This is a genomic window from Cytobacillus firmus, assembly GCF_023657595.1.
GTDB lineage: Bacteria > Bacillota > Bacilli > Bacillales > Cytobacillaceae > Cytobacillus > Cytobacillus firmus_B.
Genome location: NZ_CP098323.1, coordinates 1,837,645 through 1,952,987, shown reverse-complemented (window position 1 = coordinate 1,952,987; position 115,343 = coordinate 1,837,645). Strand labels below are relative to the sequence as shown.

The 115,343-nt window shown below is 41.0% G+C and carries 103 protein-coding genes, 1 tRNA gene, 4 pseudogenes and 1 riboswitch (2 of these 109 only partly in view); of the genes and pseudogenes, 17 read left to right on the top strand and 91 right to left on the bottom strand.

The window, feature by feature from the left end; all coding sequences use genetic code 11:
- The 6 genes from NAF01_RS10030 to NAF01_RS10005 form a co-directional block, all read right to left on the bottom strand.
- Positions 1-1,172 carry the beginning of a coiled-coil domain-containing protein gene (locus NAF01_RS10030; RefSeq protein ID WP_250802201.1) on the bottom strand. The gene continues 3,289 nt to the left of window position 1, outside the view, so only the first 1,172 of its 4,461 coding nucleotides appear in the window; its start codon is at positions 1,170-1,172; its stop codon lies off the left edge, out of view.
- A complete protein-coding gene (locus NAF01_RS10025) occupies positions 1,150-1,902 on the bottom strand; it encodes a DUF6063 family protein (RefSeq protein ID WP_250802200.1) in 753 nt (250 codons plus the stop codon). Before NAF01_RS10025 ends, NAF01_RS10030 begins: the two co-directional genes overlap by 23 nt.
- Positions 1,899-3,410: a hypothetical protein gene (locus NAF01_RS10020; RefSeq protein WP_250802199.1), complete on the bottom strand. Its 1,512-nt coding sequence runs from the start codon at positions 3,408-3,410 to the stop codon at positions 1,899-1,901. The genes NAF01_RS10025 and NAF01_RS10020 overlap by 4 nt, the downstream gene beginning before the upstream one ends.
- The gene (locus tag NAF01_RS10015; RefSeq protein WP_250802198.1) at positions 3,401-4,474 is read right to left on the bottom strand and encodes a Wadjet anti-phage system protein JetD domain-containing protein; all 1,074 of its coding nucleotides are present in this window, start codon (positions 4,472-4,474) and stop codon (positions 3,401-3,403) included. The genes NAF01_RS10020 and NAF01_RS10015 overlap by 10 nt, the downstream gene beginning before the upstream one ends.
- A 270-nt stretch (positions 4,475-4,744) precedes the next feature.
- Positions 4,745-5,227 carry an AraC family transcriptional regulator gene (locus tag NAF01_RS10010; RefSeq protein WP_197246314.1) on the bottom strand — a complete coding sequence of 161 codons (483 nt, stop codon included), beginning with the start codon at positions 5,225-5,227 and terminating at the stop codon, positions 4,745-4,747.
- 125 nt (positions 5,228-5,352) lie between these two features.
- Positions 5,353-5,883, bottom strand: coding sequence for a cell wall hydrolase (locus tag NAF01_RS10005; RefSeq protein WP_163141597.1), 531 nt, complete (start codon positions 5,881-5,883; stop codon positions 5,353-5,355).
- Positions 5,884-6,100: 217 nt separating this feature from the next.
- On the opposite strand from NAF01_RS10005, the gene NAF01_RS10000 reads away from it, so the two are divergent.
- Entirely contained in the window at positions 6,101-6,601 is a 501-nt protein-coding gene (locus NAF01_RS10000; RefSeq protein WP_197246316.1) for a GNAT family N-acetyltransferase, read from the top strand.
- 209 nt (positions 6,602-6,810) lie between these two features.
- Here NAF01_RS10000 and argH read toward each other — a convergent pair whose 3' ends face one another.
- The 14 genes and pseudogenes from argH to NAF01_RS09930 all read right to left on the bottom strand — a co-directional run bounded on the left by argH (position 6,811) and on the right by NAF01_RS09930 (position 23,790).
- Entirely contained in the window at positions 6,811-8,139 is a 1,329-nt protein-coding gene (gene argH / locus NAF01_RS09995) for an argininosuccinate lyase (RefSeq protein ID WP_197246318.1), read from the bottom strand.
- Positions 8,140-9,663, bottom strand: coding sequence for a Na+/H+ antiporter NhaC family protein (locus NAF01_RS09990; RefSeq protein WP_250802197.1), 1,524 nt, complete (start codon positions 9,661-9,663; stop codon positions 8,140-8,142).
- Between the two features lie 198 nt (positions 9,664-9,861).
- Complete coding sequence (locus NAF01_RS09985) at positions 9,862-11,175, bottom strand: hypothetical protein (protein ID WP_197246322.1); 1,314 nt, start codon at positions 11,173-11,175, stop codon at positions 9,862-9,864.
- 527 nt (positions 11,176-11,702) lie between these two features.
- Positions 11,703-12,704, bottom strand: coding sequence for an adenosine deaminase (gene add, locus NAF01_RS09980; protein ID WP_250802196.1), 1,002 nt, complete (start codon positions 12,702-12,704; stop codon positions 11,703-11,705).
- 54 nt (positions 12,705-12,758) lie between these two features.
- Positions 12,759-12,858, bottom strand: a riboswitch (purine riboswitch).
- A 156-nt stretch (positions 12,859-13,014) separates the two neighbouring features.
- Positions 13,015-14,143, bottom strand: a pseudogene (nspC, locus tag NAF01_RS09975) (carboxynorspermidine decarboxylase).
- Positions 14,133-15,384: pseudogene (locus NAF01_RS09970) on the bottom strand (saccharopine dehydrogenase family protein). Before NAF01_RS09970 ends, nspC begins: the two co-directional pseudogenes overlap by 11 nt.
- A 123-nt stretch (positions 15,385-15,507) precedes the next feature.
- A complete protein-coding gene (locus tag NAF01_RS09965; RefSeq protein WP_250802195.1) occupies positions 15,508-16,776 on the bottom strand; it encodes a saccharopine dehydrogenase NADP-binding domain-containing protein in 1,269 nt (422 codons plus the stop codon).
- A 552-nt stretch (positions 16,777-17,328) separates the two neighbouring features.
- Positions 17,329-18,003, bottom strand: coding sequence for a DUF2642 domain-containing protein (locus NAF01_RS09960; RefSeq protein ID WP_250802194.1), 675 nt, complete (start codon positions 18,001-18,003; stop codon positions 17,329-17,331).
- Between the two features lie 15 nt (positions 18,004-18,018).
- A complete protein-coding gene (locus NAF01_RS09955) occupies positions 18,019-19,374 on the bottom strand; it encodes an arsenic transporter (RefSeq protein ID WP_197246328.1) in 1,356 nt (451 codons plus the stop codon).
- Positions 19,367-19,534, bottom strand: a complete 168-nt coding sequence (locus NAF01_RS09950; RefSeq protein WP_197246329.1) for a hypothetical protein — start codon at positions 19,532-19,534, stop codon at positions 19,367-19,369. The genes NAF01_RS09955 and NAF01_RS09950 overlap by 8 nt, the downstream gene beginning before the upstream one ends.
- A gap of 57 nt (positions 19,535-19,591) precedes the next feature.
- On the bottom strand, positions 19,592-20,449 hold the full coding sequence (locus NAF01_RS09945) for a hypothetical protein (RefSeq protein WP_197246330.1): 858 nt from the start codon (positions 20,447-20,449) through the stop codon (positions 19,592-19,594).
- Between the two features lie 46 nt (positions 20,450-20,495).
- Entirely contained in the window at positions 20,496-20,978 is a 483-nt protein-coding gene (locus NAF01_RS09940) for a DUF2642 domain-containing protein (RefSeq protein WP_241746555.1), read from the bottom strand.
- Positions 20,979-21,419: 441 nt separating this feature from the next.
- Positions 21,420-22,394: a bile acid:sodium symporter family protein gene (locus NAF01_RS09935; RefSeq protein ID WP_163141614.1), complete on the bottom strand. Its 975-nt coding sequence runs from the start codon at positions 22,392-22,394 to the stop codon at positions 21,420-21,422.
- Positions 22,395-22,398: 4 nt separating this feature from the next.
- Complete coding sequence (locus NAF01_RS09930) at positions 22,399-23,790, bottom strand: FAD-binding oxidoreductase (RefSeq protein WP_250802193.1); 1,392 nt, start codon at positions 23,788-23,790, stop codon at positions 22,399-22,401.
- 199 nt (positions 23,791-23,989) lie between these two features.
- Between NAF01_RS09930 and NAF01_RS09925 the strand changes: the two genes are divergently transcribed.
- Positions 23,990-24,688: a FadR/GntR family transcriptional regulator gene (locus NAF01_RS09925; protein ID WP_250802192.1), complete on the top strand. Its 699-nt coding sequence runs from the start codon at positions 23,990-23,992 to the stop codon at positions 24,686-24,688.
- Positions 24,689-24,705: 17 nt separating this feature from the next.
- Here NAF01_RS09925 and NAF01_RS09920 read toward each other — a convergent pair whose 3' ends face one another.
- A complete protein-coding gene (locus NAF01_RS09920; RefSeq protein ID WP_250802191.1) occupies positions 24,706-26,757 on the bottom strand; it encodes a DUF4179 domain-containing protein in 2,052 nt (683 codons plus the stop codon).
- A 316-nt stretch (positions 26,758-27,073) separates the two neighbouring features.
- Here NAF01_RS09920 and NAF01_RS09915 point away from each other — a divergent pair, with 316 nt between their 5' ends.
- Positions 27,074-27,607 (top strand): DUF6143 family protein, encoded by a 534-nt coding sequence (locus NAF01_RS09915; protein ID WP_250802190.1) that lies wholly within the window; start codon positions 27,074-27,076, stop codon positions 27,605-27,607.
- A 132-nt stretch (positions 27,608-27,739) separates the two neighbouring features.
- On the opposite strand, the gene NAF01_RS09910 is transcribed toward NAF01_RS09915, so the two are convergent.
- Complete coding sequence (locus tag NAF01_RS09910; protein WP_250802189.1) at positions 27,740-28,930, bottom strand: ABC transporter substrate-binding protein; 1,191 nt, start codon at positions 28,928-28,930, stop codon at positions 27,740-27,742.
- A gap of 232 nt (positions 28,931-29,162) precedes the next feature.
- Positions 29,163-30,074: an SDR family oxidoreductase gene (locus NAF01_RS09905; RefSeq protein WP_250802188.1), complete on the bottom strand. Its 912-nt coding sequence runs from the start codon at positions 30,072-30,074 to the stop codon at positions 29,163-29,165.
- Positions 30,075-30,169: 95 nt separating this feature from the next.
- Between NAF01_RS09905 and NAF01_RS09900 the strand changes: the two genes are divergently transcribed.
- The 3 genes from NAF01_RS09900 to NAF01_RS09890 all read left to right on the top strand — a co-directional run bounded on the left by NAF01_RS09900 (position 30,170) and on the right by NAF01_RS09890 (position 34,374).
- Positions 30,170-31,138: a helix-turn-helix transcriptional regulator gene (locus NAF01_RS09900; protein ID WP_250802187.1), complete on the top strand. Its 969-nt coding sequence runs from the start codon at positions 30,170-30,172 to the stop codon at positions 31,136-31,138.
- 410 nt (positions 31,139-31,548) lie between these two features.
- A complete protein-coding gene (locus tag NAF01_RS09895; RefSeq protein WP_250802186.1) occupies positions 31,549-32,118 on the top strand; it encodes a glycerol-3-phosphate responsive antiterminator in 570 nt (189 codons plus the stop codon).
- 399 nt (positions 32,119-32,517) lie between these two features.
- Positions 32,518-34,374, top strand: a complete 1,857-nt coding sequence (locus tag NAF01_RS09890) for a lamin tail domain-containing protein (RefSeq protein WP_250802185.1) — start codon at positions 32,518-32,520, stop codon at positions 34,372-34,374.
- A gap of 48 nt (positions 34,375-34,422) precedes the next feature.
- On the opposite strand, the gene NAF01_RS09885 is transcribed toward NAF01_RS09890, so the two are convergent.
- The 15 genes and pseudogenes from NAF01_RS09885 to NAF01_RS09815 form a co-directional block, all read right to left on the bottom strand.
- Entirely contained in the window at positions 34,423-35,199 is a 777-nt protein-coding gene (locus tag NAF01_RS09885; protein ID WP_250802184.1) for an HAD-IIA family hydrolase, read from the bottom strand.
- A 147-nt stretch (positions 35,200-35,346) separates the two neighbouring features.
- Complete coding sequence (locus tag NAF01_RS09880) at positions 35,347-36,087, bottom strand: MBL fold metallo-hydrolase (RefSeq protein WP_250802183.1); 741 nt, start codon at positions 36,085-36,087, stop codon at positions 35,347-35,349.
- An 11-nt stretch (positions 36,088-36,098) separates the two neighbouring features.
- Entirely contained in the window at positions 36,099-36,908 is an 810-nt protein-coding gene (locus NAF01_RS09875; RefSeq protein ID WP_250802182.1) for a carbohydrate ABC transporter permease, read from the bottom strand.
- Positions 36,909-36,923: 15 nt separating this feature from the next.
- Positions 36,924-37,814 (bottom strand): carbohydrate ABC transporter permease, encoded by an 891-nt coding sequence (locus NAF01_RS09870; RefSeq protein WP_250802181.1) that lies wholly within the window; start codon positions 37,812-37,814, stop codon positions 36,924-36,926.
- 94 nt (positions 37,815-37,908) lie between these two features.
- A complete protein-coding gene (locus NAF01_RS09865) occupies positions 37,909-39,180 on the bottom strand; it encodes an ABC transporter substrate-binding protein (protein WP_250802180.1) in 1,272 nt (423 codons plus the stop codon).
- A 408-nt stretch (positions 39,181-39,588) separates the two neighbouring features.
- The gene (locus NAF01_RS09860; protein WP_250802179.1) at positions 39,589-40,083 is read right to left on the bottom strand and encodes a YehS family protein; all 495 of its coding nucleotides are present in this window, start codon (positions 40,081-40,083) and stop codon (positions 39,589-39,591) included.
- 614 nt (positions 40,084-40,697) lie between these two features.
- The gene (locus NAF01_RS09855; RefSeq protein WP_250802178.1) at positions 40,698-41,435 is read right to left on the bottom strand and encodes a hypothetical protein; all 738 of its coding nucleotides are present in this window, start codon (positions 41,433-41,435) and stop codon (positions 40,698-40,700) included.
- A 328-nt stretch (positions 41,436-41,763) separates the two neighbouring features.
- A complete protein-coding gene (locus NAF01_RS09850) occupies positions 41,764-42,405 on the bottom strand; it encodes a DUF3885 domain-containing protein (protein ID WP_250802177.1) in 642 nt (213 codons plus the stop codon).
- Between the two features lie 470 nt (positions 42,406-42,875).
- Positions 42,876-44,170: pseudogene (locus NAF01_RS09845) on the bottom strand (IS110 family transposase).
- 324 nt (positions 44,171-44,494) lie between these two features.
- Positions 44,495-47,446, bottom strand: coding sequence for an SIR2 family protein (locus NAF01_RS09840; RefSeq protein ID WP_250802176.1), 2,952 nt, complete (start codon positions 47,444-47,446; stop codon positions 44,495-44,497).
- Between the two features lie 421 nt (positions 47,447-47,867).
- Positions 47,868-48,290 (bottom strand): hypothetical protein, encoded by a 423-nt coding sequence (locus tag NAF01_RS09835; protein WP_250802175.1) that lies wholly within the window; start codon positions 48,288-48,290, stop codon positions 47,868-47,870.
- Positions 48,259-48,636 carry a hypothetical protein gene (locus NAF01_RS09830; RefSeq protein WP_250802174.1) on the bottom strand — a complete coding sequence of 126 codons (378 nt, stop codon included), beginning with the start codon at positions 48,634-48,636 and terminating at the stop codon, positions 48,259-48,261. Before NAF01_RS09830 ends, NAF01_RS09835 begins: the two co-directional genes overlap by 32 nt.
- Before the next feature lie 122 nt (positions 48,637-48,758).
- The gene (locus tag NAF01_RS09825) at positions 48,759-48,998 is read right to left on the bottom strand and encodes a hypothetical protein (protein ID WP_250802173.1); all 240 of its coding nucleotides are present in this window, start codon (positions 48,996-48,998) and stop codon (positions 48,759-48,761) included.
- Positions 48,956-49,168 (bottom strand): hypothetical protein, encoded by a 213-nt coding sequence (locus NAF01_RS09820; RefSeq protein WP_250802172.1) that lies wholly within the window; start codon positions 49,166-49,168, stop codon positions 48,956-48,958. Before NAF01_RS09820 ends, NAF01_RS09825 begins: the two co-directional genes overlap by 43 nt.
- Before the next feature lie 181 nt (positions 49,169-49,349).
- Positions 49,350-49,446, bottom strand: a tRNA-Sec gene (locus tag NAF01_RS09815).
- A gap of 124 nt (positions 49,447-49,570) precedes the next feature.
- On the opposite strand from NAF01_RS09815, the gene NAF01_RS09810 reads away from it, so the two are divergent.
- Positions 49,571-49,996 carry a DUF2621 domain-containing protein gene (locus NAF01_RS09810; RefSeq protein WP_250802171.1) on the top strand — a complete coding sequence of 142 codons (426 nt, stop codon included), beginning with the start codon at positions 49,571-49,573 and terminating at the stop codon, positions 49,994-49,996.
- 112 nt (positions 49,997-50,108) lie between these two features.
- On the top strand, positions 50,109-50,603 hold the full coding sequence (locus NAF01_RS09805) for a DinB family protein (protein ID WP_250802170.1): 495 nt from the start codon (positions 50,109-50,111) through the stop codon (positions 50,601-50,603).
- A gap of 49 nt (positions 50,604-50,652) precedes the next feature.
- On the opposite strand, the gene NAF01_RS09800 is transcribed toward NAF01_RS09805, so the two are convergent.
- The 3 genes from NAF01_RS09800 to NAF01_RS09790 all read right to left on the bottom strand — a co-directional run bounded on the left by NAF01_RS09800 (position 50,653) and on the right by NAF01_RS09790 (position 52,642).
- Positions 50,653-51,141 (bottom strand): CcdC family protein, encoded by a 489-nt coding sequence (locus NAF01_RS09800; RefSeq protein WP_197207288.1) that lies wholly within the window; start codon positions 51,139-51,141, stop codon positions 50,653-50,655.
- 152 nt (positions 51,142-51,293) lie between these two features.
- The gene (locus NAF01_RS09795) at positions 51,294-51,653 is read right to left on the bottom strand and encodes a response regulator (RefSeq protein ID WP_284709502.1); all 360 of its coding nucleotides are present in this window, start codon (positions 51,651-51,653) and stop codon (positions 51,294-51,296) included.
- A gap of 281 nt (positions 51,654-51,934) precedes the next feature.
- Complete coding sequence (locus NAF01_RS09790; protein ID WP_061792602.1) at positions 51,935-52,642, bottom strand: cytochrome c biogenesis CcdA family protein; 708 nt, start codon at positions 52,640-52,642, stop codon at positions 51,935-51,937.
- Positions 52,643-52,958: 316 nt separating this feature from the next.
- Between NAF01_RS09790 and NAF01_RS09785 the strand changes: the two genes are divergently transcribed.
- Positions 52,959-53,129 carry an aspartyl-phosphate phosphatase Spo0E family protein gene (locus NAF01_RS09785; RefSeq protein WP_048009069.1) on the top strand — a complete coding sequence of 57 codons (171 nt, stop codon included), beginning with the start codon at positions 52,959-52,961 and terminating at the stop codon, positions 53,127-53,129.
- A 56-nt stretch (positions 53,130-53,185) separates the two neighbouring features.
- On the opposite strand, the gene NAF01_RS09780 is transcribed toward NAF01_RS09785, so the two are convergent.
- Positions 53,186-53,593, bottom strand: a complete 408-nt coding sequence (locus tag NAF01_RS09780) for an Lrp/AsnC family transcriptional regulator (protein ID WP_250802169.1) — start codon at positions 53,591-53,593, stop codon at positions 53,186-53,188.
- A 118-nt stretch (positions 53,594-53,711) separates the two neighbouring features.
- On the opposite strand from NAF01_RS09780, the gene NAF01_RS09775 reads away from it, so the two are divergent.
- Positions 53,712-54,473, top strand: coding sequence for an MBL fold metallo-hydrolase (locus tag NAF01_RS09775; protein WP_250802168.1), 762 nt, complete (start codon positions 53,712-53,714; stop codon positions 54,471-54,473).
- 39 nt (positions 54,474-54,512) lie between these two features.
- On the opposite strand, the gene NAF01_RS09770 is transcribed toward NAF01_RS09775, so the two are convergent.
- The 9 genes from NAF01_RS09770 to yneA form a co-directional block, all read right to left on the bottom strand.
- Positions 54,513-56,306: an ABC transporter ATP-binding protein gene (locus tag NAF01_RS09770; RefSeq protein ID WP_250802167.1), complete on the bottom strand. Its 1,794-nt coding sequence runs from the start codon at positions 56,304-56,306 to the stop codon at positions 54,513-54,515.
- A 4-nt stretch (positions 56,307-56,310) separates the two neighbouring features.
- Positions 56,311-58,059, bottom strand: a complete 1,749-nt coding sequence (locus NAF01_RS09765; protein ID WP_250802166.1) for an ABC transporter transmembrane domain-containing protein — start codon at positions 58,057-58,059, stop codon at positions 56,311-56,313.
- 101 nt (positions 58,060-58,160) lie between these two features.
- Entirely contained in the window at positions 58,161-58,601 is a 441-nt protein-coding gene (locus NAF01_RS09760; RefSeq protein ID WP_248346980.1) for a DUF6376 family protein, read from the bottom strand.
- Between the two features lie 135 nt (positions 58,602-58,736).
- Positions 58,737-58,952 (bottom strand): YneF family protein, encoded by a 216-nt coding sequence (locus tag NAF01_RS09755; RefSeq protein ID WP_009330559.1) that lies wholly within the window; start codon positions 58,950-58,952, stop codon positions 58,737-58,739.
- Between the two features lie 86 nt (positions 58,953-59,038).
- On the bottom strand, positions 59,039-59,476 hold the full coding sequence (gene sirA, locus NAF01_RS09750; RefSeq protein WP_048008923.1) for a sporulation inhibitor of replication protein SirA: 438 nt from the start codon (positions 59,474-59,476) through the stop codon (positions 59,039-59,041).
- A 298-nt stretch (positions 59,477-59,774) separates the two neighbouring features.
- On the bottom strand, positions 59,775-61,781 hold the full coding sequence (gene tkt, locus NAF01_RS09745) for a transketolase (protein ID WP_250802165.1): 2,007 nt from the start codon (positions 61,779-61,781) through the stop codon (positions 59,775-59,777).
- A gap of 223 nt (positions 61,782-62,004) precedes the next feature.
- The gene (locus tag NAF01_RS09740; protein ID WP_250802164.1) at positions 62,005-62,238 is read right to left on the bottom strand and encodes a DUF896 domain-containing protein; all 234 of its coding nucleotides are present in this window, start codon (positions 62,236-62,238) and stop codon (positions 62,005-62,007) included.
- A 144-nt stretch (positions 62,239-62,382) separates the two neighbouring features.
- Positions 62,383-63,030, bottom strand: a complete 648-nt coding sequence (locus NAF01_RS09735; protein ID WP_048008926.1) for a YneB family resolvase-like protein — start codon at positions 63,028-63,030, stop codon at positions 62,383-62,385.
- 9 nt (positions 63,031-63,039) lie between these two features.
- On the bottom strand, positions 63,040-63,372 hold the full coding sequence (gene yneA, locus NAF01_RS09730; protein ID WP_197248115.1) for a cell division suppressor protein YneA: 333 nt from the start codon (positions 63,370-63,372) through the stop codon (positions 63,040-63,042).
- Positions 63,373-63,527: 155 nt separating this feature from the next.
- Between yneA and lexA the strand changes: the two genes are divergently transcribed.
- Together lexA and NAF01_RS09720 are read left to right on the top strand one after the other, a co-directional pair.
- Complete coding sequence (gene lexA, locus NAF01_RS09725) at positions 63,528-64,151, top strand: transcriptional repressor LexA (RefSeq protein WP_250802163.1); 624 nt, start codon at positions 63,528-63,530, stop codon at positions 64,149-64,151.
- Between the two features lie 283 nt (positions 64,152-64,434).
- Positions 64,435-64,719 (top strand): DUF4257 domain-containing protein, encoded by a 285-nt coding sequence (locus NAF01_RS09720; protein WP_009330566.1) that lies wholly within the window; start codon positions 64,435-64,437, stop codon positions 64,717-64,719.
- Positions 64,720-65,209: 490 nt separating this feature from the next.
- On the opposite strand, the gene NAF01_RS09715 is transcribed toward NAF01_RS09720, so the two are convergent.
- From NAF01_RS09715 to hflX, 5 genes are all read right to left on the bottom strand, one after another.
- Positions 65,210-66,991 (bottom strand): phage tail family protein, encoded by a 1,782-nt coding sequence (locus NAF01_RS09715; RefSeq protein WP_250802162.1) that lies wholly within the window; start codon positions 66,989-66,991, stop codon positions 65,210-65,212.
- 711 nt (positions 66,992-67,702) lie between these two features.
- Positions 67,703-69,037 (bottom strand): type I glutamate--ammonia ligase, encoded by a 1,335-nt coding sequence (gene glnA / locus NAF01_RS09710; RefSeq protein ID WP_048008929.1) that lies wholly within the window; start codon positions 69,035-69,037, stop codon positions 67,703-67,705.
- Positions 69,038-69,139: 102 nt separating this feature from the next.
- Positions 69,140-69,547: a MerR family transcriptional regulator gene (locus tag NAF01_RS09705; protein ID WP_048008930.1), complete on the bottom strand. Its 408-nt coding sequence runs from the start codon at positions 69,545-69,547 to the stop codon at positions 69,140-69,142.
- Between the two features lie 182 nt (positions 69,548-69,729).
- Positions 69,730-71,001: a methionine gamma-lyase family protein gene (locus tag NAF01_RS09700; protein ID WP_250802161.1), complete on the bottom strand. Its 1,272-nt coding sequence runs from the start codon at positions 70,999-71,001 to the stop codon at positions 69,730-69,732.
- A gap of 13 nt (positions 71,002-71,014) precedes the next feature.
- Positions 71,015-72,289: a GTPase HflX gene (hflX, locus tag NAF01_RS09695; RefSeq protein WP_431189177.1), complete on the bottom strand. Its 1,275-nt coding sequence runs from the start codon at positions 72,287-72,289 to the stop codon at positions 71,015-71,017.
- Between the two features lie 213 nt (positions 72,290-72,502).
- Here hflX and NAF01_RS09690 point away from each other — a divergent pair, with 213 nt between their 5' ends.
- Complete coding sequence (locus NAF01_RS09690; protein ID WP_250802160.1) at positions 72,503-73,117, top strand: trimeric intracellular cation channel family protein; 615 nt, start codon at positions 72,503-72,505, stop codon at positions 73,115-73,117.
- 238 nt (positions 73,118-73,355) lie between these two features.
- Here the strand turns inward: NAF01_RS09690 and NAF01_RS09685 are convergent, their stop codons facing one another.
- The 4 genes from NAF01_RS09685 to miaA all read right to left on the bottom strand — a co-directional run bounded on the left by NAF01_RS09685 (position 73,356) and on the right by miaA (position 76,255).
- Positions 73,356-73,589, bottom strand: a complete 234-nt coding sequence (locus NAF01_RS09685) for a glutaredoxin family protein (RefSeq protein ID WP_197248106.1) — start codon at positions 73,587-73,589, stop codon at positions 73,356-73,358.
- A gap of 72 nt (positions 73,590-73,661) precedes the next feature.
- Positions 73,662-74,612 (bottom strand): stage V sporulation protein K, encoded by a 951-nt coding sequence (gene spoVK, locus NAF01_RS09680; RefSeq protein WP_197214904.1) that lies wholly within the window; start codon positions 74,610-74,612, stop codon positions 73,662-73,664.
- A 419-nt stretch (positions 74,613-75,031) separates the two neighbouring features.
- Positions 75,032-75,265 carry an RNA chaperone Hfq gene (gene hfq, locus NAF01_RS09675; RefSeq protein WP_035330690.1) on the bottom strand — a complete coding sequence of 78 codons (234 nt, stop codon included), beginning with the start codon at positions 75,263-75,265 and terminating at the stop codon, positions 75,032-75,034.
- A 27-nt stretch (positions 75,266-75,292) separates the two neighbouring features.
- Positions 75,293-76,255 (bottom strand): tRNA (adenosine(37)-N6)-dimethylallyltransferase MiaA, encoded by a 963-nt coding sequence (miaA, locus tag NAF01_RS09670; RefSeq protein WP_250802159.1) that lies wholly within the window; start codon positions 76,253-76,255, stop codon positions 75,293-75,295.
- A 275-nt stretch (positions 76,256-76,530) separates the two neighbouring features.
- On the opposite strand from miaA, the gene mreBH reads away from it, so the two are divergent.
- Complete coding sequence (gene mreBH / locus NAF01_RS09665) at positions 76,531-77,538, top strand: rod-share determining protein MreBH (RefSeq protein ID WP_197207308.1); 1,008 nt, start codon at positions 76,531-76,533, stop codon at positions 77,536-77,538.
- A gap of 195 nt (positions 77,539-77,733) precedes the next feature.
- On the opposite strand, the gene mutL is transcribed toward mreBH, so the two are convergent.
- The 6 genes and pseudogenes from mutL to NAF01_RS09640 all read right to left on the bottom strand — a co-directional run bounded on the left by mutL (position 77,734) and on the right by NAF01_RS09640 (position 85,031).
- On the bottom strand, positions 77,734-79,656 hold the full coding sequence (gene mutL, locus NAF01_RS09660; protein ID WP_250802158.1) for a DNA mismatch repair endonuclease MutL: 1,923 nt from the start codon (positions 79,654-79,656) through the stop codon (positions 77,734-77,736).
- Between the two features lie 18 nt (positions 79,657-79,674).
- Entirely contained in the window at positions 79,675-82,275 is a 2,601-nt protein-coding gene (gene mutS, locus NAF01_RS09655) for a DNA mismatch repair protein MutS (protein ID WP_197248102.1), read from the bottom strand.
- Between the two features lie 272 nt (positions 82,276-82,547).
- Entirely contained in the window at positions 82,548-83,165 is a 618-nt protein-coding gene (locus tag NAF01_RS09650) for a PH domain-containing protein (RefSeq protein ID WP_197248100.1), read from the bottom strand.
- Positions 83,166-83,280: 115 nt separating this feature from the next.
- On the bottom strand, positions 83,281-83,670 hold the full coding sequence (locus NAF01_RS09645; protein ID WP_197217057.1) for a VOC family protein: 390 nt from the start codon (positions 83,668-83,670) through the stop codon (positions 83,281-83,283).
- Positions 83,671-84,018: 348 nt separating this feature from the next.
- Positions 84,019-84,330 (bottom strand): annotated as a pseudogene (locus NAF01_RS25045) (VOC family protein); the annotation flags it as partial.
- A 155-nt stretch (positions 84,331-84,485) separates the two neighbouring features.
- Positions 84,486-85,031, bottom strand: coding sequence for an outer spore coat protein CotE (locus NAF01_RS09640; protein ID WP_048008951.1), 546 nt, complete (start codon positions 85,029-85,031; stop codon positions 84,486-84,488).
- Between the two features lie 308 nt (positions 85,032-85,339).
- Between NAF01_RS09640 and NAF01_RS09635 the strand changes: the two genes are divergently transcribed.
- From NAF01_RS09635 to NAF01_RS09625, 3 genes are all read left to right on the top strand, one after another.
- The gene (locus NAF01_RS09635) at positions 85,340-85,714 is read left to right on the top strand and encodes a hypothetical protein (protein ID WP_048008952.1); all 375 of its coding nucleotides are present in this window, start codon (positions 85,340-85,342) and stop codon (positions 85,712-85,714) included.
- A gap of 43 nt (positions 85,715-85,757) precedes the next feature.
- Positions 85,758-86,054, top strand: coding sequence for a hypothetical protein (locus NAF01_RS09630; protein ID WP_048008953.1), 297 nt, complete (start codon positions 85,758-85,760; stop codon positions 86,052-86,054).
- Between the two features lie 65 nt (positions 86,055-86,119).
- Positions 86,120-86,470: a hypothetical protein gene (locus NAF01_RS09625; RefSeq protein WP_250802157.1), complete on the top strand. Its 351-nt coding sequence runs from the start codon at positions 86,120-86,122 to the stop codon at positions 86,468-86,470.
- Between the two features lie 102 nt (positions 86,471-86,572).
- On the opposite strand, the gene NAF01_RS09620 is transcribed toward NAF01_RS09625, so the two are convergent.
- The 25 genes from NAF01_RS09620 to NAF01_RS09500 all read right to left on the bottom strand — a co-directional run.
- Positions 86,573-86,998: a YlbF/YmcA family competence regulator gene (locus tag NAF01_RS09620; RefSeq protein ID WP_048008955.1), complete on the bottom strand. Its 426-nt coding sequence runs from the start codon at positions 86,996-86,998 to the stop codon at positions 86,573-86,575.
- Complete coding sequence (miaB, locus tag NAF01_RS09615; RefSeq protein WP_250802156.1) at positions 86,998-88,548, bottom strand: tRNA (N6-isopentenyl adenosine(37)-C2)-methylthiotransferase MiaB; 1,551 nt, start codon at positions 88,546-88,548, stop codon at positions 86,998-87,000. Before miaB ends, NAF01_RS09620 begins: the two co-directional genes overlap by 1 nt.
- 294 nt (positions 88,549-88,842) lie before the next feature.
- Positions 88,843-89,709 carry a 2-oxoacid:ferredoxin oxidoreductase subunit beta gene (locus NAF01_RS09610; protein WP_048008957.1) on the bottom strand — a complete coding sequence of 289 codons (867 nt, stop codon included), beginning with the start codon at positions 89,707-89,709 and terminating at the stop codon, positions 88,843-88,845.
- The gene (locus NAF01_RS09605; RefSeq protein WP_048008958.1) at positions 89,710-91,446 is read right to left on the bottom strand and encodes a 2-oxoacid:acceptor oxidoreductase subunit alpha; all 1,737 of its coding nucleotides are present in this window, start codon (positions 91,444-91,446) and stop codon (positions 89,710-89,712) included.
- Positions 91,447-91,745: 299 nt separating this feature from the next.
- Positions 91,746-92,669 (bottom strand): dipeptidase, encoded by a 924-nt coding sequence (locus NAF01_RS09600; RefSeq protein ID WP_197248088.1) that lies wholly within the window; start codon positions 92,667-92,669, stop codon positions 91,746-91,748.
- Between the two features lie 156 nt (positions 92,670-92,825).
- Positions 92,826-93,086: a stage V sporulation protein SpoVS gene (spoVS, locus tag NAF01_RS09595; RefSeq protein ID WP_009330666.1), complete on the bottom strand. Its 261-nt coding sequence runs from the start codon at positions 93,084-93,086 to the stop codon at positions 92,826-92,828.
- A 332-nt stretch (positions 93,087-93,418) separates the two neighbouring features.
- Positions 93,419-94,216 (bottom strand): TIGR00282 family metallophosphoesterase, encoded by a 798-nt coding sequence (locus NAF01_RS09590; RefSeq protein WP_163141658.1) that lies wholly within the window; start codon positions 94,214-94,216, stop codon positions 93,419-93,421.
- 129 nt (positions 94,217-94,345) lie between these two features.
- Positions 94,346-95,908 carry a ribonuclease Y gene (gene rny / locus NAF01_RS09585; protein WP_048008961.1) on the bottom strand — a complete coding sequence of 521 codons (1,563 nt, stop codon included), beginning with the start codon at positions 95,906-95,908 and terminating at the stop codon, positions 94,346-94,348.
- A gap of 369 nt (positions 95,909-96,277) precedes the next feature.
- On the bottom strand, positions 96,278-97,318 hold the full coding sequence (recA, locus tag NAF01_RS09580; protein ID WP_048008962.1) for a recombinase RecA: 1,041 nt from the start codon (positions 97,316-97,318) through the stop codon (positions 96,278-96,280).
- A 273-nt stretch (positions 97,319-97,591) separates the two neighbouring features.
- Positions 97,592-98,842, bottom strand: a complete 1,251-nt coding sequence (locus tag NAF01_RS09575) for a competence/damage-inducible protein A (protein WP_048008963.1) — start codon at positions 98,840-98,842, stop codon at positions 97,592-97,594.
- Positions 98,843-98,868: 26 nt separating this feature from the next.
- The gene (pgsA, locus tag NAF01_RS09570) at positions 98,869-99,447 is read right to left on the bottom strand and encodes a CDP-diacylglycerol--glycerol-3-phosphate 3-phosphatidyltransferase (protein ID WP_035330725.1); all 579 of its coding nucleotides are present in this window, start codon (positions 99,445-99,447) and stop codon (positions 98,869-98,871) included.
- A 511-nt stretch (positions 99,448-99,958) separates the two neighbouring features.
- Positions 99,959-100,864, bottom strand: coding sequence for a helix-turn-helix domain-containing protein (locus NAF01_RS09565; protein ID WP_197214894.1), 906 nt, complete (start codon positions 100,862-100,864; stop codon positions 99,959-99,961).
- Between the two features lie 21 nt (positions 100,865-100,885).
- Positions 100,886-101,677 carry a YmfK family protein gene (locus NAF01_RS09560; protein ID WP_035330727.1) on the bottom strand — a complete coding sequence of 264 codons (792 nt, stop codon included), beginning with the start codon at positions 101,675-101,677 and terminating at the stop codon, positions 100,886-100,888.
- Between the two features lie 233 nt (positions 101,678-101,910).
- On the bottom strand, positions 101,911-102,168 hold the full coding sequence (locus tag NAF01_RS09555) for a DUF3243 domain-containing protein (protein ID WP_061791010.1): 258 nt from the start codon (positions 102,166-102,168) through the stop codon (positions 101,911-101,913).
- 115 nt (positions 102,169-102,283) lie between these two features.
- Positions 102,284-103,006: an elongation factor P 5-aminopentanone reductase gene (gene ymfI, locus NAF01_RS09550; protein WP_197214893.1), complete on the bottom strand. Its 723-nt coding sequence runs from the start codon at positions 103,004-103,006 to the stop codon at positions 102,284-102,286.
- A gap of 59 nt (positions 103,007-103,065) precedes the next feature.
- Complete coding sequence (yfmH, locus tag NAF01_RS09545) at positions 103,066-104,355, bottom strand: EF-P 5-aminopentanol modification-associated protein YfmH (protein ID WP_250802155.1); 1,290 nt, start codon at positions 104,353-104,355, stop codon at positions 103,066-103,068.
- Complete coding sequence (gene yfmF / locus NAF01_RS09540; protein ID WP_197248084.1) at positions 104,355-105,635, bottom strand: EF-P 5-aminopentanol modification-associated protein YfmF; 1,281 nt, start codon at positions 105,633-105,635, stop codon at positions 104,355-104,357. The genes yfmH and yfmF overlap by 1 nt, the downstream gene beginning before the upstream one ends.
- Positions 105,636-105,934: 299 nt before the next feature.
- The gene (locus tag NAF01_RS09535) at positions 105,935-106,894 is read right to left on the bottom strand and encodes an ABC transporter permease (protein ID WP_009330679.1); all 960 of its coding nucleotides are present in this window, start codon (positions 106,892-106,894) and stop codon (positions 105,935-105,937) included.
- Positions 106,895-107,941 (bottom strand): ABC transporter permease, encoded by a 1,047-nt coding sequence (locus NAF01_RS09530; RefSeq protein ID WP_048008969.1) that lies wholly within the window; start codon positions 107,939-107,941, stop codon positions 106,895-106,897.
- The gene (locus NAF01_RS09525) at positions 107,934-109,469 is read right to left on the bottom strand and encodes an ABC transporter ATP-binding protein (protein WP_197214890.1); all 1,536 of its coding nucleotides are present in this window, start codon (positions 109,467-109,469) and stop codon (positions 107,934-107,936) included. The genes NAF01_RS09530 and NAF01_RS09525 overlap by 8 nt, the downstream gene beginning before the upstream one ends.
- Before the next feature lie 227 nt (positions 109,470-109,696).
- Positions 109,697-110,803, bottom strand: coding sequence for a BMP family lipoprotein (locus tag NAF01_RS09520; protein WP_048008971.1), 1,107 nt, complete (start codon positions 110,801-110,803; stop codon positions 109,697-109,699).
- A 71-nt stretch (positions 110,804-110,874) separates the two neighbouring features.
- Positions 110,875-111,600, bottom strand: coding sequence for a GntR family transcriptional regulator (locus NAF01_RS09515; RefSeq protein ID WP_197248082.1), 726 nt, complete (start codon positions 111,598-111,600; stop codon positions 110,875-110,877).
- A gap of 426 nt (positions 111,601-112,026) precedes the next feature.
- Positions 112,027-114,366, bottom strand: coding sequence for a DNA translocase FtsK (locus tag NAF01_RS09510; protein ID WP_197248080.1), 2,340 nt, complete (start codon positions 114,364-114,366; stop codon positions 112,027-112,029).
- Positions 114,367-114,530: 164 nt separating this feature from the next.
- Complete coding sequence (locus NAF01_RS09505) at positions 114,531-114,752, bottom strand: YlzJ-like family protein (RefSeq protein ID WP_009330685.1); 222 nt, start codon at positions 114,750-114,752, stop codon at positions 114,531-114,533.
- Positions 114,749-115,343, bottom strand: the 3' portion of a protein-coding gene (locus NAF01_RS09500) for a ClpP family protease (protein ID WP_197248078.1). It continues 158 nt past the right edge of the window; 595 of the gene's 753 nt are visible here — the last part of the coding sequence; its start codon lies off the right edge, out of view; it ends in the stop codon at positions 114,749-114,751. The genes NAF01_RS09505 and NAF01_RS09500 overlap by 4 nt, the downstream gene beginning before the upstream one ends.

Below are 115,343 nucleotides of genomic sequence, written 5' to 3'. Positions count from 1 at the left end.
TGAAAAGCCAGCTCTTCTTTTCGCTCCTGCTTTTCCTTCACTGATTCCTGCAGAACAATATGCTTCTTCTGCTCTTCCGCTAATTTCTTCTCCCAATCCAGCACTTCCCGGTGAGCTTTTGCATACTCAAGATTATCTTTCTGAAAACGCAGATCCACTTGCCTGCCTGTTAATTTTTCGATTTCCTTTTCCAGTTCAATGAGTGTTTCTTCTTCTGTTTTCTTCAAATGCTCCAAAGCGCCAAGCAGCTGTCTTCCGGCCTTAATACTGTCCTCTACAATTTCCTTATGCCCGATACCCTTTGCCAGGCTCTCTTCAAAAGGAAGAATATCTTCCAGGAACTCTTTATGTGCCTGCTCTCTTTTCAGCAAAACAGGGAGGTCCTTCGCGATGCTTGCCTGACTCTTAAAAATCTCAACCAGATCGTTCTTCTGATGCTCCGTCCGGTGCAGAACCTGACTGACTGTAGGAATGATCCGCTTTTGGAACAGGGAATGATCATCTTCAGCGCCTTCAAAGAATTTTCCGACGCCGCCTTCATCCTTATTAATGTCCTTCATAATATCCCAATCTTTTCGGTTAATCCCATATGTATCCAAAATTCGGTAGTGTTTCTTTGTATCCCGGTAAACATCGTACCCATTCCATTTTAAATAATCCTTAAGGCCTTCTGTTTCAGCCAGTTCTCCATCTTCATAGAGCGGAATATGTTCAAGAGATGCTTCTTCTTTTCGTTCAAACTCTCTTGTATAAAAGGTAATATTCGGGACAATTTTCGCTTCCTGTTCAAGAGGTTTGCTATCTCCGCTCTCTTCATTCATTGAAATACGCTGTTCTGCTGAAAACATTCCGCCCGTCACCAAATGCCTGCGGTCAGCCCCGTCGAGCTCCCACTGTATGAGAACATGAAAGGTATAAGGAATAAACTGCTCTTTATTATTAAAAAAGAATTGCTGATAAAAGCGGTTATTCTGCTTTCCCCATGCGGTACCCGGCTTAAGGATCTGAAATATGGTCTGCAGGAAAACACCTTTTCCTCCCCCATTCATCATTGAAATGAGGCCATTTGTGGAGGTTTCCTCATTATGAAAGTTAAATGTGGTGTCCCTATACTGCTTTTGCATGCCATCATATTTCAGGCTGGCAATTCTAATTCGATGTATTTTTGGCATGCTGATCCTCCTCCTCTGTTTTCATTAATTCCTTGAACATCTCATAACGGTCATAGTCATGATACAGATATTCAATCCGTTCAAATAACTCCTGCTTTGGAATCGCCTTCGGTATATCCTCCCGATCCAGAATGACGATGAGTCCTTCTGTTTCCAAAAGACGCATGGCACTTGCAATCAAACCAATCCGCGTTCTGCGATTGGCTTTCCTGGCTCCATAATCATCTGTGTCGACCTCCATGTATTTCCATGTCGTCACAACGTCTCTCATATCAATTTTTTCTTCTTCTCCGAAATCCGGCTTTGCTTTAAGCAGGCTATCCCAATTCATAATGACATCATTCACTTGCCGTTCTAATGTATAAAAGCTGATACCTTCGCGCTTCGTGCGGATCTTAGCCGCCTGATTGCGGTCGATGCCCGCCAGAAATGCCATAATGACAACGCTCATCAGGTGAAAATGTTTTTTGGTTTCAACCTGTTTATGCCTGTCCTTCATATGTGTAAAATTCGTCGCAAAAACAGAACCGGTCGGCTGAACAACGAGCTGAATCCGTTTCGGCGATTCAATTATAAAGGTCCCGGATTCGTCTGCCATTAAAAGCACCGTCTGTCTTACATCAGGATCGAAATACGCCTGAAAGTGCTCGCTGTTTTCATCGATGACCTTGTCTTTTAATAGCGTGAAATAAACTGCTGATGCAGTCTTAATACTTTCTGCACTCATCATTTCTCCTCCTGAACACAAATTTTAAACGGAGTAATTTTCATTTGATACCAGAGGAAAGGTTCCGCCCGATGATCAAACTCGGTATAAAGTTTCAATCCTTCAAACACCTGGAATTGCGGATACTCCTGCATAAGCTTATAAAGAAGAATTTCCCTCTCATCGCTCAAGCTCTCTTCCTTCCGGTGCAGCACCTGAACATTCAGAGGCTTTTTATCAAACATCATCCATAAATCAATCGTTTCCGATTCTTCAAACCATAAATCCTGTACCTCAAGCGGCAATGTCGTTAAATCAGCCAGGGAAAACTCTCCGTATGTCTGCAAATATTGAAACACATAGCTCCAGGCCTTGATAACAGAACCCCAGTTCGTTACGCGCTGATGGGTAATGCTTTCGTCTTCCGTTTCTTCCTCCATTGTCTCTGTCAGCTGCTTTTCATCAAATTCCTGTTCGCCCCAGATCCAATCCAAGGGCAAGATAAATTCATTCTTTGGCGAAAATAAAGGACCCAGTACCTTCTCAACATGATCGAAGGAAGATGCCCCCTCCTTCATGAACCAGTTTTCATAAATATGCTCCCGAAACGAAACCAGGCTCGTTTCCCAAAACAGCGAAGGATTTTCCGCTTTTAATTTCATTTCATAGGAGATATTCTGAATCACAAGCTTGGCAAAACGGTCATGCAATTGCCTTGTATGGCCGATTTTTTCCTGCAGGAGGATCAATTCTCTTTGAATGTGATCATCTTCCTCGTTTCTTCGTTTTGTCTTCTCAATCAGACTGCTGATGGTACGGAAGTGATTTTTTTCTTCTTCAAATTGCTTCTCAATTTCCGCACGATTATCAGCCCTTTGCATTTCTTCTTCCATCAATAAGATTTTGGGATTATTGATCATTTCTTTTTGAAAGGAGAATTCTCTTGACATTAAGCGGTTGACCCGTGAAATGAGGTGATCGAGGTTTCGGGTAGCTTTGCGGAAATTACCGTTTTTAATCAGCTGCATACTGTAGAGCTGTTCAATGGTGATCGAGAACTCCTCCGCCATTTCCCTGCTCATGAAAATCATTTCCTGTGAGACATCTGTGAGCTTATAGACGATAGATCCGCCCATCTCCAGGTTTGTATATAATTCATCCATTGTCACATAGCGGAATACCTGCGTCTCCCATGACTGTCTGATTTCATCGTAATAAAGGGCTTCAAACGGTCTGCTGTATTCTTCTTTTCCCTGATATAGAAGCCCGCTTGTAATTCGTTCAATCTGCTTCTCATCAGCCAAAAGCTTCATTTGTTTAATCGAATCTTCCACCATATATTTGATATCCGATTTTCTCCGATGATCATCATCATTCAATTCCCGATAAAAAATGGTGAGGAGCACCTGCATCAGAATCGTCTGGATATGAGGCTTCAGCTCTCCGACTTCCATACCTCTTCCAAGCTCAAACAGCGGGTTTAAACGCTGCATCCGCTGGGCGAATCCTTCCCATGACTCGTTCACATCCATCTCCTCCATGTTTCAATTGTTAAGACTTCCTGAGGAATGCGTTTATTTTCCTGCCATAATTGCATTAAGAGTTCCTGCTCTTCTTCCGTAAACCACCGAAAGAACGCATCACGGTATTTAAGATTTTGATGCTGTCCTGATTTCTGATCATTTCTTTGATCCAGACATTCAAGCATTTTACGGTAAATCTTCAATGCAGGCTGAATGCAGCATTCCGGGTATTTCTCAATCAGCCTAGTCATGATCCCGTAGCCCGCAGCATCCAGATCCCCCGCATAATAGAATAGATACGATTTAGCCGGGAAGATTTTAAAGAAAAACGAAAAGCTCCGTTCAATTTTCGTGTCTTCCCCATAAATGATCAGTTCCGGTTCGTAATCGAGCAGATCGCTTTCCAATAATTGAATGCTAGTATGAAAGAATGATAGATTCCCGACTATCAGCACTCGCTGAATATCTTTAATTTCTTTTCCCTGTTTCATCCAAAACACAAAAGGCTCTCCGTATTTCACCACTTTCAGCTGATCTTCAGATACACCAATTCGTGCTAAAAAACCTATTCCATCAGGAAAACTGATCACATCCTGCAGGAATTTTTCATGGCCGAACAGCTCCAGGCTTCTTTCCTCAAGTGAAACGATTTCCCGTTCGCCGCTGGATTGGAGAAAAGCATATAAATTCTTGACGCGGCTCCATTCCTCTTTCGTCTGCCATTCAGGGTGCCGTTCATAAAACGAAAAATCGAACCGGTCACTTAACTTCATCATCTCGAGACGATCCCATTTGCCGGTGTGAGTTTTCACGTTTACCCAGAAATATAAAGGCAGAGACGGGGTTTTCCCGTTGTATTGATGATTATGTATAGCTGTCAGCTGCCCTTCATCCTGCAATGATTGAATGGCTTCATAAAATAGCGAATAACCGTCCATTTCAAAATAATCATCCAGCAATTTGCGCAGCTGAAATTCCAAATCATTTATGTTTAACTTCTTCTTTTGCTTAGGGTGCTGAATATCTTCAATGAAGCTTCTCACCCTTGTTTCGATGATGTTGATTTTGTTCACCTTCTTAATACTTTATCGGGTAGGTTGAGACGACAATTTTCTCATGCGGACATCATTTTTATTATAAACTAGTTGATGAATTGATGTAATGGATTTAATAACAGAGAGAAGAAAATGGGGCGGGGAGTAAAGCAATAATAGCTACTCCCGCATTTTTAAGCACTGGGGGATCCATGCGCTGCAGTTCAGGAATACATAAAAAATTCAATCGGTATTCTTTCTCCTAACTTTTAAGTTATTAAGTTATCATGGGGCAATTCAGTAACTTCATCAGCTAATATTTGTTCTCACTGGTACATATAAGTCAACTCTGCATCTCCCTCCTGCATCTTCAGCAGGATTATTGAGATTGAATTCAAGGTTATGTCTATCGTAATCCGGGTCATATCCGCTATTTGGCAGCCATTCTCCAAACATGTACTGATAGGCAATATGCAGTTTATCAGGGGTATCATAGAATGGATAGAGAGCATAATCCCCGGCATCAATTTTTTTAAACATTATTTCCTGATGCTCCTCTTTATTAAAGCCTTCAGGAATAGTAACACAGGCATCGTGGCGGCAATCCTTGCTCTCCACCAGATCAGGATTATCCAATGATATGCCAATGAAAAATTCCTGCGGAGGATATAATCCATGATTGTTTGCCCATCCAATCAATCTTCCCCAATGATCCTGCGGCTCAAAATAACTTCCGGTACGCCTGATATACGCTACTTCTGTTTCAGGCAATTTCTTTACATTGATCTCCATTTTAAAGATCCCCCTTATTGGAATTATTTCCCTTGAATTATTTTCTCTTTCTTTCTTAATATTCCTTCTCCAATTTCATTTTTTCTCCAACAAAAAAGCGCGCAGCTTTTATGCTGTACGCGCCTTTATATAGCAAATGCATGGTTGCCGATTTTTTTCACAACTTCACGTGAGAAAATCCACTGGCTTGTGGCTGTTTCAGGGTTATAAAAATATAGGAACTCTTCGTTTTGCTCCTTATCAATAAGAGCTGTCTCAACGGCCTGAACTGCTTCATTACTTGCCGGTTCATTGATTGAACCATTTTGAACAGGTTCAAAAGCATTCTTCTGATAAATAACATCTTTGACTGTATCCGGGAATTGTTCGTGCTCGACACGATTCAGAACCACGTCAGCAACCGCTACTTTTCCTTCAAACGGCTCCCCTTTTGCTTCAGCCTGTACAAGACGTGCAAGCAGCTTTTTTTCTTCCTCTTTGATGAAGCGATTATCTGTTGATGATGACTCTTTCACGTCAACCTCAACTTTTTTATATGTTAATGTTTCTGCAGCTTTCTGATCCACTGTCTCTGCATCAAAATGATCAGCAGGAAACATGCTATATGAACCCATAATGAGTGAAATGGCAGCAACAAATGTTACTAAATTTTTCATTTGTAAACCTCCTGTTTGTAGTTTTTAGGCAAAAACAGGCCACTTTCAAGGCTAACAGGTTTACAGGGAGAACTCATTAGTGAATCAATGGGAGAATTACCAGTAAAGAAATATGAAAATTCAATTTGCTCCATTATTACTTTAAGATGTATATTTGTTATAGCATGCTAAAAAAAATAAGGTTAACAGCCTGGGTATTGATTGAGGTGTAAAATAATTGAAAGTACTTGAAACTGACAGATTAATTCTCCGCTGGTTAACAACAGATGATGCAGCATTCATTCTCGAACTTTTAAATGAACCTGCATGGATCCGTTATATTGGCGATAAAAGTGTACGTACTCTTGACGATGCTAAGAATTATATTTTGACCGGACCAATGAAAATGTATTCTCAATTTGGCTTTGGCCTTTTTCTCGTCGAGCGAAAAGAAGGAAGCTCTCCTATTGGCATGTGCGGATTGATAAAACGAGATACTTTAGACAATGTTGATATTGGTTTTGCTTTTTTATCCAGATATCAAACGCATGGTTATGGGTTCGAGTCAGCTTCTGCTACATTGAAATATGGTCATGAACAGCTGGATATGGAACGGATCCTGGCCATCACATCCTTAGACAATCATGCATCCTCCAGACTGCTTGAAAAAATCGGTATGAAATATGAAGGTACGATTTTTTTGGATAAGGAAGAGCTTAAATTGTTTGTATCTGAATAATGAATTCGTGATTATATTGTTATCCTGAAAAAAGGTACCTATCCCCTCGCTTATTAACATAGTATCGTAGCCGGTTCAGGCACATTTCCGGCATGAATATAAATCCTGCCCTCCCATATAATAATTGGATTTTTCAAAAAAAATGGTCAGGCCCACACTGACAAGCAAACAGGACCAATCCCTCTTCGAATGGTCCTGTTTGCTTAATTTTATCCCGAAATCTGCTTGATTAGTTTTTTGTTCCCTTTGGTTAATATGTTCTCATAGTCAATGTATTCGTAAATATCGTCTGTTATGCTGCTGCTAAACTGCGCCAGCTCTTCGACCGTTAAATCTTCAATCGCCTTCTTTTGCTCTTCACAATAGATAATGAGCTTGCCGACGATTTCGTGAGCATCTCTAAATGCAGTCCCTTTGCTCACTAAATAATCTGCAACTTCGGTTGCGTTCAAGAAACCTGCTTTAATGGCAGCTTTCATGTTTTCTTCCTTTACTAGGAGCGTATCAATCATTTTTGACATAATATCAAGGCAATCTATCACTGTATCGACTGCATCAAAAAACTGTTCTTTATCTTCCTGCATGTCTTTGTTGTATGTGAGCGGCAATCCTTTCAGTGTCGTAAGCAATGAAAAGAGGGAACCGTATACTCTGCCTGTCTTACCTCTAATAAGTTCAGCTGCATCCGGGTTTTTCTTTTGAGGCATGATACTGCTGCCCGTTGAATAGGCATCATCCATTTCAATAAATTTAAATTCCTGGCTGCTCCAGAGAATGAGTTCTTCACTTAAGCGGCTTAAGTGCATCATTATAATTGAAAAACTTGACATGAGTTCTAGTAAGTAATCCCGATCACTTACCCCGTCTAAAAAGTTGTCTACCGGTTTAGCGAATCCTAAAATGTCTGTAGTTATTTGACGATCGATGTTGTGTGTTGTTCCCGCTAATGCACCACATCCGAGCGGGTTTTCATCCAAAATATCAATGGCATTCTGGACTCTCTTTTTGTCCCGGCTAAACATTTGTACGTATGCACCGAGATGATGGCCGAATGTTATAACCTGTGCCCTTTGCAAATGTGTGTATCCAGGCATAATGACGTTATTATTTGCTGCTTTCTCATTTAACGAATGGATAAGTTGCTGAAGGACAGTCACCACTTCTCCGGCTTTATTTTTTGCATAAAGTCTCATGTCAATCGCCACTTGGTCATTCCTGCTTCGTGCAGTATGAAGTTTCTTTCCTGTGTCACCAATTCTTGTTGTCAGATTCATTTCAACAAAAGAATGGATATCTTCATATTCGCCTTCCACTTTTAATACACCGGACTCTATATCGCTCATGATCGATTCCAGCCCACTAATAAGTAAATCACCTTCAGACTCTGTAAGTAATTTACAATTCACAAGCATTTTTACGTGTGCAATGCTTCCCGTTATATCCTCATAATACAGCCTATTATCAACAGGTAAAGATGTATTGAATTTCTCCATGATTTCATCTTCACGTTTAGTGAATCGTCCGCCCCAAAGTTTCACTTATAATTCAACCCTTTCACTATACTTTCTTGTGTGTATTTTGGATAATAGAAAAACAGTTGCTATAAGCAGTACTATCGTCAAGATTAAAGTGAATGCACTTCCTGTGATCCCGGCAACGAGAAATCCGATTAATGCAATCGATGCATTAATGAGTGCATATGGAAACTGCGTTTTTACGTGATCGATATGATCCGCTCCTGCCCCTGTTGACGATAAGATCGTCGTATCGGAAATTGGTGAACAGTGATCCCCGAAAATACCACCTGACAAAACAGCTCCTATACAAACTAACAAATGCGCATCGAGACCAGCAGCCATGGGAATGGCTATTGGGAGCATAATCGCAAATGTCCCCCATGACGTCCCGGATGCAAGAGACATCCCCGCTCCGACTAAGAATAAGATTGCAGGTATGATGTACGATGGAACATTTCCTTTCATCGCCTCAACTATAAACGCTGCAGTTCCCATTTCATTAATTACTTTGCCAAGCGACCAAGCAAGGACAAGTGTGACTGCAACGTAAACCATTTTCTGCATTCCAGTTGTATAAATATCAATAATCTCGCCGAATTTTTTCACTTTGTACATAATCATTAAGACGACAATCGATAACGCCGCAAATAAGTATGCAGCACTTAAAGAAACCCTGAATTCATTTCCTGGAACCGGCTCAAACGGGAAGCCGAATGAAATTAACAATCCGAAAAGGGTGATGAATAATACCAATAGCGGCAGCCAAATTAATACGGCATGTCCATTTTTGGTAATCCCCTCCACATCTTCTGGTTTTCTAAGAGGTTTCGACTCAGGCCAATACAGATTGCCCGTTTGCTGCAATCTTTTTTCCGCCTTTGCCATCGGTCCAAAGTCCAATTTCGTCAACGCCACTAGAGGCACCATTGAAACGGTCAATAGTGCATAAAATTGAAATGGAATAACTTGAATAAGCGTACTGAATTCAGATGTGTTTATGTTCAGCAATTCAAATTCTTTTTTTATAAGCCCCATTATATATACGCCCCATCCGATGAATGGGATCAATACTGCGACGGGAGATGATGTTGAATCGATAATCCATGCAAGCTTCTCCCTTGAGATTTTGGCTTTATCGAAAATCTTTTCAAAAACCGGTCCAACGATTAGTGGTGTGCCCAAATCGGAAAAGAAAATGATAATTCCTCCAAACCACGCAGAGATTTGTGCTTTTGCGCGTGTGTTAATGTACTTTATTGCACCTGAGGCAAGTGCTGCCCCTCCACCCGACTTCTCCATAAGTGCTACAAACCCGCCAATAAAGAATAATAAAACTAAAACTGCTGCATTGTAACTATCCGCTACTTGCGGAAATATAAAGTTTCCGATTACTTCCATTGTAGCTTCGAGAGGGCGGCCATCCACAAGAATCAGGACTCCAATATACACTCCGGAGAACAGGGACACGATAACATTCTTTGTAAGTATTGCGAGAATTACTGCAATAATCGGTGGTATTAAAGACACCAAACCCATGTGATCCATAAACAAAATCTCCCCTTAAACTAAATATTATCGAATACATCATTTTACATATGGGTAAATAGATAATATTTACCCTAAAATAAATTATATTTTAACCCATCCATGAAACGCAATAATAATTTAAAATTTTTAGACAATTTTTTCTCAGTTATTATCCTAAAATTAGAAAGACTGTTGAGGTGATTATTCCCAACAGTCTTAAACAACTTTATTTGGTGAGTTTGTCAGTTTGTAAACGCGTCTCGGTCTTCCCCTCGCCGGGTATTCTTCCACCCCGGTACATTCAGCTAAACCGGCATCACATAAACTTTCTATGAAACGTCTTGTATTTCTTTCATCCCTAGATAATTGAATTGAAATGTCTTTAACTGTAAATTCTTTTATTCCTGCATTTCTTATTAAAGCAAATAGTTCAATATAATGTTTAACATTAATTTTCTCGTTTTTAAGTTTAGTCATAAAGCTTTTATCATTAAAATACGGAAAATCCATTTTTTCTATGTTTTCACCATCTACTTCAACGACTTCACCATTTTCGTGAATAATAATAATTGAACCAAACCTCTCTTTGGATTGTTTTAGTGCATTGTTCGCATTCAGTTCCGCTGAAAATATAGTTTCACCAAATCCTATGCCTACACCCACCTTCAACCCAGACTCCAAAATCAATTTGTTTACTGTCTCTTCAATTTTTTGTATTTCCCGTTCACTATCACCGCGCGAACTAAATATTAAATAGCGGCCAAGCCCTTTTTCAATTAGTGATCCATTCAACCGCTCACTTAGGTTTATTAAAATCTCTTTTAACTTTAATTCCATATACTGGAGCTGATATGTTTGTTTCGAACTTTTGAAATGATTTTCTAAATGTCCCATTTCAAATAGCTGAACTGCAACTTGGGACTCCATAAAGTAGAAAGTCTTTATTTTTTCAGAAAGGATGTTTAATGTATGGCGGATTTCAATATCACTTGTTGAAATTCTGAATGCAGGAACACTCATTTCTTTAAGTTGTAAATAAACTTCTTCAAAACAAGTGATTGCTCCTTTTGTCTCACCATTTTCCCATAAATGATTGTGGAAACCTATTAATTCTTCTGTTGAAGTTTTTTCGGAAAAAGTTTTCACATAAATCTTTTCGGGATTAATATTGAGTTGGTTAAAAGCAGTCTCTAAATGACTTTTTGAAATTTCATCTATACTTAAATGATCTAAAAAAGAACCCGTTTTGTATGCAAACTCCAAAAGCCCTTTGAAAATTCCAGCTTCAGTATGTTCGATATAAATTTGTTTTTCAGTATTTCCTACCGCTTCACATGCAATGTTATAAGAAATTTTCCCTGAAAAAATCCACAAATCAACATTGTTATTATTATTTCTTATTATATCTTCAGTTTCCCGCACTTCTTTATACGGATACGATAAAAAAATTACATCTAACTTTAAGTCTTGTGCGATATGTATGATTCTTTCTACAGTGGATTGTGGACCGACGACCCCCACCCTAAACATAGACAAGCACTCCTTTAATCATAATGGTACAATCTAGAATTCTATCTTAATGATACACATTATTCTGTTATTTATTAAGTTTGATTTTTAACTTTGTATTCTTCGATTACATTCCTTAATCAATATACCTAAACATTCATCCCAAGCCCCCCCTCATATCTCTCGATAATTTTTTGTAAATATTTTAGCCACCCTTTATAAAGAGTGGCCTAAAGAATAATCACATGCTTTTACTTGTTTCAGTAATGGAAAGGTCAGCTAGCAAGAAGAAGCTTGATTTCAAAAGTATAAAGCAGCAATCAGGCGCATTGCTTTTTTGGAATGCTTGTCTGATAAGACTAATAAACTTTATAAAAGGTATTCAGGGAAAAGCTTCATTTACTAGTGCCTTTTTACTTTTAATATTGTTGGAAACAAAGGTGCTGTCCCCCTATTCATGTCCCTTGCTCATGATTGTATTAAAGCAGCCAGGGTCATGCATCTTTCTCGCTCAAGTTGTTATTTCTTTTTTTTAGGCAATATTAACTTTAAATGTCCAGTAGATATTTCTTCAGCTTTTCCTTCGTCCCTTCATCTGCAAAAGCTGCTTCTACACTATTCATATAAATTTGTTTATAATCCTCAGCATTCATAGCAAATTCATTGGAAACAATATCACATTCCTTTGCCATCGTTGTATCCGATACCGTTCTGTTGTCCGTATTAACTGTTACTTTTATTCCATCCCGATGGAAGTCAGAAATGGGGTGTTCGCTAAATTGGTTTACCGCTTTCGTTTGGACATTGCTGGTTGGGCACAGTTCAAGTACAACCTGTTTTTCCTTTACAAGCCTATAAGCCTTTTCACAGTCTTTAATAAATACGCCGTGTCCAATTCTTTCAGCTCCTAGCCATTCAATGGCCTCCAGCACATTTTGACCGATTCCCGTTTCACCAGCGTGGATAGTGACTCTATAGCCAAATTCTCTGGCCAATGCGATCGGTTCAATGAATTTTCCACAGAACCCTTCCTCTTCAGATGCACACAAGTCGATGGCGACAACGCCTTCTCCAAGGAATGCTTTACCCTTTTCGACGACCTCAAAAGCACTTTCCACACTCATCGTTCGCATGCATGACAAAATGATATTTCCTTTAATATCAAATTGTTCTTCTGCTTCTCTCATCCCTTCAATCACACTTTGGATGACTTCTTCTACGGATAATCCCTTTTGCGTATGAAGTAAAGGGGCAAAGCGGACCTCCATGTATTTCACATTTTCTTTTGCTGCATCTTCAAAAAGCTCAAAGGAGATTCGTTTTATATTTTCCTTTGACTGCATCACTAAATTAGGGATGCAGAATCTTTTTAAATATCCATCTAAGGATTCGCAATCTAATGGGGCAATTAGTTCTTCTTTAATTTCTTCTTTATCAAAGGAAGGTAAACTGATGCCTTCACTCTTTGCGATATCAATGATGGTCTCAGGTCTGACACTCCCATCCAAATGGCAGTGTAGTTCAATTTTAGGCATGATAGAAAAATTCATAGTGGACCTCCTACATTTTTTTACAAAAAAATTCCTGATTACGAAGAAAACACAAAAAATTTGTATCTTCTTCGTAATCAGGAATTATTGGTTCCTGGTAGAGACCTCCAAACCATATTATTGGAGTTATACGAATTTGAGTATTTCATTAGGTTTTTTAAAAGAATAATTAAATTTAACGTTATTGTCAAGGAGTTAGATAGATGAACATGTACTATATCTTAAAGCAGCTACTGCAATACAAAATCAAACATAATACAAAATAGCTTCGATAATACAAAAATTAACATATTGGCTTTCTTGTTATCCTTTATGCGAGTCTCATCTTAAAATCTTCATAACCAAATTGATGCACGATGCAATACTCCCCGCCCCTTTTTTTTAACAGGGATAGCTGGTAATGGCATACCGTTAAAAGTATTGTTTTTTACCATTGTGTATACCGCCATATTCCCAAAAATCAAACGATCTCCATTTTTTAACGGCTGATCAAAAGAATAATCTCCAATAGTATCGCATGAAAGACAGGTTTGTCCGCCAAGACGATACAAAAATGGCTTCTCCCCTGCTTTTCCTGATCCGAATAGAGAAGGACGGTAAGGCATTTCAAGCACATCAGGCATATGACAGGTTGCAGAGGTGTCAAGGATGGCAACCTCCATTCCATTTTGAATTGTATCAAGTACAGTCGCAACTAAATGTCCTGCATTGAAAGCCACTGCTTCTCCTGGTTCAAGATAAACTTCTAAACCGTATTTATCCTGTATTCTCTTGATACAAGCTTCAAGTCTCGGAATATCATAATCTTCTTTTGTAATATAATGACCACCGCCAAAGTTGATCCATTCCATGCTTGGCAGCCAAGCTCCAAACTTTTCCTCTACTGCATCAAGGGTTGTTTCCAAATCATCAGAGTTTTGCTGACAAAGGGTGTGGAAAGGCAGACCTGATACACCTTCAAGCAGTTCAGGACAAATATGCTCCTTGGTTACTCCAAATCGGGAACCTGGTGTACAAGGATCATAGATGGAACTTTCACCTTGTGTAGAACACTCAGGATTGATACGCAACCCTGCTTTTTTACCGGAATGGAGGACTTTTTCTTTATATTTTTCAAGCTGTGAGAAAGAATTAAAGATAATGTGATCACAAACGGAGATAATTTCATCGATTTCATCATCGCGATAAGCAGGGGAATAGATATGATTCTCTTTACCCATTTCCTCATGGCCTAGTAGAGCCTCGAATAAACCGCTTGCTGTTGTCCCACTTAAATATTTCCCAATGAGAGGATACATTGCCGTCATTGAAAAAGCTTTTTGTGCTAATAGAATTTTACATCCTGTACGTTATATGACTCCCTTTAAGATTTTTAAATTTTGTTCAAGAAGAGCTTCATCGATGACATAACATGGTGTTGGTAATTGTTCAAACCTCATAATTTCCGTCTTTCTGCGGCTCTAAGCGTTTTAGAGGCTCAGAGTCCACAATGACTGGGTTAAAGTCCTCTTTCCACGGAAGTCCCCATTTGTTTAATGCTTCCATGAATGGATCCGGATCAAATTCTTCAATATTAAATACACCTGGCTTATTCCATTTTCCAGTCATAAGCATCATTGCACCAATCATCGCAGGAACTCCTGTTGTGTACGAGATTGCTTGAGAACCCACTTCTTTATAGCATTCTTGATGGTCACAAACGTTATAAACATAATACGTTTTATCTTTTCCTTCCTTTTTCCCTTGAAAAATACATCCAATATTTTTTTTACCGACTGTACGTGGACCAAGTGAAGCAGGATCTGGTAATACAGCTTTTAAGAATTTAAGTGGGATGATTTGTTTTCCTTCAAATTCGATTGGTTCAATACCTGTCATTCCAACGTTTTCAAGGCATTTGAGATGAGTAAGATAACTTTGGCCAAACGTCATGAAGAAGCGGATGCGTTTAAGTCCCTGAATGTTTTTTGCAAGTGACTCAAGTTCTTCGTGGTACAGCAAATACATTTCTTTCTCGCCAATTTCAGGGAAGCTATAAATGCATTTTATTTCCATTGGCTCTGTTTCAATCCAATTTCCATTCTCCCAATATCTCCCTTTAGCAGAGACCTCCCGGATATTGATTTCTGGATTGAAATTTGTTGCAAACGGATAACCGTGATCACCTGCATTACAGTCTAGAATATCAATATATTCAATTTCATCAAAATGATGTTTGAGGGCAAAAGCAGAGAAAACACCAGTTACACCCGGGTCAAATCCGCTTCCTAAAAGAGCTGTTATACCAGCTTTTTCAAATCGTTCGTGATATTCCCATTGCCAATTATATTCAAATTTTTGCTGTATTCTCCGGCTCGTAGTTTGCTGTATCCAGGTAGTCCGTTTTTGTTGCCAGACAAGCATCCATGATGGTTAAATCTTGATAAGGTAAAGCTAAGTTCATTACAATATCTGGATTAAATTCTTCTATTAGCGCGATTAGCTCGTACACATTGTCTGCATCAACCTGAGCTGTTTTAATTTTCGTTTTTCCACCTTTTAGTTTATCCCTTAATTCATCACATTTTGATTTTGTACGGCTTGCGATACAAATCTCTTCAAATATATCACTGTTTTGGCAGCATTTATGGATGGCTGCTGATGCTACTCCACCACAGCCAATAATAAGTGCTTTACCCATTTTCTAATCTCCTATCTTAATAGATTTTTCAAATGAAAGAGAGAAGCCGATAACAAACTAACCAGCGATTCCTCTGCAAATTAGATTGCTAATTGATGTGGTGTCATTGCACATTAATATCTGCTATTCAATCCATTTAAGTCTTTGATGCAGCATTCCATCGGAGCCTTTATTTTCTCCCGTGACAAAGTCAGTCATATAATAGGTTAAATATTCTCCGTATTTGCTTTCAGTATTGAGTAAAAGCTCATCTACATAATAGATGCCCATAGGAAGATCATCCAGGGTCAACGTCGCAATGGCAGCATAAATGCCGCAAGCAACCTGGAAGTATGTTGCATTTGTTTTGAACTTCGGATAAATTTCATTGCTTTTCATTACGTTATACATAAACTTTTCCTTATCCTCATAAACCAAAAGCACACCAACAAGGTCTTCACCTTCAACCTCACCTGCATCCGGATCAATCAACCTTTGATTCCAACCCCATAGGTTGTCTACATTCGCCAAATTATTCCTGATTAATTCCGTTGTATATTCATTGACACGATAAATAAACCCAAATTCTATATCAAATAATTCACCTAAAGTTATTACTTCTTCATGTGGCATCAGACAACCGTAAAATTCTTTTTCGCCTAACCTTACCTTAAACTCCATGGCATATACATCTTCATAAAAATAATGCAGCAAATGATGATGGGCAAACATGGGATAGCTTAATATCGCTTCATCCAAGAAGCATTCCACAGACCAGGAAGTATAGATAGTGTTAGGTTGGATTAATTTTTTATCTTTAAAAAAGGAATTATCATGCTCCACAATATAGCACGCTATGGGCTTTTGGACCGGATCTTCCTTCATCAGTTTTAACGCCATCCATTGTACCACACCAGGATTCATACCAGAGCCAACAATCGCCTTCATATTGGTGAGATTTTTTTTGCTATCTTCAAATCTAATATATCGCTCGGTGAGTGGGAAACCATATAGACTATCATCCTCATCGACCTTCGTATTCTCCAAGGCTGAATTGATATAAAATACACCTAATTTGCTGCAGCAATTCATCATCTCGTTTGTATCTGCCCAGGATACATCAATGACTACCTTCGTTTTTGTCTTTTTTAAATGTTCCATAAAGTTGCTTACATCCATGAGATCAAGCTGGTAAATGTTAATTTTATCCGCAAGGTTGGGGAATAATTGATCGTAATACTCTTTATCCTTTTGTTTGATATCAATTAGATGAAGCTGGGATTTGCTGATTATAGGGTATATAGGGTCACTTTTATCTTCGGCGGATTGATTTAGAATGGCTAATACCGCTTTTGCAACACCTCCACAACTCCCTAATATGGAAATGGAAAAGGGCCTTGTCCCATTAAACATTTTTACCACTCCTTTCTTTGAGTCATTTATTTCAGCAGTGCAAATTATCTATTACTTTCTAACCAATATATGATTCTAATGATTGAACCGTATATACTTCTGTCTATGAATGATAGAGAAGTTAAAAATAATCATATGAAGTAAATAATGGTGTTTTATCAACTCTAGAAGGCAGTAGTTTAATATAAACAGGGGTATTCCAGCAATGGATCATATCTAGATTGAAGGTGAGAAAAGTACTAATATATTCTATAATCGGGGGCGTACCTAAAGAGCAGGAACAATTTTTACTATTAAGGCAGGGTTATTAAAGAAGAAGCCCTGGTCAAAAAAGATGTATTCAAATGAGTACAGGCAATAAACTGCTTAAGCAATCAATCTAACACCTTTTTGAATATGTCTGGGCTATCTAACAAAACAGCATAATACACAGTTTAATGGTCCCTTCCCTCTTTCTAAGTTTGCCAGTTTTATTTTAATAAAAACTTAAGTTTACTTATCTTATTACTGAGATATATAGCTGCAAGAGGGAAGGAAGTCATCTTCTGTAGCTTATTTATTTGCAAAATGAATCGTTTTAACATGCTGCATATTTATAAAGATATTGTCCTGTTTAGCAGTCACAAGTTCGATGAAATTATTTTCCAGGCTGGCCACTTTCCCAATTGATTGGTAATACTCGCCTAAATTAATAATAATTAATTCCCCAGCCATCTTTTCAATTTGGACCTCTAAGGATCTTGCTAATGAAATATTGGCTGGAATTAACGGGAGCTTTTCATTGCCGAGCCCATAAGGTCTCAGGTCAGAAACATAAGGTATTAGCCATTTTAAATGATATAGAGAAATAAGCATTGTTTTATAAACAGGGGAATAAAACACGAAATAATTATTCATTATGCTGGTAACATATCCGTGAAGAGCCTGGTTGCCGGATGTATAAATTTCAATGAACATTCCTTTGGATGAATTCAATATTTTTCGTAAAGATAGCGAATCTTGATGTTCAAAATTTGGCGATTCATTTGGCGGGTTAATTGTTATTTCATTCGTTTCAAGAACATGCATATCATGGACATGGGCAGTTGGAATATATAAATAATCTTTCCCGTCAAACAACACAAGGATATCGCTTCCAATGTCGATTAGTATACCTGTCACTGCTTTTTTTCCCGATATTTTTAACTTTAATTTTTCTCCTATGGAATTGCTTAATAATTTTTTCAAAAAAGCACCACCTTTCTATACAAAAAGCCATGTGATCCATAAATAAAGAGCAAGGATACTTATTAACAGGGAAAAGGGAATAACCATTAAAGTCACTTTTAGATATTGTGCCCATGTAACTTTGATAGAGTGGCTTTTTAAGATATGAAACCAGATTAAAGTAGCTAGAGTGCCTACTGGCGTTAAAAGTGCACCTATATCACTTCCAATTACATTAGCGAGATATGCAATCTGCAGCAGGTATGTTTCCAAACCCATTTCTGTAATAGCAATTGTTCCAATCATAACCGCAGGAAGATTATTAAAAAGGTTGGACATAACTGTAAGCAGTGAACCCATTATAAAACTGGCATATAAAGGATCTCTGTGAATATAATCTTGTAAATGTAGAATAAGAAAATCATTTATCCCTACATTTTTCAAACCGTAAACGAGGACGTACATATTGAATGCAAATAGAAGGATGTGCCAAGGGGTTTTTATAATGATATCCTTCATGCCAATTCCATTTCTATACCACCTGATTAAGATTAGTACAAATGCGCCGGTTAATCCAATCCATTCAAGCGGAATTCCGTATGACGAAAGAACAAAAAAGCATATCCTTGTAAGGACTACTATGAACAAACTAACCTTGAACATCCACCAATCAATGTTTTTATGCCAGGCTGATTGATCGAGAGGGTGGCTATATAAAAATGCAGAAGAGGTTTTGTCCAATTTCAAAGAAGTATTTAGTACTTTTTTGGGAAGATCTCTTCTAAAATAAAGGTAAAGTAATAGTCCCAAGGTAAAGATTCCAATCATGGATGGTACGAACATCATTTCAATATAACTATTAAGGCTTAAACCAACAATTTTTAAGGCAATTAAGTTCGAAATATTACTTACTGCAATGGGAGCACTTGCAGCCGTAGCAATAAGTGCTCCAGAAATTAAATATGGGAACTTTTGGTGCGGTTTGAGTTTCAGTAGAGTAACAACGTGAATAATAATGGGTGTGGTAATAAGGATGCTGCCATCGTTGTTAAAAAACATGGTCATTAAAAAGCATAATACCATAATGTAAAGGAATAGCTTCAATCCAGAACCTCTGGATCGGGAAACTATATTTATTGCTATCCATTTAAAAAAACCAATACTTTCTAACACGATTGACATCATTATGGTTGAGATAATGGTTAAGGATGCACCACTTACAATATTAAAAATAGCTAGAATGTCTGTTAGGGGCACAATCCCTATTAGTAAAGTGATAGCTGCTCCTATGGTAGTGGGTATCGTTTCATTAATGCCAAAAGGTCTCCACAACATAAATATTATTGTCAGTGAAAAGATAATTATCATAAGCAAAACTTCTGAGCTACCCATTTATTTTTCCCGCCTCGCTTCGAGGGAGAAGGGCTGTGTGAGGTACTTTTGCATCAACCAATCCCTTCTCTGTTTCCTGTTTGATTTTAAAAGGAGGCTTGAGAAAAAAGTAATAAAATAATGTGCCAATTAGGGAGAAATAGAGAAACATATTAAACATGAATTATCCTCCTTTCATTTTAATTGTTCATGCAATTAGACTCACCTAAAACCAGGCTCATTTTTTGCTTGCTTTTCTTTTTTCTCCACTTTCATGAGATGCATTTGAACCGAAAATCGAATAATCAGGACTCTGTGTTTTTTCTCCTCTTTCTCGAGAGCGAAAATTATCTGTATTTGATCCGAATATAGAATAATCTTTATTTGATCCGAAAATCGAATAATCAGGACTCTGTGTTTTTTCTCCTCTTTCTCGAGAGCGAAAATTATCTGTATTGGATCCGAAAATCGAATAGCTATGCATTTTTGTTGTTTCTCTTCCTTGATCTTTGCTTCCATTGCGGTCATTTGATGTGTCAGCATTATTTGAAGCACTTGAATCTTTATTAGCATCTTTATTTGTATCTTTATTGCTTTCTGAATTCTTTGTATCCCCATTACTGTTATTTTTTTGCTTATTTTCATCTGAAGATGTAAGTGCTCCTTGTTTGTTAAAAGTATTGATGTGTAATGTATTGAAAATAATCTGTTCATCCTTTTTGATTAAAACTGCACAGTCATCCACTATTTTGCTTAAGATGCCTGAAAATTCATTTTGTCCATTGATAGAAACCCATTGATGTTTTAACTGGCTTAATGCATCAGTTAAAAGGTTGGGACGTTCTGTATTCATTGGTGCAACCCCATAATCACTAGGTGCAGCAATGTTCTTTTTATAGACTTTTGTACTTTTGGAAATCCCTTTAATATTTTTGAGTTTGTAATAGACCGGAACATTCCCTTCTGATGCCATTTCTACATAATCGTCTTGAATGCCAGTCAGCAAACCTTGAATTGTGCTTCCCTCAGTTGTATACAGTTTAACTTTGAAACCAATTAAGTTATTTAAAGCCAATCTGAATTGACTATTTTCCATTTTTCCTTCTCTCCTTACTTAATAATTTTCATTGGTCCATAGGCAGTTATTTCTTACTTTCTTTTTTTTCTGATTTCCCTTCTTGCCCAGCTTCCTTCTCTTCTTTTTGAGAATTCTCTTCCCCATAGCTTAGGCCCCGGATATGATACACTGGTAAATGGATAATCTCATCATTACTAATAAGCGTAATGATATCGCCATTCATATTTTCCACTACACCTTCAAGCTTTTCAGGACCTCCTCTATTAATTCTCACCCACTGATACTGGAAATTTTGCACCAAGTGTTCAAATGTTTCACCTGTGACATACTCCATAGCTTGAGAGGATTCACTATTCTCAAGAGTTTCCTGTTTTGTGCTTTCTGTAAAGCTTTTAATGTGCTGGCTTCGCACGTAAACTAATCCATCACCTTCTGACCATAAAACCAAGTAATCAGAAAATACATTCAGGATTTTTCCAGTTACAGAGTCTGGACCTTTTCTATTAATTTTTACTGTCTTTCCAACCATTGAACTTAACATCTCCATACTCAAGTTTCTTCGCCTCCTAAGGGTTTTTAAGCTTTTCTAAGCTTTTGTAATATATAAATATGTATCATGGGAGGACATTGTACATGCATTTTGCCTATTATAATTAACCTGTTTTTAATAAATTTAAAGTTTTTCTTTGTTGTTAAACTATTTTTTGTCTTACATCCAAAAACTAGATATTAAAAATAATGGATAATATATTAACTCAAATCCAGAGGAGACATTGCAATTGGTCCATCTCTTTTTTAATTAACAAATGTTAATGAATTTGCAGTAAGTCAAAATAGTTTTTCATTTATTTGCAAAAATAAGCTGCCCATTTTGAATGAGCAGCTGAAATAGCGGATGATTTAGTGTTTCCTTTTTTTACTGAAAAAAAGCGCTTTGTCCCCTCAGTCAAGATCGTTCCCTGAGGGGAAAAGCACCATTTATTCCTATCTACAACTTCACTTCAACCGGACGAACTGACTTATCCTCTTCACGTAGAACAGCAGGTTTCTTCGACCAATAAGTCGCCAGAATCGGCCCTGAAATGTTATGCCAGGCAGCAGCCAGAACGCTTGGCAGTGCTGCCAGCGGCCCAAAGTGTGCGGTCGCAAGCGCAACGCCAAGACCTGAGTTCTGCATGCCCACCTCAATAGCAATCGCTCTCCGGTTTACTTCATCCTGACCAAGCACTTTTCCTGCAAAGTAACCAAGGAGGAGTCCGAATCCATTGTGGAGCATGACGGCTGTAAAAATCAGAAGACCTGATGCGGCAATGGTTGCCGAATTGCCTGAAACGACTGCAGCTACAATCGTGATAATAGCCGCTACCGAAATAAGCGGTAAAACAGTTAAACTTTTTTCCACGGCTGCGGGGAAGAATTTCTTGATGGCTAATCCGAGAACAATCGGCACAATGATGACCTGGACAATAGACATAAACATGGCAACAGCATCAACCGGCATCCACTGTCCCGCAAGCAGCAGGAGAATCAGAGGTGTCATGATTGGCGCCAGTAAAGTTGAAACGGAAGTCATGGCGATGGACAATGGTACATTTCCCTTTGCCAGATACACCATAACGTTAGAGGCCGTTCCCCCTGGTACACATCCGAGCAAAACAAGTCCCGCTGCCAATTCTGCCGGCAAATTCAAAAGTTTCGCAATGACGAAAGCGACAAGCGGCATGATAATGAACTGTGCACAAACACCGATTAACACAGGCAGAGGTTTCGTAAAGATGATTTTAAAATCGACTGCCTTCAGTGTAAGCCCCATTCCAAACATGACGACGCCGAGAAGGATGGTGATATAGCCTCCCAACCCTAAAAATGGGTCTGGAAACATAAAGGCAATAACCGATGTTAAGATAACCCACACAGCAAAATATTTTCCTGCAATGGTACTGACCGCTTCTAATACCTTCATATCATCACGCTCCTTCTTTTGTCTTTAAGATTTTATTTGGATTAAAAAGGTTTTCCGGATCCAGGGCATTTTTGATTTTTTCCATAACCTGAAGCGCCAGACCATGTTCTTTTTGCTGATACTTCTGCTTGCCTACCCCTACACCATGCTCACCCGTACATGTACCGCCCCGTTCGAGAGCATAGAGGACAATTTGTTCATTGAACTTTTCTGCTTTTGCCACCTCTTCGGGATTACTCATATCAATCATCAGGAGGGTATGGTAATTTCCGTCCCCCACATGTCCGACGATTCCTCCAGGAAGTCCCAGTGTATCGACCGCTTCCCTCGCATGGCTGATAGCGCCAGAAAGTTCTGAAATCGGCAAACAAACATCCGTCACCATCATTTTCTTTCCGGGATGGCCATGGATATAGGCATAGGCAAGGTTATGCCTGGCCTCCCATAAGCGATTTCTTGCTGCATTATCGGTTTCAAATTCAATATCGATACAGTGATGGTCTTCGACTATTTCTCTTGTGAACGCGACATCCTGCTTCAAACCGGCTTCATTGCCGTGAAACTCCAAAAAGAGTGTTGGACTTTCGTTATAGTTCGTTTCACTGAACAGGTTCACCTGCTTCATGGATGGTTCATCGACAAGCTCAACCCTGGCAATCGGAACACCTGCCTGTAAAATGGAAACAACCGCTTCAACCGCATCGTTTAATGAAGGAAAAGAAGCTCTTGCCGCCGTCACATGCTCCGGAATTCCATATACTCTTAATGTCAGTTCCGTAAAGCAGCCAAGCGTCCCCTCAGAACCAACGAATAATCCATTCAAATGGTATCCGGATGAGGATTTAGCAGCTAAATTGCCTGTATGTATGATCGACCCATCAGCAAGTACCACTTCCAGATCACGCACCTGATCACGCATGACTCCATATTTCACAGAAGTAGTTCCGCTGGCATTCGTTGCCGCCATTCCGCCAAGCGTAGCATTTGCTCCCGGATCCACAGAGAAGAACAGTCCATACTTTTTCAATTCCTTGTTGAGCTGTGTGCGGGTCACGCCAGGCTGTACCCTAACAAGAAAGTCATTCTCACGTACTTCCAGAACTTTATTCATAAGCGAAAAATCAATCGTAATTCCATGTTCGTACGGTATCACATGCCCCTCAAGACTGGATCCCAGTCCAAAAGGAACAATTGGAACTTTATATTTGTCTGCCAGCTTCACAATTTCACTGACCTGCTGGGCCGTTTCCGGAAAAACAACCAGGTCAGGAAGACTCTCCATATGGTATGATTCATCCCTGCCATGCAATTCTCTTACTGTCTGATTTTCTGTCACCTGCTGCTCAGTAAGAAACTCTCTTAAAGCCTGCAGGAGGCTCATACTCGCTGTTTCCATCCTATACTCCTTCTTTCTTATTCGGGGAATTTGGTCAAACCAATGTTATAATTGGTCCAACAAGTTAAATTAATTATACTAACTTATCAGAAAAATTCAATTATTTATTTTATTATTTTTATAGTATTGATTAATAGATTTTAGGTCTGTTACATTTAGGAAAGTAAGAGAGGCCTATTTTGAAAAGAGGGTACGGGGAATGGCAGAGAAAAAAAAGACCTATCTGGTTTTAGCAGATAAATTGACAGAATGCTATTTGGGAGGAAATCTTAAACCAGGTGAACGGCTGCCTTCAGAAAGAGAATTGGCAGTTCAATTCAATGTCAGCCGGACAACCATCAGAGAGGCACTCAGAACCCTGGAACTGAACGGGCTCATCGATATCCGCCAGGGAGGCGGAAGCTACGTTAAAGTCTCTGATATCCAATCAAGTAAAGAAGAGATCATTACAGCTGTCAAAGCAGAAAACCCGCTGGTATATGAAATGCTTGAACTGAGGCGTGCACTGGAAGCTGAATCCTCCTTCCTTGCAGCCAAAAGAGCCACTCCCGCAGACTTGGAAAAGCTGCGAATAGCAGTAAATCAAATGGCGCTGTCCAAACAAGACCCCGAATTAGGGTTAAAAGCAGATCTGGACTTTCACATCAGAATTGCCGAGGCCACCCATAACTCGATTTTCATTGAATTGATCCATACCCTCAAAGGACATATGGAAGAAACCATTAGAGCTACCCAGAATCATCGGTTCAAGGATTTGTCACGATACGAGGATACCATCGAGGAGCATAAGGAAATTTATTTGGCTATTGCTTCTGGAAATGGAGATAAAGCAAAGGAATTGATGGAGGGGCATATTACAAAAATTAGGGCGGAACTGGTGGAGTCGATGATTTTATAAAAACAAGCAGACACCAATCAGGTACCTGCTTCTATCAGCTCAGTTTGCAGCTCTATTTCATCGTCTAAATATTCCGTTGTGCTATACCCATAAATCTCCAGTGACTTAGGAGTTACTTTCTTGCCATGTATCTTTGTACTTTGAACAGTAAAGAAGTGACGGGGCTGTTCCATTACTTCGTATATTTTTGGGGTAATCTTTTTCATATCGTATTCTTTTCCATTTTTATCAACAATAATTCCTTCATGATCCATTTCCATTGAGGAATCATCACCTTCTTCAGTCACTATATTGTAATGAAGTGATTCATACGCCCGATTCTTTATTTCGTGATTGCTGAAAACAACAGTAGCAGACTGACCCATTTCCACCTTATCTATTGAGATGGTACTGCCCGCATATTCAAAGGTTTGCGGATATTCCTTGGAAGCATTAAGGTCAATGGTTTTATTGTCTACAATTGACAAATAAACACTATCGAATAGAACTTTGACTTCATTGGTTTCTTTTTCAAATAGAGGTTCAAAATGCGCCTGAAACTTGCTCCATCTCAAATCATTCTGGGCGTGCACGTATGAGTTCCCGTATAAATCAGGTTCAGCTACTTTATTGTTAATCTCCAGATTTTTAAAATTGATCATTTCGATCCGCTTCTCGGGCTGTTCATTTTTGAGACCATATTGCAGGATTGTCCCTGTTGGAGCAAGTATTAGTTTATCTATCAAGACTGCTGTCCCCTCAATTTCAACTTCTTCATCCAATGCATACTCGACTGATGTTTTTTTTGTAACAGGAATATCAAATTTCCAATCACCTTCTTCGGGCACCATATTCACATATGAATCTGAGGAGTTTCGTTTTAATTTCAAAACCTTTTTTATATTGAGCTGAATGGTGGCTTCATTTTCTTTCACAGGCCTCAGACTCATTTTCCCATGATAAATGTTCTTTTCCTTTTTATTAAGATCTGACTCCATATCTGGTGGAATGTACATAGGATAGGTATTTGCCACCATTATTTTCATTTCGTCCTCAATAAAAATGCCATCATCAATGTTAATCATATATTGATTGTTGTCATTGGTATCTTCTATTTCATAAAAAATAAGAGTTTGAATCTCATCAGCAATCACACTCTTAATTTTTATTTTAACCCCATTGCTTTCAGCTTCCAGCCCCAGCCTTTCACCTAAATCCTCCTGAAGAAAAACGCGCAGCTCCTTATTTTCTTCCGTCAATGAGTAATAGATTTTTGAAAAAATCCCGGTGAAGTAACCTGTACACATAAATAAGACGAAGACACTTGCAGAAATAAATCCAATTCTTTTGCTTTTCTTCTTCTTCAGCTTAATAAAATTTTCCCTATGTGAGACTCGTTCTTTTACGTTTTCCATGAAATCTGCAGGTACGTTGAATGTCTCAATGGTTTCAGAGAAGTTCAATATGGTTTCCTGCAGAGATGCCAGATCATCCTGGCAGTTATGACAATGATAGATATGCATTTCAAAATCGATTTTCCGCGGCCGTTCCAGTTTTCTTTCCAGGTAATCCATGTAAAGCTTTTGGTATTCCTTGCAGCCCTGATAGCATTCCCCATTTCCCAATCCTTTTCTGAGTAATTGGAATCCTGAAAATAAAAGCTCCTTAATCTGTTCAGGTGACACTTGGAGAAGCTGTGCTGCTTCCTCCCTGGAGACCCCTTTTATATAGGTTAAGACCAGCATTTCTCTTTCCTGCTCTTTTAACTGCTGCAGTGCATCAAAAATGCTTTCCTCTGAAGCTTTTAAACTATTATCAATAGGAAGCTCCCGGCAGACTTGGATAAAAATAGATAGAACCCACATCTCAAAAGATGTGCTGTTTTTAAATTTTGGCAGCTCCTTATGCACCTGTAAAATGGCCCGATAAAAAAGCTCCTCTATCTTGCCTTGGTTCCCAAGATAAGACCAGCCGAGTGCATAAAAGGATCGCTGATGGTGTTCAAACCAGTTAACGATGGATTTTATTTCTTTCACACTTATCGTCAATGGTAATATAGGATTATTTTTTTCTGGAATGATCAAGATCATTCTCCCCTTTATCTATGCCTTATTATTTATATACCTGGTTTTATTATAACGACTAAAGTAAGTTTGTTCACCAAAATTTGGATAAGAAAGTCATATTCCCTTTGACAAATTAAAAAACTCGTTTTGCAGAAATTCTGCAAAACGAGTTTACCAAACTATCTATTCCCCTCAGCATTGGCAGGCTTTACCGCCTCCTGGACCCTCGACCAAATATCTGAAAGCCCCAGGCTGAGAACCATCCAAAACGTGAAAATGAACAACTGCCTATACTGTTTCATATTATATAAACTGAAAATGTACAGTTAGGAGCAATGATATGCAAAAAGAAAATAAACAGCCAATTCAAGTGGTGAATATTCCGAGTCCAAGCTTGAATTCCAAGCTTGGTAGATATTTTATAGGAAAAACAGAATTATTGAATTTTGGCGGAGGATATTACGCCTGGGGCGGCATAGTAAACCCTATTAAATCTGGAGTCAATCTATATATCGATCTTTTTACCATTACAAACTTTTCAGATCAAAATTTTATCAGTGAAATATGGTTAAATGCCGATCCGCCTAAAAATGCAGTTGACTCCTTCAATGTAACTCCAACAAATCAGGCTGTTTCACCACCGCCAACACCAAAGGCGATAATGAAGAATGCTGGTTATTCCACTGAACCCATGACTAAAGGTGTGAATATTTTTGATAGAATTGTTACTCAAAATTCCACCCTTGTAAGTGATTCACACAACGGCTCAATAATTATTGGCCCCGGAGGCTCCTTCTCAATACTTCTAAGACCACCGGGATTTCAATACATCGCAGGGACAATCGTTTTGACCTGGTGGGAAGAAAAAGCATAATCTTTTCATTTAATCTGGTTAATTAAAAGGACTGCAGAATATGTATAGAAATAACTTCATACCTAACGAGGCGGCTTTTTGCGAATAAAAAGCCGCCTTATTATGTCATAATTTACAGGTGAAATATCTATGCTACTTCTCATTCCATGCTGGTGCTGGCCATACAACCCTTGATTCAGCAACAGATAATGGCCATATTATTTTATATTCCTGATTGATAATTTGAGCCAGTAATGCATCAGCTAATATGTTCTGCCCGTTTGAATCAAAACGAACGCCTTTCCATGGCATTATTAAACGTTTTCCTGGAATGTTGGTACCAAGAAGAGCTCTTTTTATTTCATCTTTATTAATACTTCCAGCCCGATTAATTGCATCAGCCAGAACAAAAAATCCTGTAAAGCTGCGTGCATTGGTTTCATTCATATCTTCATTATATTTAGAACGGTATAGGTTATTGACTTCCGTTACGATTGGTTTGACTCTTCCCAAACCCAGTGCCCAGGCAACACGACTAATAATGTATTTACCATCTTTTCCTGCTGTTTTTAGAAATTCAGGTATGGTGTAACCTGCATTTTGGACAACTAGCCCTTCAGGAAACCAATTTAACGTATTAAGGTCTTGAACTACTTGTGTTGCATCAGATAGAAATTGGTGGCCAAAAACAACTTGTGCCTTACTCTTTCGAATCCTATCGAGCTCATCCAATAGTAACGAAACAGGCGGGGTATACATTTCAAATTCTACAAGCTCGCCTGAGAACTTTCGAATCAGACTTTTTTCAATTGCAGCTGCCTCTAACCCAAAAATAGAATCCTCAGTCAAAATAGCAAAATTTTTAATATCTCTGCCTCTGTTTCTTAGAAATTGAAATAGTTCAAAGAAAAGATTAGTATATAAATGGTCATTTGGTGCTGTTCTAAAGAAATACTGATAATCCCTCTCTGTAAGCGATGGTGCAGATGCTTCCGGGGCTAAAAAAGGAACTTTTTCCGCTTCAGCGATAGCAGAAGCTTGTAAAGTTACACTACTTTGATAAGAACCAATCAGTGCTGCAACTTTTTCTTTTACAATTAATCGTTCAGCTTCTTCTCGACCAATTGCCGGAATACCCTGAGAATCTCCATAAATCACCTTAATTTTCTGATTCTCTAATAAGGGAAGGCCCTTAGTACGAGCTAACGGTAACGGCAAATCGTATCGATTATTTACTATCTCAACAGCCAAATCAATGGCTTGGCGAATATCTTTCCCAACAGCAGCCAAAGAACCTGTAAATGGATAAACGGCTCCAATTTTTAGCTCTCTTCCCTCTCCCATATAATTCTTCCTCCCTAGCTTTAACCTTTAAAAGATAAAGTCACTATTTACTTATATTCAATAAATAAAAGATGGTTTACAACAACCTCTTTTCTTAAAAACCGATTATAATCATGATTAGAACGTTTAATGCTCACCTATGAATCATACATTTAGTAAAAAAACTCCTGTTGCAGAAGTACTTAGACTTAAAAAGTTAAGTCCTCTGCAAAGGAGTTTTTCCACTGAAAAGCTATCTATATCCTTCAGCATTGGCCGGTTTCCCCACCTCCTGGACCTCAACCAGATATCTGAAAGCCTCAGGCTGGGAACCATCCAGATCATGAAAATGATACATTTTCGCCAGCTCCCCGCTTGAAAAGGATCCGCCGTTCAACCGATTTTTATCAGAATCTTTTGCAATGGCACTAATTGCCCGTCCTATATACCTTGGTGTTTCAGATATTACAAAATGAGGCTCCTTTTCGGCGGCATCCTTCCAACTCTCCTCTGTGACCCCAAACACCTCGAGCATAATTTCAGAGCGCATCCATCCGGGTGAAACAGCAACCGCGGTGCAATCATAAGGTGAAAGTTCATGGGCCAATGCTTTGGCCATACGGATGACAGAGCTTTTGGCCAAGTCATAATACAGAGACACCCGGTAGCGATGTTGGTTGTACTCTTCTGTTCCGTCTGTTATTTCTACTACTAATCCCCCTTTGTTTTTGATTAAAAGCGGAAGGGCATAATGACTTGTGATAATATGAGTATCAATCGCCAGCCGAAGCATTCTCATTCCCTTCTCCATGGAATGCTCCCAGACAGGAATGTCCCATTCCATCAAATTTTCGCCTCCCCATATATCATTAACGAGGATATCCAGCCTGCCCTGTTCTCTCTCAATCTTTTCAATCAATGACTGCACCTGATTCGGTATAAGATGATCCACTTGAACAGCTATTCCAGTTCCGCCCAGCTCATTGACCAATTCAGCCGTTTCCTCAATGGTTTCCTTGCGTCCATATTCCGACGTCTGTTTTCGTGTTGTACGGCCTGTAACATATACCGTGGCACCTGCTGCACCGAGTTCCATAGCGATGCCACGGCCAGCTCCCCGTGTTCCGCCGGCTACCAGCGCTACCTTACCTTTTAATGATGTCATTCCGATCTGCCCCCTTTTGTGTTATATGTATACTATAATCATTAATGTTGACATCTAATGTCATATTTAAAACTTTTTTATCAGGAGTGAACAGATTGCGCGCAGACAGACTCATTGCGATCGTATTATTGCTTCAAAATAACGAAAGAATGACCTCGAGGGAATTGGCAAAAGAGTTAGAGGTAACGGAGCGGACCATACACCGGGATATGGAAGCCTTAAGCGCCGCTGGCATCCCTGTCCTGGCTGAACGGGGAAAATTCGGCGGCTGGAAACTGCTTGAGAATTACAGAACAAATCTTACCGGATTAAAAGCTGCTGAAATCACAACACTGCTTCTCTCCCCCTCCTTTGAGCACCTTGCAGACCTTGGCATCAGTAATGATTGGAAAGAAGCACGACAGAAACTTCTGGCCGCTATTCCTGCTCCACTAAAGGAAGGTGTGAAGGACATTTCCAACCGTATTCATATCGATACCAGCACGTGGAGGGAAACACCACGGGAATTGAAATCTTTTGGAATCGTCCAGCAGGCGGTTTGGGAGGAGAAAAAACTTCAAATCAAATACGAAAAAGCAGATAAACAGACAAGCGAAAGAATAGTTGAGCCGTTAGGACTGGTCGCCAAAGGGAACACTTGGTATCTTATAGCTGCTTCTGATGCAAAGATAAAAACCTACCGTGTTTCAAGAATAGTTGATGCCGAGCTGATTAATGAAAACTTCAGCAGGCCAAATCACTTTGATCTCGCTGACTATTGGCAGGAATCGAAGCAGACATTCATTAGCAGCCTGCCAAAATTTGAGGTTGATGTGGAGATTTCACCAGCCATTATCAGGCGAATTAATTTTACTGGGCGTTTTGTACAGGTTCTGCACACGAATAAACCTAGTGACAATGGGTGGATCCCAGCAAGTCTATGCTTTGACACGGAACAAGAGGCCGGGGAATATATACTAGGGTTTGGGAATCAGATTAAGATCATCCATCCTGTTTCACTTAAGGAACGTGTAAAGGACTTAGCTGAGAGTGTTGTTCAATTATATAAGGAAAATGAGGAATAGGAAAATTACGCAGAAAGGATAGACGCATGATTCCCTATCACTAAGCGAATAATCACTAATTGAACAAATAAAGCCTTTCTCCAAGTTCAGAAACTCATTTGCTGTGGATTAACTTTTAGTGGTGGCGATGATGAATCAATCATGCTTGATAGCCAGAGAGTACAGCTATCATAAAAGCGATCTAGGACATTACTTCCTAAAAAAATAGTTTTCTTTTTTATAGATTGAACTCCAGCAGGATTCTATCCGTGAATGTAGTAGTCCAATCATTATTGGTTATATTCTTGAATAAAATATAGAGACCCATTTACCTGGTTAGTAATAGCAGACTTACGAATGCCTAATCAACCTATTTCGTTTACATTTATGTTGTAATATAGAATATTCAGACTATTTAAGGAGAATAGTAGATGAAACAAAACATTATTGACATTGTACAATCACAAGTGATTGCATCAATAAAGGAAGAAGGCGACCTGGAAAAGGCAATCCGTTCAAAAGCCAACATGGTCTTCATCCTTACCGGAAATTTGATTACCATGAATGGATACCTGAAAAAACTAAAACAAGCCGGCAAGATTACGTTCATTCATATTGATTTCATCGATGGACTGTCCAACACGAAGAGTGCTATTAAATACATAGCAGAAATCTGGCAGCCAGCCGGCATTATCACAACTAAGAGCAACCTGATTAAATATGCAAAAGAAGAAGGCCTAATGACAATCCAGCGCCTTTTTCTTATTGACCGCAATGCACTGGTCAAAGGAATCGATATCGCACATAACTGTAAGCCGGATGCAATCGAAGTTCTTCCAGGTCTCATGCCATCTGTCATTGATAAAATGACGACCATGACTGCCCTGCCAATTATCGCTGGTGGCTTGGTCAGTAATAAGGAAGACATTTTGAATGGATTAGGAGCCGGTGCACTCGCTATTTCCTCTGGGGATCCAAAGCTCTGGAATTTGGATCTCTAACCAAATAGAGCTCAACTCCTATGGGTTGAGCTTAAACTCTTTTCACGCATATCTTCTGACCTTTCTGCAGACGGAGTATATTTTCGTTGCCTCGATTATAGTACAAATGCTGCTTCACATTAATAATTATTCTAATAATTCAGGATATAATTAAAAATCCTACTAAATACGCATTGTCACTCCAAATCCCTCATTGTATGATTAATTAAATATTAAAATAGCGGGTAGAGATGAGGAGAACCCTTGTGCAACTGTGTGTACGACATCGTACATTCTGTTGTCATGGGTTCTTTTCATTTTTCATAAAAGCCTTTTGAAAAGGGGGAAATAAAGTTGAAAATTAAATTCATAAGATGGGGAGCTGTGTTTATTCTTGTTTTAGGGTTAGGAGTCCTACTAATGCCAGCACAGGATGCCAAGGCAGAAGAGGCAAGCGTACCCAGTCTGTTGATCACGGAATTAATTCCAAATACCGATAACTACGAAGGTTATGATGCATTTGAATACTTTGAGCTTTATAACAATAGCACGAATCCCATTGATCTGAAAGGATATCGATTCACCTCCCACAATTGGAATGAAGAAATTGGAGAATCTTACATTTTGAAGCCATGGGATACAGTGGTGGTCTGGACAAGAACCGCAGCAGTCATTCCTATTTCACTGGATGCTTTCAACTATAACTATTTCTATGCCTATAAAAGCAAGTATTTAAAAGAAGAAGATGTAATCACCCTAAGTAATATCAGTGGGCTGGTCAATGGCGGCAATACACTAACTGTATATAATCCCGATGGCCGCGAAGTTATCAAAGCCAAGTATGAAAAAGATGACGTGTCTCTAAAGAAAACGGTCACGTATACCTTTCCTGAGAACAATACACGGACAATGAGAAAATTAGAAAGCAACCAAAATCCGACTCCAGGATGGCTTGCAGAAGGTCAGGTTCCTGCTCGTCCAGTATCAGATCAAGAAGCCCCAAATCCACCGGCCAACCTGGAAGCGGCCGCTGGGAGCGGAAATGCAGTATTGAGCTGGGACGCTTCAAACGAAACAGATCTATTCCGTTATCATATTTACAAAGATGGGGATTTCGAATATTCCGTAGATGCATCACAGACAGAATTTCCGCTTTACCTGTTAATTGGCAGACAAACGTACACATTACAAGTAAGTGCAGAGGATACTTCAGGAAATGTATCGGAATTATCATCGCCTGTGCAAGTAACACCGGAACACCAAGTCATTACCCAGCAGGAACGATGGAAACATCAAAAAGATCCTGCCTACCAAGGCTTATGGGATATTAGCTCGGACGGACCGGTGATTGCAGGATTAGCCGAAGGACTCGTCCCTCAAGGGTTATCCTATTATAAGAAAAAAGACTGGCTGCTGACCATAAGCTACGTTGATGATGCAATTCGTCCTGGTACCATTACCGTTACAGATCGCACTACAGGCAAATTAGTGAAATCCGTTGTCCTTTATAATTCAGATGGCACCCCATATACAGGCCATGCTGGTGGCGTTACCGTCAGTCGCGATCATGGGTGGGTAGCTTCCGAGAACTACTTGTTCAGCTTCAATTTAAGTGATCTGGCAGAAGCTGAAAATAACGAAGAAATCCAGTTCACTAGACAAATTCCATTACCGGTCGAAGCTGCTTACACCGTTTATGATGAAGGCATTATCTGGGTTGGAGAATTCTATGAGGCAGCCTCTTACCCGACTGATCCATCCCACCATATAGAAAACAGGGATGGAGAAATGCACTACGCATGGATGATCGGCTTCGATTTGGAACGAAACAACGACATGCTTTCTGAAGAACATTGGAATGGCTCACCCAACCACAATGCTGTGCCGGATTACGTACTTTCAACGACTGGAAAAGTCCAAGGTGCCATTATACAAAAAGCAGCAAGGAATGGCATCACGCTAAGTACATCATACGGGAGAGCAAACGATAGTGTGCTGTATCGTTATGAATACCCTTTAAAAGAAGATCCTCATTCCTATGCAGCTGTCGAAGGAAAAGAAGTGCCCCTTTGGTTCCTTGATGGACACACTGCAAAAACACGTCAAAGTATCGAAGCCATTCCGATGCCAGAAGGAATTGTGGAAGTACAAAAAGAACTCTACGTTGTGTTTGAGTCCGGAGCAGATAAATATCGCTATACGACCACCTATCCAATGGACAGGATGCTCAAAATCGATATGAAGAAATTAATGAAGGAAGATAAAGGGATCGAATAACACAAAAAAGGAAGCGGAACCCTCTTGCCGCTTCCTTTATAAATGTCATTATAACGATAATAATCCACTCACTGAAGGCAAGACATGATCTGGCTTCCATGGAGAACCCTTTAAGTCCTCCTCGTTCGTAATACCGCTAAGAACAAGTACTGTTTTCATTCCAGCTTCAATTCCCATTCGGATATCCGTTTCGAGGCGATCGCCGATCATTACACATTCATCTGGCATAAGCTGTAAAATTTTCAAAGCTGCTTCAATCGTTAGATTGGACGGCTTTCCAATCTGTACGTCAATCGATTTCCCGGCAACCGCTTCCACAGCACCAATCATTCCGGCACAATCCGGAACATCACCGACCTCCATAGGGCAGGTTCTGTCAGGATTGGTTGCAATCATTTTTGCCCCAAGCTTTACCGACTGATAGGCAAAATTCAAATGATTGTAGTGAAAATCCCGATCCCATGACAGCACAACGACGTCGATCTCTGCTGGTGTCACCCCTTCCCGAAATCCGGCAAGTGCCAGTTCATCTTTGATTTGCTGCTCTCCAATCACATACAACGTGGCATTAGAATGGTGTTCCCGCAAATATTCAATCAAGGTAAATGTCGGATTCAAAATGTTCTCCAGGCTCGCATTGATCTTAAAGGCGCGTAACTTCTCCACATACCGCTGACGCGATTCTATCGTCTTGTTTGTAAGGAATAACACCTTCTTCCCCTCATTGAAAAGGGAGTTGATCACCGTGTCTGTTCCTTCAATCAATTGCTTTCCAAGATATACGGTTCCATCCAAGTCAAAAATATATCCTTTCAAGTTTCTCATTGGTCTCCTCCATCAAATAAAGTAAACTTCAATCAGTGGGGTCTTACTGCATGAAAAAATCCTTGAGCATGACCATTCCTCCAATTTAAAAATTGGATACCGACATACCCAAGGAATCTCATCATCTCTATCCTTGTTTCTATTCACTTATAGTCTTTTTGTCATTAGGTCCTCACCAATGACAATCTTCGAATTGCAGAACTTTGCAGCCTCTTCTTCATACAGTTCGTTATCGGATAAGTGGACGAATACGACTTCACCGACCTTATCCATATCATACTTATTTACAACCTCAACAAGACTGCAGTGGTTACCTGCCACTTTACGGGCAAATGTCGCTTCATGAATTAACAGATCTATATGGTCATACTGTCCAATTCGAGTGTTGATTTCTGTATCACCTGAATAAACGACTACTCGACCAGCGCATCGTACCTCCAGCCCAACAGTAGGAACAGAATGAAGTGCCTTAAAACAGGTGAACGTCATCCCGCCTCCTGACAGCAGCTGCTCTTCCTGATCACCATCAAATGTTTCCACCTCAATGGGAAATGCAATTGGCCACTTGTCAGCCTCCATTGTTGCCACCCATTCGTAAAGCTTTTTCTCATTACGGTAATCACAAAAAAGCCGTAAAGGCTTTTTCCTATTTTCCAGCCACATTCCCCATAGCAATGACGGCAGCCCATAAATATGGTCGATATGAAAATGGGTGAACAACACTGCATCGAGCTCACCTAAATCCACCTTCATCTGCTTCAGCTTCCTGCAAGGATTCCCGCTGACATCGACCAGGACATGATAACCGGCATTCGAAAAACAAATTGACGTATTGTCGCGTTCGGAACCGGGATAGGCACTTCCCGTTCCCAAAAAACGAATATCCATTAAACCACCACCTATTTGATTCCTGAATGCATAAAGCTTGATACAAACTGTTTTTGGAAAATGAAGAAAGCAACCACTAACGGCATGATGACCATTACTGTACCTGCAGCGACCATTCCCCACTGTGCACCCGTTTCATACGATTGTGCAAACAAGGCAAGGCCAACGGTCAACGGTCGAGACTCGACAGAATCTGTGATAATCAGCGGCCACATGAAGTTGCTCCAATGGTGACTGACGGAGACGAGTGCGAAGGCAATATATGTCGGTTTTGCAGATGGAATGTATACATGCCACAGCGTTTGGTACCATTTACAGCCGTCTATTCTCGATGCTTCATCAAGATCGTACGGAACCTGCTTGAATGTCTGACGCAGCAGAAATACTCCGAAAGCGGAGGCCCAATACGGCATCATGACAGCTAGCTTGGTATTAACGAGACCAAGCTGGCTAATAACCTGGTAGTTCGGGAACAACAGAATTTCAGGCTGAATCATCAGCTGGAGCAGGAACAGGATAAACAGTACATTTTTCCCTTTAAAGTTCACCCGTGCAAAAGCAAAAGCGGCAAGCGTGATCGTGAATAACTGGACAATCAGCACGCCAAAAACGATGATGAATGTATTGATGTAATATTGGACAAATGGTGCCGTCTCCCACGCTTTCACGTAGTTTTCAACTGTAGGATTTGAGACCCAGAACGGAAATCCTCCATTAATCACTTGATTCCCCGGAGAGAAGGAAGTGATGAATACCCAAAGCAGCGGGATAAACGAAATGATCCCAAGAACAATAATGATGCCATAGTTCAATTTTTTCATCGATTCTCTCCCTCCTCAGTAATGGATTTTCCGATCAAGATACAGATAGTTGAATGCGGTGATTCCCAGCATGATAACAATCAAAACCACGGTCAGGACGGCCGCTTTTCCAAGATCCCAGTTCGTAAATGCCGCTTCATAGATATGATAGAGCAGGAGATTACTGGCATTATCCGGTCCACCCTTGGTCATAATGTACAAGTGGTCAACGTTTTTGAATGAATTCGTAATTGCTACGATCATGACAAACAGGGTGGTCGGCATCAGCAGCGGAAACGTGATATGACGGAACATCTGGAATGGTTTTGCTCCTTCAATCTCAGCCGCTTCATAAACATCTCTCGGTAAATTTTGCAAACCAGCTAAATAAAAAATCATATAAAAACCGGCATCTTTCCAAATGATCATGACAATCATCGCGATCATGACTGTATTGGGATTCCCCAGCCAGTTGGTGTCCCCTGCACCGAACAAGTGAAGGAAGTTATCGAGCAGCCCATACTGAGGGGTGTAAATGAAAAGCCAAATATTCGCTACCGCAATGAGCGGAATGATCGTCGGGTAGAAAAATGATGTCCTTAGCAAGGAGCTGCCGGCCATTCTTTTATTCAGCCAAATGGCAAGATACATCGCCAGGAGCAAGCTCGTTGGCACAGTCCCAAGCATGAATAGAATGTTATTCAGAATAACCTTCCTGAATATCTCATCAGCTAAAACTTCTTTATACTGATCCAATCCTGAAAACTGCAGCCGGGTCATCGGACCACTGTAGAAGCTTAACTGGATCGACTTGAGTGTTGGGTAAAACGTAAACATTGTTAAAAAAATGAAAGAAGGAAACAGTAATCCGTAGGCGAACAGATTGCTCCTTTTTCCGGAACTGAATTTTCTCCGCTTCGCTGTCATCAGATCTAACCCACCTTTCTTGTGAACAGAGAGAGCCCAAGTCAGTATATTTCCACTTGAGCTCAACTCCATTCAGTCCACTGCTGCAGCTTACTTACTGAAAAGGCTTCAGCACTTCTACTGCTTTCTCCTGCGCTTTTTTCAATCCTTCGTCAACCGGACTCTGGCCTGTCAAAATCGATTGAATATGATCATTGAAGATTTTCTGCACCTCACCATTTTGATAGGTTGCCAGTTCACTATCCGCATACTCCAATTGCTCGCGGGCAACAAGTGCTGCCGGGAATTCCTCTACATACTTCTTCAGCAGGTCTGTTTCATAAGCAGATTCTCTAGTGGCTACATATCCAGTATCTATCGACCATTGAGCTACACGCTCAGGCTCTGTAAGGAACTTCATAAACTTAATTGCAGCTTTCTTGTTTGCTTCGGGAAGATCTTTGAACAAATAGATGTTTCCTCCACCAGTCGGGGAACCATACTGATTATTCGACGGCAGGAACGATACACCAAAATCAAAGTCTGCATTGTTCTTTACATTTGTCAGATTCCCTGTCGTATGGTACATCATCGCTGTTTTTCCGCTTAGGAAGTCAGAAGGAACTGTCGCCCATTCAATAACACCCTCCGGCATGATCTTGTGTTCCTTTCCAAGAGACAGCCAGAAGTCCATCGCTTCTTTTGCGTATGGTGCATCGAAATACACTTCTTTTCCATCCTCAGACATAATATTGTCTTCCGTCTGAAGTGCTAAAGCCTGGAACATCCAGTATTGGTACCCAGTACTCGGGATTTCTAGACCCCACTGGTCCTTGCCGCCATTTTTCGTCAACTTCTTCCCGTATTCCACCAGCTGATCCCAATTTTCAGGTGGAGCTTCCGGATCCAGTCCAGCCTCTTTGAAGGCGTCCTTGTTGTAGTATAGAACGATCGTGCTGCGCTGGAATGGCAAGCTATATACCTTATCACCAATAGATGAATTCGCCATAAATCCAACATAGAAATCATTTAAAAAATCTTCCTCGAACAAAGGGGTCACTTCCTCGATCAGGTCGTTCTCAAGTAATGTAAATAAATCAATTGAGAATAAAACAGCTAGTTCAGGAGGATTTCCTCCCTGGGTTGACGCCATCACCTGTGTCATCGTTTCTGCATAACTGCCTCCATACTTTGCATTAACTTTTATGTTGGGATTCTCTTTCTCAAAGTCATCTACAATACCATCAACAATGTTCGCCACATCCCCCCCAACCGCAACCGGGAACCAGAAATCAATCTCAGTCTTTTCTTCCACTCCAGCGCCACTGCTGCACCCTGCAAGGACAACCAGTAAAACTAAAACGAATGACAATAACTTACCCTTCATGCCATTTCCCCCTTAAAATCTATTTATTCATAAAAAAACCCATGAACAATAATCTGCATCACAAAGAAGTGTCATGCAATTTATTGATCACAGGGAATCTCCGCGTCTCTACCCTTTGACAATAACCTGTCTAATATATATGTCTTATCACTTACGATAATAACTAATTATTTGTATTATATTTTGGAAGTTTTCCAAGGTTTTTTATCTCAATAAAACAATTGATAACATTAAAAAAGGTGCCAGTCCCCCTTAAGCATACACGTATAACGCAGCCGGGGTCAGGCACCAATATTCTCAGACGGGGTTCTATATTTTAAACAAGCCTCAATTATTTCTGAAGCTCGGTTTTGTTAATAGACACTTATTTAGTTATCTATTTATTATCACTCACAGCCTTGCCTTACCTTATCCCCTATACTTGATCGTTAGTCCTTTTAAGAAGTTTCTGGCAAAATTGTCTAAGCAAACTTTATAATTTTTATGTCCTTCTTTTCTTAAAAAAGCTCCGAGCTCTCCTTTTGATACGTTTAATCCAGCTTTTTTGAATACATCTATCATGTCCTCTGTCGTTAAGGACAAGGCGATTTTGATTTTCTTTAAAAGGATATTGTTTATGTTTGAATAATTTTCAATGGTCGGTTCTGGCGTATTTGTTTGACCTGGTTTTGGCTCCTGTTTACCTCTTTTATAGATAATAAATCCATTTAAAAAAGAATTTAACATACTATTTGTTAATTTTATTTGGCTGTCATTTTCTTCTTCATCATCAGACTTTTTGAGGATCCTTACAACCTCTGGCACGGACACTTCCTCTCCTCCAAGTTTAAAAATCTCTGCCATTTCACTATTTTTGATTTCTAACGCATATCTCAATCGAATTAATATATCATTATTATCCATAAATTAATTTCCTCCTAATTTAATGCTCTTTGCTGCTTAACTATCTTCAGTCTATCATTACTATAGCCTCACAATACATAGAATACAGAATCAATTATCTTTGATTACCTAAAAGGAATATATGAATGGCACAAAAAAACCGCACAGCATCCCACTATGCGGAAATCATATGTATAGTTGGCGGGACCGCCTGGGAATCGAACCCAGCTAACCTGGCACGCAGGTCACAAGCGGTTTTGAAGTTAGAGGGAAGTTATCTTTTTTGGTTCAATTTGGTCTTATATAATCTCTTAAAGTCTTGATTTAATGCACTTTATCATTGAATATATGTCTTTTAATTTCATCTGGAAATACTTAAAAACACCTATTCCGTGACCAAGATGTGACCAAAAATGTGACCATAACTTTTAGTGTTGCGGTGCCAAAAAACATACCTAAAATGAAACATCAAGAAAATCTTATTAACCATATACAAACGTCTCATTAAACTACTTAGCATTTAAAAAAGTAAAAAGGATTATTTTCAAAAACAATTAATTTAATGTTTAAGTAATGTAATTTTATGGGATTGAAGAATGGACAAAAAAGTGATATTTCTGTACTCTGTATATAAATCATTTTTCAATTGCCAATTGCTTCTTACTTTTAAATTCAGTACAAAAAGTGTTATATTTACCCGAAGATTTCCATTCTCCTGCCACAATAATTAAATGATTTCTATTCTCATAAACGATCTTATTAATTTCTTTAAACAGTCTTTCATCACCAAACTTTACAATAAATGTATACTCTTTCCCGTTTGACGGACCAACAAGTGCAATTTCTTTTCTGTCGGAACTATAGTATCTATACTTTAATTCTATTAATCTCCAACCAAATACTCCTTTGGGATACATATAAGCACTTCTTTCATCTAACAACATTTGACCGATTATTTTTCCGTTATATAAGTCTGAACAATCATGTGATTTACACATTGAATAAATCTGACGAATTGTATGTATTGGTTTTGGTCTAACTTCTCCTGTTCCATGCTCTCTCGGAATCTCACTCTTTGACTGTGTTTTACTTTGCCTAGTTAACGATAATAAGGCATCTTCAAATTTAAATCCATTTTCATCATGTAAATTAGGTTGAAACCCCCTTGATGTATACGGACATCCTTTTTCATGGCTATATGATTTCCTTGCTCCAAAATATGCTTTCGCTACTCCATCAAGACTACGCACATACATATGAGCATCGCATTTCTTATTAGGACAATAAAAACGTATACTTTTATCCTGTCTTTGTGCGTCTCTTGCCAGTAGTTTGTGTTCTCTAGCTGCATCTTTAAAAACGTACATCGCCATTTTCAGCTCTCCCATCTTGCCAAAGATCTAAATAGTAGTTCTATATATTTCATAAAAAGTGTCTTTCTTATTCACAAAAGCACTAAGGCATCTACTTCTTTTTTTACCTGTTCTATTAAAGAAATGCCAACCCATTAAGGCTGACTCAATGCATGACTGCCATTTGATTTTACCACGATCACGTATTGTCATTTTGCATCATCTCCTACGAAACCATTATACACGAACAAACGTTCCGTGCGGAATTAAATTTAAAGACCAACTTTTCATCGGTCATTAGATTTCGTCTTCAATTAAAGCACCCGTTAGTTGAACAAGGAGACGTGCTTTATTTGAATACCTCGTTTATTTCATTTCTGTCGTAATCCAATATCCAATCATTGTATTTGCCATAAATATCTCTTATTGTTTCGGGCGAGGTCGCCAGCAGATCACAACCTCTATCATCATACACATGAAAAATGGTCTCTTTTTTAATATTGATGAAAAAAACATCATGATAAATCTTAGGTTTAATTCCCATGTCTTGATTGCAAATTGCTTTTAACAAAGGAATATATTTAATATCCGATGTTTTACATTTAAGAATAAATCTATGCGTCTGGTACTTACCATCCTCATCATCCTCGGGGAAAACATAAGGTAGTGTCGTGTGCTTCAACTTTTTCAAAACAGACTTATCCTGTATGTATTTAGAGAAGATGTTCAGTTTCCGATTGAATGCTGCATTATCTCCAAAATCATTCACATTTGCTACCACAAAAATCACATCTTCTTGAAGATGTAAAGTCTTAAACAAAGTGATAGCCCTTTTGTAAACTCCTCTAAGATAAGGACTGTTTTCGTAACAACAGTCACTATCATAATCCACGCCTAAATTGAACCGAATACCAATGTCCCAGCTATAAAACAAGGCTGGTCTAAGTTCTAAGTTCGTGAAATTCTCATTCATAAAGTTGTTTAATTCCATTGTTGCACCTCGTTAATTTGTTTCATAAAACTGTTCTTATTGAACTAACTTCCCTCAATAAAAGAAGCGAAAACACTTATTTACTCTTGTTTTCTTAGAATTTCATAGTTATTTACCTTTCGGTAACTCACTTTATAAATGGAGGATCTTCACTTGAAAGGATATTTTTGGACAGAGTGAGAAAAAAGAGTTAGAACCCACTAACCAATCCCTTACAGAAAATGGTGGATGAGTAAAAATATAACCGCACTGGTGGATGTCCACATTTACTCATGGAGGTCAACCCTCCCATGTCTCACAGAGTCTTCGCTCTCAAATTCCTTCGTCCAACCTTTCCATGAGGTGGATGTCAGCCATGCTGCCCACAGGGTCCAAGCCCGTAATTTAGTTGCTTTGCCGACTAATCCGTGCTTCAAATGTCTCCAAAACTATAAAAGCAAGAACTACTACTTATCTAATCTAAACCAAAGTTAAGCTGCCATTTCCTTCTTCTTTGTTACTGCCAAATGAGGGATGTCCTTTAGCATCTTTTCCTCATTAAAATCAAATTGTTTTTTTCCTATACTGAAGAAAATCCGAATTAGTTTATTACACAAAGCAATCAGGGACTGCATCTTCTTTAAAGGATTATCCGGACGTTGAGTATAGTAAGCATGTAATGCTTTAAATGCAGAATTCTTGGCGACGAGAATCATACAGACCCTGAATAACAGGGCCCTGAGTTTCTTTCGGCCTCTTTTTGTGATGGTCGTTTTTCCTTTGTGCTTGCCGGATGTATTTTCTTTTAAGCTTAAGCCGGCCAGCTTGATAATCTGCCTTGGATGATTGTATTCGCCTAAATCTCCTACTTCCGCAAAGAAGCCGGCAATTGTATCCCTGCCTACACCTTTTATCGCTAACATTTGTTGTACACCTGGTATTTCATCAAGCTGGCCGTCTATTTTGGCGTCCAATTCTTCGAATTGTAACTGATTAATTCATACTTAGCCAGAATGGTTTTTAGCTCCAGCCTGGCCATTTCAGCACCTTGTCGAAGTCCGATGGACTGACTAGCTGCCTGTTTTAATTCACGGATCTTGTTTAATCCAACACTCCGAGATACGGACTTTCTCAAATGGACGAGTAGTTCTTCTTCGGTGAATACAGCTATTTCATGTGGCAAGGCATAGAGCTTTAAGAATTGTAAAGCAGCCTTACCTTCCCATTTCTTAAATACCTTGAGGAATTCCGGAAAATACCGGTCAATCCAGTTGTGCACCTGTCCTTGGACCGTTTGTAGGTCTTCAGTTAAAAGATCGCGTATTTTCTTTGCCACACGGAGTTCTGCATAAACACCTTGCGGTATTGTTGGTTCGGCGTATCTTCCATCCTTGACCAGCTGGGCTATGACCTTGGCATCTTTCACATCATTTTTGGTGGGTGAGTTATCATCCAACTCTTTGCTTTTCTTGACGTGCAACGGGTTTACTGCGACAAACTTTATCCCATTTTCTTTTAAGATATGGGCCAGATTAAACCAATAGTGGCCTGTTGGCTCCATACCAACCATCACTTTACTCATACGCTGTTCTTTTTTGATTTCCGAAATCCATTTAAGAAAGTGTTCAAATCCTTCTTTTGTATTTTCAAATTGACACGGGGATCCAAACTCCATTCCCCTGAAATCCTGGGCACGAGCCACATGTTTGAATTTCGCAATATCGACTCCTATAATAAGAGTTTGAGAAGTGATTTGAGCAATCTTCTTATTCTGGTTATAATTCATTGTAAAGCCTCCTGGTGTTTGAGATTTTTGTCCTTTTTGCTTGCCGGCTTCAGGACTCTCTCATTCTACCAAGAGGTTATTTTTTTGTTCAAACTCCATTTTCATTCATTACAGGAATGCTGCCCCGTTATTTCATTAACTTCAACAAAAAATAAATGGAAGAAAGGCCTCCCGTCAGTTTGGTAAACTGATGAAAGACCTTCTTTCATTTGATGGTTTTTACGATAGCATTTTTTCTTAACTATAAATAAAGGGGACTAATGGCTTTACTTATATTAACCTTTTTATATAATGGCAAAGATTTCGCTTAAATTTATATAATTTTTATACAATATGCTTAATAAAAATCTCTAAGTACTTTTTGTCGTTTGTATTCTTAATACGTTCCTTGAGAATTTCAATTACCTGTGGGCGCATATATTCATTTTTAATAATCTTCTCTAGAAGTTTATCACCGTAGTTTTTCAGCCATATTGGCCTAAACTTCTCATAATCGAACACTTCGGGATCTACAAAAAAATCGTACTCATCGATAACGCCAAGATAATCCTTCATTCTCAAATCTGTCAACTCTCCAAGAAAGTACCAAATACCAAATTTCACGGCATAATTATCAGAATAAATTTGTTTAATACCTTTCCTTCTATCATCAAGGATTGTCGACATGTACGTATCCATATATTTAATGATTAAATCCTGATATACGGATATATTGTCTACTAAACCAACTTTTACGCTGTCCATTAATCCTTTGATGTCTTCTATATTCCTCAGGTTTGAAAGATAGTTTTTAGCTTCAATAGATAGAATTGGCGACAATTGATACATAAATTTAAATTGATTATCTGCATCCTTAGAAAGGCTCAAAGCATAATTGGATAATTCTTTTGATACAAACTCCTTCTCGAAATGGAGGATCAAATTGCAGAAATTATTTGAAAAAAGGCCGTTAGTAGACTGTTCAGAAAACTCACTATCCTTGTGCTTATCTACCTGATTAATTAGAAATTCCTCGATCATAGTAATTGCAGCATTTGGAAGTCCACTACAACGTGTCAGGCGATCAATCCACAGATATCGTTTTCCTATGTCCAATTCTCTTTCAGGAAAGTAAAATAACAAGGCCCTTAGTATTTTTATAAAACCATTCTCAGAAAGTTTCACGTATCTTGCAAAATAGAATGCTACCTTGGCTTCTGAGATAATTTGATTGTAGAAAATAATACTCATGCTATCATTTGAGAACTGCTTAATGATTTCATTTGAAATACTTATTAGATAGTTTTCAATTTTCTCAGTGTCACTAAATTCAATTTGTTCAACTTTACAACTTCGCTCGATGTGTTTGATATCGTCAATTCTAAATGACCTCGCCACATTAACAAAGTCATAATAATCAACATAGAAACCAGATTTCCCAACTCCCATGAAAAAGCCGAAATCATCAATGTCCCGAGTCTGCTCATATTCAGCCTTTTCAAACATAAGCAACAACGAATTTCTTGTATATTGCTTGATCTCATCGAAGAAAGCTGACCACAGGCAATTCTCGTATAAAAAGCGAAGATTGTCATTGAGACGGAACTGAACTTTAAGGTCAGAAGTTAAACTTCCAAATGAATGAGAGCCTTTGCTAATTTCGGATCGAATTTTACTAGTCAATGAAAACAATTTAACAGTATCATCATACAAGAACTTGTTGTCACTAAGAAATTCAAGGATTTGATATTTCTCTTGGAAATCATATGGCATACCGCTGAAGACGTCATTTATATTAAAATTTTTCATTTCCCTTTCGATGCGTTTCAGGAATTCATCTGAAAAAGGCCTATAGTACCTCCCATAAATCAGCAACCCAGCACCTCTAAGATGTTTGGCCGATTGAGTAATGGATTGATATAATCGATACCTGTTAATCTGCGAAAGGTAGTGTATCCACCAATTTGATTCATCTATTGATTTTAGAAGAAGATTCGAATAATAGTTGTATGCTTCTTCCCATCTCCCAAGACAAGCCAGATAAAATGCCTTTCGATATTCCTCTTCAAGACTGATAGAAGTTATTTGGATTAGTCTTTCCATTTCATCATAGTCACCATGGTAAGCTGGACTTTTAATCTCATATGTATTATTAATAGTTTTATTATCTAAATCATCATACATGCAAAGGATTCCGTTTTGCTCATAGAAGTTCGAGATTGCTTCAAATTTTTGTTTTGAACCTCCATTTAAATTATCTGTACCCTTCTCTTTGAGTTCAAAAAACCGCTCCATATACCCGAAACCCGTATTCTTATTAGGAACAACAGTACCATTGACCTCGAAATGGTAGTCGAAATTAAAAACATGCTTAAGATCAAGTTTCCTGACATTCTGAAGTACAAATAGTGGACTAAGCTTTTCATTTAAATAATCTATAACATCATCGTCATTTGAAATTAAAGCATTGTCTTTTGAATCTATCAGAATATCCATTACTTTTTCATAACGCTTTAGGTATTCATTTTCTTCAGTATTTACAAGACTGGCCGCATCTATGATTCGAAGGCCTTTGCTTTCATAGTATACAGCAGTTTTTTCTTCAATAGGTTTATGATCTACTCGAATAAAAAACGGCTTATTATAACCATCTTTCTGTAATTGCCTTACCCAATTCATAATTAAATTAATGTTGTAGTCACCTAGGCCATAGCCTATAAAAACAATATTATGGGTAGCCATAATTGTCTTCATGTAGTTGCTTATCAGTGGAAAATTCTGTTCATAGTTTATGTAGTCACTTTCCTTCAGTACCACGTATTTTCCACGAAAGCCTCGTTTAAAGTCACCATGTATCTTAAGCAAATTTCTTGAGGAAGTCGCTTTTGCAATATCCTCCTCTGCACTGATAACACTGAAGTAACGTCCTCGTTGCCAGCAAGCCTTTTCTAGCAAATTATCGTAGTTAGTCGTGATAATATGAACTGGGTTCATTGCCAGTATCTTATCATGTATCGGATTCGTAGATTTATCCACTGAAAATACATTCTCTAGAACTTTATCATATGCTTCTTCGCCTTCTACATCATAGAAAATTTGCGGAATTCGTAAGTATTCATCAGAAGAGTAATCGCCTTCCTTTGGTTTCCCATACAGCTGAACATTATATTCATTTACTAATTCCCCCCACTGCGGGTAATCTGAAATACGTGAAATCCCTGCACCGACAAAAAATACAAGTTTTCCGTTTTTCGAAGCCTTTGTCAAATCACGAATGTGCTGATAAATCTTCTCCATTTGAAAGCACCTTTCTCTGAAACAGCTGTTTTCCGATTACAAGAAATTACTAATATTTTAACATATTATAACAAAAGATGATCCATAGGATACACCTTTTCACCTTTTTTTCCTTAATACATCCCATACTGAATGTACCACCTTTGCATGACACCTAGGCGGTAAACTCTCCGCTCATAACCTTATTTGATTGAAACTGATTAAAAGCATCTAAAAAGCCTTTTCTCTCAAGAAACTCTGCCATGTGCTGGATAAAATATAATTCCAGGTCTTTGTCTTGTTAATGGCTTCGGGCTGTTTTCACTGTACTGGACCGCTTACATCAACCTCTGGAGCTTGCGCTTGCGACCCTACTGCTAGAATACATCTCATTCTTATATAGTGCTTACATTCTTTCAATCGCGTTCATTATGTCTCCTCCTTACATCGGTAAAATTTCTTTTCCCTTGAACACTTTTAAATTAGGTTCCTCAGCTTGCGGGTCGTCGGTCCTGGCTTCCAGGTACCGAATCGTGTCTTTTAAATTGTGATACCAAACATCCAGACTGTATTCTCTTTCATAGTCCGGCTTCACACCCTTTTTATTGGCTGCATGTTCTATAAATACCTTTCTGTACTGCATCACACTGTCAAATAAACCAACTGCATTATTTCTCCACTTTTTCCCTTGATTTTCTAACTCAACATATCGAATACAAGCTTTTAAATCCCCCAGGATAACATCGTAAAAAAGAGAATTTATTTCATCCAGGCGGACCATGTCCTCCCTCCATTCCTGTTTCGGGTCTTTTCCTTTGGGTTTTAAATATTTATCAAGCTTGTTCATCCTGGATTTTAAGCTCATTCTGCAACTCCTCCCATCGGTCCTCATTTATATCCCCTTTAAAGTCGTTATCCTCCATCCAGTCCACAATCTTTACTGCCATTAGTTGAGAACATTTTTCTGGATCATACTGTGAAGACTTGCTAACTGGCTCCAAAGTCTCCAAGAGATATTCGGTCTTCTTTTCCATTTCCTCGGCTTGCTCCTGGTCTCCGACGTATAAGGACATCATCCAGGCGGCGACTGCTTCCCGGTATTCCTCATAATCCAATGCCAACAAATCTGTTTTCTCCGGCTTAATTTTTTCAACTGCGTTCCTTTCCGGGATTCTGCCTTCAATTACTTTCAATCTGCTTTTAATACTCAAGTGAACACTCCTCTCCTGTAGCCCGCGCACGCGTAAGGTGGCTCCAAAATCCCTCAAATTTATTGATTAAAAACAAGGCTGGAGCCATGCTGTGCCTAGCTTAATGTGCGTTTCAAAAGTCTTCAATCGTCCTGCTCCTGGGAAGCAAGCATTTCCTCGATTTTATCCATCCTCTCCGCTAAATCGCCCAATTCCATTGATTTCAAAGCCGTATTGGATAATGTTGCAATCGTTTTGGCCTTATCATTGGTCATTTCGCCATCCTGGAGAAGAATATTTATAACCCTTCCTATCATTTTTCGTACATCCTGCGGCTTATTCAGCCGAACATTTTTAGTAAATTCGCTGCCATTTTCGGCCATGTTATCACTCCTTTTTTAGGTGTTGGTAAAAATGACATACCCTCTGTTTGCTTGTATTTGCAAAACCGCTCATACAACCCAGTAAGAGTAGCTAGATTAGCATTTCGCATTTTTCTGCTTGACTCCTTACCTACACTGTATTTTCTTACTTTCTTTTCCTTTGCTGCCATAACACCATCACTCCATCTCATCGGTCTAAAATGTGTGAATCCGACGTGGATGCGTACGGTTTTACAAGACGCTCACCAACGGTCTCAGGCATCGGTCTCCCTCGGTCTACCGAAAATAAACAAAAAAACCGTACGAGTGAAAAAATCACCGTACGGCTAAACATTCGATAATATGTATATTTGGCGGGACCGCCTGGGAATCGAACCCAGCTAACCTGGCACGCAGGTCACAAGCGGTTTTGAAGACCGTGGAGGGCACCAGCACCCCAATCAGCCCCGTAAAGACTCTTCCTATTATAAGGGCAAATGGTGCTGCTTTCAAGACTTATGCCTCCTTTCTTGTCGTTTCTCGGGACAAGGCTTATAATAAGGACAGGAAAATATGTGTGTAGGTGAAGGAAAATGCTAGAAGGCTGGTTTATGTATTTTATATTGTTCTGGGTTATCATTCTGATTTCGTTCTTTGCGATTGGCGGCTTTTTTATGTTCCGCAAGTTTTTAAAGCGCATGCCGAAAGAAGATGGCAAATCGGATTTGGATTGGGAAGAGCATTATGTCAATGAAACGCGGCATCTATGGCAGCAGAGGGAAAAAGATTTGCTGGAGGATCTCGTAAGTCCGGTGCCTGAACTGTTCAGAGATGTAGCAAGAATGAAGATTGCCGGTAAAATTGGAGAACTTGCTGTAAATGAAAAGGCAGATCAAATTGATCAGGATCTCCTGATTCGAGGCTATATTCTAGCCACTCCAAAACGGGACCACAAATTTCTGCGCAAGAAATTGACAGAAAAACAGATAAGTATCACGCCATATGAACATTTATTCTAAGCCATTTCGGAACGCCGGAATGGTTTTTTATTTTTTCCGCCTTTAAGAAGGATACTCACCACCTTTATTGAATAGAAATGGAGAGTAACTCTATCCAAAAAGGAGTAATCCAATGACCACAAAAGAAGTCTTATTAAAACAGCTGTCCGCCTGCCTCGACCAGCCCAATTGGTTTGTCCCGTTATCAGCTGCCATCGGAGGATTATCAGCAAAAGAAGCATCCTACAAGTCAGGAACCGGTAATTCCATCTGGCAGATCGTCACCCACCTTACCTTCTGGAATGACCGCTATCTAACTAGATTAAAAGAATTGCCGCTCTCCCAAACCCATATCGCCAATGACGAAACTTTCAGCACCAATGAATCCGTTACTGAAGAGGATTGGCATTCTGCCATAAAAGCTCTTCAGAACGTCTTGACTGAGTGGATTAAAGCCCTGGAAGAATGCAGTGAAGAAAAGCTTCTCTCCTCCGCCTATAAGGAACCGATTGAATCCTGGTCGTCTGTCATTTCAAACTTAACCATCCACAACGCCTATCACATTGGCCAAATCGTAGAAATCCGGAAAATGTATGGACTATGGGACCCCAAAAATGGAGTCCATTAAATAACAATGCAAAAGCCGCCGAGTGCAGTACCCGGCGGCTTTCAATCGATTAAGTTGTTTTGGGATTCCCCGATCCGTTCAGCTCGTGATGAAGCTTTCGATAATTCATATACATGGCAATTCTCCACGGTACAATCATCGAAAATGCGAGAATCCAGAACATGCCGCTCAGCTGACCATAGTCGATTGTTGAGCTAAGAGCTATTTTTCCAATGATGCGGATCACAAGCAACCCTATTAATATAAAAGCAAATGCTTTGGAGCGCTTCAGATAAATTTCGCTGTCCCTGATTTCAAATGAGGATGTTTTAATTAAAAGCATGGAAAACAGCAATCCAACTGTGGCCGCTTCCAGAATCTCCAATGGAGTAACACGAAAATAAGGAACGGTAAACATAAGAGCACCTGTGCTCATAAAAATCGGCGGCAAGATGATTTTTTTGGCTGAAGCCGGCTTTTTTGCAGCCTTCATGCGGATGAACATAGCGAAGATTGCCATAAATACGGCACCGATTGATGAAATTAATACAAAGTCCATTCGATTTCATCCTCTATTTCATTTGATTACTAACCATATTATATCTTAATAAGCTTAATTAAGGTACTCAGAGGGATAAAAGTTCATCAAAAAAAGCCACTCCAGCTGATACCCGGACACATCCGTATGTCCAGGGTACCCCGAGTCAGCTCTTAACTTAATACCCGATTTACCGCTTCTAGTACACGGCCTTCATCAAATGGTTTTATAATAAAATCCTTCGCACCTGCTTCAATGGATTCAACCACTACCTTCTGCTGGCCCATGGCTGAACACATGATAACCTTTGCATTAGGGTTGTCCCTCTTAATTTCCCGGACAGCCTCGAGCCCGCTCATTTCTGGCATCGTAATATCCATCATCACCAGATCTGGCTTCAGATTTACGAATAGGTCCACGGCTTCCTTTCCGTTTTCCCCTTCTCCCACAATTTCATGGTCGGCTTTTTTCAGAATGCTGCTCAGGGTAACCCTCATAAACTTCGCATCATCAACTATTAAAATTCTCGCCACCGCTGTTTCCCCCTTGTAGTGCATTGGAAGCTATATCTCTATTATACTACATACATAGTAAAAAATACCCATAATAACATTTATTAAAACATCTGGAAGAAAAAAATCATTCCTTTAGAGAGATACATTATTCCACTCCGTAAGAACACATATTTCAATATATCGAACTATCAGATATATTTCAATTGAAAGAATATGACAAATTTCGACCACCTGTCCTAGCCCTTTTTCCTTATCACATAAAAAAAAGGCACATTCCTAAATTGAATGTGCCCATGCTCTTAGAAACCAGTAAATCCGCCAAATAACGGTGAAAGGAAAATAATGATTTTTGTCATCCAGTCAAAGAATAAAACTACACCCATGATCATCATCAGCACTCCGCCGATTTTCATAATCTTGGCGCTGTTTCGCCTAATCCATTGCATTTTCCCTATGAAGAAGGATAGAACAAAGAATGGTATAGCAAAGCCAAGAATATAGGCAATCATGTAAACCATTGCAGAATTAGGATTTGTGACTGCTAATGACCAGACCGCCCCTAATATTGGACCTGTACATGGGGTCCAGCCTGCAGCGAATGCCATTCCGATCAGAACAGATCCCAGAAGGCCCGATGGACGATTCTTAAATTCAAACCGCCTTTCTTTCATAAGAAATTCGGGCTTAATAATGCCTACAATTAATAATCCAAATATAAATACAAAGATGGCGCCAATTTGCCTGATTAAATCCTGGTATTGCTGAAAGAATTGACCAAGCAAGGTAGTTCCAAACCCAATAGCGATAAAAATGGCCGAAAATCCGATCAGGAAAAATAGTGTATGAAGCATGCTCCTTCTCTGCATCATCGCATTTTCTTCTTTAATCTCCCCTACAGACATTCCGGTGATATACGATAAAAAAGCCGGATATAATGGCAGGCAGCAAGGTGAAACAAAGCTTAAAAACCCTGCCCCTAATGCAATAAATACATTCAAATCTGTCATAGTCACAACTCCTGATACTCATTCATTCCAATTTCATTCTAACAAATCCCATCTAGAAAAGATAATGGATAGTATGTGAACATTTTGTGTCATCAGCTGCTACTAAAATTCATATTAATTTTCAACCTAGAACATGTAATTTTAATGTAAATGTTACTAAAGTTTAAAACAAGTTTCTTTTGAATTTATTACCATAATTCGATATACTAGTATAGATCTTAACAAATTCTGTTATTATCTTTCAGCTTTTGACATGGATTCAAATTGGCAGAGTATAGCCTACATATAAGAAATGATCAGAGAGGAATTATTGGCCGTGTGTAAACAGGAACTGCTTACATTAATCGAACAAAAAAGAACAGAGTTAATTCAAGTGGCCATGAAAAGCGGCTTAAGCTCTGCCGCAGCAATCCGATACAGCCAGGAATTGGATGCCCTATTAAATGAATATAACCGAAGCTTCATTAAAAAAGTGCAGACACATTAAGAAACAGCCATGCAACCAATGCAGGCTGTTTTTTACATTTCGCCCCTCTGGTTCAGTTATTTATTAATGACAATTGATAATTTATAATTTGCATGCTTATTCAAGTCTGTTAAAAATTGATCTAACCGTCCATTTGACGGGAATTTGCATTCAAGCAGATAACAGCCATCTCCGCTGATTTTATAATTATGTATGATTTCCTTTTGTGCTTTCACAAATGTCAGATAAGGCTGATGATTCATACTTTGAGTGATAACCGTAATAAAAGCATGGACAGAATACCCTAATTTCTCCTGGTTCACTTTAATTGTGTACCCCTCAATTACGCCCTGATCTTCTAATTTCGCCACTCTAGATGCGGCTGCCTGGCCAGTTAAATGGACTTTCTCCCCCAGTTCCTTCATTGTGATCCGGCTGTAACTGGAAAGTTCCTCCAATATACGCCGATCGGTGTGATCCAGCATTTTTTCAACTCCTTTCACTTTTCAAGTTAAACGGCAAAAAGACTTGATTTTATCTATGTAATTGCCAGCGGGTCTTAGTATAAACTATATGTAAATCAAAGAAAAGGAGTACATTTATATGAATATACAGCTGATCCGCAACGCTACACTAGTTGTCCAATATGCAGAGAAAAAGTTTTTAATAGATCCCTTTTTGGCCGAAAAGGGGACTTACCCGCCTTTTCCAAATTCAATCAGACAAGATCATAACAATCCTTTAACAGATCTTCCAGTCTCCATTGATGAAATCATTCATAATGTGGATGCCGTAATTGTTACCCACCTGCATTTAGACCACTTTGATGATGTTGCCAAAATGGCATTTCCAAAGGACATTAAAATATTTGTGCAAAATGAAGAAGATGCCGCTGAAGTGAAAAAAGCAGGATTTAATAATATTGAAGTCCTCCATGAAGAAACTGTTTTTGAAGATATCCAACTAGTTAAAACAAAGGGCGAACATGGCAGGGGCGAAACTTTAAAACTGGCCGGTCTGGTTTGTGGAGTGGTCTTCAAACATCACAGTGAAAAAACACTTTATGTAGCAGGAGATACAGTTTGGTATGATGCTGTTCAGGAAGTTATTGAAACACAGAGCCCTGAAGTCATAGTTGTTAATGGCGGAGATAACCAGTTTCTTGAAGGCGGCTCGCTTGTTATGGGGAAAGAAGATATCTATGAAGTTTCCAAAGCTGCCCCGGATGCCAGGATTATTTCTGTCCACATGGAGGCGGTCAACCATTGGACACTATCAAAGGAAGAGTTAAAAAGCTATAGTAAAGACAAAGGCTTTTCCGATCAACTAATAGTGCCTGAAGATGGAGAATCCTGCTCCTTTTAAGAGAAGAAAAGACGTGTGGCCATTCACACGTCTTTTCTATTAGCCTACTGTATCCTCCACTTTTTCAGCAGACCCATTCTGCAGCAGATACATTTTATGATACAACCCCCGCTTTGCCAGCAGTTCCTGGTGCGTTCCTCTTTCTACTATTTCCCCCTGATGAAGAACGAGAATCAGTTCAGCATCCTGTATGGTAGACAAGCGATGAGCAATCGCAATTGTTGTGCGGCCCTTTCTCATTTCTTCCAGTGCTGTCTGAATAGCTTCTTCTGTTTCAGTATCAATATTAGCTGTTGCTTCATCCAGCACAAGAATTTTCGGATTGGCAGCGATCGTTCTTGCAAAAGCAATGAGCTGTCTTTGCCCACTTGAAAAAGTCGATCCCCTCTCCACCACAGGATGGTCATAACCGTCTTCCAACTTTTCTATGAAAGTATGAGCCTGAACAAACTGAGCCGCAGCTTCAATCTCAGCATCTGTCATGCTTTTATTATGCAGCATGATGTTATCCTTAATCGTCCCGTAAAAAAGGAAAGGATCCTGAAGGACAAGCCCCATTTTTGTACGCAATTCTTCTGCTGGGTAGGACTTAATGCTTCTTCCGTCAATGAGTATATCACCGCGTTCATATTCATAGAATCGCATCATTAAATTAATGATAGAGCTTTTGCCGCTGCCGGTATGGCCTACGAGAGCAACGGTTTCACCCGGTTTGGCAGAAAATGAGATATTTTTCAAAACATCCCTTTTGCCGTCATAGGAGAAGCTGATGTTCCTGAACTCAATCTCTCCCTCGCTGATTTCAGCAGAATTGCAGTCCTCCTGTGCTGGGGCAAGCTCCTTTTCGTCCAGCAGCGCAAACGCTCTTGAAGCCGCAATGATGGCCTGCTGATACATGGAAAGCCTCATCATGATCTGATTCACAGGCTCAAAAAAGCGGTCCAGATAGCTTACAAAGGCATACAGCACACCGATATCAATTGGACTGTTAAAAGAAGATATCCCAAAAAAGCTCAATACAATAACAAGTGCCAGAACATAAACAAGGTCAATGGCCGGCCTTAGCAGCAGCCCATCCATTTTGATATTGCGCATCCCTGCCTTATAATGCTGCTCATTAATATCGCCAAATTCCTTGCGCAGCCTTTTTTCCTGTCTGAATACCTGGATGATCGACATTCCCTGCAGTGATTCACTCAGTTTTGCATTCAGCTCGCTAAGCCTTTCCCTTAGGTCCTTATAGAAAACAGAGCTGTATTTGCGGTAAGTCCGGATGATCATAAAAAGAATCGGGAGAATTACCAGACAAAACAGGGCAAGCTTCACATTCAGGATAAACATCGCCATAAAGATCCCTGTCAGAAGGAAGGCACCCTGAATGAAGGTAACCAGGACACTGACAAACATATCTTTTATCGCCTCTGTATCATTGGTAACCCGGGAAACAATACTTCCCGCCGGCGTTTTATCAAAGTACTTCAAGCCCAGTGACTGTACCTTCGAAAAGACATCCACACGCAGCTGCTGAATGATTTTCAGCGCGATCTCCTGAAATTTGAGCAGCTGAAAATAGGATACCAGCACATTCATGATCTGAATGCCCAGATAGGCTGCACCGAGGGCAAATAACGGCTCAAAAACCAGATTTCCAGGTGTTAAATAATCATCGATAAAAATTTTGACAAGAATCGGACCAAGGATGTCTCCAATCGTTGTTAAAAGAAGCAGACTGAAGGCAAGTGTGATTGTTTTCTTATGCGGTTTTGTATAGGAAAGCAGCCGGAAAAGGACCTTCCGCTGCTCTTTTTCCTTCATAATCGGTGTCTTTTCCATTGACTTATCCCCCATGCTCTACAAGCTCCTCCAGCTGCTGCCGCAGATACATATTCTTATACCAGCCGTCTTCAGCCATTAGTTCATCATGTGTTCCCCTCTGGACAATTCTTCCTTCATCCAGTACCAATATGAGATTCGCATGCTGAATGGCACTCAGCCGGTGAGCAGTAATAATCGTTGTCTTGCCAGCCCGCTCGGCCCGCAATGAAGTAAGAATCGCTTCCTCAGTTTTGGCATCAACAGCAGAAAGGGAGTCATCCAAAATCAATACTTCCGGATTCATCATAAGTGCCCTTGCAATGGAAATACGCTGCTTCTGCCCTCCGGAAAGGGAGACCCCTCTCTCACCTGCAACAGTCATATAACCTTCTGTAAATTGAAGAATATCTTCATGGATATTGGCCAGTTTCGCGGCCGCATAAATATCTTCCAGGTCTGCATCCGGTCTCGTGAAAGCTATATTTTCAGCAACTGTTGCCGAGAATAGGAAGTGCTCCTGCGGGACATAGCCGATCGCTTCTCTCAGCTTTCCGACTTTATAGCGGCTGATAGGATGTCCTGCAAAAAGAATTTCCCCTTTATAGCCTTCAAACTCCCTGAACAATAGCTTAAGCAGTGAAGTTTTGCCCGCACCCGTTTTACCTGCTATGCCGAGAGTCTCTCCTCTTTCCAGCCTAAAATGAATATCCTTAAGCAGCATTTCCTGTTCACCCGGATAGGTGAATTCCTCAATCCTGTACTCAATATCACCGCTTGGAACTTCATTGATGCCAGTCTCATCATCCTTTATATCGATTTCTTCTGCAAGAAGAGCAGAAACTCGATCATAAGAGGCTCGGCCTCTTTCCACAATGTTGAACAGCCAGCCAAAAGCGAGCATTGGCCAAATAAGGAGACCCAAGTAAGTTGTGAATGAAACCAGCTGCCCGATTGTCAGCTCTCCTGCGATAACATATCTTGATCCAAATGCAATAGACAGGAAGAAAGAAAGCCCTACAATAATGCTGATCGTCGGATCAAACAAAGAATCAACCTTTGCAACAGAGATGTTCTTTTGCACTACATCTTCAGACTGCCTCCGGAAATCTTCTATATCTTCTTTTTCCTGGCCGAATGTTTTAATCACTTTAATTCCTGAAACACTTTCCTGAGTCTTGTCATTCAGTGAAGAAAAAGCCTCCTGTGCTTTGTGGAACCGTTTATGAAGAAGTGTTCCATACCAGCTTGTGAGAAGTGCCATGAAGGGCATCGGAATCAAGCAGATCAGCGTTAACTTCCAGCTGATTGTTGCCGCCATGGCGATTATAACGAAGCCGCCTGTCGCCAGTGAATCGACAAAGGTTAGGACCCCAGCCCCAGCCGTCTGCTGAATGGCCTGCAGATCATTGGTCGCATGTGCCATCAAATCCCCTACCCGCTTTTTCTGGTAAAAGGTTTGCGACATATTCGTGAAATGCAGATAAAGCCTGTTGCGCAGAAGTTTGGACAGCTTAACAGCTGAACCAAATATCATAATGCGCCAATAATAGCGAAGGACATACATCATGAGGGCAACAACTATCAGAAGTCCAACCCACATGATTAATGCTTGCGCATTCAGCTGGCCATTTTTAATTGAGTCGACAACAATCCCAACTACCTTTGGGGGAACCAGCTGCAGCAGTGCCACAAATAACAACAGAATAATTCCGTTTACATAAGCCTTTTTCTCCTGTTTAAAAAACCACATTAAATCAAAGAAAACCTTCATACTCCATCCTCCGAAATCCATAATAGCTTAAATAGTTTATCAAATATTGAGAAAATAAGGAAGATTTTTTCCCACAACAAAAAAGCACCCGGATGGATGCTTTATTGCCCTAATGCTTCTATGCGGTTTATCAGGCTTGTTGCCTCATTAATCGTAGTGAACAGCTCAGAATTCTCCAGCTGATCCAGTGCAAGGCTGCCGTTCTCCAAAACTTTATTAATTTCTGCCAGCAACGCTTCATTTTGGGTCACAAGCTCCTGGTGAATATCCTCTGCCAAGGTCGGGATATCCTGAATGGCGATAAATTCTTCAACTTCCTGCTTTAGTGTCATCAATCTGTCTTCAAGTTCCTGCTTTAATGCCGGATCTGCTGCCGCATCCTGAATCATTTGCGGCGCCTCTTCGGCAAAGTCGCTTAATGTATTGATATGCTCAGTCGCTTCATTAACATAGTCAATGGAATTATTCACTTCACCCAAGACGGAACAGCCGCTTAATATCATGGAAACGGTAAGGAGCCCTATTAGAATTACTTTTTTCATTTTGCTCGTTCCTTTCACGTTTTGTCATAGTATATATACGGTCTGTTTCAAAGAAGGTTTCATTCTGAAAACAAAAAAACCACCTTTCTGTTATTGTAACAGAAAAGTGGTTTCCGATGGGATGCTTGTCCCTGATTACTTGCCAGTCTGCTTGTTCATGGCATTCATCATTTGGTTGATCTTCTTTTGAGATGGCTTCATGCCCATTTGCATCATCATCATTTTAAGCATTTGTTCATTAATTGGCGGATTTTTCTCAAGGTAGCTCATCATATATTTTCGAGCAATGAAAAATCCTAGTGCTACACCGGCAAGAAGCGCCAGTACACCAACTAGAATGTACATACCCATACTAACTTCCTCCTTCATGTTGTCTATCATACAGTGTACTAGACCAAAGGTTATTATACAATATTTGCTTCAGTTTTTCTCTTATTTTAGACGAACTTTCTCTCTTTTATCGGTTTTAGCCACCCATAGCGCTTATGCTGGAGGTCAACAGCCAGAAAGGAAGACTCGCTTTTTCGCAGCACTTCGAAAAAAACTGTCTCTGCCTCATAGCTGCCGGCCGCTTCTAAAACCAGACTCCGTTCAAAAACTTCAAGCTTAGCCCTGCTTCTTTTACTCATCTCTATATAGTATGCACTTTTTTCTATGATAAAGTCTTTTTTTCTCTGGAGCTGCTGGTGGATATATTGATGCACTTTTAAACCCGGGATTGGCTTAGTCACAAAATCAATTTGCTTCGATAGAATAGCCTTCATTTCACCTGACGAACGCTCATACTCTTCAAAAAGCTGAAAAAACATCCGCTCTCTGCCAAAATAATGGGACGCAAATTCATCTTCTATTAAATACAATTGATAAGCTCTCATCTGGCCCCTCCTTCCGGGACAATCCATTTCTTTCAATTATAAGTAAACGAATTCAAGGAATGTGTCTGAAGATGTTAAAAACTTTCACTAATTTTGTCGAAAGCGAAGAATTCAGTTGATTATGAGGATTCTTGATGGAAGAACATCTGCTGTTTGACTCTTTTACAAATATTCACTATTGCATATTCCCCGATTTGATTAATGGTAATCTTGTTTTTTTGATGACGGCTGAAATACTCACTGTCTTTAATGGCATAAAAAAAGGAAGAGCCTCTAGGCTCTCCCTTCCCGAATATCGTTATCCCTGCAGCAAGGCTTTAACACGTGCTACAACGTTGTCTACGGTGAATCCGTATTCTTCCATAATTCTTTCACCTGGTGCAGATGCACCGAAGGTATCGATGGCAAGAACATCGCCTTCGTCTCCTGCATAGCGGTGCCAGCCAAGTGAAGATCCCATTTCAATGGCAAGACGTTTTTTGACTGTCTTAGGAATTACGCTTTCTTTGTACTCTTTTGATTGAGCTTCAAATCGGTCCCAGGCAGGCATGCTTACTACAGATGCATGGATGCCTTCACCTTCAAGCGCTTTTTGAGCTTCAACTGCAAGGCTGACTTCAGATCCTGCAGCAAGCAATAATACATCCGCATTGCTGTTAGAAGCTGGAGATACAACATATCCGCCTTTTTGAACGCCTTCGTATGCCGCAGAATCCGTACCTTTTAATGTAGGCAGGTTTTGACGTGTCAATACTAATGCAGTCGGCTTGTTTGTTGATTCGATTGCTGTTTTCCAGGCAGCTGCTGTTTCGTTTCCGTCAGCAGGACGGACAACAGATAGGTTTGGCATGGCACGAAGTGCAGCAAGCTGTTCTACAGGCTCATGTGTTGGGCCGTCTTCACCGACAGCGATACTGTCATGTGTAAATACATACGTTACAGGCAGGTTCATAAGAGCAGCCAGACGAATTGCGGGGCGAAGGTAATCAGAGAACACGAAGAATGTTCCGCCGAAAACATTTAATCCGCCGTGAAGCGCCATTCCATTCAATGCAGCACCCATTGCAAATTCACGTACACCGAACCAGATGTTGCGGCCATCAAATGATTCAGCCGTAAAGTCACCCGTCCCTTTTATCATTGTTTTGTTAGAGCCTGCAAGGTCTGCAGATCCGCCAAAGAATGAAGGCAGATTCTGAGCGATAGCATTTAGCGCTTCTCCGGAAGAAGCGCGGCTGGCAAGGCTCTTTCCTTCTTCATAAACAGGGATGTCTTTATCCCAGCCTTCAGCAAGCTCACCATTGATCGCCTGCTCCAGCTGTTTCCCTAACTCAGGATGAGATTCCTTGTATTGAGCAAAAAGGTCTTCCCATTCCTGCTGCTTTTTCGCACCGTTTTCAACAACTTGCTGCTTAAAGTGATCATATACTTCCTGTGGAACATGGAAGTCTTCTTCAAATGTCCATTTATAAGCTTCTTTTGTTAATTTCAACTCGTCAGCACCAAGAGGAGCGCCATGCACATCAGATTTGCCTGATTTGTTTGGAGAACCATAGCCGATGACTGTTTTCACTTCGATCATTGTCGGGCGGCTTTCATCCTGTTTCGCTTCTTCAATTGCTTTTGCAATTTCGTGAAGATCATTGCCGTCTTCTACACGGATGTACTGCCAGCCGTATGATTTGAAGCGCTGTTCAACACTTTCAGAGAAAGACTTATCAAGGTCTCCATCAAGTGAGATATCATTTGAATCATAAAGAACAACCAATCTGCCCAGCTTCAAGTGGCCGGCAAGGGAAGCAGCTTCAGCCGAAACGCCTTCCATAAGGTCTCCGTCACCGCAGATGCTGTATGTATAATGATCAACAACATTGAAGTTGTCTTTATTGTATGTTGCAGCCAAGTGGCGTTCAGCCATAGCCATACCGACAGCCATAGCAATACCTTGTCCTAATGGGCCTGTTGTTGCGTCAACACCAGGTGTATGGCCGAATTCAGGGTGACCGGGGGTCTTGCTTCCCCACTGTCTGAACTCTTTAATGTCATTCATGGAAACATCATAGCCGGAAAGATGAAGAAGGCTGTATAAAAGCATAGAGCCATGTCCGGCAGAAAGAACAAAACGGTCACGGTTGAACCATTCTGGATTTTTCGGATTGTGGTTCATGAAGCGTGTCCAAAGTGTATAAGCCATTGGAGCAGCTCCCATTGGCATTCCCGGATGGCCGGAGTTCGCCTTTTCAATGGCGTCAATTGATAAAGTACGAATGGAACTGATGGAGAGTTCATCTGTGTGATTAAACATTCAATACATCCTTTCGAGTAGTAATTCTTCACTCTTTTAATATTATCGGGTGTCCCTTTTTTTCACAACCAATAGGGTCAGGTAAGGGACAAAAAAAGCCGGTTTGTTACTATATTGACACAAAAAGATCCGGCATATGTAAAAAAAGCGGAGATAGTCAGTATTGCCATCTCCTCTATTAAAAGAAGGAATACAGCGCAGTGTATCCCTTGCAATTATATTATTAGTGAAGGCGGTTTTTATTTTGGAATTCTTTCAGTTTTTTCGGAGTTACATCGTTCCCTGTAGGGTCAACGATTGTTACGCCCTTCAGCGTGTTTAACATGCCAGAGCGGAAAGTCTCCAAATACTCTTTGCGGAGAGAAGTCTGTTCTTTCGCTTCTGCTTCTGTTAATCCGGATTCCTTGGACTTCTTTGCCAGTTCATTAATTCGGGCAAGTTTTTGTTTAGGCAGCATTTATTAAAACTCCTTTATATCAAAAGTTTACCTTTGAATAATTCTGATGGAAGTTTTTATTATACAGCAGCTTCAGATATGGAACAATACTGAAACTCAAATGCCATCATACTAAAAATGAGCACTTTTGACAAGAAAAGTGCTCTACTCAGCATGTGAATCAATATGTTCTTTATACCTTCTATGGACAGTTGCTTTGGAAATATTATAGCCAAACCCCCTAAGCGTCGCAGCAATTTCAGCAAACGTTAACTCGTTTTTCCTCAGCCGGACAATTTCCTCTATCGGCACTTCTATTCTTTCCCTGCCGCCATTTGCACCCTGATTACTTAGATTTTTCTCGGGCCTGTATCCTTTATCAACAGCCCTCTGCATGCCGCGTCTGATTTTGATGTTATGCAGCTTTCTCTGATACTCCTCTACCATCCCTACAATGCTAAGCACCATCGAATCTGATTCCGAAAGCTCCAGCTTGCCGTTATTAGAAATGCTGTATAATTGGACTTCTTCTTTAAAGATGCAATGGAGAATCGCAATCTTGGCATTTCCCCTCCCCAGCCTGGTTTCATCCTGGATGAGAACAACCTTAATATCCTTTTTTTTAATTAAGTCTAAAAGTTCCAATATACCGTCTCTTTCGAGATCGTATCCGCTGGCCTGTTCGCGGATGACCTTGACTACTTCAAAGTCATGTTTTTCTGCCAGGTTCAAAAGCTCTTCTTCCTGTCTTGAAAGGGACGTTTCCTGAGTATCCTTTGTTGTACTAACTCTGCAGTAAATTATTGCTTTCATAATTTCTCCTTATTTGTTAAGGTCTGAACTCGCAAGCTCTTTATATGGCTGGTCATCCAGGGCTTTTACTGGAATAACAATTTCATCACCTGGAAAAATCCTTCCTGCCGCTATCCCATTATTTCGTTCTACCCAATTTATAAATTGATCTGTTGTCAGAGAATGCTCAGCAGAAAAATTTTCAGCAATCTCCCATAAAGAATCACCTTCTGCAACAGTGACTTTCACAAACTTTTCCGTATCAGGTGTTTCTATCTGCACAAGCATTACAAACGATGCTGCCAAGCTTAAAACGAAGAGAATAATAGCATAAGAATATGATTTCCACAATTTGTTCAGCATAATATACCACCTCAAAAGAATGTATGTTCGTATTCGTTGATTTCATTATAGACCGAACATTTGTTTCGTGTCAACATAAATTCGAACTTATGTTTGTATCATATGGTAATTGATGCTATAATTGAGACAACAAAACACATACGAGGTGCGTAAAGATGGTGAAATTATCAAAAAGACAGCAAGACATATTGGAGTTCATAAAGGAAGAAGTTAAATTGAGAGGTTATCCCCCTTCTGTAAGAGAAATCGGGGAAGCAGTGGGCCTTGCTTCAAGCTCGACCGTTCACGGTCACCTGGCCAGGCTTGAAAGCAAAGGGCTTATCCGCAGAGATCCTACTAAACCTCGCGCCATTGAGATTTTAGATTTGGACGAGGCTTCTAACATTCCCAAGGTCAGAGCAGTCAACGTTCCGATCGTCGGTAAAGTAACTGCAGGGCAGCCGATAACGGCAATTGAAAATGTCGAAGAATACTTCCCTCTTCCGGAAAGAATGGCACCTGCTGACGAGCATGTATTCATGCTTGAGATCATGGGCGAAAGTATGATTGAAGCAGGAATACTTGATGGAGACTATGTAATCGTCAAACAGCAGAGCACTGCCAATAATGGGGATATCGTGGTGGCCATGACAGAGGAAGATGAAGCAACTGTTAAAAGGTTCTTTAAAGAAAAAGACTTTATCCGTCTGCAGCCGGAAAACTCGACAATGGAACCAATTATCCTCCGCAATGTTTCTATTCTTGGCAAGGTTATAGGCGTATACCGTCATATGCATTAATAGATTGTAAAAAGCAGGCACCTCTGCCTGCTTTTTGTTTTTTTCCATTTTCAAGAAGGTTATCAGTTCTTATTACCTGGTACTATCAGTTAAATCCTACGAAAGTCACTGATACTTTTCTTTTAGCATAAGGTTACAGTCATGTATGACTAATTTATTATTCAGAAAATTCGGTATTTTTATGCATGTTATTTTATAGTTACTTTCTATATAATGGTAATACACCGAGAATCAACCTAAGGTCGCTTGTCCAAAATCTCGACTTTAGGAGTGTGAAGAAAAGATGTTTTTGAACATTACCTTCGCTTTGTTGATTGGTGGGCTGGTCGGTGTCGTTGGACATATTCGGAAAGAAGGCAAAATGGTTAAACCCAGAAGGACAAAAAAATTCATCTATCTGGGGGTCTTTGAAGAGGTAATTATGGGGGCTTTAGCGGCTGTTTTTTTGGTCGTATCTTCAGATCCTGACTCTGCCTTAAAGGTAGTTCTACTGGCGGTGATTGCAGGATTTGGAGGAGATGCACTGCTGACATGTCTCGATTTCTTAAAAATAAGACACAAAGAATAGAGAGATGCAGAGAAATAGAAATTGGTTAAAACCTCGTTCATTTGAAAACGGGGTTTTTGCATTTTTTACATTAAAAACCCCTGACTTTATCAGCCAGGGGTTTTCATATTTTCTTAGTATATGCTCAGGTACTGCCCGCGCTCCCATGGATGCACTAGCGTACGGAACAACCCTCTGGCTTTGCATTTTTAAGCAAACTAATTATTAAATTGACTTCTTCATCCCACAATTACTACACTCTCAGCTAAAGCTATCGGGGTTCATTATATTACTATCGGCTATTGGGAATTGACTAAGAGTTTTCCCAGGAAGAACAAATTAGAAAAGCTTGCAGAGTTTTATGGAGTCACTTTTGAGGAAATTACTGAAGAAAATTATTAGAGCCCTCCTCGAGTGAGAAGCGCTTTTGACTTCTTCTTACTAAAGAAGCAGGATTATCATCCAAGGTGAATTTGTTGGTAACTATTGATGTTAAGCTATTTTACAGTATCTAGCAAAATAGGTCACCAATAACAGGAATATCTGAAACAAGATCACAGAAAAATTCGCCAACATCTCCAAACACATCTTCAAGAGCCTCGCCTATTTCTTCTAAAGCATATCCAAGATCATTTAATATACTTGCAACAATATCGTTCGTTACATCAAACACACTGTTTAGAAGTTGAGCAATGGCTTCAGCTGAAAAGGAAAAAGCATCTCTGAGAATCTGACTTATTTGCAACAAAGATGATTCGAAAACTTGTTGAAGAGCAGTCGCAATCTCGTTGAAAGCAACCCCAATCGCATTTAAAATTATAGCGGCTGCTTGAGCAGCCAATCCAAATACTTGTTGAAGAGCAGCCGCAATCTCGTTGACAACAAACCCGATCCCTTTTAAGATTTCAGCCGCTGCTAGGGCAGCTAGTCCAAATATTTGCTGAAGAGCAGCCGCAATCTGGTTGGCAACAAACCCGATCCCTTTTAAGATTTCAGCCGCTGCCAGGGCAGCTAGTCCAAATACTTGTTGAAGAGCAGCTGCAATCTGGTTGACAACAAACCCGATCGCTTTTAAGATTTCGGCTGTTGCTAAGGCTGCTAGTACAAATACTTGTTGAAGAGCAGCCGCAATCTCGTTAACAACAAACCCGATCGCTTTTAAGACTTCAGCCGCTGCTAAGGCAGCCAATCCAAATACTTGTTGAAGAGCAGCTGCAATCTCGTTGGCAATAAATCCAATTACTTTTAGGATATTCGCCGCTGCTTGGGCAGCCAGTCCAAATACTTGTTGAAGAGCAGCCGCAATCTCGTTGGCAACAAACCCGATTGCTTTTAGGATATTCGCCGCTGCTTGGGCAGACAATCCAAATACCTGTTGAAGAGCAGCCGCAATTTCGTTGGCAACAAACCCAATTGCTTTCAAGACTTCAGCCGTTGCTTGGGCAGTCAATGCAAATACTTGTTGAAGAGCAGCCGCAATCTCGTTGGCAACAAACCCGATTGCTTTTAAGATTAGTGACGCAACCTGAGCACCCAAACCGAAAACCTGTTGAAGCGCTTGAGCAACCTCCGTAACAACAAAACCGATGTCCTTTAAGATAGTGGCCGCAGCCTGAGCACCCAAACCGAAAACTTGCTGAAGCGCTTGAGCAATTCCAATTACATCAAACCCCAGCGATCTTAGAAGATTGGCAGTTTCCGAAACTCCTAAGTCAAATACTGTTACAATTGCACCTGCTACCTCGAGTGCAGTGAATGCCTCGTTGGTAAGAATTAAGGCACTTTGTTGGAAAGTTAAAAAAAACTCAGCATTTAATTGTTCTGCAATCTGCGTGGCTGTATCACCCTGAATATTTAACTGGCGGGCACGAATGACAGGATCGTTATCAATTCTAAATCTAATTGGAACGTTCTGATTATTAAGAAACGTATTTGGTGCGACCGTAACAACAACAGGGTCTAGTTCAATAGGTGAAAGTTCTACCCCATTTCGAGTAACTTCGTTTACCTCAACGAGAAATTGAACTTGATCTCCTGGTTGAACATTTCTTGCTCTCCAGTTAACTCTATAATTGCTTTCGGAATTTGCGAGAATTTCTAACTGATCGAGTGTAACACCTGTCGTCAGATTTTCTATGGTTACAGTAATATTGCCTTGAAGTGAGTTATCAAATGTACTTGGGGCAGGCGTACCGTCTCCTATCGGCGGTAACCAGACAAATGAAAGTCTAGGGTCTAACGAACCATTAAGGGACTGAAATGGTGATATTCTAATTGAGCTTTCTTGTTCCATTTTTATATCTCTCCTTTTAATTTATTGCTTACATGATTCAATATATGTAAAGGAGTTAAATTTGAAAGGGACAAGCTTCCTATGTACATTTTATTTTAGGTGCGTGTTACTGCCTGTTTTTTAAAAACTTACTTTGCTGTTAATGGATTTTTTGTTTTGCAAGTGGGAAGTTTTTCGTAAATATTCATTTGGTCTGAAATAATAAAAAACTCCAGTACAAAGAATAGAACTAAAATGGAAATTTTATTTTCCGATAAACTATATGAATGAGCTAAGGTGATGATTTTGCAGCTCTTCCGCGTTTTTATTATTCCGCAATCTTGCGCTTTTCTTTAATAAGAGGGCGTCTTTTTGTATTGCCCCAACACATTTAAGAGATTATATATTGTTAGGTAAAGAAAAGATTGTGAAGATTTCTACATAAACAAATCGGGGCATTACTTAAAGAACGGCTGCCGTTTTACAGCCATTCTTTTTATTCAACTATAGAGGCAGGTTAATTTAAAAAGAAAAAGGAAAAAATTAAATTTTGTAGGGTTGGGGCAATGATGATTCCTTTTATCGTTTTAATCGTGCCCTAAATATGTCCTTAAATAAGTTTATTGCTTTAAAATGGGCATTTTTCGGGCAAAGCAAAAAACATAACTATTAAAAAATTTCTGCCCGAATACAAAAACCCCTCAACACCAATGGTGTCAAGGGGGTTACTTTTTAATACATGCTCAGGTACTGCTCGCGCTCCCATGGATGCACTTGCGTACGGAACATATCCCACTCGATTTCTTTCGCCTCAATGAAATGTTCAAAAATGTGATCGCCGAGAGCAGAAACAATTACCTCATCTCTCTTTAGTTCTTCAAGGGCTGCTGCCAATGTAGGAGGCAGATCCTTGATTCCCTCTTCCTCACGCTCTTCTTTTGTCATGACATAGATATTGCGGTCCACTGGAGCAGGAGGAGTCATTTTATTTTTGATTCCGTCCAGGCCAGCTTTTAATAATACAGCCATAGCAAGGTATGGGTTTGCAGCAGGGTCAACGCTCCGCACCTCAACACGTGTACTTACTCCGCGGGAAGCAGGGATACGGATGAGAGGTGAACGGTTTTGTGCAGACCAGGCAACATAGCAAGGTGCTTCATAACCAGGAACCAGACGCTTGTATGAGTTAACGATAGGGTTTGTCACAGCTGTAAATGCAGTTGCATGGTTCACGATACCAGCAATAAAGTGGCGGGCATCATCACTTAATTGAAGATCGCCGGTTTCATTGAAGAATGCATTTTTTCCATCCTTGAAAAGTGAAACGTTGCAGTGCATTCCGGATCCGCTGACTCCGAATAATGGCTTCGGCATGAATGTCGCATGCAAGCCATGCTTGCGGGCAATGGTTTTAACAACTAGCTTGAATGTCTGAATTTGGTCACAAGCTGTTAAAGCATCCGCATACTTGAAGTCGATTTCGTGCTGGCCAGGTGCAACCTCATGGTGGGAAGCTTCAATTTCAAAGCCCATTTCTTCCAGCTCAAGTACGATATCACGGCGGCAGTTTTCGCCAAGATCAGTTGGAGCAAGGTCGAAGTATCCGCCATTGTCATTTAGTTCCAGAGTCGGTTCCCCTGCATGGTCAAGCTTAAAAAGGAAGAATTCCGGTTCAGGCCCTAAGTTAAAATCAGTGTATCCAAGGTCTTCCATTTCTTTAAGGATGCGTTTTAGGTTGCTGCGCGGATCGCCAAGGAATGGAGTTCCATCTGGATTATAGATATCACAAATCAGACGTGCCACTTTGCCTTTTTCAGCAGTCCAAGGAAATACTACCCAAGTATCAAGGTCTGGATATAGATTCATGTCAGACTCTTCAATGCGCACAAAACCTTCGATTGAAGATCCATCAAACATCATTTTGTTATCCAGCGCTTTTTCAAGCTGGCTGATTGGAATTTCCACATTCTTAATTGTTCCAAGGATGTCCGTAAACTGTAAACGGACAAATTTCACATTTTCCTCTTCTGCAATACGTTTAATATCTTCTTTAGTAAACTTTGCCAATGGTAGTTCCTCCCTTAAATTTACATGATTGATTTATTTTTTGCTCTGTTAATGCGTGCTCGGAAATCCAAGACATTATCAACGAGCTTAAAAACGACCTTCTTAATGGAAAAAGCGGTGGATGTTGCCCTGCCGGGATGAAGAGCGATTAAAACGCCCTGCCTGCACAATTTCCTTGCGAAGAAGTTTCCGGATTTCTTCATCCGATAGATCGCGTCTCGCTTTTTCAGCTTCTTTATTCATGGTTTCAGTTAGCGCTTGCTGTTCTTTAACGAAAAATAGCTGCTTGATCCCGGCCATATTTACGCCTTGATCAATTAGATCTTTGATTTCCAGAAGGACATCGATGTCGTTCAAGGAAAAAAGCCTTCTATTTCCGTCAGTTCTAGCTGGAGAAATTAATTGGTGTTCTTCATAGTAGCGAATCTGCCTTGCAGTCAAGTCAGTCAGCTGCATGACGGTACCAATTGGGAAAAGCGGCATGGAACGTCTAATTTCGCTTCCAGTCAACTTTTTCTCCCCCTTTTCAATTACTTCTTGAGTTTATTATATGTAATGTCAGAAAATGTGTCAATACCATGTTAGATTTTATGACATGATTTTTTCAAAAAATTTTTGCCTTTCATATTTTCATATAATTCTCAGTAAAGCAAAGGGACAGCTAACTATGTAGCTGTCCCTCTTATATTTACCTAATTTATTTGGACTAAACCTTTTTCCAGCAATTGGTTCAGCGCGATGCATACAGCCATTTTCACATGAGAATAAGTCAGCCCGCCCTGAACGTATGCAACGTATGGAGGCCTAATAGGTCCATCTGCTGTCAGTTCAATGCTTGCACCCTGAATAAAAGTCCCTGCTGCCATAATTACATCGTCTTCATATCCAGGCATATAAGCAGGATAGGCAGTTACATGGGAATTAACAGGAGATGCAAATTGAATCGCCTGGCAAAATGCCACCATTTTTTCTTTATCATTAAATTGGACAGATTGAATTAAATCAGTTCTTTTACTGTCCCATTTTGGATTAGAGTTCATTCCAAGCCGCTCAAGCAGTGCTGCTGTAAAAACAGCTCCTTTCAATGCCTGGCCGACAACGTGTGGAGCTAGGAAAAAGCCCTGATACATTTCCTGAAGGCTGTACAGGGACGCACCCGCTTCTGCACCAATTCCCGGGGATGTCATTCGGTAGGAACATGCTTCCACCCATTGTTTCTTCCCGACAATATAACCCCCAGTCTTGGCGATCCCGCCGCCAGGGTTCTTGATTAGCGACCCGGCCATCAAATCTGCCCCAACATGGCAAGGCTCCCTGTCCTCTACAAACTCTCCGTAGCAATTGTCAACAAAAACAATCACATCCGATTTAATTTCTCTTACAAACTGAATCATTTCTTCTATTTGTTCAATTGTAAAAGATGGTCTTGTTGCGTATCCTTTAGAACGCTGAATGCCAATCATTTTCGTGTTCGGCCTGATGGCTTTTTCAACCGCAGAGTAATTGATGCTTCCATCGTCATTCAGCGGGATGCTATTGTACCCAATGCCGAACTCTTTCAGCGAGCCGCTGCCTGTTCCCCGGATTCCAACGATTTCTTCCAGTGTGTCATATGGCTTGCCTGTTATGTACAGCAATTCATCACCCGGCCGCAATACGCCAAAGAGTGCAATGGAAATGGCATGAGTGCCTGAAATAATCTGAGGACGCACTAATCCAGCTTCCCCGCCGAATACTTCTGCATATATTTCCTCCAATGTATCCCTGCCGATATCATCGTAACCGTAACCGGTTGATGGAATGAAATGAGAATCGCTGACTTTGAAATTTTGAAAGCTCTTTAATACACGGAATTGGTTCTCATCAATCCGCTCATCAATGGTCTTTAATACTTCTGAAATTTGCTGCTCCACTTCTTTTACAATCGGCTGCAGCTTTTCTCCTTGTGATAACTGTTGAAACATGATGTTCTCCTAACTATACGGTATATTTCGTTAATGGTCCTGAGATCTGATGGTCTTCGAGGTAATAGCCCTTGCAGACGTAGAGTTCTTTGTCTTCATTAAAAGTCAATTCCCTCAGGATGGTTTCATTCTTGAGCTGTGACAGCAGTTTCCCTTCTGTCGATGGCACCTCAACATGGTAATGCTTCATCATCCCCAGGATCATCTGCTCGATTTTCCGTTTCAGCTCATTGCGGTCAATTTCTTCAAAGGCACTGATCTGAATTGTTTCTGTCCTGGCGGTCGGGACAAAATCAGGATGCCTTAAATCTCTCTTATTATATACCGTCAGCTGCGGTATTTTATCATTTTCCAAATCTTCTATTAGTTTATTGACTGTCTGCTCATGCTGGTAATAATCCGGATTGGACATATCAACTACATGAAGAAGTAGATCTGCTTCCTTTACTTCTTCCAGGGTGGAACGGAAGGCCGCAATCAGCGTAGTCGGCAAATCCTGAATAAATCCGACTGTATCTGTCACAAGTGTAATGAATCCGCTTGGCAAAATCAGCTTGCGGGTCATTGGGTCAAGTGTGGCGAACAGCTGGTTCTCTTCATAAGATTCTGCTTCAGACAGCCGGTTAAAAATCGTGGACTTCCCTGCGTTTGTATAGCCGACAAGCGCAATTTGGAATGCTTTGTTTTTCTTCCTCCGTTCACGATATCTGTCCCGGTGCTGCACAATGACGGAAAGCTGGGTCTTAATATCATCAATCCGGCGGCGGATATGCCGGCGGTCTGACTCCAGCTTGGTCTCACCCGGGCCCCTTGTGCCGATTCCCCCTCCAAGTCTTGAAAGCTGGACGCCCTGGCCTGACAGGCGCGGCAGCAGATACTGCAATTGAGCCAGCTCAACCTGCAGTTTCCCTTCTTTAGAGCGCGCTCTCTGAGCAAAGATATCTAATATCAGCTGTGTGCGGTCAATGATTCGTGCATCCAAATCTGCAGATAGATTTCGAACCTGGCTTGGTGAAAGCTCATCGTTAAATATGATAATATCTGCTTCCACTTCTTCTTGAAGTGCAGCCAGTTCCTCCACTTTTCCTTTTCCTATATATGTAGACGGATGAACCCGTACCCTTTTTTGTGTTACCGAAGCTAATACTTTCCCGTTGGCAGTCTCCGTTAAGGATTCTAGTTCTTCCATTGAATATTCAAACCGCTGATCATCTTCTTCAGTATGACAGCCGACAAGAATGACTTTTTCATAATCTGGCTTATGTTCCAACCAGCATCCCTCTTTCATATTCTTATTTTAATTGATAATAACAAAAAAACTGGTCAAATACTAATCTCATCGCTAATTGATAGGCCTTTGGACATTACGTTTAAAATGTGTAAAAAAGGTTGAATTTCTTTTTTTCCGTGTTAAAATCATATTGTTTGGAAAGAATTTACGATTGTAATTTACTCAGACAAAAATAGATTTAGAGATTTGCATCTTGAGGAGAAATGGCATATGACATGGGAAGTTTTAAGTATGATTGGCACTATTGCGTTTGCTGTCAGCGGTGCAATTGTAGCCATGGAAGAAGAATATGATATATTGGGTGTTTATATCCTCGGGATTGTTACTGCTTTTGGCGGCGGTGCCATCCGAAACCTGCTAATAGGTGTTCCTGTCTCTGCCCTTTGGGAACAGGGGTTATTTTTTCAGATTGCCCTTTTATCCATCACAGCAGTAATGCTGTTCCCGAACAACCTGCTCAAACACTGGCAAAAATGGGGCAATTTCACTGACGCAATTGGATTATCCGCATTTGCCATTCAAGGAGCATTGTACGCAACGGAAATGAATCATCCTTTAAGCGCTGTAATTGTGGCAGCTGTATTAACAGGAAGCGGCGGGGGAATAGTCCGCGATCTTCTTGCAAGAAGAAAACCGCTTGTATTACGATCTGAAATTTATGCTGTCTGGGCTATCCTTTGCGGCTTCGCAGTCGGACTCGGAATCACCTCAGCGCCGTTTGAACTTTATGCTTTGTTTATCATCATTACCGCTCTGAGGGTTTTATCTTACACATATAATTGGAAGCTTCCCGTTAAGAGGCTGGGGACAAAAGCATCGGCTTAAGCCGGTGCTTTTTGCGTTAAATACCAGCAAACTAACATACTTTATTGAAAGAAAGGGCTGGCATCAGATGTGTATTTGCAGATTTAAGCTGTTTGTTTGCAAGTTCATGCACTTTCTTTGCAAAATTTCCTATTTGTTTGCGGATACAGGTACTTTATTTGCAAGTATGCAATTTTATTTGCAGAGTTCACAATTCCCAAAAAAAGACCTGCTCATACCACGAGCAGGTCTCACTATATTATTGCTTTACATTCGCCATGATTGTATTTGGATCAAAGCCAATGACCCATTTTCCATTCACATTAATTTGAGGCACTCCCATTTGGCCTGTGGTTTCAACCAGTTTTTGTGCCTCTCTCTGGTCATTCTGGACATTAACCTCTTTAAACTCCAGCCCCTGCTGATCCAGGAAGTTCTTCACCATCGTACAATACGGACAAGTATTCGTAGTATAAACTGTAATTACATTCATTATACATTCCTCCTCCAGTAAAAAGACAATGCCAATGTTCATTGACACTGTCTATTTTATTACAATATCCCCTTAATCAGCTTCTTCAAACACCAAATCATTGCTCCTGATAGTCATAAGATCATGTTTGTCATAGCTGTTTTGCATTAACAGGCGCATGGCCTGTGCCCTGATAGATTTTTCAAGAATGTTTCGAATGTAGCGCCCGTTGGAAAAACTGTTGGGGCTGAGATTGGTTTTTACAAAATGCAAGTGCTCCCTCAGTTTCTTTTCGGATTCGTGACTTAAACTATACTCCCTTTCCTTTAGCATCCTCTGCCCAATTTCCATCAGCTGCTCTATCGAGTAATCAGGGAAGTCAACAACAAGGGGAAAACGGGAATGAAGACCCGGGTTCAGCGTCAAGAAATGATTCATTTCTCTGGAATAGCCTGCCAAAATCAGGATAAAGTCATGCTGTCTGTCTTCCATATGCTTGACAAGGGTGTCAATGGCTTCCTTGCCAAAGTCTTTTTCTCCGCCTCTCCCTAATGAGTACGCTTCGTCGATAAAAAGAATCCCGCCAATCGCTTTTTTGACCAGATCCCTCGTCTTTTGTGCAGTATGACCAATGTATTCACCGACAAGGTCGGCCCGCTCTGCTTCAATCAGATGTCCTTTTGACAGCACATTCATTTTTTGAAAAAGCTTGCCTATTAATCGGGCAACCGTTGTTTTACCTGTGCCGGGATTGCCTTTAAACATCATATGCAATGCTTGCTTTCCAGCTTTGAGACCGGCTTCTTCCCGTTTTTTATTCACATAAATCCAGGCATAAATCTCCTTGATCATTTTCTTCATTTCTTCCATTCCCACAAGAGCGCCTAGTTCTTCTTCAATTTCTTTGAGAGCTGTATGCTCAACCGGAATGACTTTTGGAGCCGCTTGGGATTCGGGAAGCTCTTTTGTGTATGTTTTACGCTTTTGTGAATTGAGCACGATGCTGATCTGTCCGTTATTTTTCAGGCGAATCGGCTGGTCCAAAAGCTATCACCTCACATTCTTAGCACAGTATACGCATAGAAGTAATCGTTGTGACAAAAGCCTATATGCATCCGCGAGATTACGGTTATTAGGCTAAAATACGACATGTTCCCGTCCATTTCAGCAATCAATGATGCAGGAGTGTCGGTTCTTGCGGTTTCCCGAGAAATAAGGTGAAACTTCCATCAGCTATGGCTATACTCCCTTTCGGCATGGCACAGAGTAATTAAGCCGTTCATAATGGACAAGGGAAACGGGCCCGCAGTCAGCTTGCCCTCATAGAAACAATAAATTCCCATACCTATATGTATTCAGATAGGGTCCATTTCATTAAATATTTTTGCCTTTCTTATCGCTCTGACATAAGAAAATAGCCCGCTTCATTCAAAGCGGGCTTTTCATCCTTACTGTGTTATATTCTATTGCTGGTTTTCTAAATCCAACTGAACATTGCGCTGGGGGACAAATGTTGAAATCGCATGCTTGTAAACAAGCTGCTGCTTTCCTTCTGATTCAAATAGTACAGTAAAATTATCAAAGCCTTTAATACAGCCTCTAATTTGGAATCCGTTTAATAAGAACACGGTACAATTCGTATTATCCTTGCGTAGCTGGTTAAGTACCTGATCTTGAATATTGATTGCTGATTTCATTATAATCCTCCTCTTTTATCTCTATCATTATGTATTCGATTTTATTTTCAGCTTTCCTTCAATATGAGCAGAAATTTCAGCGAATTTTTTTTCAAACTCATGAGGATCGACTGAATCGGACATATCAAACCATTCCACATTCATCTTGTTTCGAAACCATGTCAGCTGCCTTTTTGCATATCTTCTTGAATTTTGCTTCAGATTTCCTACGGCATCCTCCAGAGAAACACATCCATTAAAGTAATCATACAGCTCTTTATACCCGATGGCCTGTATAGACTGGCAATCCTTTAACCCCTGATCATATAGGGATCTCACTTCTTCAAGCAAGCCTTCCTTCATCATGATCTCAACTCGGAAATTGATGCGTTCATATAAGGTCTCCCGATCCATGGTCAACCCAATCAGTGCCGTATCATAAAGAAGTTCTGGATCCTGATTCTCCTGATACTGAGACATCGGTTTCCCTGTGCAATGGTAAATTTCCAATGCCCTGACCACTCTTCGAATGTTATTGGGGTGAATTTTTTCTGCACTATCAGGGTCTATGGCCAAAAGCTCCTTAAAAAGGGCATCGTTCCCTTCCCTTTCGGCGCGTTCCTCCAATGTTTTTCTGAATTCTTCATCTGAAGGCGCATCAGAGAATTGATAATCATAAATAACGGATTGAATATACAATCCCGTACCTCCAACGATCATTGGAAGTTTGCCTCTTGAAGTAACCTCTGTGATTTTGCTTCGGACCAGTTTCTGAAATTCAGCTGCCGAAAAAGGATCTTCAGGATATTTGATGTCAATTAGATGATGCGGTATCCCTTCCATCTCTTCCTCTTTAATTTTTGCCGTGCCGATATCCATGCTTTTATATATTTGCATAGAATCTCCGCTGATAATCTCGGCATTAAATCTTTTCGCCAGCAGAATGCTTAATTTTGTTTTTCCGACAGCTGTAGGGCCAATCAGCACTGCCAGCTTTTCTTTTTCAATCATCTGTTCACTGCCTTTACTGCCATTCTATTTATTATCCTAACATAAAGCAGGAAAATTTTTCAGGTATCATCTTACCATTCTTTTTACAAAAACAGAACATTTATGCATTATGAACAAGTTTTACCCATCCTATTCGACAATTTCCCTAAAATTTTCTTATAAAATTACATTTTATTAACGATTCCATAACAATTCAAGGCTAACCCCCAAAATCATGTTAATTTATTAGAAGGCTATATCGTGACAATATAAATTTGAAATTGGGTGAATAATTCATGATAAATACATCTGAAATTGGAATTGACTTAGGAACTGCTAATATTCTTGTATACAGCAAAACAAAAGGAATTATCTTAAACGAACCGTCTGTAGTAGCAATTGATACAGAAACGAAAAAAGTGTTAGCTGTTGGTAAAGAAGCAAAAGAAATGATTGGTAAAACACCAGGCCGCATCGTTGCCATCCGTCCGCTAAAAGACGGGGTTATCGCGGATTATGACACGACGACTGAAATGCTTCGCCAAGTTATGCGAAAAGCATCGAAAAAAGTCGGATTCGCGATCAGAAAGCCTAACGTGGTCGTATGTACTCCTTCAGGTTCTACTTCTGTAGAGAGAAGAGCTATTCAGGACGCAGTACGAAATGCTGGGGCAAAAAAAGTACATCTTATTGAAGAACCGGTAGCAGCTGCAATAGGGGCTGGCATGCCTGTTGATGAGCCCGTTGCAAACGTTGTTGTAGATATTGGCGGCGGTTCAACTGAAGTCGCCATCATTTCATTTGGCGGTGTTGTTGCCTGCCATTCCATCCGTATTGGCGGTGACAGACTCGATGATGACATTATTCAGCATGTTCGCAAAGAATACAATGTCCTTATAGGGGAAAGAACAGCAGAAAAAATTAAGATGGAAATTGGCTATGCATTAGTCGACCATGAAGAAATGACAATGGAAGTCCGTGGCCGGGACCTAGTGACTGGCTTGCCAAAAACAATTATATTGTCTTCATATGAGATTCGTGATGCAATGAGAGAAGCACTCCTGCATATTCTGGAGGCCATCCGTGCCACTTTAGAAGACAGCCCTGCCGAACTGAGCGGTGACATCGTTGACCGCGGAGTTATTTTATCCGGCGGCGGCGCCCTCCTTAATGGCATGCAGGATTGGTTATCCCAAGAAATTGTTGTGCCTGTGCACCTAGCTCCAAATCCTCTTGAATCTGTAGCGGTTGGAACAGGGGTTGCATTAAAATATATTGATAAGATGCATACATTGGTAAGATAAGGTTATAGATTAAGAGCATCCATTATACGAAATGGATGCTTTTTTTGTTTGGTATAGAAACGTTTTGAGCGATATTTCGTTTTTTATGAGCGAAAAGATAGTTGTTAGAGCGAAAATCCTGTTTTGTTTACATAACATTATTATAGTCTATAAATTAAAAACGCCGAACCACTCAGGTTCAGCGTCCCTCTCTTTCTACATTACCCGCTTAAACATTTTCTCCATTTCATAAGTCGAATAATGAATGATGATCGGCCGTCCATGCGGGCATGTGAACGGATCGGAGGACCTCCGCAATTCATCAAGCAGCGCCTGGATTTCATCATTGCGCAGATGGTGGTTCGCTTTAATGGAAGCTTTACAGCTCATCATGATGGCAGCTTCCTCGCGCAGTTTTTTAATATCGACTCTCTTCATGGCTAAGAGTTGTTCAATCATATCCTCAATGATTTCCTGTTCTTCGCCTTTTGGCAGCCATTGCGGGTGGGAACGGACGATAAAGCTGTTATGTCCGAACTGCTCCAGAAATACCCCCACTTTTTCAAGTTCGCCTTTGTATTCATCAATTTTAATATAATCATCCGTTGAGTATTCAAAGGTCAGCGGTATGAGCATTTCCTGCAATTCGCTTTCAACCTGGCCGACTTTCTCCCTGAAATACTCGTACTTGATCCGCTCCTGGGCGGCGTGCTGATCAATGATATAAAGGCCACGGTCATTTTGGGCAAAAATATAAGTCCCATGCATTTGCCCGATCGGATAAAGCGGGGGCACACGCGATGGCTCCTCTACCGTGGCAGTCTCTGCGAAAAACTGTTCCATTCCTGCAGCTCTCGGCTCTTCGGACTGGAATATGTGCGGATCCGCTTGAGGCAAATCTTCTGATGAAGGACTAAAGTCCATGGAAGGTGCATCCTGTAAGTCAGGAGTTTTTGCTGCTTGCGGTTCGGCTGGAGGACTTTGTGAGCTTTGCAGAACAGCTCTGTCCGAATTTTGCCGAACAGCCTCCTCCCTCGTTTCACGCACAAAAGAAGACACCTGCTCGCGCTGCTCCGGCAAATGATCCAGATTAAGAGCTGTCTGTTCCGACTTGGGCTTCAGGCTTTTCGGCTGTGTAAACCCGGAAGGAATCAGTTCCTCTATTTTAAATGCAGCCTTCAAAGCACCTGATACAAGCTCATTCAATTCATGTTCCTTGCTTAAGCGCACCTCCATTTTCGACGGATGGACGTTCACATCGACAAGGAGCGGATCCATATCAATGTTCAGGAGTACAATCGGGTAGCGGCCGATTGGCAGCAGTGTATGATACCCCTCCTGAATGGCTTTTGCCAATGAGTAATTCTTGATAAATCGTCCATTGATCATGGTGGAAATGTAGTTTCTTGACGCCCTTGTAATTTCCGGCAGTGCTGCATAGCCGCTGATTTTAAAATCAAGTGAGCTTGCTTCAATCCGAACCATCTTTTTCACGATATTAATTCCATAAATAGCTGCAAGCACCTGCCGGACATCCCCGTTTCCATTCGTCTGCAGAAGCTTACGCTCATTATGAATCAGGCGGATGGCGACCTCCGGATGGGCAAGTGCCAGCCTGTTAACCACATCTGTAATATTGCCAAGCTCTGTGTGAATCGTCTTCATATATTTAAGCCGTGCCGGAGTGTTGAAAAATAAATCCGTTACGGTCAGGTCAGTCCCTTTTCTGCCGGGCGCCTTTTCCATCACGTCCACTTTTCCGCCTTCGATGACGACGCGCGTTCCCGCATCGCCAGTTGAAGTTTTCATCTCAATTCTGGAAACAGACGCAATACTGGGCAAGGCCTCGCCACGGAATCCGAGCGTGCGGATGCGGAAAAGGTCATTTTCGTCTTTTATTTTACTGGTAGCATGGCGATGAAAGGCATTCAGGACATCATCTTCCTCAATGCCGTCGCCATTATCAATGATGCGAATTTTAGCCAGGCCGGCCTCTTCCACTTCAATTTCAATAATCGTGCTTCCTGCATCAATAGAGTTCTCCATCAATTCCTTTACCACTGATGCAGGCCGCTCCACCACCTCGCCGGCAGCAATCTTATTTGAAAGCGAATCATCGAGCTGAATGATTTTCCCCATCTCGTCACCCCCTGTATATTAATTCTTCAATTTCCTGTGCAGCTCATATAATGTATTTAATGCCTGCATTGGCGTCATATCCAGAATATCGAGCGCTCTGACTTTATCAATGATCTTCTTATCTTTAGAGCTTATTGAAGCTTTCTTCACGTCTTCAGGTTCCTCGAAAAAGGATAATTGCGCAGCAGGCTCTTCAATCTTTTCTGCAGCAGGAATCTCATTTTTAACTTGATGAGGGTCGTTCGATTCCAGCCCTGTTAAAATTTCATTTGCCCTGACAATCAGTTCATTCGGCAGCTCTGCAAGCTGGGCAACATGGATTCCGTAACTCTTATCTGCTGCTCCTTCTTTAATTTTATGAAGGAATACAACCCGTCCATTTTGCTCGACAGCGCTGACATGGATGTTTTTCACTTTTTGCAGATCTTCTTCAAGCACGGTCAATTCATGGTAGTGAGTGGAAAACAAAGTCTTCGCACCAATCCGGTTGTGTATATATTCAATGATTGCCTGCGCCAAAGCCATTCCATCATAGGTGGAAGTTCCTCGTCCGATTTCATCGAACAGAATCAAACTGTTTTGAGTGGCATTCACGATGGCATTTCTCGCTTCAAGCATCTCGACCATGAACGTACTCTGGCCGGAAATAAGGTCATCGGCAGCCCCTATTCTCGTAAATACCTGGTCGAAAATCGGCAGCACGGCTTCAGAAGCAGGCACATAGCAGCCGATTTGCGCTAAAATCGCGGTCAATGCGATTTGCCTCATATACGTACTTTTACCGGACATATTCGGCCCGGTAATCAGCAGCATTTCCCTGTCCGCATCCATATAACAGTCATTAGGCACATATTCCTGTGCGTTCAGCACCTTTTCAACGACTGGATGGCGGCCGTCTTTGATATAAACCCGTCTTTCATTTGAAAAATTTGGCTTTGTATAATGTCTCTGTTCGCTGACAGCGGCGAAGCACTGAAGAACATCCAGCTCACTAACCGTTTTCGCCAGCTTTTGCAATCTCGGAATATATTCTTTTATATATTCGCGGACATTCGTAAATAATTCATATTCGAGCTCCACACACTTTTCCTGCGCTTCCAGTATGAGTGCCTCTTTTTCCTTCAATTCAGGCGTAATAAATCGCTCTGCATTGGTAAGGGTCTGCTTACGCTCATATTGTCCTTCCTGAAGAAGGTGCAGATTTGCGCGGGTTACTTCGATATAATAGCCAAACACACGATTAAAACCGATTTTTAAAGATTTGATGCCCGTTTTTTCACGTTCCTGCTTCTCTAGCTGGGCAATCCAGGTCTTCCCGTTTCTGCTGGCATCGCGATATTTATCAAGCTCTTCATGATAGCCGTCCTGTATAATGTTTCCATCCTTCAAAGACAGCGGCGGATTTTCCATTATGGCGCTTTCCAAAGTATCCGTGACTTCTTCACAGGCATCCAGGCGCTCTGCGAGCCTCAGTGCTTCCTCATTCGGCAGATTTGAGACCATTTCTTTTAAAATAGGTATCTGCTGAAGAGATTTTTTTAGCTGCACTAGGTCGCGGGCATTTACATTTCCAAAAGCGACTCTTCCTGCAAGTCGTTCCAGATCATAGACTTCCTTCAGCTTTTCCCGGATTTCTTCTCGTTCAAAGAAAGAGCCTATCAGTGTTTCAACCAAAGAATGTCGGAGCTTAATTTCCTGTTCATCAATAAGCGGCCTGTCGATCCATTGCTTTAATAGACGTCCTCCCATAGCTGTCTTTGTTTCATCGAGGAGCCACAATAGCGAGCCCTTCTTGCCTTTGCTGCGAATAGTCTCTGTCAGCTCGAGATTCTTTTTCGAGAAATAATCGATTTTCATGTATTGATTTACTTGATAAGTCGCCACTTTTTGAAGGTGATCCAGACTTCTCTTCTGCGTGCGGTACAGGTAATTAATTAATCTGGAAGATGTCCTCCTTAGCTTGTCCTGATTTAAGTCATCCAGAAGTCCTTCAAAGGAGTCCCGGACTCCGCAATCATCCTCGAAAGAAATCGCCATGACGGAGCGTTCTTTCATTCTCCTCTGCCATTCCCCATCAAAGTCGGAAGAGATGACTACTTCCTTTGCTCCTGACATGGACAGCTCGTTCAAAACCTCCTCGAACCCGTTGCTTAACATTGTTACCTTCGTCTCACCTGTGGATAAATCATTGGTGGCAAATCCAAAGGTTTCATCTTCAAAAGCAGAAATCGATGCAATGTAGTTGTTTTCTTTTTCCTGAAGACCTTTGCCTTCCATCATTGTTCCAGGCGTGATAAGCTGAACGACTTCCCGCTTCACAACGCCTTTTGCCTGTTTTGGGTCTTCCGTTTGCTCGCAGATTGCGACTTTGTATCCTTTTTCAATCAATTGTTCAATATATACCGGTGCTGAATGATATGGCACTCCGCACATGGGAATCCGTTCTTCCGTGCCTCCCTCGCGGCTCGTTAACGTGATTTCAAGCTCCTGTGATGCTTTAAGTGCATCATCAAAAAACATTTCGTAAAAGTCGCCAAGGCGAAAAAATAAAAAGGCATCCTGATATTCTGCCTTTACCCGTAAATATTGCTGTATCATAGGCGTGTAAGCTGCTGCCATAACTTCCTCCAACGATTCATAATCTATTATTTTTATAGTTTTGTTTAAGAGGATTCCTCTAAAAACGTCTTTTTCATTATATCATAGATTATTTGGTGACTCAGATGTGCAATATTTGCCTTGGTATTTCTTAATAGGTTTTGATGTTTCGAGTATCAAGTGCCCACAGCGAAAATCAACTCAGAGGCTAAACATTTTTTGCCTTTAGTGACCAGCAAAACAGTCTTGCCACAATAAAACAACAGCTCCCCAATGGAGAGCTGCCAGGATTCTTAGTTATTAATGTATTTTTCAAACACATACCCAAAATCTTTCACATTGTATTTCTTGCGGCTGTTCATCAGCCAGTTGAAGGCCGTTTCATTTAATACGCGGAAATTGTCCACTACGTTGGCATCCTGATTGGATACTGAACGGCCAAGGGTGCTTGATGCCAAGCTTAGGCTTTTTTCAGCATATTCCATGGAAACTTCATTTTCTCTGCAGATCTCGGAAATGCGGATCAGGGCTTTATATAAATCTTTCAATTCTTCAATATGCTTTTTATGTACGTCAATCGAGAAGGCCTGAGATCCGATTATGAATTTGATTTCCACATCCAAATCAACTGTACCGGCTGTTTCCAGCATAACGTTTGAGATGGTATATTCGCGGTAGCTGTAGCGCTTTAAAGTGCGTTTTTTGCTGACTGCGCTGGTACCATCCAAATGAATAAGCGCCTTATTTGTAAAGCAATATTCATCGGATTTGGACTTGATCAGGAAATAGATTTTCTCATTATCTTCGTGCAGGACATAATCATCTGCATCGACTTTGTCATAATCAGCCGGGTGAATGACACTTCCCACATCACTTAAGCCCAGCACATCAGAAGCAACTTTTTTAAACATAAACCCTCAACCTTTCTGAATTCAGTTTACTACTTTGCTATTTTAACATATACAGGAAAACGATGGCTTTATCATTTTAAGAATAACACCGAAAGATCCCGGTAAACCGATAGCCTCATATACCCGGGGTATTCATTAATACAATCGGCCACCCATCGGGATCTTCAAACGTCAATCCGCCTCTGCTCCAATAAGGATTTTCCGGCTCTGTTTCCAGATATCCAAGAGCAGCAAGCCTGTCGGCAATGTTATCCCTCTCCAGACGGTCTCCCACATAAAAAACTAATAGATGCTCTTTAGCAGGCTGCGGAAGCTCCATTTTTTCCTTGGATTGAGTAAATTCAAGATGATACTGGCTGTCAGGCAGACCAAACATAATCCCATCATAGCCTTCATGGTTCCAAAATTCGCCGACTCTCTTCAGACCCAGTCCTTCTTCGTAAAAGGCAATAAACTTATCAAGCTGATTTGTCGGACGTGCAATCCGAAATTGTACAGCAGGGATGCTCCCTTCCCATTCTTTTCTCACAATCAGTTCGTATGGATATTCCTGATGCTTAAACCTGGCATCCCTTTGTCCTGATGCAAATATTTTAACAGGAGAAATAAAAGCAGCCCTTTCAGTTGGATACCAATTCCTTCCCTCCTTCACCAGGACAAAAACCCCCTTGCTGTCCCCGTAAAAGGCAAACGCCTCACTGGAATCCACTTGTTCATTTTTCAGGTACTGATCTAATTCCAGCTTCATTGCAGCAACATCCTTAACAGGCAAACCAACCTCACCGACATCATGCCATTGGATCCCCTTCTTTTTTATTCCCTCTAAGGGACGTTCCAGCATCTCCAGAATATTTCCGTCCGGGTCGATAAAATATGCCTGCTTGCCCTTCCAAAACATGCTGTACTCGCCTTTCTGATTTGGAAGCAGCACACTTTCAGCCCCTAATTTCTGATACATATGATCAAAGTATTCGGCATTTGTCCGGAAACACACATGATAATAAGGAATCGCATCATCTTTTTCAAAAAGAATTTTTGTTGTGCCAGCCATTATCGTAAAATAACTCTCAGTCTCTGTCAGCAGCTCCATCTCCAGCACATTTGTATAAAATTCTTTCATCTTGTGCATATCATGGCACTTTAAATTCACTTGAAATATTTTCATCTTCGCCTCTCCCCTTTGCATCTGATAACTCCATTCTAAGTAAATGCTATTCAAAAGAATTCAGACTAAAGATGGAAGGTGCTATCCTTATTTCGCTTGATTTTAGAGGAAAGTATAAAAAGAAAAACTAGGAAGTAAAACCTCCTAGTTTGTCATTACTCTTCTTCAGTTCCCACCAGAAAATCCGGATTTAAATCCTCGAATTCTTCATCTTCCACGTCAAGTCCCCAAGCGTCATCATCACATTCGCACTTGTCTGGGTAGACAGCTACACACACTTTTGTTTCGCCGATTACCTCGACCATGAATTCTCTTTCCACTGTGACGATGATTTTGTTGCCGTTTGGAGAAATGACAGCTTCACAGCAGCTCGGCTGCTGCAAAACACGGGCGATGATATCATGATCATCCAAACAGTCCGGATCACGGTACTTCAACTTAATGACATCTTTATACTCAACCCGTTCGGTAACAACTTCGGTTTTTGTATTATTGTTAAAAGAGTACCAAACGTTAATGTCATAATGGCCGCAGATTTCCACTGTTTTTCCAGCTTTTTTCGCCTCGTACGTATGGTTTATGATCCAGCAGCCAAGTATGCTTGACGGATGGTGTGACGGGCAGATCGTATGATTGGACTGTGTGAATTTACGTCCTTTCGCAACGACCGCTTTCGTTATAATCTCTCTGTAATCTCCCATTGCGAGCGAACCCTCCTCATTCATTTTCAATTCATCCTATGCGGGATATTAGACTAGTGTGCGATAATTTTTATGAATGTTAGGCAAAAGTATTGGCATGATTTATAGTATGCCGGAAGCGGGCGAATGTTCCGGTCTGAACAAACCCTGCTGGAGATTAAATATGTATAATGGCTGCCATAAGTAAGCGGCTTTACCCCGCAAAATAGGTAAGTAATTGAAAAATGCACGTTTGTCCTATTACACCTGCGGAGACAGCTTGGCTAATGAATCAATATAATAAACTATCTATAAGGAGGTGAACAGGAATGGCAGACAAGGAGAACTCCAGCTATAAAGTTTCAATCAATGGAAAAGAGCTGACAGGGGAAGAAGCAAAACAATATGCAGAACAAATGGTTGCCAAATTTACCGAATCATTGGGCGGAATTTATACAAAAGGATTAGAAAAAATTCAGTCTGAAGAGTTAAAAGGAAATCTAATGGAATCTCTTAAGCCATTGAAAAACTTGGAAGGTCTCTTCGCAAAAAATTCCTCCGGGATCGGGAATATGATTCCAGCATTAAAAAATCTGCTGCCTGTTGTGGAAACATCCGAGGATTATAAACAGGTAAAACTATCTGTAAATGGTAAAAAACTTTTGGATTTAGATCTTACCGACATGATGAAGAAAGATTCATAATCTGGGCATCAGCCACTTCAATCAATTGAAGGAGGTGAAAACCATGCTATCAGGATGCTATGACGATTACGAAAATGACAATAGTGTATTGCCAAGCGGAGGAGCAGTAAATGGAGCAGACAGCGGCAACGAAGCTGAAGCTTTTACTTTCGCTGCACAAGCCAATCTTCCGCAAACAAACCTGAACGGTCAATTGCCGATTTCAGGAGGCGGATTTGCTGTCAATGCTGCACTAATCAACATTCCGATTCTTTCCGCTCAATACAATATTGCAAATGGAGGAGACTCCACAGCTATTTCCGTAAACACTACAACTCAGCAGCAAAGCAATAAGGCGTAATATAAAAATAAAGCCATTTTTCTATGCAGAGTCTTAAAATGTCCAAAAAGAAGGGAGGGAGTACCATGCTAAGTCAAGATATACAAAAGCTGGATCTGGATCCGGAAGTCCTCAAGCAGCTGGGTATTCCAAAGGAGTTTATTGATATGGCTGCGGAAGCCGGAATACCGTCCATCAATAACCATGCTGCCGGCGGAAAGGGCGGACGGGCTATTAATCTCACATATGTAGATAATTACTCGACATTGCTCCTTGTATATACTTTCCTTCTTAACTTTTTGGACAAAAAGTCTGATGATGCAGGAACCAACATGCTCAATCAATCCTTGCTGTCGACATTAAATGCTGCGATTATTGAACAGCAGGAGTATAGAAAAGAATTTTTAAAAGCAGTAGAACTATTGCGAAACCAATAAATGGCCCCCCCACAACCCATGGCCAATACCAAATCCTCCCTTAAATATAGAGCGTAAAAAACACCCTGCACTAACTAGTGCAGGGTGTCTCGGTATCTGTAATTAATGTGAACAGCTGCTGTTCTTGATCTTTGATCCCGTTTCGCCGCTCAGCAAATCTCCGCCTGTTGTTGTAATGACTTCGTCTGTTACTGTGTTGGAAATCGTATTTGCCACTATTTGCAGCAATTCATTAACATCCACCTGGGATTGCTTGAATTCCTGTACTACAGGAATCTCGTCCAGCTGCTGCTCCAATTTGGCTATTTTTTCTTCCGTCTTCTTTAATGCTTCAGCTTTTCCATAATGCTGAAGATTAACAGCCTGCTTTTGCAAGCCTTTGATGGCTGTAATGGTAGCACTAACCTTTTCATTATCATTAATCTGTGCTTCTGCACGTTTGAAGAAATCCACTTCTTCTGTCTCTGCAATCATGCGTGCCAAATCCTTCGCACGTTCAACAATCTCGTTCTTTGTGTATTTAGCCATTACTGATTCACCTCAACCGCATCTAGTTCTTCAACCATTTCTCCGTTTAGGGACCATGTCTTTGCATCAGTTACTTTTACTTTTACAATTTTGCCGATCGCTGTTTTTGGCCCCTTAAAGTTTACAAGCTTGTTCTTTCTTGTGTATCCTGCAAGAATTTCAGGATTGTTCTTGCTTTCCCCTTCCACAAGAACTTCGACAGTTTGGCCTTTATATTGTTTCATTGCCTCTGCCGATAATTCATTTACAACTGCATTCAGACGCTGAAGGCGCTCTTTCTTTACTTCCATTGGTACATTATCCACCATTTTGGCAGCTGGTGTACCTTCACGAGGTGAGTAAATGAACGTATAAGCAGCTTCGAAGCCTACCTCCCTGTATAGGGAAATTGTTTCTTTAAATTGCTCTTCTGTCTCATTAGGATAGCCAACAATGATATCAGTTGTGAAAGTTGCCCCTGGAATAGCCGCTTTAATCTTGCGAACCAGCTCCAGGTATTGTTCTCTTGTATATTTCCGTGCCATGATTTTCAGGACATCCGTAGAACCGGATTGAACCGGAAGGTGAATGTGTTCTACCAGATTTCCGCCTTTCGCAAGCACTTCAATCAGATGATCATCAAAGTCGCGCGGATGGCTGGTTGTAAAACGTACGCGTGGAATATCGATTTTGCGCATTTCATCCATCAAATCGCCAAGGCCATATTTCATATCCTCAAAATCTTTTCCGTATGCGTTTACGTTTTGCCCAAGTAGGGTAATTTCCTGATAGCCCTGTGCCGCTAACTGGCGAACTTCCTGAATAATGTCCTCAGGACGTCTGCTCCGCTCTTTTCCGCGTGTATAAGGAACAATGCAGTAAGTGCAGAATTTATCACAGCCGTACATAATGTTAACCCATGCTTTAATATTGCCGCGGCGCACTTTTGGAAGGTTCTCAATTACATCCCCTTCCTTAGACCATACTTCAATAACCATTTCCTTTGACATATAGGCTTCTTGAAGAATGTTAGGAAGACGGTGGATGTTGTGTGTTCCAAAAATCATATCTACCTGGTTATATGTTTTAAGAATCTTATTAACAACCGATTCTTCCTGGGACATACATCCGCAGACCCCAATCAGAAGATCGGGTTTTTCTTTTTTTAAATGTTTAAGATGGCCAAGTTCTCCAAACACTTTATTCTCGGCATTTTCCCGGATGGCACATGTATTAAGCAAAATGACATTCGCATCTTCCACTGAGTCTGTTGGCTCATAGCCAAGACCAAGAAAAATGCCGGCCATTACTTCGGTATCATGCTCGTTCATCTGGCAGCCGTATGTGCGGATATAGAATTTGCGGCCATTTCCCATGCCATGAAACTCTACAGGGATGTTAAAATCTTTATGATATTTTACTTCTTCTTTTCCGCGTTTTTTCGCTTCCTTTAAGGAAGGTGCAGTGTAAACAGTTTCAAAGTATTTGCTGTAATCTTTTACGGATTTTTTGTCCGAAGGATTTGCTGTTTGCACTTGCTGGCTTTCTAAACGTTGTTTTTCGTTCATCATTTATCCCCTTTCTCTTTCTCCTGAGCAGCATCTATCATTAAAACTCATTTTACAGTAATATCATGCTGTGCAATATACATGTGCACATTATTATAGTATAAGGGTTTCTGATAGTTAAAACAATAGAAAACCGCACTCTGCCTCTTATCAGCAGCTATTACTTGTATGTACGATCAGGGATATTTTCAATCCTGCACAATCACTAATACTAGACTAAATATAGTATTTTGTGTGTGATAAGTGTCACATTAGACTCAAAAAAAGAAGCCCGGGTGCCCCCGAGCTTCTGGTCTATTACATAAATTCAGCTGCAAGTTTATCAAAGTGATCTTGATCAAGTTGAAGATCCGCTTGGGATAATGGAGTTTCAGAGTAACCTGAAAGCAGCTCCTGATATGACTTTCGCTCAGCGTCCTGATAGATTAGGCCAGTTACAAGACCGCTGTGCTTCATAAGAGTCTGCATAGCCATTTCGCGGCTTGAATGATCATAACCTTCCACATCGCTAAGCTTTGTCAGGTTTTCTTTAAACCAGTCATATGTGTTTACTTTGTTGTATGTAACACATGGGCTGAACACGTTAATTAAAGAGAAGCCATCATGCTTGATTCCTGCTTCGATTAACGCAGTCAGATCTTTAAGGTCGGTTGAGAAGCTCTGCGCCACGAAGGTCGCACCAGCTGTTAATGCCATTTCCATTGGAGAAATCGCCTGTTCTATTGAACCTTGCGGAGTGGACTTAGTTTTAAAGCCAGCCGCAGAACGAGGTGAAGTCTGTCCTTTTGTTAAACCATAAATTTGGTTATCCATTACGATATAAGTGATGTTCACATTACGGCGGATCGCATGGATGGTATGGCCCATACCGATCGCGAAGCCATCTCCGTCACCACCGGAGGCGATAACTGTTAAATCGCGGTTAGCCATTTTAACACCCTGGGCGATCGGAAGTGAACGTCCATGAATACCGTGGAAACCATAAGAATTAATATAACCGGAAATACGTCCGGAACAGCCGATGCCTGATACGACAGCTAAGTTCTCAGGCTCTAAACCAACATTTGCTGCCGCACGCTGAATCGCAGCCTGCACGGAGAAGTCTCCACAGCCTGGGCACCAGTTTGGTTTTACATTATTTCGAAAGTCTTTAAATGTGGCCATTTAGAACAACTCCTTGCATTTTGTGTGAATTTCATGCGGCAAGAATGGATTTCCGTCGTACTTTAATAGCTTATATACTTTCTCAGCATGTCCGACGTTCATCTTCATGATGTTCGCTAATTGTCCTGTAGCATTGTTTTCAACTACGGCGATTTTCTTAGCTGTTTTTACAAGCGGCAATAATTCATCAGTTGGGAAAGGATGAATCAGGCGAACTTGCGCATGGTTTACTTTAATGCCATCCTGTTCAAGCCTGCTCATAGCTTCCTCAATTGCGCCCCTAGTAGAGTTGAAGCCAACGATCAGCAAGTCCGCTTCTTCATGTGGAGCATTCTTGTGAACAGGTGTATTGAATTTAATATTTTCAACCTTACGGAAACGCTTATCCATTTGAGCGTTGCGGTTGGCAGCTGATTCTGAAGGTTTTCCAGTTTCATCATGCTCAACACCTGTCACATGGTGGATTCCGTTCTTCATGCCAGGAATTACACGTGGAGAAACTCCATCTTCTGTAACCTCAAAGCGCTTAAAGTAACCTTTGTTTTCGATTTCAGGAAGTTCTTCTGTAACAAGCTTTCCGCGCCGGATTTCAACTTTACTGAAATCAAGCGGCTCCACTGTCTGTTTTCCAAGAGAAAGCTGCAAATCTGATAGGATTATAACAGGGCACTGGTATTCTTCTGCTAGGTTGAAAGCTTCAGCAGTATCATAGAATGCTTCCTGTACAGTGCTTGGAGCAAGGACGATTTTTGGAATCTCGCCATGAGTTCCGTAAATCATTGCCATTAAATCAGACTGCTCCTGTTTTGTCGGAAGTCCTGTGGAAGGTCCTCCACGCTGTGTATCCACGATAACCAGAGGTGTTTCAGTTATCCCTGAAAGGCCGATTGCTTCCATCTTAAGGGAAAGCCCAGGACCGGCAGATGCTGTAAGTGAGCGGACACCAGCGTAGTTTGCACCGATTGCCATTGTAACCGCGGCAATTTCATCTTCCGTCTGGATAACAGATCCGCCAAGCGCAGGAAGCTTTTTAATCAGGTATTCCATAATTTCGGATGCAGGTGTGATTGGGTAAGCGGCCATAAAGCGGCAGCCGCCTGCAAGTGCACCAAGAGCGATGGCATCGTTTCCGATCATAAATAAACGCTTCAGCCCGTCAGCTTTTTCAAGCTCCATTAATTCCACATCATCGCCAAGCTTTTCTTTCATGAAATCAAAGCCTGCCTGAATGGCTTCCATGTTCTTATCGACAACCTGCTGTCCTTTTCGTCCAAAAATTTCTTGAACTACTTCTTCAAATACTTTAATATCTAGATTTAGAACTGCACATGTCGCGCCGACAGCAACCATGTTTTTCATCAGGGATGTTCCCAGCTCTGTAGCAATCTCTGTAAAAGGCACTGCAAACAAAACTGCATTCGTATCTTCTGGCTGTTTAGGATCAAATTTCGCATCTGCAATCATGATCCCTTTATCGTGAAGTTCTTTGTAGTTTAAATCGATTGTTTCCTGGTCGAAAGCTACCAGAATATCTAAATCGTCTGATATAGAACGGATTTGTGACGTGCTGACACGAATCTTGTTGTTCGTGTGCCCGCCTTTAATTCGTGATGAAAAGTGGCGGTAACCGTACAGGTAGTAGCCTAAACGATTTAGCGCAATGGAAAAAATCTCTCCGGTACTTTCAATACCTTCCCCTTGCTGTCCTCCAACTTTCCATGAAAGTTGATTGATCATCTCTTACACCCCTTCAGATACGTTAAGAAAATATGTAAAAACGCTTTATTTATATCAGTGTAGTACTTGTCCAGTCACTCCGCCATTTCAACATGCATTTTAGGCTATATTCTGGAAGATGGATGGGTACTAAACGCTTTCAATTCTAGACCTATGTGTCTAAAAAAGCAACCCTTTCCGTATATTTATCGATTAAAAGATGAATATTTTTTTATTTTTTGAAAAATGCTAAAAAGATTATTTAATTGTGGATTTTTGAAGTTCCTCACATACCTTGATATATAGTTTTTTCAACATTTTCACCTTGGAAACCTGCTATAAAAATTTCCAAATAAAAATTTTTCAGCTTGTATATCAGAATAATATTTTAACAGTTCATTTATCAGGTTATCGTATTTTCTTGCATCCTCCAAATCTGTAACTTTCCCATCTGTACCATCAAAATCCGAACCGAATCCGACGTGATTCTCTCCCCCCAGTGAACATACATATTCCAGGTGCCTGAGAACATCAGTAATTGCCGCTGATTGTTTTCCTGATAAAAATTCAGTCACAAATGTAATGCCCATCACACTGTCTCTGTCAATCAGCGCTTCAATCTGTTCGTTCGTCAAATTGCGCGGATGCGGGCACAAAGTATAGCAGTTTGAATGAGTGGCAATAGGATAGTCGGCCCACTCCATCACATCCCAGAAGCCCCGTTCAGAAAGATGGGAAACATCGCACCATGCTTTACTGGCATTTAGTTCATGCACCACCCCTTTGCCAAAAGAAGATAGGCCTGCCCCTCTCTCCTCAAGCGCTCCATCAGCTGCACAGTTTGCATAATTCCAGGTTAATCCCACTGAAGATACTCCCAGCCTGAGAAGCGTCTTCAATTTAAGCAGATCGCAGCCAACTGCGTCGCAGCCCTCCAAGGTCAGCATCGCTCCTGTCTCATCATCCTTCAGCATGTCTATGTCCCCGGTGCTTCTAATGAGCTTTAATTGCGGGTTGGGTTTAAGCACTTTCTCGTAAAACAGATTGACCATATAAAGGGCTGCGTTGAACTTCATTTCCGGATGGACGGATTCCGGAACATAAATGGCAAAGCACTGAACCTTTAGGTCTGATGCCTGAAGCGCTTCCAGATCCACCTGAAGACTGCCTGAATTTTGAAAGTCAATCCTTCTGTCCATAAACATTTTATATAGAACATCACAATGTGCATCAAATATTTTCAAGCGTTCTTCCTCCCTCTTTTTCTCCTTAGCATTATCTTATTAAAAAAAGAACCTGTTTGCCTATAACGCAAACAGGTTTATTGTCTTTGTAAGAATCTATCTTTTACTGACTTATGCATATGACAAAGGATGATTTCCCATTCTGAAGCTTTCGGGCTAACGCGGCTCCACAATCAGCTTAATGGCAGTCCGTTCTTCGCCGTCGATCAGGATATCCGTAAATGCAGGGATACAAATTAAATCCACTCCGCTAGGCGCTACGAATCCTCTTGCGATCGCTACTGCCTTAACAGCCTGGTTCAATGCACCCGCACCAATTGCCTGGATTTCCGCATTTCCTCTTTCGCGAAGAACTCCAGCAAGCGCACCAGCTACAGAATTAGGATTAGATTTTGCTGAAACTTTTAATATTTCCATTCCTAGCTCCTCCTCGTTTTACCCCTCCTGTATGCATTGCTCAAAGCGCAGATATAACCTTCTGTAATGGCCGAATGCCTTCAAGTCAGGCCATTTCTTTCCGTTCATACACTACCCGCTTTGATGGAATTTAGCACCAGGTCTATATATCATTCCATTGCTACTATATTCAGCTTGGAATTCACATATTCCGGCTTGGACAAAAAAAGCTGGGTTTCAGCCTGATTTTCTTACTGATTTCTGCTTGTCCAAGAAAAGCGCACCTTAAGTCTTGTTACTGCTAATACAAAAAGACTGCGATCCGGCCCCTCCGGATGCAGTCTTTTATCAATTTATGAGTAAAAAGGATGGTCATCATTAATTAGGATCCGGTCAATTTTTTTGGCCAATCCTGTTTTAGGATTCAGTTCAATGACCGCTGCGCTCAATTGGGTCCTGCCTTCTTTCGGAACCTCAAATCGAACCGGGAGCCCTGAGATAAACCTTTTGATCACTGCTTCTTTTTCCACACCAAGGATACCGTCATATGGCCCTGTCATCCCCACATCAGACATAAAGGCCGTCCCCCCAGGCAAAATGCGGTTATCGGCTGTCTGCACGTGGGTGTGCGTACCTACGACTGCTGATACTTTTCCATCTAAATACCAGCCCATGGCCTGTTTTTCACTTGTTGCTTCTGCATGAAAATCAACAAAAATAAATGGAGTCCTTTCCCGGGCTTCTTTTATCAATTCATCTGCCTTTTGGAAAGGGCAGTCACTTGTATTCATAAAAGTTCTGCCCTGAAGGCTGATAACAGCTACTTCCTCTGTATTAAACTTCAAAAAAACCATGCCTTTGCCAGGGTTATTAGAAGGAAAATTAGCCGGACGAACCATATATTTAGCGCGGTCAATAAATTCAAAAATTTCCCGGTTATCCCATGTATGATTCCCGAGTGTCACCGCCTGTGCACCAGCCTCAAGAAATCCCCGATAAATCTTTTCCGTAATTCCCTTTCCTCCTGCTGCATTTTCCCCATTAATAATAGTGATATGCGGCCGGTATTTTTCCTTAAGCTTCGGTACATATTCAGTGATCATATCCCGGCCTTGGGATCCCACCACATCTCCGACAAATAATATATTCATGTCATATCCCTTTCTGTTTATAAAGATATATGTATGCTTTTTCAGTTCTTATTCTTAGTGTAACACAGTTTCCTGCTTCAATTTTAAGCACACCCTGAAAAAGAAATAAAGCGATGCATGTGCATCGCTTTATTTTGCATATTCAACGGCCCTCGTTTCACGGATAACCGTAACCTTGATATGGCCTGGATAATCAAGTTCTTCTTCAATCTTCTTACGGATATCCCTTGCCAAACGATGAGCTTCAAGGTCATCAATTTGTTCAGGCTTAACCATAATGCGGATTTCGCGTCCAGCTTGAATGGCGAATGACTTTTCAACACCATCATAGGATTCGGAAATCTCTTCAAGCTTTTCAAGACGGCGAATATAGTTCTCAAGCGTCTCTCTTCTTGCTCCAGGTCTTGCTGCTGATAAAGCATCAGCTGCAGCGACAAGCACGGCAATGATTGATGTTGGCTCTGTGTCACCATGGTGGGAAGCGATACTGTTTATGACAACAGGATGCTCCTTATACTTAGTGGCAAGCTCCACACCGATTTCAACATGGCTCCCTTCCACTTCATGATCAATTGCTTTACCGATATCATGAAGCAATCCTGCCCGGCGTGCCAATGTTTCGTCCTGTCCCAATTCGGCAGCCAGCAGCCCTGAAAGCTGAGCCACTTCCATTGAATGCTTTAACACGTTCTGGCCGTAGCTTGTACGGAATTTTAATCGGCCAAGAATTTTGATTAAATCTGGATGCAGGCCGTGAACACCAACCTCAAAAGTGGTTTGCTCTCCGATTTCGCGGATGTGTTCATCCACTTCACGGCGGGCCTTATCGACCATTTCCTCGATCCGAGCTGGATGGATGCGACCGTCCTGAACCAATTTGTCTAAAGCTAAGCGTGCAGTTTCACGGCGAATTGGATCAAAGCCGGATAAAATAACCGCTTCCGGCGTATCATCGATAATAAGATCAATTCCGGTCAAGGTTTCCAGAGTACGGATATTACGGCCTTCACGGCCAATAATACGCCCTTTCATCTCATCATTTGGCAGGTTGACAACTGATACAGTAGTTTCTGCTACATGATCAGCTGCACATCTTTGGATAGCCAGTGACAGGATTTCCTTCGCCTTCTTATCAGCGTCCTCTTTCGCTCTAGTCTCGCTCTCTTTTACCATAATGGCGACATCGTGAGCCACTTCCTGCTCAGTGCGCTCTAAAATGATGGACTTTGCCTCTTCACGAGTCAAGCCTGAGATGCGTTCCAGCTCAGCTTGCTGCTCTTTAATCATATCTTCCACTTTGCTTTCCATCTCTTCAATATGCTGTTGTCTTTTGCTAAGAGAATCGTCCCTCTTTTCTAAAAGCGCTTCACGTTTATCTAACGTTTCATCTTTGCGATCAAGGTTCTCTTCTTTTTGCATTAAGCGATTTTCTTGTTTTTGCAGTTCATTTCTTCGATCACGAACTTCACTTTCCGCATCTGTGCGGAGCTTGTGAATTTCATCTTTCGCTTCAAGCAGGGCTTCCTTCTTCGTAGCCTCAGCTTCTCGCTTTGCGTCTTCCAAAATCTGCTCAGCAGCATCTTTAGCTCCTGCAATTTTAGCTTCGGCAATAGATTTGCGAACAAAATAGCCAACAAAAGCACCGACGATTAGGCCAAGCAAAATGGAGATGATTGCTGTTACTAGATCCATCATTTCACCTCCTCTTGCTATGAACTTGTTTGTGTTACGTTTTTTAAAGTGTTGGCATGTACATTGTCCAATTCAATATACAGCACTAAGGCTTTTAAACGTTTCAATCTTAAAAAAGCACTGGGCATCCATCTGACGGCTGGCAGTTTATTAACGTATGAAATGCCAATGGAGCCTGGAGCCAGACAGAGTCTGACTCAATAAGGATTTCTTTACATATAAAATGTAAAATATACATTTTTAATTGTAAAGCTGTGGAATTTTATTGTCAAGGGTTTGTCTTAAGGGCTTTTCTTAATATTTCGATTGGTTTGAACACTTTTGAAGAAAAAAAAGCAAAGCCACTCAGGACTTTGCTTTTCCTTTGTATTAATCGATCAGCTCGAATTCTTCCTGCCCTTCGTCTCCACTGGCTACTTTTTCTTCATCAAGTCCATAATGTTCGCGGATTTGTTTTTGGATAGTCAGGCGGATTTCAGGGTTTTCTTTTAGGAATACCTTGGCGTTTTCACGGCCTTGGCCTAAGCGCTCCTCGTTGAATGAGTACCATGAACCGCTCTTTTGGACAATATCCAGCTCAGAGCCAAGATCGATGATTTCACCTTCCTTGGAGATTCCTTCACCGTACATGATGTCAACTTCCGCCACTCGGAATGGAGGAGCGACTTTATTTTTGACAATTTTAATCTTTGTCTTATTACCAACCATTTCATTGCCTTGTTTAAGAGTTTCTGCACGGCGCACTTCAAGGCGGATGGAAGAGTAGAATTTCAATGCGCGTCCCCCTGGAGTCGTCTCAGGGTTTCCAAACATAATTCCGATTTTTTCACGGATTTGGTTAATGAAAATCGCGATTGTCTTTGATTTGTTGATTGCGCCTGATAGCTTACGAAGTGCCTGTGACATAAGGCGGGCCTGCAGACCCACATGGGAGTCACCCATTTCTCCTTCAATTTCAGCCTTGGGAACAAGGGCTGCCACAGAGTCAACTACGAGAATATCAATAGCACCGCTTCGAACAAGGGCTTCTGCAATTTCAAGCGCCTGCTCCCCGGTATCAGGCTGAGAAAGAAGAAGTTCGTCAATATTCACACCAAGTTTTTGTGCATAAACAGGGTCTAAGGCGTGTTCGGCATCGATAAACGCTGCTTGTCCGCCGCTTGCCTGAACTTCTGCAATAGCATGCAGGGCTACTGTTGTTTTACCTGAGCTCTCCGGTCCATAGACTTCAATAATACGTCCTCTTGGATAGCCGCCTACCCCAAGAGCTGCATCAAGCGCAAGAGATCCGCTTGGTACAGTGGAAATTCTGCGGTCAGTCTGTTCCCCGAGCTTCATGATAGAACCTTTACCAAATTGCTTTTCTATTTGTTTTAACGCCATTTCAAGAGCTGCTTGACGATCACTCACTAATAGTTCCTCCTTTTATATAGACGAATCTGTCTTTTGATTAGATTCGTTTTGTCTCATCTCAAAACCTAACTCTACTATAAACCTTTTCAACGCATTTGTCGAGCAAAAAGTCGAACATCCATTCGATTTTTTTCTCTTGCACATTATGCCTGAAAATATCAAGAATGCCGGGGAAAGTGAGGTTTTTCAAGGGTCAATCAGTAGATGAAATCGCATTTCGGCAAGAAGTCTGTCTATTATTTTTGGCTACTAAAAACTCAGAACGCATTTTTAAGCGTTCTGAGTTTCTTTTAATGCTTTAATAAGAAAATGGCAGCCGTATTTTACTGTACGAACCCGATTGGCTGCCCTGGTACCTCCAAGGTTCAGCTTTTCGGTCTGCACCGGCCTTCCTTTTATCCAAATGCCTATATATACTGTACCGACAGGGTTGCCTTCCAATTCATCCGGACCGGCAACACCTGTGAAGCTGATACCGATATCGGCATTTGTAAGGCTTGCGACATTCTCAGCAAGCTCGGCAGCACACTGTGCACTGACAACCCCGTCGTTATCAATCGTTTCTTTGCGGACTTTTAATACTTCAGCCTTAACTTCGTTTGTGTAGCAGACCACTCCGCCCTTTAAAAGTCCGCCGGCTCCCGGAATGGATGTAAACTCTTCCTGGAACATGCCGCCTGTTAAACTCTCCGCTGCCGAAATAGTCATGCTGCTCTCCTTAATCAGCTTGGTGAGCTCATACATCAGGGAAGTATCATCATAGCCATAGAAGTATTCGCCGACACGCTCCAGAATTTTAGTTTCAGCTTCATTAATCAGCATCATGGCCGTGTTAGGCTGACTATGCTTTGCTGTGACCCTCAGAGTAACTTCCCCATCAGAAGCAAGCGGGGCAATGGTTGGATTGCTCTGAGCATCAATAATATCTTCAATCTCCGTTTCCAGCATGGCTTCTCCAATCCCGAAGAAGTGCAGCACCCGGGAAACAATTACATCCTCGGTTCCCAGCTTGGATTGCAGGGCTGGAAAGGCATGTTTAAGGAACATCGGCTCCATCTCGTTTGGCGGCCCCGGAAGAAGCATGAAAACATGCCGGCCACTATCGGCAATCATTCCGGGTGCCATTCCATGCTCATTAGGAAGCACCTGTGCATCCTCAAGAACCAGGGCCTGTTTTTTATTATTCTCAGTCATCTCTCTGTTGGTGCGTTTAAAATAAAGCTGTATAGATTCAAGCGCCTGTTCGTCCATGACGAGCTCTTTGCCAAGATGCCGGGCAATCGTTTCTTTTGTTAAATCATCCTTTGTCGGTCCCAGGCCGCCCGTGAAGACGATCAAATCAGAACGGCTTTCGGCTATTTTGATCACAGATCTCAGGCGCTTTGGGTTATCTCCAACCACTGTATGGTAAAAAACGTTAATGCCCAGTTCAGCAAGCTGCCGGGAAAGAAAGCGGGCATTTGTATTAACGATTTGTCCAAGCAAAAGCTCAGACCCGACAGCAATAATTTCAGCATTCATTCAATAGCCCCCTCCGGATAAAGTAATTATTTTGAGTTTATAAAGGCCTGCTTGTTTTTAGCAAAGTAGTCCCAGCCGGACCATATTGTAAAGAACATCGCAACCCACAGGGCAATCAGATCAAAGCGGATTGATACCATTTCAAAAATAATATTATGTAAAAGCAGTGCAGAAATGGCCACAATCTGAGCCCAGGTTTTAATTTTGCCGAGCTGATTAGCTGCGACTACTTCTCCTTCCCCCGCCAGAACAAGCCTTAAACCTGTTACAGCAAATTCCCGGCTGATTATAATAATGACAATCCACGATGGAGCAAGGTTAAGATCAACCAGCACAATTAATGCTGCAGAGACGAGAAGCTTGTCTGCAAGCGGATCAAGAAACTTGCCCAGGTTTGTAACCAGATTGTACTTGCGGGCAAAGTAGCCGTCGACCCAATCGGTAACCGAAGCAATAATAAAAATAAGAGCTCCAATCAGATGGGTAACGGGCATTTCAGCTCCTAATAACTCTACGTTTCCCCATGAAAGAGGGACGAGCATGACGAGCAGAAATATCGGTATCAGCAAGATACGGGACACTGTAATTTTATTTGGCAGATTCATGTTTTACCTCCAAGTATAATAAAGTGAAACTTCAATCAGTGGGGGGCTTTATCTCCCGCTGATTGTTAGTTGAGGCCCACGGAAAGTGGGTTACAAAGACGTTGCCAAAGGACAAGGAAAGCTACGGCAGCGATACATCGCACGACCGAAAGCGGCAGCTTTTGGGAGGATGTGGCGTTCTTAGTCTTTGTTCTTCTTTTCGGGCCTTAACATTATAAAGCGAGGCGACTTGCCCAGGGGTGACAAGCATAAGACGAGCAGATGGTGGGGAGTGCTTTTCTTCCCATCAGCTGATTGGCTTATGACCTCGAGCCCCTAGGAGCCGCAGCTAGATTGGGCAGTTTGACCCCCATTTATCCCCCTTTGATTCCACTGAATCTTGAAGTGGGGGTCTTACTGCTCGTTAGACTGCGATAAATGAAGCTTCTTGCAGAAAAAGTCTAAGACATTTGCTGCAATCCTTTTACTGATAATTTTTACATAAAAAGCGAAAATAGTCATCTAAAGATGACTATTCGGTCTTCGGCGCGTACTTAATCGTTATATCCTGCTTGACGGATTGTGAAGGCGGCACTTTATACTCAATTTTTTCGCCGTTTACATAGATTTCAGTTTGAGTCGAATTTCCGACTACAATGGAAGCTTCTGTTTCCTTTGAAAAGTCTACCTTCTGGCTTTTCGTGCCATCCGCAGTCAGCATTCCCTGGAAGAGGGAATTTCCTTTGCCGTTCTTAATATTCACCCAAGTTTCTCCTGTAGACAAAACCTCCAGTTCAAACTTGTCCGCATTTTTCAATTCATAAACCGTTCCATTTCCGCTGGATTGAACCACAGCAACCTCCTGCTTTGGCTCTTCCTCGGCTTCTTGGTCCTTGTCATTTTCCTCAGCAGCATCTTTGTCAGCAGATTCTTCTTTCTTACCTGCTGATTCATCTTTTTTGCTTTCGGCAAGGTTTTCGGACTCTTCTATCACCGTCTGTTCATCAGTGAGATCAGATGGCTTCTCTTCATTGTCCGCCTGATCTTTGGCCCCCAGAAAATTGTATAGAACTGCAATGAGGCCAACAATGAAGACACCAATGAGAACCTTTGGAAGAATATCGAATACTTTTGAAGTCCTGCCAGAAAGATCTTTCCTGGATTGAACGCGCGATAGCTTTTCCGGAATATCATCATTCACCTGTGCCGGAATATCATCTTTATACTGTTCGAAAATTTCTTCCGGTTCAATTCCAACCGCTTCAGCATACTGTTTTATAAATGCCCTGACATAAAACTTTCCGGGCATCATGCTATAATCGCCCTCTTCAATTCCCACCAAATAGCGTTTTTGTATTTTTGTTACCTTTTGCAGATCGTCAAGGCTCATATCTTTAGCCAGCCGCGCTTCTTTTAATCGATTGCCTAGTTCTGTCAATTTACAACACCTTCCAACTTACTAAAAATCAAAGCCTCCAAAGTCAGATTCAGAGAACATATTGTTCTTCTCTACCACATCATATGTTATCTCTTCATCATGGTCGTGACGAAGCTCAATAATATAATCAAAATCATTAAGAGAGTATTCAGTATTTTGCACAAAAATATCGGGATGCTCTACTACCTTGACTGCCGGGAGGCGCATAATTTCCCGGACGAGCTGCCAGTGCCGTTCGTTTGCACGTCTGGTTGAGACAATTCCGTCTATTATGAACAAATTGTCTTCATTATATTCATCCTCAATCAGCTGATTTCTTATCGTTTGCTTTAGCAGCGTGGATGATACAAATAACCAGCGTTTGTTCGCACAGACACTTGAAGCGACTATGGATTCTGTTTTACCAACCCTAGGCATTCCCCTGATTCCTATTAGCTTGTGCCCTTCCTGTTTAAATAATTCAGCCATGAAATCAACCAACAGCCCAAGCTCGTCCCTGACGAACCTGAACGTTTTTTTATCATCTGCATCCCTTTGAATATATCTGCCATGACGCACGGCCAGTCGGTCCCTCAGCTTAGGCTCCCGGAGCTTAATCACTTTAATTGTGTCCATCGTATTTAGAATGGACTTTAGGCGTTCAATCTGTTCATGGTCTTTAGCTAAAATCAGCAAGCCTCTGCGGCCTTCATCCACGCCATTGATCGTGACAATATTAATGGAAAGCATACCCAGCAGGGAAGAAATATCACCAAGCAAGCCGGGACGATTCTTTTGGATTTCATATTCCAAATACCATTCTGTTTTCTCCACCGGAAAACCTCCTCCTGCATGATGCGCATGTATTTGCGCATTTTTTATATATAAGCAACTCATTTTGGTATGTAAAATTTTATTAAACTTATCCTAAATTTTCATCTAGGTTCTATAATATATGATTTTTTGCCAATATGAAAGGAAAAACCCGTTTGGGCGGGAAGGAAATGTTTTGGGGAAAAAGCGAAAAGAGAGGCAATCCTCTCTTTTCGCTTTTTACTATTATTTTCTTAGCGGGTACCGTCGTTCTGAACAAGCTTTACCATCATATTGGCTATGGCATGCTGCTCATCAGGACTTGCTACAGACCAGAGATCAGCCAGGATTTTTTCCTGATCATTCTTTGGCTCCACTTGCTTGGCTAAATAATCGCCGATTTGATAAGCAAGGTCATTTACTGTTTCCTTATTCATTCCCTGATCCATCCCCTGATGAAGACGATCGCCAAGGAAATCTTTCCATTGCTGCCAATTTTCTAGTACAGACATAATTTTGCCTCCTTTAAATGTTGTACAATTATATTGTGCTTAGGGGCTGAATAAAATATTCATGCACTTAGACATGACTCAAAAAATATGTGACACTTCTTTGAACGATTGGCAGTTACGTATACCAGCCGCCATTTACTGCCATAACCTGCCCGGTAATATACGAGGCATTTTCTGAAAGAAGAAAGGAAATGGCGTTGGCTATGTCAGCAGGCAAGGCAAGCCTGCCCATAGGAATTTCGCTTTTTACAGCATTAAGCTCTTCTTCAGTAAAATCCTTCAGCATGGCCGTCTCAACGGCACCCGGGGCAATAGCATTAACCCTTACCCCACTAAGGGCAACCTCCTTGCTTAATGCCTTTGCAAAAGCAATTTGTGCACCCTTTGCAGCCGAGTATGCAACTTCACAAGCGGCACCCGTTTGGCCCCATATCGAAGAAACGACTATAATATTTCCGCCCCCCTTTGTTAAAAATTTCGGCAAAAGCTCTTTCGTCAGGAGAAGCGGCGAGGTCACATGGAGGTTCATTAGAGCTTCCATTTCCGCTTGCTGTATTTCAGTAAGAAGTCCATATTGAGCTGTTCCGCTATTATGAATAATGGCATCAAGTGAAAATATGTCAGGAATAATTTTTTTATACCCGCCTGGTACAGACAGGTCTGCCTGGATCGGAATATATTCTCCGCCAAACCTTTGCAGGCGGTCCAGAAGCCTGTTGATCCCCTCCATATTATGATTGTAATGCAAATAAAGCGAATAGCCTTCTTCTGCCAGTTTGACACTGACTGCTTGGCCGATTCCTCCGCTCGCTCCAGTTATTAATGCAAATTTCTTCATTTCATATCCTCCCGAAAAAAGCAAAGCGCCATTTAATGGCGCTCTGCTGAAACTGCTTGTTATTTCTTAGGGACAACCTGGCAAACCGTAAACCGTTCTTCACTTATCAAATTACCAGCCGCATTTTCCACATCATCAAGAGTGATGCTTTCGAGGGTCGGCACAACATCAAATAAATCCATTTCATTAAAAGCATACCGGGTAAATTGATTGGCGATATATTCCGGTGAATTGACAGCCCGCAGGAATGCGCCTATTTTCTTCTTTTTTGTCCGATCAAGTGTTTCCTGTGAAATAGTTCCCTTTTCCCTTGCATCCAGTAGCATCTTTTGCAGTGTTTCAGCCAAACGGTCAGGATCGTTTGTGTCTCCGCCCACCATGGCAAATCCAAAACCCTGCTCCTGTGTATAATCAAAGGAGAATGTGTCATCAATTAACCCTTCACTGTACAGTGTGCTGTACTGCTCAGAGCTTTTACCGAATAAGATATCGAGCAGCACATTCAGACTAAGCTCATTTTTAAGCATTTCTTTGCCTGACTGATTTGCAGTACTGCTCTTTATCCCAACCAGGCACTTTGAGGTCTGGACATTCATCTCAAGAACTTTTTTCTTCTTGGCCGCTTCAGAAGGCTCTCCTTCGACTTGGCGTTTGATTTCCGCCATCTCATTATAATCCTTCTTGCTTTGGTTATCCCTCACCTGAGTCATGATTTGATCCGGATCAACTGGTCCGACTATGAACAGCAGCATATTGCTTGGGTGGTAGAAAGTTTCATAGCATTCATACAGCATATCTTTCGTGATATGGGAAATGGATTCGATCGTACCTGCGATATCGATTTTAACAGGATGGTTTTTGAACATATTTTCGATCAGGCCAAAATATAAGCGCCAGTCAGGATTGTCATCATACATGGTGATTTCCTGTCCGATGATTCCTTTCTCTTTTTCAACAGTCTTTTCTGTAAAATAAGGGTCCTGCACAAAATCAATCAGCGTTTCAAGGTTCATCTCTACATTGGACGTGCTGGAAAATAGATAAGCTGTCCTGGTGAAAGATGTAAAAGCATTAGCTGATGCTCCCTGCTTGCTGAATTGCTGGAACACATCCCCGTCTTCTTTCTCAAAAAGCTTATGCTCCAAAAAATGGGCTATGCCATCCGGAACATTTACATACTCTTCTTTTCCGGGGGGCAGGAAATGATTGTCAATTGAACCATATTTCGTCGTAAAAGTGGCATAAGTCTTGTTAAATCCCTTTTTAGGCAAGATATATACATCCAGCCCACTTTCAAGTTTTTCATAATACAGCTCTTCCTGAAGCTGGTCAAAAGTGATTTTTTCCATTACTTGCCCGCCTCCTTTCCTGTCAGAAAATACACAGTGTCCAAACTGACCTTCTTGGCTGTCGCGGCAATTTCCTCTTTTGTTACTTTATCCATTTCATCCATCCAGGTTTGAAGGGTAATTTCTTTTCCTGACACAACATTATGGTAAAGGACTTCGACAATTCCGCGTGCTGTATCAACAGTCTCCAGAAGCTGATTTTTTATGACTGCTTTGGTCTGTTCCATTTCCTGTTCTGTAAAGTCACCATTCTTCATAGCTTCCAGTTGTTCTTTAATAATACTCACTGCCTGGTCATAGTTGCTGTTATCGATTCCGGACATCACCATCATTAACCCTTTATGGCTTTCCAGGCGGCTGGCTACATAGTATGCGAGACTGGCTTTTTCCCGGACATTCAAAAACAGTTTTGAATGAGAAAAACCTCCGAAGATTCCATTGAATACCTGAAGCGCATAATATTCCGGATCACCGTACACGACATTTGTCCGGTAGCCGATATTGAGTTTCCCCTGCTTCACATCCTGTTCTTCCCGGACTTCGTTTACAGATTCCTTCGTTCTACCAGAGGATGCTGGCGCTGTCTGAGGTGATCTCTTTTCAAAAGTTAAAAGCTCACCTGCATAGGATTCGGCATCTGCCTCTTCCACGTCACCTATAACATATAAATCAAGCTCATCCTGCGCCATTGCCTGCTGATAATATTCATAAAGTCTTTGAGGAGTGATATTGTCCACATCATCTTTCTCGCCATGCACATGCAGTGCATAAGGCTCATCTTTGCACATTTCCTGAACAAGCCGGAAATTTGAATAGCGCATTTTATCATCGTAAACTGATTGAATTCGCTGTTTAAGCGTCCTTTTTTCTTTTTCAACTGTATCCTCGTCAAAAGCGCCTTCATGCACATTTGGCTTTGTCAGGATTTCCGCTAAAAACTGGAACGCTTTTTTCAAAAGAGGCGTTGGATCTGAAAGAAATTTTTCGTTTGCGATTTCAACTGAAATGGTAATGACATGATACTCGCCCTTTTTCGCCAAATCGACGAAAAGCGTTGCACCATATAATTCATCAAGGTAAGCCCGCAGCTTTCCGGTTGAAGGGTAGGACGAACTGCTGCTCTGCAATACATGAGGCAATAGGGATCTTAATGTAACTGTACTCTTTTCAAGCGGGGCTTTCATTTTCCAAACCAGGGTATTGGTTTTATATTTCTCTGTTTTAACCACGTGAAGCTTATAGCCATTCATGGCTTTTACGGATTCAGAGATTACGGCCATGTCTTTTCCTCCTGTCAGTAGATTGATGAGTCCAAAGTACGGTCAATAGTAAAAAAAGGGAGCATCCCCTGTATGTAAACACTTTGCTGATATCTTCTATAATATCCTTTGTAATAAATCATATTCTTACTATACCTTGCCCTATTTCTTTATTTCAAGTTATTGGCTGTATTGGAAGGTTTATATATTTTTTATAAATGATAGCCGCTTGTCCTTGAATTAGGGATGACTAAATGGTTTTCAATAAGAATCTGAACAATAAAAAGCCCCATTTCCGAAAAGAAATGAGGCTTTTTGTGTTAACGTTTTCCTTTTATATAAGGAGTACCAGATGCTTTTGGAGCATCCGCGCGTCCGATGAAACCCGTTAATGCCAGAATCGTTAAAACATATGGTGCAATGAGAAGATAGACATTTGGAATATTCTCAAGGAATGGAAGGCTGGAGCCGATGATGCTCAAGCTTTGTGCAAATCCGAAGAACAAAGCCGCACCCATAACACCAAGCGGATGCCACTTACCAAAGATCAGTGCCGCCAGAGCCATAAAGCCCTGGCCGCTGATGGTCGCATGCCCGAAGTCTGAAGAAATCGATTGTGCATACACGCCGCCGCCTATTCCTGCAAGGGCTCCTGAGATTAATACCCCAATGTATCTCATCCTTGTTACATTGATACCCATTGTATCCGCAGCCATTGGGTGTTCACCAACCGCCCGAAGCCTTAGCCCGAATGGAGTCTTAAACATCACAAACCAGGCTAGAAATGCAACGGCAATGGCAGCGAATGAAGTATAATAAGTGTTTGAGAAGAACAATTTACCGATAACAGGTATGTCACTCAAAAATGGAATATCCACTTTGCTGAATCCTTTTTGAATGATATCTGTCTGACCTTTTCCATAAATGAATTTAACCAGGAACAGTGCTGCACCAATTGCCAGAAGGTTAATCGCAACCCCTGACACAACCTGGTCAGCTCTAAACGTAATAGAAGCAACGGCATGCAGGATGGATAATAGAGCTCCAACAACCATAGCTGCGAGTAATGCAACCCACGGAGTCATGCTGCCAAATACATCAACAAACGTAAGGTTAAAAACAATGGCAGTGAATGCTCCAATTACCATTAAGCCTTCTAAACCAATATTTACAACACCGGAGCTCTCTGAGAAGTTTCCGCCCAATCCAGTGAAAATAAGCGGGGCTGCCCAAAGCAAAGTTGATGGAATAATAATTAATAAGATCTCCATTAAGCCCACTTACTTCACCCCCTTTTTGCTGATACGGTCAATAAAGATGCGAATCATATAGCTTGCTGCAACAAAGAACACGATAAGTGCAATGATAATATCAACAAGTTCATTAGGAACTCCAGCTTCAAGCGGCATGTTTAAGGCGCCGACCTTCAAGCTTCCGAATAGCAATGCTGCAAAAATAATTCCAATTGGCCCATTCCCGCCTAAGAGTGCTACCGCAATACCGTCAAAACCTACTCCCGTAAAGCCGCCCTTAATGGCTGCATAGCCGAATGTACCCAATGCTTCCATGGCACCGGCAAGGCCTGCAAATGCTCCTGAGATGACCATTGATAGAATGATATTTTTGCTGACGCTCATGCCCGCATATTCAGATGCATGCTGGTTAAAGCCTACAGCGCGCAATTCGTATCCCTTCGATGTTTTTTCTAATAGGAACCACATAATAAACACACATGCTAAAGCAATTAAAATTCCCCAATGCAGACGAGAATAATCAGTTAATCCCTCAAGAAACGGGGAACGCAATGATGCAGATTCTGCAATCATCTCGGTCCGGTCACTTTTTTCTGAAAGAACCGTACGGATAATATAGTTGGTTACATGCAAGGCCACATAGTTCATCATGATCGTGACAATTACTTCATGCACTTTGAACTTGGCTTTCAAAAGGCCCGGTATGAATGCCCAAAGCGCGCCAGCCGCTGCAGCTGCGAGAACCGCGAGCGGGAGATGAATGAATTTTGGAAGTTCAAATGCAACCCCTACCCAAACAGCTGCAAGCCATCCGACGATCAGCTGTCCTTCAACACCGATATTAAATAAGCCTGTACGGAAAGCAAATGCAACTGCCAAACCGGCCAGAATATAAGGTGTGACCTGTCTGACTACTTCACCAGTGTAGTAGATTTCACCAAAAGCACCGTTCCATAATGCAATAAATGCAGATCCGGCATTATATCCAGTTGCTATCATAATGATTGTACCTACTAATACCCCGAGCAGAACGGCAACTAGAGGTACGACAATGTTCTTCATGCGATTAGACATGGTTTTCGCCACCCGCTTCCTTCCGTTTAGAACCGGCCATCAATAAACCTAATTCTTGTTCAGTTGTTTGTTTAGGGTCAACTACTGCTACAATTTCACCCTCATAAATAACAGCGATCCGGTCGCTGACATTCATAATTTCATCCAATTCGAATGAAATAAGCAGCACTGCTTTCCCCTGGTCACGCTGTTCAATCAGACGCTTGTGAATGTATTCAATTGCTCCAACATCCAGACCCCGTGTCGGCTGAGCAGCGATCAGGAGATCCGGGTTGCGGTCAATTTCACGTCCGATTATGGCTTTCTGCTGGTTACCGCCGGAAAGTGCCCTTGCAAGTGTATATTCACTTGGGGTTCTGACGTCAAATTCTTTAATCAGCTTTGTTGCTTTACTATATATTTCTTTAAAGTTTAGAACACCTTTTTTTGAGAATGGCACTTTGTAATAGGTTTGCAGAACCATATTTTCTCCGATTGGAAAATCAAGGACAAGTCCATGCTTATGACGGTCCTGTGGGATATGCCCTACACCAGTCTCCGTAACTTTACGAGGAGACATATTCACAATTTCTTTGCCATTCAATTTAATTGAACCGCTTTCAGACTTCCTCAAGCCAGTGATCGCTTCAATTAATTCTGACTGTCCATTCCCGTCTACACCGGCAATACCGACAATTTCACCTGCTCGTACATTGAGGTTAAGGTTATTAACAACACCAAGACCCCGTGAATCTTTCACATTTAAGTCATGAATCTCAAGCACCTGCTCCTGCGGCTTCGAGGCTGTTTTATCCGTTTTAAAAGTGACTTCCCTTCCCACCATTAAGCTGGCAAGTTCATTCGGGTTCGTTTCAGTGACATTAACAGTACCGATTCCAACTCCTTTGCGGATAACCGTTACCCGATCACACACTTCCATGATTTCCTTCAGCTTGTGAGTGATAAGAATAATAGATTTGCCTTCCTGAATTAAAGTTTTCATAATCTGAATTAACTCTTTAATTTCCTGCGGAGTCAGAACAGCAGTAGGCTCATCAAAAATAAGGATTTCAGCACCCCGATATAGAGTCTTTAAGATCTCCACTCGCTGCTGCATTCCTACTGAAATATCGGAAATTTTCGCCTGAGGGTCGACCGCAAGTCCATATCGCTCGGAAATCTCCCTGACTTCCTTCTCAGCCTTTTTAATATCTATTTTTCCGCCTTTGGTTGTTTCTTTTCCCAGAATAATATTTTCAGTGACAGTGAAACGGTCAACAAGCATGAAATGCTGGTGGACCATCCCGATGCCCAAGTCGTTTGCTATATTAGGATCGGTGATGCGCACCGGTTTTCCTTTAACTTTAATTTCACCCTTTTCAGGCTGATACAGGCCAAAAAGGACATTCATTAACGTTGACTTGCCTGCACCATTTTCGCCAAGCAGCGCATGAATTTCACCTGGTTTCAGCTGAAGCGTGATATTATCATTTGCAACGATTCCAGGAAACTCCTTGCGAATGTTGAGCATTTCAATAACATAATCCATTTGTTTCACTCCTTGCTCAAAATATAAGGAAATTATTAGTAGTTAGAGGTCAGACCTTGGGATTTCTTAGAAAAACCTGGCCATAAAGCCAAGTTTCTAAGTAATATGAAATTAGAATTATTTCATTAAAAATCTAAGTGAAATACAGAATTTATTCTGTCCTTCAATTAAACTTTTAAAAAAGGAATAAGAGGCCGCAGTGCAACCTGCTTATTCCTTAAAGTTAATTATTCAACTGAGAAAGAAGCCAGTTCATCTTTTGAAGATGGAACAGTCAGATCACCATTCTTGATCTTTTCCTGCCATTCTTTAACTGCACCTTCGATTTCTGCTTTCGCTGATACTTCCGGGTTGATAGGAGCAAGGCCTACACCGTCTTCAGCCAATCCGTAAGTAGTTGTTTCTCCACCAGGGAAGCTGCCGTCTTTAGCCTTTGTAGAAAGGTCCTTAACAGCATTGTCTACACGCTTAAGAGCAGATGTAAGGATTACATTGTGCTCTTTGCCATCGATTTCTACTACACCTTCAGCTGTCTGATCTGAGTCAACACCGATTGCCCAAAGTTCTCTTGCCGGGTCTTTCTTTTTAAGGTCACGAGCTTCCTTGAAAAGGCCGTTTCCAGTTCCGCCGGCAGCGTGGAAGATTACATCTACGCCAGAAGAGTACATTTTAGAAGCAATTGTCTGACCTAATTCAGCTTTATCAAATGCTCCAGCATATTGAACTTCTACTTTAATATCAGGGTTTACCGCTTGAACACCAGCAAGGAATCCAGACTCAAAACGCTCGATAACCGGAATTTCCATACCGCCGATGAAACCGATTTTGTTTTCTTTAGTTGCATTTGCTGCAGCAACACCTGCAAGGAATGCAGCTTCCTGCTCTTTAAACATAATGCTTGCTACGTTCGGCTGATCTACGACCGCGTCAACGATGCCGAAATGAGAATCTTTTTGCTGCTGAGCAATCTCATTGATTGCACCTTCCATTAAGAAACCGATTCCAAAAACAAGATCAAAGTCCTGACGTGCTAATGTATTAAGGTTTGTAGAATAGTCAGCATCTGACTGTGATTGAAGATAGTCAAATCCGCCTTTTCCTTTTTCAAGTCCATTTTCGTCACCAAATGCTTTTAAGCCTTCCCAAGCAGATTGGTTAAATGATTTATCATCTACACCGCCGACATCTGTTACCATCGCTACAGAGAATGCTTTTTCTTTATCGTCTCCGCCAGCTGTTTCTCCGCCTTTTTCTTCACTTTTACCGCAAGCACCCAGAATTGTTCCAGCAGCAAGAACTAAAGATAGCGCCAATCCAAATTTACGCTTTTTCAAGGTTGGTACCCCCTAAGAAATTGTTTTTGCATTAGCGGAATGAATGATGTGTTTTCGTGCATCCCCAAAAGCTAGATTCTCTTTCTGAGGACATGAAAACTGAACTTATCAGCTCTGAAATAATTGACCGAATAAAGAATCGGAGTATCCGCTTCATCGAAATGCATCTGCTTTAATACAAGCAGTGCAGTTTCCGGGTCACATTCCAGAATTGGGGAAATTTTTTCGTGATAGCCAATAGGCTCTATTTGGGCAACAGCATAAGTGATTTTCCGGTTTGCCTCAACTTCAAGCATTTTAAGAATCGACTCCTGTTCGTGGGAAAACGTGTCCGGAAGAATATTCTCAGGAACTTTATCCACACAATAAACGACCGGTTCACCATTGGCTGTTCTAACCCGCTCAATCACGGCAATTTCCTGGTCTAAAGCACATGAGAATCTGCGGATATCATCTTCAGTCGGTCCCAAAGTTACAGAACTCAAGAAAACAGTTCCCGGTTTCATCCCTGCCTGCAAAATCATGTTTGTGACACTATTAAGCTGTTCGATGCCGGATGTAAATAGCGGCTTTGCATTGACAAAGGTGCCTACACCGTGACGGCGGATGATGACGTTTTCTTCTTCAAGAATGCGCAGCGCCTCCCGCAGTGTGGCTCTGCTGACACCAAGCTGCTTGGCAAGATCAAATTCGGACGGAAGCTTTTCTTTTTCTTTATACACTCCATCTTCAATGTCTTGTTTTAATCGATCGATGACTTGCAAATATAAATGCCGGTTATCTGACTTAATAGACATGCAGGGTTCCTCCAACTTCAGTTCTCAAGACATCAGACCTCTGATGTTCAATCATTCCTACTAATCGAAAATACTATAACACTTTTTACCCAATAAAGAAATAGAAATTTATCAATTTGTCGAAAAAAGGTGAAAAGAAAAAAATGTTTGTGAATCCTTCTGTACCAATTCTTTTTTTCTGGTATAATACTACTTTGAAAACGATTACATTTAAGTTTCCTGCTAAAAATGCACCAGTTAATAAACCCAATTTTGTAATGAGTTGAAAGTACCATACCTCTTTCATTTTATGTAAGCGCTTTTAGTAGTATGGCATATTGAACTGTATTTTTTTATTGTCCTTATTTTACGCATATATCTTCCTGATACATTAAAAAATGGCCGTCCGAAGACAGGCCATTTTTTAATGTGTCATGCTTATTAATTTTAAGAACTTGCTTCTTCCGAAGGCTTGCCCTGGAGCACAGATCTTGGCTTGCTGCCTTCATATGGTCCGACAATCCCCCTTGCTTCCATTTCATCAATCAGCCTTGCCGCTCTGGTATAGCCAATCCTGAATCTCCTCTGAAGCATGGATACAGAAGCAGTCTGCATTTCCAATATCAATTCAACAGCTTCTTCATAAAGATCATCATCCACTTCTCCTGCAGCTTCCGGGATATCCTCTGGAATCATTTCTTCCTGATATTGTGCCTTCTGCTGGCCGATGACGAAGTCCACTATTTCTTCAACTTCTTCATCTGACAGAAAGGCACCCTGTACACGGACTGGTTTTGAAGCACCAACAGGAAGGAAAAGCATATCTCCTCTTCCCAGAAGTTTTTCCGCTCCGCCCATATCCAGGATGGTCCTTGAATCTGTCATTGATGAAACAGCAAACGCAATTCTTGAAGGTATATTTGCTTTAATTACACCTGTGATAACATCCACTGACGGACGCTGAGTTGCGATGATTAAATGAATGCCTGCTGCCCGTGCCATTTGAGCAAGGCGAGTGATTGCGTCTTCGACATCGGAGGATGCCACCATCATTAAGTCTGCAAGCTCGTCCACTATAACAACAATATACGGCAGGAGGGGCTGCTGTGCTTCCTCTTCGGCATTATGCCTTTTTACATACTCATTGTAGCCTTCGATATTCCTTGTGCCAGTATGTGAGAACAGCTCATAACGCCTTTCCATCTCACTTACAACTTTCTGCAGCGCCTGAGCAGCTTTCTTCGGATTTGTCACAACCGGCGCCAGTAAATGAGGCACCCCATTGTAAACATTCAATTCCACCATTTTAGGGTCAATCATCATTAATTTTACTTCATGTGGTTTTGCCCTCATCAAAATGCTGGTAATGATTCCGTTAATACAAACACTCTTACCGCTTCCTGTCGCTCCTGCAACAAGAAGATGTGGCATTTTGTTAAGTTCTGCGAGGACAGCTTCTCCGGTTATATCACGGCCAAGCCCGATCATAAGCTTGGAGTCCGGCTTGTCATTTTGTTTGGATTCAATTACTTCCCTTAGAGAAACCATCGCCACTTCAGAGTTAGGGACTTCTATTCCAATAGCCGATTTACCCGGGATAGGTGCTTCGATTCGGATATCCTTTGCTGCCAGTGCCAGTGCCAAATCATCATTCAGACTAACGATTTTGCTTACCTTTACCCCAACATCAGGATGCACCTCATACTTGGTAACAGCCGGGCCTAAATGAACCTGTGTCACCCTTGCTTTTACCCCAAAACTCTGAAATGTTCTTTCGAGCTTAGCAGCATTCGCGTGGATTAGCTCATACTCACCGCTTTGATCAGTTTGCCTGGGCAGTTTTAAAAGCCTGATAGGAGGCAGCTCGTAGTCTTTGTTTTCCACTTCTGTAAACGTGATAGGCGGCGCATTTTCATCCTCCGGCTCTGTGACTCCCGTTTCCTGAGGCTGATCAGAAGCCGCTTCCCGGGGATCCTCCTGATAAGCTCTTTCGGCAAAGCTTGATATAATGGGTTCGGGGGTTGGTTCAGATACCGGTTCAGAAGAATTATTGATCGTTATCACTGTCTCAGGTTCTTCTTCATGCTGAAGAGCGCGCTGTTCTTCTTCTCTTCTTGACTGCCTTTCTTCTCGTCTTTCTCTGCCTTTTTGTTTCCATTCTTTCATATCATCTATAAAAGCAGCCCATTGTTTCTTGAAGAAATTAAGAATTGCGGCCATCATTTTCCCTGCAGCCTCTCCGAAGGTTTTTCCTGTCATAAGAACAAAACCGATAATAATTAATAAAAAGGCTACAATTTTTGAACCTGCTTCATCAAAAAGATAATAAAAGAGGGCGAAAAAAATAGCCCCAAGCATTCCGCCGCCTAAATCGGTTGTGCTTGTTTCTCCACGGACTTCCATCCGGAATAGTTCCCACGTATTGGCTATTACACTCGGATCATCAAACTTCCCTCCATTTGAGAGAAGCTGAAATAAAGTTACATGACTCAACAGCAGAAGGGAGCTGATGATAAGATAAATACCGATTAATTTAGTATGGAACAGGTAAGGGAGTGCCCTCTTCCACATCAGATAACCTGAAAAGATTACGAGTCCAATCAGGCTGAGCATGTACCATTCTCCCATAAAGAAACGGAAAAAAAGCACCGTTGCATTCCCGACCGCTCCGAGCCTGGCAATTGATATTACCGCAAGTGCCAGCAGAATCAGGGCAATTAGTTCAAATTTCATCGTCCGTTTCAATGTTTCGTTCTTTTTAGACTTTCTTTTCTTTCTTTTGGCCATATTATCACCTTATCATTGTTCTTATTAAAAGCATCATCAAAATTCCATTATGTAATACATCATGTCTGTTATGAAAGAAGAAGCAGCCATTTTTTGGCTGCTTCTAAAGTTACTTTTATTATATCATAACGATTCTAAATTAAGTTGTTTTTTGAAAGGTTTTATCAGCTTAACTGCGTTAAAGTGATCATGGATCCGGGAGTGTACCTTTCATCCATATAATGGGTAGGATCACTGCTCATAATTCTTAAAATGCGGCATTCCTGTCCTGCATTCATTTCAACAAGGAGAGGGATTCCTTCATATGAGACAATTTTCTGCTTGCCGAAATCGTCCTGTTCATTTTGGTAAATGAGTTCTTGCGGCATCATAGTATAGAGGATCATTGAACCATCACTTCTTCTTTTGGTTTATTCATATCAATCAGCTCATTCAGCTTTGCAAGCGCAGGCCCGACCCCGCCTACTTCATCAATCAGTCCATATTCAACAGCATCCCTGCCGACCACATTCGTCCCTATATCCCTGGTCAGGTTGCCTTTATCAAACATCAGGTCTTTAAATTTCTGTTCGGATATATTGGAATGCTTTGTTACAAAATTAATTACCCGATCCTGCATTTTATCCATATACTCAAACGTTTGCGGCACACCGATTACCAGGCCGGTCAGTCTGATAGGGTGGATGGTCATCGTAGCTGTTTCTGCAATAAAGGAATAATCGCATGATACCGCAATAGGAACACCAATGGAATGGCCGCCTCCAAGGACAATGGAGACTGTTGGCTTAGACAATGAGGCAAGCATTTCTGATATTGCCAGCCCGGCCTCCACATCGCCGCCAACAGTATTCAAGATAACCAGAAGACCTTCTATTTTTGGGTTTTGCTCAATCGCAACAATCTGAGGGATTAAATGCTCATATTTTGTTGTCTTATTTTGCGGCGGAAGCTGAAGATGCCCTTCCACCTGTCCGACA

Bases quoted from the DNA above. Each gene is read 5' to 3' on its own strand.
- NAF01_RS09915 (WP_250802190.1), top strand. From the start codon at position 27,074: ATGCAAAAAGAAAATAAACAGCCAATTCAAGTGGTGAATATTCCGAGT.
- NAF01_RS09820 (WP_250802172.1), bottom strand. From the start codon at position 49,168: ATGGCAGCAAAGGAAAAGAAAGTAAGAAAATACAGTGTAGGTAAGGAG.
- NAF01_RS10020 (WP_250802199.1), bottom strand. From the start codon at position 3,410: ATGGATGTGAACGAGTCATGGGAAGGATTCGCCCAGCGGATGCAGCGT.
- mreBH (WP_197207308.1), top strand. From the start codon at position 76,531: ATGATAAATACATCTGAAATTGGAATTGACTTAGGAACTGCTAATATT.
- NAF01_RS09935 (WP_163141614.1), bottom strand. From the start codon at position 22,394: ATGAAGGTATTAGAAGCGGTCAGTACCATTGCAGGAAAATATTTTGCT.
- NAF01_RS09575 (WP_048008963.1), bottom strand. From the start codon at position 98,842: ATGAATGCTGAAATTATTGCTGTCGGGTCTGAGCTTTTGCTTGGACAA.
- NAF01_RS09870 (WP_250802181.1), bottom strand. From the start codon at position 37,814: ATGACAGCGAAGCGGAGAAAATTCAGTTCCGGAAAAAGGAGCAATCTG.
- add (WP_250802196.1), bottom strand. From the start codon at position 12,704: ATGAATTTTTCTATCATGCCTAAAATTGAACTACACTGCCATTTGGAT.
- NAF01_RS09965 (WP_250802195.1), bottom strand. From the start codon at position 16,776: ATGTTTAATGGGACAAGGCCCTTTTCCATTTCCATATTAGGGAGTTGT.
- NAF01_RS09890 (WP_250802185.1), top strand. From the start codon at position 32,518: ATGCCAGCACAGGATGCCAAGGCAGAAGAGGCAAGCGTACCCAGTCTG.
- yfmH (WP_250802155.1), bottom strand. From the start codon at position 104,355: ATGGAAAAAATCACTTTTGACCAGCTTCAGGAAGAGCTGTATTATGAA.
- NAF01_RS09850 (WP_250802177.1), bottom strand. From the start codon at position 42,405: ATGGAATTAAACAACTTTATGAATGAGAATTTCACGAACTTAGAACTT.
- NAF01_RS09955 (WP_197246328.1), bottom strand. From the start codon at position 19,374: ATGGGTAGCTCAGAAGTTTTGCTTATGATAATTATCTTTTCACTGACA.
- NAF01_RS09740 (WP_250802164.1), bottom strand. From the start codon at position 62,238: ATGCTGCCTAAACAAAAACTTGCCCGAATTAATGAACTGGCAAAGAAG.
- NAF01_RS09605 (WP_048008958.1), bottom strand. From the start codon at position 91,446: ATGATCAATCAACTTTCATGGAAAGTTGGAGGACAGCAAGGGGAAGGT.
- NAF01_RS09620 (WP_048008955.1), bottom strand. From the start codon at position 86,998: ATGGCTAAATACACAAAGAACGAGATTGTTGAACGTGCGAAGGATTTG.
- NAF01_RS09950 (WP_197246329.1), bottom strand. From the start codon at position 19,534: ATGTTTAATATGTTTCTCTATTTCTCCCTAATTGGCACATTATTTTAT.
- NAF01_RS09510 (WP_197248080.1), bottom strand. From the start codon at position 114,366: ATGGCCAAAAGAAAGAAAAGAAAGTCTAAAAAGAACGAAACATTGAAA.
- miaA (WP_250802159.1), bottom strand. From the start codon at position 76,255: ATGATTGAAAAAGAAAAGCTGGCAGTGCTGATTGGCCCTACAGCTGTC.
- NAF01_RS09515 (WP_197248082.1), bottom strand. From the start codon at position 111,600: ATGTCTATTAAGTCAGATAACCGGCATTTATATTTGCAAGTCATCGAT.
- NAF01_RS09530 (WP_048008969.1), bottom strand. From the start codon at position 107,941: ATGTCTAATCGCATGAAGAACATTGTCGTACCTCTAGTTGCCGTTCTG.
- NAF01_RS09770 (WP_250802167.1), bottom strand. From the start codon at position 56,306: ATGGAAAAGACACCGATTATGAAGGAAAAAGAGCAGCGGAAGGTCCTT.
- NAF01_RS09925 (WP_250802192.1), top strand. From the start codon at position 23,990: ATGGCAGAGAAAAAAAAGACCTATCTGGTTTTAGCAGATAAATTGACA.
- yfmF (WP_197248084.1), bottom strand. From the start codon at position 105,635: ATGGCCGTAATCTCTGAATCCGTAAAAGCCATGAATGGCTATAAGCTT.
- NAF01_RS09790 (WP_061792602.1), bottom strand. From the start codon at position 52,642: ATGACAGATTTGAATGTATTTATTGCATTAGGGGCAGGGTTTTTAAGC.
- miaB (WP_250802156.1), bottom strand. From the start codon at position 88,548: ATGATGAACGAAAAACAACGTTTAGAAAGCCAGCAAGTGCAAACAGCA.
- lexA (WP_250802163.1), top strand. From the start codon at position 63,528: ATGGTGAAATTATCAAAAAGACAGCAAGACATATTGGAGTTCATAAAG.
- sirA (WP_048008923.1), bottom strand. From the start codon at position 59,476: ATGAGAGCTTATCAATTGTATTTAATAGAAGATGAATTTGCGTCCCAT.
- NAF01_RS09885 (WP_250802184.1), bottom strand. From the start codon at position 35,199: ATGAGAAACTTGAAAGGATATATTTTTGACTTGGATGGAACCGTATAT.
- NAF01_RS09735 (WP_048008926.1), bottom strand. From the start codon at position 63,030: ATGAAAGCAATAATTTACTGCAGAGTTAGTACAACAAAGGATACTCAG.
- mutL (WP_250802158.1), bottom strand. From the start codon at position 79,656: ATGGGGAAAATCATTCAGCTCGATGATTCGCTTTCAAATAAGATTGCT.
- NAF01_RS09590 (WP_163141658.1), bottom strand. From the start codon at position 94,216: ATGAATATATTATTTGTCGGAGATGTGGTGGGATCCCAAGGCCGGGAT.
- NAF01_RS09775 (WP_250802168.1), top strand. From the start codon at position 53,712: ATGAATATACAGCTGATCCGCAACGCTACACTAGTTGTCCAATATGCA.
- NAF01_RS09940 (WP_241746555.1), bottom strand. From the start codon at position 20,978: ATGGAGATGTTAAGTTCAATGGTTGGAAAGACAGTAAAAATTAATAGA.
- NAF01_RS09690 (WP_250802160.1), top strand. From the start codon at position 72,503: ATGACATGGGAAGTTTTAAGTATGATTGGCACTATTGCGTTTGCTGTC.
- hflX (WP_431189177.1), bottom strand. From the start codon at position 72,289: ATGAAAGAGGGATGCTGGTTGGAACATAAGCCAGATTATGAAAAAGTC.
- yneA (WP_197248115.1), bottom strand. From the start codon at position 63,372: ATGCTGAACAAATTGTGGAAATCATATTCTTATGCTATTATTCTCTTC.
- NAF01_RS10005 (WP_163141597.1), bottom strand. From the start codon at position 5,883: ATGAAAAATTTAGTAACATTTGTTGCTGCCATTTCACTCATTATGGGT.
- NAF01_RS09860 (WP_250802179.1), bottom strand. From the start codon at position 40,083: ATGGATAATAATGATATATTAATTCGATTGAGATATGCGTTAGAAATC.
- NAF01_RS09880 (WP_250802183.1), bottom strand. From the start codon at position 36,087: ATGGATATTCGTTTTTTGGGAACGGGAAGTGCCTATCCCGGTTCCGAA.
- NAF01_RS09835 (WP_250802175.1), bottom strand. From the start codon at position 48,290: ATGAGCTTAAAATCCAGGATGAACAAGCTTGATAAATATTTAAAACCC.
- NAF01_RS09525 (WP_197214890.1), bottom strand. From the start codon at position 109,469: ATGGATTATGTTATTGAAATGCTCAACATTCGCAAGGAGTTTCCTGGA.
- NAF01_RS09755 (WP_009330559.1), bottom strand. From the start codon at position 58,952: ATGGGTATGTACATTCTAGTTGGTGTACTGGCGCTTCTTGCCGGTGTA.
- NAF01_RS09505 (WP_009330685.1), bottom strand. From the start codon at position 114,752: ATGATCCTCTATACTATGATGCCGCAAGAACTCATTTACCAAAATGAA.
- NAF01_RS09810 (WP_250802171.1), top strand. From the start codon at position 49,571: ATGCTAGAAGGCTGGTTTATGTATTTTATATTGTTCTGGGTTATCATT.
- NAF01_RS09715 (WP_250802162.1), bottom strand. From the start codon at position 66,991: ATGGAACAAGAAAGCTCAATTAGAATATCACCATTTCAGTCCCTTAAT.
- NAF01_RS09905 (WP_250802188.1), bottom strand. From the start codon at position 30,074: ATGACATCATTAAAAGGTAAGGTAGCGCTGGTAGCCGGCGGAACACGG.
- NAF01_RS09895 (WP_250802186.1), top strand. From the start codon at position 31,549: ATGAAACAAAACATTATTGACATTGTACAATCACAAGTGATTGCATCA.
- NAF01_RS09555 (WP_061791010.1), bottom strand. From the start codon at position 102,168: ATGTCTGTACTAGAAAATTGGCAGCAATGGAAAGATTTCCTTGGCGAT.
- NAF01_RS09640 (WP_048008951.1), bottom strand. From the start codon at position 85,031: ATGGGAGATTACAGAGAGATTATAACGAAAGCGGTCGTTGCGAAAGGA.
- NAF01_RS09625 (WP_250802157.1), top strand. From the start codon at position 86,120: ATGCTAAGTCAAGATATACAAAAGCTGGATCTGGATCCGGAAGTCCTC.
- spoVS (WP_009330666.1), bottom strand. From the start codon at position 93,086: ATGGAAATATTAAAAGTTTCAGCAAAATCTAATCCTAATTCTGTAGCT.
- NAF01_RS09910 (WP_250802189.1), bottom strand. From the start codon at position 28,930: ATGGGAGAGGGAAGAGAGCTAAAAATTGGAGCCGTTTATCCATTTACA.
- hfq (WP_035330690.1), bottom strand. From the start codon at position 75,265: ATGAAATCAGCAATCAATATTCAAGATCAGGTACTTAACCAGCTACGC.
- NAF01_RS09685 (WP_197248106.1), bottom strand. From the start codon at position 73,589: ATGAATGTAATTACAGTTTATACTACGAATACTTGTCCGTATTGTACG.
- NAF01_RS09875 (WP_250802182.1), bottom strand. From the start codon at position 36,908: ATGAAAAAATTGAACTATGGCATCATTATTGTTCTTGGGATCATTTCG.
- NAF01_RS10025 (WP_250802200.1), bottom strand. From the start codon at position 1,902: ATGATGAGTGCAGAAAGTATTAAGACTGCATCAGCAGTTTATTTCACG.
- NAF01_RS09700 (WP_250802161.1), bottom strand. From the start codon at position 71,001: ATGTTTCAACAGTTATCACAAGGAGAAAAGCTGCAGCCGATTGTAAAA.
- tkt (WP_250802165.1), bottom strand. From the start codon at position 61,781: ATGTTTAATCACACAGATGAACTCTCCATCAGTTCCATTCGTACTTTA.
- mutS (WP_197248102.1), bottom strand. From the start codon at position 82,275: ATGGCAGCAGCTTACACGCCTATGATACAGCAATATTTACGGGTAAAG.
- NAF01_RS09630 (WP_048008953.1), top strand. From the start codon at position 85,758: ATGCTATCAGGATGCTATGACGATTACGAAAATGACAATAGTGTATTG.
- NAF01_RS09840 (WP_250802176.1), bottom strand. From the start codon at position 47,446: ATGGAGAAGATTTATCAGCACATTCGTGATTTGACAAAGGCTTCGAAA.
- NAF01_RS09765 (WP_250802166.1), bottom strand. From the start codon at position 58,059: ATGAAGGTTTTCTTTGATTTAATGTGGTTTTTTAAACAGGAGAAAAAG.
- NAF01_RS09780 (WP_250802169.1), bottom strand. From the start codon at position 53,593: ATGCTGGATCACACCGATCGGCGTATATTGGAGGAACTTTCCAGTTAC.
- pgsA (WP_035330725.1), bottom strand. From the start codon at position 99,447: ATGAATCTGCCAAATAAAATTACAGTGTCCCGTATCTTGCTGATACCG.
- NAF01_RS09800 (WP_197207288.1), bottom strand. From the start codon at position 51,141: ATGGACTTTGTATTAATTTCATCAATCGGTGCCGTATTTATGGCAATC.
- NAF01_RS09920 (WP_250802191.1), bottom strand. From the start codon at position 26,757: ATGATCTTGATCATTCCAGAAAAAAATAATCCTATATTACCATTGACG.
- rny (WP_048008961.1), bottom strand. From the start codon at position 95,908: ATGGATCTAGTAACAGCAATCATCTCCATTTTGCTTGGCCTAATCGTC.
- NAF01_RS10010 (WP_197246314.1), bottom strand. From the start codon at position 5,227: ATGGAGATCAATGTAAAGAAATTGCCTGAAACAGAAGTAGCGTATATC.
- NAF01_RS09855 (WP_250802178.1), bottom strand. From the start codon at position 41,435: ATGGCGATGTACGTTTTTAAAGATGCAGCTAGAGAACACAAACTACTG.
- NAF01_RS09650 (WP_197248100.1), bottom strand. From the start codon at position 83,165: ATGTTTAAAAAAGTTGCTTCTGATGTGCTGGGCTTAAGTGATGTGGGA.
- NAF01_RS09865 (WP_250802180.1), bottom strand. From the start codon at position 39,180: ATGAAGGGTAAGTTATTGTCATTCGTTTTAGTTTTACTGGTTGTCCTT.
- NAF01_RS09635 (WP_048008952.1), top strand. From the start codon at position 85,340: ATGGCAGACAAGGAGAACTCCAGCTATAAAGTTTCAATCAATGGAAAA.
- NAF01_RS09985 (WP_197246322.1), bottom strand. From the start codon at position 11,175: ATGTTTAGGGTGGGGGTCGTCGGTCCACAATCCACTGTAGAAAGAATC.
- NAF01_RS09825 (WP_250802173.1), bottom strand. From the start codon at position 48,998: ATGGCCGAAAATGGCAGCGAATTTACTAAAAATGTTCGGCTGAATAAG.
- NAF01_RS09990 (WP_250802197.1), bottom strand. From the start codon at position 9,663: ATGGATCACATGGGTTTGGTGTCTTTAATACCACCGATTATTGCAGTA.
- NAF01_RS09930 (WP_250802193.1), bottom strand. From the start codon at position 23,790: ATGGAAACAGCGAGTATGAGCCTCCTGCAGGCTTTAAGAGAGTTTCTT.
- NAF01_RS09945 (WP_197246330.1), bottom strand. From the start codon at position 20,449: ATGGAAAATAGTCAATTCAGATTGGCTTTAAATAACTTAATTGGTTTC.
- NAF01_RS09610 (WP_048008957.1), bottom strand. From the start codon at position 89,709: ATGGCCACATTTAAAGACTTTCGAAATAATGTAAAACCAAACTGGTGC.
- NAF01_RS09760 (WP_248346980.1), bottom strand. From the start codon at position 58,601: ATGAAAAAAGTAATTCTAATAGGGCTCCTTACCGTTTCCATGATATTA.
- NAF01_RS09805 (WP_250802170.1), top strand. From the start codon at position 50,109: ATGACCACAAAAGAAGTCTTATTAAAACAGCTGTCCGCCTGCCTCGAC.
- ymfI (WP_197214893.1), bottom strand. From the start codon at position 103,006: ATGAAGAAATTTGCATTAATAACTGGAGCGAGCGGAGGAATCGGCCAA.
- NAF01_RS09720 (WP_009330566.1), top strand. From the start codon at position 64,435: ATGTTTTTGAACATTACCTTCGCTTTGTTGATTGGTGGGCTGGTCGGT.